The organism is Acinetobacter sp. IK23, assembly GCF_035615275.1.
Taxonomy (GTDB): Bacteria; Pseudomonadota; Gammaproteobacteria; order Pseudomonadales; family Moraxellaceae; genus Acinetobacter; species Acinetobacter seifertii.
In genome coordinates, this window is the sequence record NZ_JANBNX010000005.1 from 1 (window position 1) to 115343 (window position 115343).

A 115343-nucleotide genomic window follows, 5' to 3' on the forward strand; every position below is an offset into this window, starting at 1 on the left:
GGGCGATTGCAGCTATAGGCTCGTGTGAGTTTGAAAGTGCATAATCAATTGCTTGCTGTTTAAATTCAGCACTAAAACGTTTGGCCATTTCTTGGATCTCCAAAGTTAACGTTACGTTATCTTTAGAGGGAAGTACTGTCCATTATTTTGGCTAGGATCACTACAAAGAACATGAGCAAAAATAAAAAATGGGAGCTGATTGCTCCCATTTTGTTATCCGTATAAGGTGTATCTTATGAATTCTAGAATATTTTTTAGATATAGGTATTTGAATGTATCAAGGATAAAGAGGCTAGATCGTATCTTTCTAATAATTTTCCAATTCAAGCTCTAAATCATTTAGTACCTGTTCTATCTCAGGAGTTACACCATTATTTAAAGGAGTATAAAAAATGCCTATTAATACCTCATCATCTTTTAATGTAGGTAACAATTCATTCATGAAGTCATCTAAAGAAATCAGCTCAGCTTCATATCCTCCCCATTCATGCTCAGCACATAACTCGGCATACTCTTTCGCGGGCCATACAGGAAATACTTTTTGATTATCCTCTGTTCCAGCCAATGCCCATCCATCCTTGTATAAGCCCCAAACTTCTTGCGTATCGGCAATAACTTTTATGAAATGCTTATATCTTTTAGCACCTTCTAATGCAATTACAGCATCTATTTGCTTTTGACTAATTTTCATAATTTTGAACCTATAATTTATTAAAAGTTAATCAAACATTACCAAACGAACCAAAACCATCAGTATAACCAGCATATTGACTAGCGATATTATTTAGATCTTCTTCGAATTTTATAATGTCATCATAAAATGGAATCATTGTATTCGTACAATAACAAGTCCATTCCTTAGTAACATCATCTTGCTCAACGCTGGCTTTACAGCCTAATCTTTTAACCTCTGTAGAAATCTTTTCTCCAATCTCTTCTGAAGGTATTGCAATAAAGAAATCTATTTCCATCGGCTTTGTTAAATCAAACCCATTTTTCTTAAATTCGTTTAAAGTATCCCCTGTTGCATCATTAGGAAATTGGCTCATTTGATTCTCTATTTTTACTAATTTTGGTTCTTTGAGATTATCATCTTTCAAAAGATTCTTGAGAATCCTTAATAAAATATGAGTAATAGATGTAGAACTAAAAATTTACTAAAACTATCTCAAAGTTGAAACCAAGGTTTCTTTGGTGCAATCCCAGTATATGCAGGACTAACTTTAATTGGCCCCTGACCTTTTTCGCATTGTTGAACACCCCACTCACTCGGGCGAAAACGTGCATTAGCTCCATCAGGCTCAGGTTTACCAAATTCTTTTGCAATATCATAATCAATAAGTGGAATTTCAAGTAGCACGATGTCTCCACGAGAACAAGCGATGGCAGGACGTTTCGTATCATAAACCCATTTACCATAACCATTTTCTTCCTTAGGATCGAAGCGCATAACTGGGCCTATTTGCTGATCCCATGCCAACTCCATTCGAGGAGGCTCTATTGCAGTTACCCACATTCCTGCGACTTGTACAGGATGAGGGAAACGTACAGCCTGTAATCCACGTAAGCTAAAGGGTACTTGTGGCTCACCGTTGTCAAAAGCATCATAACGACTAATTAAACTCCCTTTAGGAATCAACAGTTCGCCATATTGTGCATCTTGAGATAAAACGAAATGGCTACGACTTTCCTTGTAATGCTGCTTAAGTGCAATCTCATACTCTACCGATGCACTCATATAAAATAAGTAACCTGCCCACAAGTCACATATTAAGGCCACGAGCATAATGAATAATGTTTTTTTAGAAAAAAAACTCACAGGCTTTTGAGCCTTCTTTCGCCAAAAGAATAGTGCTTTCACCAATAAACCTAGTGTTAGTACAACACCAATCAATGGCGCAATAAACAACAGAAAAATTGCAAAAACCGAGAATGTCTGTACGGGTATCATAATTGTTAAATCTTTAGCTTCATTTTTTCAAAGGTGGGCCGCCAAGAAAATTGTATATACGTATCTTTAAAAAATAGATATTGCTATTTAGTGCTTATATTAAAAATAGGAATAATTTCTTCTATTTTTACTTATGTTCTTTAAAAAGATACAGCTTTTCCTAAATTTAAAATGATTGACACTGTATGAATATAAGAAATTAAAAAGTCTTCTCTCCTCTTTTTAGCCTTCACAAATGAAATTCTTATTAGATACAACCCAATTTAACATGCAGGTAAAAATTTTACTTGAGCTTAGAGTAAGCTCCAACCTTAGAATCATTATGGTATTTAGTAACAAAGGTACTATTTGATGAAAGTAATTTTCACTTTGGTTGTTTTTTCTGTGTTCATTCTTTTATTTCATCATAAAAGGATTGAAACAAAGATTGTTATAAATCGGCCAATAGATCATGTTTGGCAAACGTTCACATGCACTTCATCGTATCCGAAATGGAATAAATTATTTGGTATTGATGGATTCCCCACCCATGTAGGTCAACAAATTAGTGTAGATTTATACAATGAAAATAGAAAAGTGCTATTTACAATGCAACCAGTAATAAGGAAACTTGATAAATATCACTTGGAATGGGAAGGAAAACTTTATATAAATGGATTGTTTAATGGTCGACATCAATTTATTTTCACTAAAATTGATGCCAATACAACTCAATTAGTTCAAGCAGAAGATTTTAATGGGCTACTTGTACCTATATTAAATTACTTTGTTATTCAACCTACAAAGTTAAATTTTGATAAAATGAATAGATCCTTCAAAAAACATATTGAAAGTCAGAACTTAAATAATAATACCTGTAAAATATCCTAGTTAAAAAGTAAGGACCACTGAGTGAATATTAGTCAAATTTCAAAAAAATACGGACTATCATTAGATACTTTACGTTTTTATGAAAAATGTGGAGTATTAGTTCCCGAACGATTAACAAATAGCTACAGAAGCTATCAAGAAATACATGAACAAAAAATTAAATTAATTATATGTTTGAAAAATATTGGATTTACTCTAGAAGAGATCAAACAACTCATTGAACTTGGAACAAAACCTCCTTCTGAAGAGTGCAATATTATCTCCAATCAATTGATTGATAAAAAAATAGAGTTGATTAGTCAGCAAATTAAGTTGTTTGAATATGGAAAAGATACTCTTCAAGAGGTAAAAAAATATATTAAAGATAATTCTTTTGTCAAAAATCAGGACAAAATTCAAGATATGATTGAAAACTTGTATAAGCTTTCAAAAAATTAAATATAGAAATACTGATATTTATCAGAATACCATGAATAGGAAATTATAATGAAAATGTATCAGGTAGATGCTTTTACTGATCAATTATTTGCAGGAAACCCAGCCGCAGTCATAATTACTAAACAATGGTTAGATGTAGAAATAATGCAAAATATTGCCATTGAGAATAATTTATCTGAAACAAGTTTTGCTCGTAAAATTGATGAGCAAGTCTACGAAATTAGATGGTTTTCACCAATAAAAGAAGTTCAATTTTGTGGATATGGAACTTTGGCAACTAGTTTTATAATTTTTCAAGAAAACCCTCAAATCAAATCTATTACATTTCAAGTCAAACAAATGGGTGAATTTTATATTCAGAAGCAAGAAAATGGCTTTATTGCAATGAATTTTCCTGTCCAGATTCCTGAAAAAATTCATAATATTCCACAAGAATTGGAGGAAGCATTGCAGCATAAAGTTGAGGAAGTTTATATCAATCCTCAAGCCTACATTGTTGTTTATGAATCGGCAGAGGCTATTTTACAAGAACAGCCAGATTTTGAAAAAATCAAACAGCTTGGTGGAAGACGAGTGGCAATTACCGCAAAGAATGATTTATTACATCCTGAATATAAAAACATCGATATTATCTCCCGCTATTTCACACCATCAATGGGAATTGATGAAGATCCCGTGACAGGCTCCTTACACACATCACTTATTCCATTATGGAAAGATGAAATTAATAAGAACGATATTATTGCTTATCAGGCATCGAAGCGTGGAGGAATATTGCACTGTAGAATGCTCGAAAATAATAGAATCGAGATTTCAGGACAATGCCGCTTATATATGGAAGCTAAACTTTTTCTATAAAATAACTAAAGTATCAACAAATAATCTATCTGGTAAATTGCTGCTCAAGCATGGTTTTCCCCCATTGGTTTCCTTCCCATTCTTTCGTCAGTTTAAATCCAAACGACTCATAAAGTTTACGAGCTGCATCAAGACCGCTAAATGTCCATAATTGCACAGCAGAGAATCCTTTCTGATCGCAAAAACCTATAGCTTCTGCTAATAATCTTTTTCCAATACCACTACCTTGATATCCATTCTCAAGAATAAACCAACGTAAATGAGCTTCATTATTTCCTAAATCTTGACCATCTATAGCTACAGATCCAATAATCTGATCATTATGTATAGCAAGCCAAATGTTATTATTTTGATCAAGTAGTCGTTCCGAAAACTCAGCAAGCCCAGATGCAACTCTAGCTTCAAAAAAATGTCCAAATCCATAGCTTTTTGCATAATAGGTTCCATGCATTTCGGTGATACGACCAATCATTCCAGCACGGTATCCAGAAACTATTTCAATTTTTTTATTTACCTCAACAATTGGATGAGATCTGCAAGCAACTAAAGCTTCTGCGTAAGATGTAAGACCTTGAGCAATTTGTTTCTGTTGAGTTAGTTTTAAATTTCCTATAGCCTGAATTACCCTCATTTCACCATATTCATTTATTTTTTTAACCGTATTACGTCCTTTGTCAGTGAGTTGAAGCGATTTAGATCTTCCATCATTTATTGCTTGTACTTCTTTGATTTCATCCGCTTCAATTAGTTTACCTAGCATACGACTTACGCTGGATTTTTCTAAACCTAAGATTTGTGCCAACTGGATAGCAGTTATAGCGCCATAATTTTCAATCTCTAACAATGTATGAACTGCGGAAGGTGAATAGTCTGTAGCAGCAAGAGTAGCCTTCATAAATCCAAGTTCCCGAACCATAGTTCGTGAAGATCTACGAATTTCCTCAATTAATTTACTATCGATCATACGAACACCTCCAAATATAGTTGTACAATACAACTATATTTGGAGGTGTTTGTCAATTAATAGTTACGAGTTAATTCAAGTGTCATATCTTACAAATAAAACAAAGCCAAACTATAAGTAGCAGAACAAAAGCAATTAATCGTAGGTATGCATATCGGAAAATCAGGATTTGTATATATTCATTTTATAGAATGAAAAGATAGATATGAGATTTCATATTTAAATGAAGTCCATTAACCTCATAATGAATATAAAAAACATTTGTGATTAAGTGATATATACAGTTAATATATCCTTTGAATAAAAGTATCCCCCTTCTAAAAGAGGTTTATATGTTGGAGATAGTAATCATCTGATAATCACTCTCAATTTTTATTATTGAGTTGATTATCAATGTCGCAATTTTTCTGTGGTCATATTTCTGATCACCTCTATTTGCACGTTTGATTATTATCAAGGCTTCAACATGAATCTTTCAAAGTTCGAACAACGAACTCTCCATGTCCTTGCCAAAGGTGGACATATTAAATACCAACGTGACGCATCAGGCACAGTTTATTTCGTTGAATGCTATACACGAGAAGGTTTTGTGCTATCTGATTGTTCCTTAGATGTATTTAAAAAGCTAAAAGCAAAACGTTTAATCAAGTCTAAAAATAGCCAACCTTATCAAATTACATTGTTAGGGCTTCAGACGGTCCGCCCTCAACTAGACAATCGTTAATATAAGTTGCTATTTATTAAGAGAAAGAAAAATATGAATATTATAATTCGAGATGAACAACCCGAAGATATTAAAAATATCGAAGAGTTAACCAAAGCCGCGTTCTTGAATGAAGAGCATTCTAGCCATACTGAACAATTTATTGTGAACAGCCTTCGGAAACATAAACAACTCACGATCTCTTTGGTTGCTACAGAAGATGGTTTAATTGTAGGTCACGTTGCTATTTCACCAGTTACAATCACGTCGGGTGAAACTGGCTGGTATGGCCTAGGCCCTATTTCTGTATGTCCAAATAAACAAGGAATTGGCATTGGTTCTCTTTTAATGAATGCAGCTCTGCAAAAGTTAAAAGATTTGGGCGGAAAAGGTTGCGTTCTATTAGGTGATCCAAATTATTACAGTCGATTTGGTTTTAAATCTTACCCATATTTAAATTTACCTGATGTACCAAATGAATACTTTCAAGCTATAAGTTTCAGCAATCATATTCCTTTTGGAGAAGTTACTTATCATGATGCTTTTACGGCAACTGAATAAATAAGTTCGCTTACAACACCTAATATAAAGCCTCTATTTATAGAGGCTTTATATTAATTTAAAACATTGAAAGTTATATAATTATTAAATCTATTAAATTCTACAAATAAAATTGAGAGTAGCTCCCTTTTTAGTACAACACGCAAGATACATTTGTTTTAGACTAGATCATGAAAAAGTAAGGATAAATAATCAGGTAGTTACTGGTCAAAGTGGGTTATGAATGGAGCAAGTAAACAGAAAATTAGGGCTATCCGTTATATATAAGATTGAAATATATTGCAAATAATTGATCTCCATTTGGAATCAATTTTAAAATTTATTACACAAATACTGATAATTATAAAATCTTGATCATATAGACACGTTAAAATTTATAAAATAATTTTGAGATAAGGTTTTTGATGAAAACTCAGAAAATTGGTGTAGATCTTGGAGGCACTAAGTTATTGATATTATGTTATGAAATTGAAGAAATATTTAGTACAGGGATTTCATTCACTCCAGAAGAATTAATATCACATCTGCAATCTTTTATTTTAAAACATGGAATTAAACCCGAAAGCATAAGCCTAGCAGTGCCGGGTCTAGTTAACGAATCGGGATACGTTGTTAATTGTGATGTTCTTCCAGCATTCATAGGCTGGCAAGGAAATGACGCATTAAAATTATTATGTAGTAAAACAATGATCTTAAATGATGTAAAAGCTGCTATGTATGCTGAACTCAATGATTTTTCATCTCATGCTGCAAGCGGTATTATTATGATTGGTACAGGTATTGGGGCTGCATTCATAACAAATGGAAAACCCTTAATGGGAGCTAGTGGTTGGGCTGGTGAACTAGGTTACTTACCAGTACAAAGTAATGAAGGAATTAAGCGTCTAGATGAACTTGCCAGTGGAGCTGCAATTAGCAAACTATGCGCACTAAGCCCATCTAATTTAGCATTAATGGCTAACAATGGAGATCAATCTACTTTAACTGTTATAAAAGAGGCAGGCACATCTTTAGGTCTTGGAATAGCAACTGTTATTAATCTTTTAAACCCATCGCAATTAGTAATAGGAGGAGGAACAATAGAATTACCCGGTTATTTAGAGGCCGCTTTAGAAGCTGCTAAAGAAAACTGCCTTCCCGAGCTTTGGCAAAATTGCGATATATCAAAAGTAAAGGCGGGAAAAAAAGTAGCTGCTTTAGGTGCTATACATGCAATTGAACAATAAAATAATATGAGTATTTTTCTGATAAGGAATCAAGAATAGTTCAATATATAATGCTGTTAGATTTGCTTGGAAAGTTAATAAAAATAGAGCTGAAAAAGCTGAAGTTATTCTTGCTGTTGCCCATGGAATCATACGCGGTGCTTATATCAATGCTAATTGGTTAGAAGCCATACCAAAGAATTTTCCAGAACATATATTTCATGATACAGATTCCCATAAATTTGGTTTTGTAGCAGATGAAGCTCCAGAAGATATCAAAAAACTATATATTGGTAAAAAAATTCCAAAAGAATATGAAAGAAAAAAAGGAGATATATCACCTATAAAATACACCTACCAATACTCTATTTAATTTAATATGTATTTAATAAATTTATACGGTGACTCAATTATTATACCTTTCAAATAAAATAAAGCTAAGCTCTATTCCAGAGACCTAGCCTTATGATAAATAACATAGGCTATCTAAGAAAAACTGTTTAATTTGGATGCATACGTGTGCTTTTACAAACTCATACATTAGCTTTAAAATCAGCCATAATTTTTAAAATTAACAATAGTTTAGTCTTCACACTCAACTTTTTTATGCATCAATAAAAAAGCTAAACTTTTATTAACCAAATTACCCGATGGAACCTCTTTTCTAGTATCTATAGTTAAATTTATAGATGTTTTCATAAAGAAGCTCCCAAGTGAAATGCATAGCAGAACCAAGGCTATATAAATAAAACTATTCTTAATTTTTATAAGATATACAATTAGAGAAATAATTAAGAAAACAATTAAAAAATTAATTATAAAATTATTAATAAAAATTGAATAATTATTAATTCCGTTAAATTCTACTAACCAAACTTTAAATAATTTAAAAGATGTATGCGTGCAATACAAATCTACAAATGAAATTGAGAGCAATACTACAACTGAAATGATTAGGCTAAATAAAGCTTTTTTTAACATTAGGTTTCTGCTCTTATTCCAATACCAAAAGTTTGTGTTTCATCTTTATTTTCTGCTGACATAAACTTAAATCCTCCGTCATACCATAAAAACACTGAATCGCTACCATCTACAGCGCAGGCATTTGTACAACCATGTTTAATAAAGATATCAAAAGAAACCTATCCTAAATATCAGCAGTAGGTGTAAATCCTATTCCTCCTCGCCCTGTTCTATTGTCTAACCGTGAAAGCGCAGCATATCTATTATTATTTCTTTGAGTCAAAAAAGGTTTATAGGCAGGCACTGGCTCACCTGTTAACTTCGCATTTGGAAATTCTTTACTATATAAATTACCATCACCATATTTTAACCCTTTGAAAATCAAAGGGCATAAACCACCAATACCCGTATAATAACCCCGATTTTTTGTTAAATCTCCTTGTCCCATAAATTATGTACAATCTAGTTTTTGAGCAATATAAAAAAAGCCCCTGTTCTACAGAGGCTTTTTTAACTCAACACTGAATTATTTATGAACCCAAGGCACAGCCGGTGAACCAATCCAAGCAGATTTAGCCGGAATATTTTCACCTTTCATGACCAATGTTAATGGACCTAACACGGCATGGTTGCTCACGTTGGCGTTATACAAAATAATACTACGTGTATTTACCACAACATCATTACCAATATTCACTTGTCCGATTTTCATAATACGGTCTTCAAACAAGTGAGTTTGTGGGCCTGAGAAGCTATTAAACTCAGCACGGTCACCGATGCTTACACAGTCAAACTCTGTAATATCTGCTGTATCCATATAGACGTCTTTACCAATACGAACACCTAAAATACGCAAGAAGAATGGCAACATTGGCGTTCCTCTTAAGTAGTTTAAGAAGTTAGGAATCGCAACTGACTCATATAAGCTCGTGATCCCTTCACTTAACCATACAAACATAGTCCACATAGGAGCTGAACGTGGCTCATAACGACCAATCAAAATCCACTTCAATAGCGCAACAATAACGAAGCAGCCTACACCATAGAGCAAACCAGCAAGCGTTAAAGCCAACAAACCAGTTGGAATGTTGTATTTGTTAATAACATCAATAATCTCAAGCACGATCATATAACCCACACCAATCGCAAGAGCGGCAGGTAATACAACACGAAGTCCTTCGATAAAACCACGCATTAAACGGCGTTTGATACTTGGTAAGAATGTTAAATGATCTGGGTATTTCTCAGCAGCTTCACGTGCAGGCAGTAATAACGGTGGCGAACCAAACCAAGTTTGACCATCATACATTTCAACATTATCAGGTGTTTTAGATTGCACACCAATCAAGACGTTGTCTGGTAACACAGTACCATCAGCAATATACGCACTGTTTCCGACAAAACTACGGTTACCAATAGTCGTAGATTTTAATGTCATCCAGCCACCTTTGATTTCTTCATCACCTAGCATTACAGCATCGGCAATAAAGCTTTCTTCACCCAAAGTCAGCATTTCTGGAATAACACCGTTTGCGGTAGAAATTTCAGTATTTTTACCTACTTTTGCACCGAGCATACGGAACCATGTTGGCGCATAAATGGTAGCAAACAAGCCATGTAAAGTTTGTAAGCTTGTCTCTAAAATTTGAGATGCAAACCATTTACGGTAATACGTACCGCCATGAACCGCATACATTCCTGTTTCAAGACGAGGCAATGCAACTTTACGAATGACTGAAGAAATCACAGCAGTAATCATCATCATCATTGCACTAGCTGGAATCGCTAAAATGAAGTAGTACAGTGCGATTTGTAAATGTTCATTCGGGTTAATATTAAATACGTTTGCATCTAACCAGTCGACCAAAAGGAAGCTTGGGAAAATTGGAATAAAGAACAAACACGCAATAATTAACGCACTAATTCCATAATATGCATATTCTGCAATTTTACGAATAAACGATAATTTTGGACGTTCTGGTAATTTCTCGTGGTCATCCACATGTCCAATTTTCTTCGCAGGTGTACCATCCCAGATTTCTCCGGCTGGTACCACTGTGTCATATTCAATTGAAGTTAAAGCATTTACGTGAGCTTGTTTTTCCAACACTGTATTTTCTTCTAATACAGCATAAGAACCCACATAACTGTCTTCTTTTAAGTGAATTGAACCTAATACCAAGTGACCATGTTCAACTTTAGCATTTTCTAAGTTCACTTGAGAGCCAATGCTCACCCCATCTTCAACAGTAAGTAAAGATGGCATACGAATATGTACTGAACTAATCGTAACGTCATGACCGATTTTGGCGCCAAGCGCTTTCAGATATAAGTTAAGTAAAGTTGAACCTGACAAAAGATAGACAGGTGAAATACTACCTATACGATCTGCTAACCACCAACGGAAATAGGTTAATCCCCATAATGGATATTGCCCTGCACCAACGCCCATCATTAATAGTCGTTTTACAGAAATTGAAACAACAAAACTGGCAATAATTACGCTGATATAAACCAATAAAGACATTGCGATTGCATTCGGAATACTGTCTCGTGATCCACCAGTAAAATAATGATAGGTAAAGAATGGCGCTAACCACTGTAAGATATTAATCGAAATTAAAACCGGAATAGTAATTAGCTGTGCAATACCACATAACCACTTATAAGTCTGGTTACGCGGGTTATCTTGCCCAATTTGGCTATCAAATACAGTAGGCGTTGGTTGCTCTAACATAAGCGCAGCAATGGCCCCAACTCGTCTCGCTTGATATAAGTTTTGAATAGTTAAGTGGCTATATTCTGGATGTTCACGTAAGTTCGAAATTAAAACAGCCGCTAAAAGTGAATGACCACCTAAGTCATCAAAGAAATCTGAATCGAGTTTAATCGGCATGTTTGGGAACAAGCGATTCAAAATACCAAATAAAATTTCTTCTGCTGGGTTTTGTGGTTGGTCCGATTCACTACGGTCAATCACACTGGTGAGTGGTCGTGCTTTTAAAGCTTTACGGTCAATTTTTCCTGACAATAGACGCGGAACTTCTTCAATAATCTCAAAACGGTTTGGCACCATATAAGGTGGTAAACGTTGGCTTAGATTATGACGGAGTTCTTTAATTTCGATTGCTTTTTTTGCATCAATTTCTGGTGCAATAAACGCAATAAGCTGATCAATACCGTCTTCTGGACGAAGAATAACTGCTGCAGTACCAATACCTTCAATATCGCAAAGCGCAGCTTCGATCTCACCAAGTTCAACACGGAAACCACGGATTTTGACCTGATCGTCCGCACGTCCCAAGCAGTGTACTTGACCAAACTCATCAATTTTAGCCAAATCGCCGGTGCGATAGAGCGATTGTTCATCTGGACCGTCTGCCCACGTGTTTTGAATAAACTTATCAGCGGTTAAGTCAGGGCGACCTAAGTATCCTTCCGCCACACTTGGGCCAAAAATACAGAGCTCACCTGTTTCACCTTGCGGCAGTAATTCTCTTTCAGCGTTAATGACCAACATGCCATAGTTTGGTAAAGGCTTACCAATCGTGACGAGTTTGCCACGCTCTAACGCCTCAAGGCTTGCAGTAACCGTAGTCTCAGTTGGACCATAAGTGTTAAACATTTTGTGATGAGGTAATGCCCAACGGTCAACCAGTGAATCCGGGCACATTTCCCCACCTAAGTTAATAATTCTTAAGTTAGGTACATCTTCTGGGAATAAAGCAAGTAATGTCGGTACAGCATGCAATACTGTAATTTGTTCTTGCTTTAATGTTTGGCATAAACGTTCAGGGTCACTCACAAGCGACTTAGGTGCAATCCACAAGGTTGCCCCAACCAAGTAAGAAAGCCAAATTTCTTCAAACGACATGTCAAAAGCAACAGAAAAGCCTTGATAGACTTTGTCTTGCTCTTGAATACCCAAAACATTATTTTCACTACGTAAAAAGTGACAAATATTTCTTTGGGTAATCACAATCCCTTTCGGCTTACCTGTCGAACCCGATGTATAAATAATATATGCAGGTTGTTCTGGGGTGGTTTTAGCTAAAGGAATATTTTCACTAAGTGGCTTTTGCAGTTCAGTATTGGTCCACTTTGTTTGTGGTACTTCATCTAAATGCGCATGCCATTCATCTGTAGTAATCATCCCTACAGCATCAGCATCTTCAAGACACACCGCGATACGGTCCGCTGGCGTATCCATATCAAAAGGAAGCCAAGCTGCGCCACTTAAACAAATCGCCAATTGAGCTTTTAAAAGCTCGATACCACGAGGCAACCATAAGCCAACAATATGACCAGGTTTTACCCCCCTTATCGTCAAATGCTGAGCCATAATTAAGGCTTGCTGATATAACTCACCATAACTCAACGTTTTATCTGCTTCAATTAAAGCCGTTTTATCAGGAAGAGTTTGTGCAGTATGGACAAAAATATCGGCCAAGACTTCATGCTGCAAAAATTCCGGATGATACTTTCCACGAATAATATTATTCGTGTTTGTTACAAACTGGTTCATTTTTATACTCTCTTTAATTTTCTGATTTGGCTCAAATGAAGTCATGTTTGTTTTTCTGACCCATTAAAGAAATCAAGATATGTCATAAATTAAATAATTGAACTTAAATCAAGATTAAAGTTTTAGTTTTGAAGTCTATTTAATAATATATAAATTCCTATTGTTTAGGCTCATATTTTCTAAAAAAATTAAGCTTTTAGCTGCAATGTTTGAATCTCGCCATCATCATTAGGATGAAAAACGTACAAAACTAGCGAAGTAAAAACCTATAATTCACAAAATTTATATAACTCTAATTTTAATAAAACTAATAAATGCTATCCGGTATACAAATTCTCCATATTTTAAACTTAATTGATTCGTTCTAAACATTAAAAAAGCCTCAAAAAATCGAAGATTCTATTTAAATTTTTAACCGATGTTTGATTATTAACAGTATATTAAAGTCATTATGAGTCATTTCTATTTATCTTATATTTTTATCTGTATTTTTCTAAAAACTTATCCATCGATTAGCTCAAACTTATAGTTGTTTAATACTGATCATCCCTAAAATGTTTTTGCGCTAAAAGTATGGTGTGTTTATAGGAATAAGTACTTGCATGCGCAGCTGTGACTAGCTGTTCCGTTTAAGCATGTCGAAGCCCCTTCATTTATAATATATTCAAAATGGACTTAAAACTTAAATAGTGGGAATGATATGAATCAAAAAATAACAAACCCAGAAGATATTCCTTTAGCACTTCAAATCGCATGGAATAATCATGATATGAAGGCCTTTGCTGCTCTTTTTCATCAAGATGCGACTTTCGTTAATCGTTTCGGTCATTACGTTAAAGGTACTAAGGAAATTATTGCACTTCACCAACCTATTCATGAAACAATCTATAGCGATTCAAAACTAGAGAATGAACTCATAGACATCACTACCCTAAGTGACAATATTTGTATTTCTCATTTTTGGAGTCGCTTAAGTGCAGGTATAGCTCATCCTCAAGGTCCTCATCAAATTGACACTCTCATTCTTACTGTACTTATTAAGGAAAATAATTCTTTGTCCATTCAGGCGCTTGAAAATGTGACTTTGACAAACCCACGAACGGGAGAGACCATACTTAGAGATTTGTGAAATCAAGCAATATAGTTTTTTTAATAATTTATAAGCAAAAAAAAACCCTTGTCATTAACAAGGGCTTTTTAAGAATTTTGGCGGAAGCGGTGTCCGTCTAACACCAATCCTAAGAAGTCCAATCCAATATTATAAATTAATATTTTTCAATTAATTACAATTACACCCATCCAACTCAGTCTTGTCTAATCCGACTATTTCCAGTATTTTATGAGGGGTAATTTGAGGGGTAGACAATAACATGCCAAAGAAAGCTAAAGAGCTATCTGCGCTTAGTGTAGCAAAAATTAAAGAGACTGGTCGATATCACGTAGGTGGTGTTGATGGTCTTTGTTTAAACGTCGAAGGAACTTCCCGTGTCTGGATTTTACGTGCGGTGGTGGGAAAACATCTGGATAAAGATGGAAAATTAAAACCTCATCGACGTGATATTGGTATTGGTCCATACCCTGAAGTTTCTTTAGCTGAAGCTCGTGCTAAAGCCACTGAATTAAAATTACAAATACGAAGTGGTATTGATCCAATTGTCCATCAACAGGAACAGCTTGCAAAGCTTCATGTTCAGCAACTACGGAACAAAACATTCATGGAATGTGCAAAAGTTGTTATTGCCAATAAAACCCGTGAACTCAAAAATGAAAAACATATTGGACAATGGTCATCAACACTAGAAACTTATATTTACCCAACTTTGGGCAATCTTACTATTAGTAACATTACCAAAGCCGATATTGCTGAAGTTTTAAGACCTATTTGGGTTGAGAAAAACGAAACAGCCAAACGTATCCGTGGTCGTATAGAAACCATTTTTGATTATGCCAAAGCAATGGGATATTTTGAGGGTGACAACCCTGCCGAATGGAAAGGCAATCTTGAACCTATATTAGGTAATTTAAAGCAGGAATCACGCCCTCACCCATCCCTGCCCTATGAACAGGTTGCTGAGTTTATCCAACACTTAAGACAGAAAAAAGGAATTTCACCAAAAGCTCTGGAATTTGCAATTTTAACCGCCTGTCGCTCTGGTGAGATTTTTGGGGCGAAATGGCAGGAAATTGATTTTAAGAATAAAGTCTGGATTATTCCTAAAGAACGTATGAAAGCAGAAAAGGAACATCATGTGCCTTTGTCGAAAGAAGCGATAAGTTTGCTTGAATCAATTCAAAATCATACTCTAATTCAAGATTTCATCTTCCCTGCGCCACGGAGTGGTGAGATGCTTTCTGATATGTCTTTGACGACCCTAATCAAACGACTGCATGAGCAAAAGCTTAAAGAAAATGGCTTAGGCTATATTGATCCCAAACAAAACCGAGTCATTACAACGCATGGCTTTCGGTCTACTTTCCGTGATTGGTCGGCAGACAAAACAGATTACCGTAGAGAAGTGTGTGAACATGTTCTCGCACACAAACTTCCAGATAAGGTTGAAGCTTCTTATTTACGTGGAGGCTATTTAGAAAAACGTAAAGGCTTAATGGCTGATTGGGCAACATATATCATGCACAAATAGCCTGAAGCCATGTGGTACAGCTCAAAAAAGTACAATCCCAATTACAAAAACACTTAATATAAAAATAAGAGATAAAGGAATTTTATCTCTTATAAATCTGAATTTTAATTGCTCATCCATCCAACTAATTTGATGTTCCCAAAAGAATTTGTAATGAGCATACCAATTACTAAAAAGGATCTGCTTACTTATCCCACACTCGCTTTAAATAAGCGAATCCGAAATAGAGAAACGCTGGCGTAACACTATAAGTAGCTAAATAAAAAAACAATATAGAAAATCTAACTCCACCCATGAGAGGTGGAGTTAGCTTGATTTATTTCAGTGAATGTATTGATTATTCTTGATTGTCTAAATACTTTTCAGCATCCAATGCTGCCATACAACCCGAACCAGCCGAGGTAATCGCTTGACGATAAATACTGTCTGCCACATCACCCGCAGCAAATACACCCTCGATAGATGTAGCTGTTGCATTACCCGTAGTTCCACTTTGGACTTGGATATAGCCATCACGTAGGTTCAATTGACTTTCAAACATTCCTGTATTGGGTTTATGTCCAATCGCAACAAACAAGCCTTGCACTTGAACATCTTGGATACTTGCATCTTGAGTGGATTTAATACGTACCGCCGTTACACCTGTGTTGTCACCTAAAACCTCATCAACTTGATGGTTCCAAATAATGCTGATTTTGCCCTCTTTTTCTTTGGCAAAAAGATGGTCTTGCAAAATCTTTTCAGAACGCAGACTGTCACGACGGTGTACCAGTGTCACATGTGCAGCGATATTTGACAGATATAAAGCTTCCTCAACCGCAGTGTTACCACCACCAACCACCATGACATTTTGGTTTTTATAGAAGAAACCATCACAGGTTGCACAGGCACTCACACCCTGCCCCATGAAAGCTGCCTCTGACTCAAGACCTAGATATTGAGCCGTTGCACCTGTTGCAATAATCAGTGCATCACAAGTATATTCACCCATGTCACCTTTGAGTACGAATGGGCGAGTTTTGAGATCCACCTCATTGATGTGATCATAGACCATTTCTGTACCAAAGCGTTCTGCATGCGCCTGCATACGCTCCATGAGTACAGGACCAGTTAAGCCCTCAGCATCGCCAACCCAATTATCAACTTCAGTCGTTGTTGTTAATTGCCCGCCTAATTGTAGTCCAGCAATCAATGTTGGTTTGAGGTTGGCACGAGCTGCATATACGGCTGCACTATAACCCGCAGGTCCCGAACCTAAAATAATTAAACGAGAATGTTGATTTTGCATTTAATTTTCTCCAGCATTCTACAAACTTCGCTGATTAACACGTTTTGATAATTCTTCAGCAGATTCTTTACGCTCAGAATAACGATCAGTTAAATACTGACTTTGCCCCCGTGTCAGCAAGGTGAATTTATACAGCTCTTCCATCACATCCACGATACGGTCGTAATACGATGATGCTTTCATTCGCCCATCTTCTTCAAACTCTAAAAATGCTTTTGGAATTGAAGACTGATTCGGAATCGTGATCATCCGCATCCAACGCCCTAAAATACGCATTTGATTGACACTATTGAAAGATTGCGAACCACCACTGACTTGCATTAGTGCCAGTGTTTTTCCTTGAGTGGCACGAATCGCACCACCTGCCAATGGAATCCAATCTATCTGTGACTTAAAGATCGAACTCATTGAACCGTGACGTTCAGGCGAACACCACACCATGCCCTCTGACCATGCCAAAAGCTCATGTAGTTCTTTTGCTTTTGGGTGTTCCATATCCGCATCTTCTGGCAAAGGTAGCCCTTTCGGATGAAAAATTTTAACCTCAGCACCAAACTGTTCCAAGATTCGACCTGCTTCCATCACGGCTAAACGACTATACGAACGCTCACGGTTAGAACCATATAACAACAAAATACGTGGCGCATGATCTAACGATTTAGCTTGAACTTTTTCCAAAGTTGGCTGTTCAAGTAGCTCCATATCAACATTAGGAAGATTCATTACAATTACACCGATTTAAAATACTTTTTTCTGAGCCATAGAGACACACTCACTAAAGCGATCAATACAGGTACTTCAACTAAAGGACCAATCACGGTGGTAAATGCCACAGGTGAAGCCAAACCAAAGGTTGCAATCGCTACAGCCAAAGCCAACTCAAAGTTATTACCAGCAGCCGTGAAAGAAATTGCTGTGGTTTTAGGATAGTCATTGCCCATCCATTTACTCATAAAGAAGCTGATGAAAAACATCACAATAAAATAAATCGTGAGTGGGATTGCGATACGCAGAACATCCAATGGTAAGCTCACTACATCACCACCTTTTAGGCTAAACATTGCCACGATGGTAAAAAGAAGTGCCAATAAACTGAGTGGGCTGATCTTGGGTAAAAAGACATTTTGATACCAATCTAAGCCTTTGGCTTTGACCAAAACCAAACGAGTCAAGAAACCAAGAAGAAATGGAATCCCCAAGTAAACCAACACCGCATGGGTAATCGTCCAGAAATCAACATTGATCACTTGCCCTGCAATACCGAAATAGGGTGGCAAGAATGTGAGGAACAGCCAAGCATAGGTACTAAAAAACAGAATCTGGAAAATACTATTGAATGCCACCAACGCTGCTACATATTGGTTATCACCACAGGCTAAACCATTCCACACCAAGACCATTGCAATACAGCGAGCCAAACCGATCAGGATCAAGCCTGTCATGTACTCTGGATAGCTATGTAAAAAAATAATTGCTAATGCAAACATTAATACAGGCGCAATCACCCAGTTCTGCACCAAAGACAAAGTTAAGGTTTTCTTGTCTTTAAACACTTGTGGCAAAGTAGCATAGTCCACTTTGGCTAAAGGTGGATACATCATCAGAATCAAACCAATCGCAATTGGAATATTGACGGAATCCACACTCATTTTGTCTAAAGTAACGGAAGCTTGCGGAAAGAACACACCTATCGCAATCCCCAATGCCATGGCGATAAAAATCCATAGAGTGAGGTTACGATCTAGAAAAGATAATCTTTGTTGAGCCATGATGTTCTCATTCAATATGCGAAATTTGATTGATTGCTGCAATCAAATCTGGGCGAGACATATGAGTTGTATCTAGTGCCAATAAAGCGTCTAAGCGGCGGTTGATATGATCAACAGTAACTTGGAATGCTTTTAATTTTTCTTCTTTCGGCAAATCTAAATGTGAAGGATCAGCCAAGCCCCAATGTGCCTTAATCGCTCCACCTAAATAAAGTGGACACGCTTCTTGAGCTGCTGAATCGCAAACAGTAATCACGACGTCAGGTTGATATTGTTCGCAGTCATCAATGGTTTTACTCCACAAACCATCTGTTGAGAGACCAAGATTTTCTAAAGTTTCTATAGTCAATGGATGTACTTGCCCTGATGGCTTACTACCTGCACTGTATGCTTTCCATCCTTCAGGCGCACGACTGTTAAAAAGGACTTCTGAGAGGATGCTACGGCAACTATTTCCAGTACACAAAAAAAGAAATTTCATATTCTATTACTCACAATAGCTATTTATTTGGATATTTTGGGAATCTTTATTTACTATGGTTTGACTGCTTACCAAAAGATTCAGAACGTCATGGCACCACATTGGTAATTGCGGATTAATGCTGTAATACACCCATTGGCTTTGTCTCCTGTCCTGTAAGAGACCAGAAGAACGCAATAACGCTAAATGCCTAGAAATCTTTGGCTGACTCAGTTGCAACTTTTCAGTCAAATCACAAACACATAATTCTTTATTCTCAGCGACTAAAGTCACGATATTTAGTCGAGTTTCATCTGATAAGCATTTAAAAAAATTAACTTGGTCCATTCTTAACTCCCATTCACTTATTTGGATATGCGGATAATCACATACAAAAAGTAAAATTTTTAATTCACTCGTTGACCATTTTCATCAATCACTTTTTCACCATCCTCTTTCGTAAAGGCACCCTTCTGAGGTAATGGTAGAATATCTAAGACAACTTCAGAAGGACGGCTTAAGCGAGTGCCTAATTCAGTAACAACAAATGGTCGATTAATCAATATTGGATGATCAAGCATAAAACTAAGTAACTGCTCATCACTCAAATCACTACGATCAAGGTCTAAATCCCGATAAGGATCTACATTCTGGCGAATGGCCTCTCTTACTGTTAATTTTGCATCCTGAATCAATTTAACTAATTCGTCATGACTAGGTGGTGTAATGAGATATTCAATCACAGTTGGCTCAATCCCTGTATTACGGATCAAAGCCAAAGTGTTGCGAGATGTCCCACAAGCTGGGTTGTGATAAATCGTCACAGTTGATGAAGTTGTCATCGAATTGAGCTCTTTTGATAATTTATAATATCTTTATATTCGAATTACCATATATATGCAATACCATATGTTTTGTTTTTTATTAGAGAATAAGGCTCTTTTGAAAAGAACCTCATTACTATCAAAATTCTATCTACTAAATCATCCTATTTTTTTAACTTAGCAGCTACGACTGTGTATGTTTCTCCCTCAGCCTTTAATTCAAAATCAACTTTTTGCCCTACTGCAAGCCCATTCAATAATGCAGGATCAGCAACTTTAAAGCCCATGGTCATCGCAGGCCATTTAATCGCAGGAATTGCCTCATGATCGAGTGTCAAAATATTTTCTTTCGTATCAATAGCCGTAATCACTCCAACTGCTTGAGTTGTCGTTGCTGTAGATGATTCTTTACTCATCTGCTCCATAGGCGCTTCCGCTTTCTTTTGCTCTGACGCCTCATTTTTACTACATGCACTTAACGCAGTAACAGTGGCAACAAGAGCGACAATTTTAATAAATTTAAACATAATAAAACCTCTTTGAACGAAATAAGAAAACTATCAAGATTTTGATAGTTTTCTTTTGATTAAAAGCTGATATGCAGCGGGAATAACAAACATTGATAAAAGTGGAGCTGAAATCATGCCCCCAACCATAGGTAAAGCAATACGACTCATCAATTCAGAGCCCGTTCCAGTTCCTAAAAGGATAGGAATCAAACCCGCCAGAATGACAGCTACAGTCATCGCTTTAGGGCGAACCCGTAGTACTGCCCCTGTACGAAGGGCATCATTGAGTTGCTGCTCAGTTAAAGATGATAAATTTTGTTGAGCATGTTCTATCGCCTGCTTTAAATAAAACAACATGACCACTCCAAACTCTGCGGCAACACCGGCAAGTGCAATAAAGCCTACTGCAATGGCAATTGAGAAATTATAACCACTGAAATACATTGCCCAAATACCACCAATTAAAGCGAATGGTAGAGTCAGCATAATCAGAGCAGCATCTTGTACTTGTCTAAAAATCAGATACAGCAATAGAAAAATGATCATCAAAGTGATTGGTATTACTACCTTTAGGCGAGCATTTGCTCTTTCCATAAATTCAAATTGACCTGAATAACTAATACTCATACCCGCAGAGCGTTTCACTTGTTGGTCAATAGACTGTTTCAAATCCCGAACAACGGAGGCTAAATCACGTCCTTGTACATCAACATAGACCCAACCACTTGGACGAGCATTCTCACTTTTTAACATCGGAGGACCATCTGTGATTTGAATGTTGGCAACACTACTCAAAACAATTTGCTGACCTGATTCAGTCAGAATTGGTAAATTTCTTAATGCCTCAAGTGAATCTCGAATTTCTCGCGGATAACGTACATTAATAGGATACCTTGCTAACCCTTCAACAGTTTCACCAATATTTTCCCCACCAATTGCTGATGACACAATTTGCTGTACATCGGTGATATTGAGACCATAGCGTGCAGCTTCCATTCGATTAATATCGATATCAACATATCGCCCACCAGTGAGTCGTTCAGCTAAAGCTGAGCTAACACCGGGCACTTTTTTGGCAACCTGTTCAATTTGTTGTGCTACCCGATCAATATCTTGCAAATCATTTGCTGAAATCTTGATCCCGATTGGGCTTTTAACCCCGGTCGCCAACATATCAATTCTGTTACGAATAGGCGGCACCCAGATATTTGTTAAACCCGGTACTTGAACAGCTTTATCCAGTTCTTTTATCAACTTATCTGGTGTCATACCTGAACGCCATTCAGATCGTGGTTTAAACTGAATCGTGGTTTCAAACATTTCTAAAGGTGCAGGATCTGTAGCCGACTCTGCTCGCCCAGCTTTACCAAATACAGTGGCAACCTCTGGAACAGTTTTAATCATTCGATCAGTCTGTTGAAGTAATTCAGAAGCTTTTGCTGCGGACAATCCCGGTAAAGCTGAAGGCATATACAGTAAATCACCTTCATCCATATTAGGCAGGAACTCTCCACCTAATTGCGTTAAAGGAAAAAGACTGATAAGAAAAATGAGTAACGCACCTAATAACGTTGTCTTTGGATAAGCTAAGACTTTATCTAACATAGGACGGTATATTTTGATGAGAAAACGGTTTAATGGATTCCGTTGTTCAGATGGTAACTTCCCGCGAATCCAGTATCCCATCAAAACTGGAATCAATGTAATAGATAGCCCCGCAGCAGCAGCCATGGCATAAGTTTTAGTAAATGCCAATGGAGAGAACAATCGTCCTTCTTGTGCTTGCAAAGTAAAAATGGGAATAAAGGATAAAGTAATGATGAGTAAACAGAAAAATAAAGCAGGCCCAACCTCACTGGCAGAACGTGTAATGATGTCCCAACGCTCTTGTATTTCTAAAACTCGATCAGGATGTTCATGTTGCCAAGCTTCGATATGCTTATGTGCATTTTCGACCATAACCACAGATGCATCAACCATAGCACCAATCGCGATTGCAATCCCACCCAATGACATGATATTGGCATTTAGTCCCTGATAATACATCAATAAAAAGGCTGACAAGATTCCCAAAGGCAAAGAAACAATCGCAACCATTGCTGAACGTAAATGCCAGAGGAATAGCCCACAAACCAAAGCCACTACAATAAACTCTTCAATTAATTTATGGCTGAGATTCTCTACCGCCCGATCAATCAATTGACTGCGGTCATACACAGAAACAACTTGTACACCTTTCGGTAGACTTTGTTGTAATTCAGCAAGTTTTTCTTTTACAGCAGTAATGGTTTCACGTGCATTTTTACCAGCACGTAAAATCACAACACCTCCAACAGTTTCCCCTTGTCCATTGAGTTCAGTAATTCCACGACGCATTTCAGGACCGAGTTGAATCGTTGCAACATCTCCAAGAGTGATTGGAACACCTAAATCGTTTGTACGTAACGGAATCTGCCGAAAATCTTCTAATGTTTTTAAATAACCTGAAGCTCTCACCATATATTCAGTTTCAGCCATTTCTAGGACTGAACCGCCAGTTTCCTGATTTGCCTTTTGAATTGCTTCAATTATGCTTCGCTGAGTTATACCGAATGCTGCCATTTTGGTTGGGTCTAAAACAACTTGATATTGTTTAACCATCCCCCCAATTGTGGCGACCTCAGCCACATTTGGTACTGTCTTCAGTTCATACTTCAAAAACCAATCTTGTATGCTTCGCAGTTGTGAGAGATCATGTTGCCCTGTTGGATCAACCAAAGCATATTCGTAGATCCAACCAACACCTGTAGCATCTGGTCCTAATGAAGATTTTGCATTTGCAGGCATTCTTTCTTGTATTTGATTGAGATATTCCAATACACGAGAACGTGCCCAATAAAGATCAGTATGTTCATCAAAAATGACATAAACAAACGAATCACCAAAAAAAGAATAGCCCCGAACAGCTTTAACACCGGGTACTGATAACATGGTCGTTGTTAAAGGATAAGTCACCTGATTTTCAACAATTTGTGGTGCTTGACCGGGAAAATTAGTTCGCACAATCACTTGTACATCAGACAGATCTGGCAAAGCATCAACCGGAGTATTCTTGACAGCCCAAGTTCCCCAAACGGCAAGAACTACAGCAGCTAATAAGACAAATACTCGATTTGTAATTGAAAAACGAATAATACGGGCGATCATAATGGTTCTCCCGTTTAGTTCTGCATAGATGTCATAGACATCTTGGAAATGTCAGAAATAACATAAGCATCCCCAACACGTGTAAAACGAAAACTGACCTGCTCGCCTTGCTGAATTTGGGTAAATGGTTGTACTGGTTGTTTAAAGCTCATGGTCATAGCCCCCCACCCCAATTCAGCAATTGCATGATGTGAAATGGTAATGTCTTGAGCTGTAACTTTTTCCACTTTACCAATGCCTTGGTATATTGATGCCTTAGTCACTTGAGATGATGTAATCGATTGTCCAGTGTTCAGCTTATCCAGTACACCCTGTAAATTGGCCTCAGAATCAATTAGGAATTGTCCCGAAATCACGATTTTCTGACCAGCGTTCAAACCCTGTAGAATTGCTATTTTATTTCCGTCACTCTGTCCTAACTGTACAACAACAGGTTCGAAACGCCCTTTTTCATGTGCGACAATAATAATATTACGAGTACCTGTACGTATAACAGCTTGCTCTGGCACAACTAAACTGCTTTGAGGATTGTTGGAAAATTTGACAGAAGCAAACATTCCGGGCTTGAGTTGCCCCTCTCTATTGGGTAACTCAATACGAACTTTTATGGTTCTGCTTGTAGTATCTAATGTCGGTAAAATATCAATGACTTTGCCAGACACTTTTTGAGGGTACGCAGCAAAAGTTGCTTCGATTTTATCTCCTCGCTTTATCCCAGCAATTTGCGTTTCAGGCACTGCTGCTTCTAACCAAATTGGATTCACGCCTTTAATGGTGGCAAGTGTTTGCCCCATAGCTAAAGCCATTCCACTACGAACTTCTAGTGAGTCAATGAATCCACTCAAAGGAGCACTCAAAGTCATATTAGACTGTACTTGATGTGTCCGTTCGACTTGATGGATCACATTTGGTGGGATTCCCAGAAGCTGTAGGCGTTGTCGACTTGCTTGAATAAGAGAACGGTCTCCTATTTTAAGTACTGCCAAAAACTCAGTCTGTTCCCCAGTCCACTCAGGGATTGAAATATCAGCAATCGGACTCCCTTGAGTCACTATATCCCCGACTGCATGGCCATAAACACGCTGAACAAAACCACTTGCTCGTGTTTGCAGAATTGCTACCTGTCGTTCATTCGCTTGTAATATGCCATTGGTTAACAAGGTATTGCCCATTACAGCCTGTTCGACTGTGGCATAACGAATGGCTAGATTTTGTTGAAGAGCTGGATCAATCTTTACTCCTGCACTTTCAGTTATTCCAGAAGTACTTTCATCCGCATACTTAGGGACTAACTGCATATCCATAAAAGGGGATTTCCCTGGCTTATCAAAATGCTGTTCTGGTTTCATTGGATCGTACCAGTACAACACTTTAGCAGTTGCCTGATCACTTACAGTTTGCTTTTCATCATTTTGATGCGCATACCAATATCCAATCCCACTACCGACTCCCAAGCTGCCCACAATCAAGCCAGCAATTACAAATGCCAATTTATTTTTTAACATTATCTTGACTCCTCAGCATGGTTTAAGGTGGGTTCTACAAAAGAAAAATAGAGCTGGGCTTTGATAATTGCTTGCTGTTGTTGTAAATCGATGAGACGTAATCGCTGATTTAGTAATGCTTGTCGTGTCTCAATGACATCTGACAAATTGGCTTTACCAGCCTGATAACTTGCTAACTGTAAAGTTACTTTTTCTTTAGCCAAAGGAAGTGTACTTTGAACGGTACGTTGGATTTGTCTTTCAAGAGCTTTTAAATCCGATAGCCCCTCATCTAACATGGTGAGATGGTCGCGGTATTTTATCTCCTGATCTGCTGTAATCCGATTTTGTTCAGCTAATGCTGCCTGAATGAGCGGACCACTACGTTTTTTTGAAAATATTGGTAGTTCTGTTGTCAGTTGTACACCAATCATATCTCCAAATTCAGGAGCACGATGCTGATAGGCAAGCTCAATACCCCAATCTGGTTTTTGAAGGGCTTGGGCTTGCTTAAGCTTTGCTTCAACAGTTTGCTTTTCTGCTTGGAATGCTTTTAGTTCAGGGTGTTGATGCAGATGATGATATAAACGTGATGTATCAAAATTAATTATAGGTTCTTGGGTAGGCAAACTTTCTATTTCAGTTGTACCACTAGAATCCTCACTGATTAATCGGTGTAATTCTAGTTTTGCCTTATTTATATCTCGAAGCAAATCATCTTTTTGATCAAGCAAAATAGTTTTGTCCAGCCTAGGGGAAATTGTATTAGCAACCATGGTTCGACCAGACGCAACCTGTGTTTGTGTAATCTGGGATAGCAATCCATTTTCTGAAAGAAGGTCATCATATAACGCCAGTTTACGCTCAAGATAAAAACGTTTAAGCCATGCCGATGCTACTTTTTGACGTAACTCAATTCGCAGAATTTCTGTTTGAGCATTTGCTGAACCCAATTCAGCTTTTGCTAATTCAACTTCAGCTAATCTTTTGGCACGATTTGGAAAATCTTGCATGATGCCAATCTTTTGCATCGTCATCCCCTCTTGTGTGACAGACCATGCAGCATCACCTGATACAGGGTAATTATCGAGACCCACAAATAGTTTAGGATTGGGCAAAATACCTGAAGCTGAAACTATATTCTCAGCACCTTCAATCTGAGCACTATTAGCTCTTAGAGCAGGCGCATATCGCTCAGCAAGCTTCAATGCTGTATCCAAAGTCAGTGGCTGGGCATAAGCATGTCCATAACTCAAGAAAAAACAGATCGTCGCAATCGAGCATCCACCCCATTTTAGGGACAGCTTTCCTTTATTAAAGTTCATATTTTTAGCTCTAAAATGATGTACACGCGCACGTGCAGAACACCCATAGAAAACTCTATGAATGATGAAGAATCATCAAATTAGTTAAAGCGTGGGGGTTTCCATAAATTGGAAAGATCAGATGAGATGAAATTTTGATTTAATGGAGAAAAAGTAGACTGTTCCGCAGGTAAAAAAATCATCGACTGCAAAACATCCAGCGCTGTAGATGTATATGCAATTTTAGAAAATGACATAATACAATCTTGCTTAGACATACATGATGGATCATGTAATTGCTTCTTAATCTTTACCTCAGCTTTCATACAATCCATGTGCATAGCACTTGCTTTTTCATGATCTTCAGAATTCATCATTTGCATGGATTGTGTATCTTGAGATGACATTAAACATGGGCTATGTACAGATGCAGCAGCTGCTGCCGATCCTACAATTAGGATAGCAAAAGATAAAAACAGCGATAAGCATGTCCTTAACAAGTGCATAACATCAAGACCAAAATTTAACCTTTTTAGTTTTACAGATTATCCTGTAAATAACAATCCTATAATTAATTAAACTAATTCATTAAACAGCGGTTGTTGGTTTATATCAACAACCGCCTTCTAAATTAAAACCGACTTATAACTTGATAAGTTATAAAGGAAAATAAATAAGCCAATGAAAAGAGATATACAGCCATTACGACTGGTTGTTTCCAACTCCCTGTTTCTCTTCGAATGGTCGCTAGTGTTGCTAAACAATGCGGGGCAAAGATAAACCAAACTAACAATGACATACCTGTCGCTAGCCCCCATCCATCCGGACCAGATATTTGAGATAATAAAGTCTGGGTAACTGCATCTTCATCACCAGACATTGCATAGATCACCCCTAACGCAGCAATAATCACTTCACGAGCTGCCATTGCAGGAATCAAAGCAATACAAATTTCCCAAGTAAATCCAATCGGAGCAAATATTGGATGGATTAGATGCCCTAACTGTCCAGCAATACTATAATTGATTGGTGGCATTGTTGGATTATCAGGTGGTAAAGGGAACGTTACCAAGAACCATAATAAAATAGAAAGTGCGACAATAATTCCACCAACTCTTTTTAAGAATATAGTTGCTCTATCATAAAGCCCCAAAGCTACATTTCGAACATCTGGAATACGGTATGTAGGTAATTCAAAAATGAAAATACTTTCAGTTTTATCTTTTCTGACTAATTTCAGGAATAAAGAAACCAATAAAGCGGATACGATTCCTGACATGTAAAGCCCGAACAGAACTAGACCTTGTAAACTGAGCCAACCATAAACCAACTTGTTTGGAATGAATGCAGCGATCAGCAAAGCATATACAGGTAGTCGTGCAGAACACGTCATTAAAGGTGCAATCATAATCGTTGCTAAACGATCTCTTTCAGAGCTAATACTTCTAGTCGCCATGACTCCGGGAATTGCACAAGCAAAGCTCGAAAGTAGTGGAATAAATGAACGCCCACTTAAACCAGCTTTAGACATCAGCTTATCTAACAAAAAAGCAGCTCTAGGTAAGTATCCCGATTCTTCTAAAATTAAAATAAAGAAAAATAAGATCAGAATTTGAGGCATGTACGCGAGTACACTACCAGCACCTGCAATTACACCATCAACGACCAAACTTCTTAAAAGTGGATGAGTAATCAGAGGTCCTATCGCCCCACCAAACCATGAAATCGAATCCTCAACAAAGGAAATTAACGGTTGAGCCCAAATAAAGACAGCCTGAAACATTACAAACATGGTAAAGGTCAATATTAATAATCCAAAAACTGGATGTAAGAATATTTTGTCCAAGAAAGCCGTTCGTTTATCACCATTATCATTTTTCAAGATGACTTGTTTTGTAATATATTTGATTTGGTCAAAGTGACTCAGATCAGAATGATAAGGGGCAACAAACAAATTCTTTTGATCCAATTGGGTCAATAGCCCCTGAATGCCTTTTGTTTTTACAGCTACTGACTCAACAACAGGAATACCTAAAAGCTGAGATAGCTTCGTTGTATCAATTGAAATCCCACGCTTTCTAACCTCATCCATCATGTTAAGAACAAGTAACATTGGTCTGTTTAAAGCCCTGACTTCAAGTACAAGACTTAAATGAAGATGAAGATTCGTAGCATCGACAACACATACAAAAATATCAGGTATAACTTCGCCTTTTAATTCACCAAAGCATACTGCTCTAGTTACCTCCTCATCTAAACTGCTCGGTTTTAAACTATAAGTCCCAGGCAAATCCAATACTCGAACGGTATCACCAGATGGCAGTTTAAAAAATCCCTCTTTCCGTTCTACCGTTACCCCAGCATAATTTGCAACTTTTTGACGAGTCCCTGTGAGGGTGTTAAAAAGTGATGTTTTACCGCAATTAGGATTACCAACAAGTGCAATATTTTTAGTGTCCATTGGTAATCTCTACAAAAATTCGTTCTGCTTCATTTTTTCTTAAGGCGAAACGTGAGGTTTCGATTTGAACCAACACAGGATCACCACCAAAAAGCCCTTTCGCAAGCACTTGTAAGGATTCACCTACTCTAAAGCCCAGCAGTTCTAAACGCTCCAGAACAGGATCATTTTTATCTTGATACTGTTCACCCTTTTTAAGATCAATGATTTTTACAGTCTGGTCTTGCTTTACTTGAAATAAATTCATTGTCAGCACCCTACTTCAACGCCAAAATTTTTCGAGCGCCATTCAGTACAAACAGTGAAACAAGAATACCAATAATCAAATCTGGGTAAGCTGAACCAGTCCATGCAACAAGTACACCTGCTAAAATAACCCCCATATTTACTATTACGTCATTAGCTGAAAAGATCCAACTCGCTTTCATATGGGCTCCGCCATCTCTATGCCCAGAAATGAGATACAAGCACGTCACATTGGCAATAAGTGCTAAGAAGCCAATAATGATCATCAAATCTGACTCTGGTTCACTACCGAACATGAAACGTCTGACAACATCAATAATAACGATCAAAGCTAATAAAAGTTGAATCCATCCTGCAAAATGAGCTGCTTTTAATTGGTATTTAGCCGCTTTCCCTACCGCGTAAAGTGCTATACCGTAAACGGCCGCATCAGCAAACATATCAAGAGAGTCCGCAATGAGCCCCGTCGATGCGGCAATAATTCCACTTATGAACTCAATAAAAAAAAGAACACCATTAATCGCTAGTAATAATTTAAGGACTTTCGCCTGCTTAGTCGGATCTGGTGTTTCAGGCAATTCCCCAGTGGCTTTTACTGTTTCCACGAGCTTTGCACCAAAACCTAGGGCTTCAAGTTTTGTGGTAATTTCATTAATCCCATTGGTATGGAAAACAACTAACTGTCTTTGCGCCAAATCAAAAGATAAACCTTTAACTTCATGCAAGGGAGAAAGTGCCATTCTTACCATTTGCTCTTCTGCCGAACAATCCATCTTCGGAATCAGAAAAGTACTAGCTTCTTGTGCTTGTTCTTTATTTTCATAAGCTTCAGTTTTATTTAATTTTGCCCCAAATCCAAGAGCTTCAAGTTTTGCAGTGATTTCATTACTTTCACCATTATGCAGAACTTTTAGGTTTCGGTTCGGCAAATCAAAAACCAAGCTCGATTATGGGGTTGGTTATTCACAAGCTCGTAATGCATCATTTTGAAGCTCAAGACCGAACTCAATTAGAAGGCAAAATTCAACTTATAGAGAATCTACTTGAACAGAACCCATCTAACTCTCAAGAACTAAATTTATATTTAAAAGATGCCTTAATTGGACATCACGATCTGATTGTTCAGATTGAACGTCCAACAGGTCAAGTTATTTTTAGCTCAGCACCATCAGTAATTCATCCCCAAGCACTCAACAAATCAAAACAAGATCCATGGCTTGAATGGAAAATTAAAAATAAGACTTATCGTGGCTTAATTTATAAAAAGACTTTTGATCATAATGACTCGTTTATATCAGCTCAGATTATTGTTGGAATCGATACCTCTGAGCATCTACATTTCTTAAATGACTTTAGACGTCAACTTTTATACATTGGATTTGTGGGTACAATTTGTTTAATGTTCTTAGGGTGGTTCGCAGCATGGCGAGGGCTACGTCCAGTACAACAAATGGCAAAAGTAGCAGAGGGTATCTCAGCCCAACATCTTTCTGAACGTTTAGAAGTCGAAAATACTCCAACCGAACTTAAATCACTGGCTGTCGCTTTTAATGATATGTTAGATCGGCTAGAAGCCGCAGTAGAAAAACTTTCAGATTTTTCATCTGATCTTGCTCATGAAATAAGAACACCTATTAACAATTTGATGACTCAAACTCAAGTATGTTTATCTCGTAGTCGAAATATTAATACTTATCAGGAAGTTCTATTTTCAAATTTAGAAGAGTTTGAGCATTTAGCTCGCATGGTCTCTGATATGCTATTTTTGGCAAAAGCAGAACATGGTCTACATTTACCTAACCTACAACAGGTTAATTTAGTTAAAGAAGTTTCAGCATTATTTGATTTTTATGATGCTATCGCTGCTGAAAAGGGAATGTCACTCGAACAGAGTGGTTCAGGTAGTATAAAAGGTGATCCTTTAATGCTACGCCGCGCTTTAAGTAATTTGTTATCGAATGCAATTAAATATGGCAAATCAGATTCGGTCATCAAAATCACATGCCAACAAAACTTTGATACAACAACATTCATCATTGAAAATGAAAGCTCCCCACTATCATCAGAACAACTTAATCGGTTATTCGATCGTTTTTATCGAACAGATGTATCTAGACAGAGAGTTGAAGAAGGTACTGGCCTTGGTTTAGCAATTACCAAATCTATTCTTGATGTGCATGGAGCTTCCATTCAAGCGACTTATAACGAGGGACATATTTCTTTTAAAATTATCTTTAAAAATTAGTGATATCTCGGTTATTAAGCACTCATTCTAATGATGCTTACCACTCATTAACTTACGCTAATGAGTGGTAAGTCGTGATTATTTTTGATGACGTAATCGTAAGGCATTACCAATTACCGATGCTGAGCTTAGGCTCATTGCTAATGCAGCAATCATAGGCGAGAGTAACCAGCCAGTAAATGGATACAGTACACCAGCAGCCAAAGGGATACCTAATCCATTATAGAGGAAAGCAAACATCAAGTTTTGTTTCATATTTTTAACAGTTGCCTCTGATAAAGAACGAGCAATTTCAATACCACGTAAGTCACCTTTTACTAATGTAACTTGGGCACTATTCATTGCTACATCAGTACCCGTGCCCATTGCGATTCCAATATCAGCTTGAGCCAAGGCTGGTGCATCATTAATTCCATCACCAGCCATAGCAACAATTCTCCCTTCTTTTTGCAATTTTGTGACCAAATCTAATTTATCAGCAGGTTTAACCTCACCATAAACCTCACTAATTCCTAACTTAGCCCCAACTGATTTTGCTGTAGTTAGCCCATCACCTGTTGCCATGATGATTCTTAAACCTGAGTCTTCCAACGATAAAAGGGCCTCTGGAGTGCTTGCTTTGATTGGATCTGAAACTGCCAGAAGACCTAGCAGTTTTCCATCGGCTGCCAAATACATAACACTGGCACCTTCAGCTCTTAATACCTCTGCTTGTGGAATAAGAGTGTTAACAGATATCCCTAATTGCTTCATCAGTGCCGTATTGCCTAGCGCTAATTTTTGTCCGTTTATCTCTCCATTAACACCAATACCTGAACCTGATTCAAATGAAGTAGGTTTACTTAAAGTAAGATTTCGCTCACGGGCGGCACGTACAATTGCATTTGCTAAAGGATGCTCACTGCCCTGATCTAAACTCGCAGCTAAACGGAGGACTTCATTCTTTTCATATCCTGAAGTGGCTACTACTTTATTGAATGATGGTTGTCCTTCTGTCAAAGTTCCTGTTTTATCAATAATCAATGTATCAATTTTACGTAGATTCTCTATTGCGGCAGCGTCTCGAAAAAGTACTCCATTTGATGCACCTCGCCCTGTTGCTACCATAATTGACATTGGCGTAGCTAATCCCAAAGCACATGGGCATGCGATGATTAAAACAGCTACTGCATTGATTAATCCATAAACCCAACTAGGTTCAGGTCCGAATAGCCCCCACCCCAAAAAAGTTAGAACAGCAATACCTATAACCCCCATAACAAATCGTCCTGCAACATGATCCGCCATCCGCTGCATAGGTGCTTTTGAACGTTGAGCCTGAGCAACCATTTGCACGATTTGAGAAAGTACGGTTGATGATCCAACTTTTTCTGATCGCATCACCAATGAACCATTCATGTTCATTGTTGCACCAATGACTTGATCACCCACACGTTTTGTAACTGGCACAGGTTCACCAGTTAACATCGATTCATCTACAGAGCTTGAACCTTCTGTAATGACTCCATCAACAGGAACTTTTTCACCGGGGCGTATCCGTAATAAATCGCCTACGTGTACATGAGATAGTGGAATATCTTCTTCTATACCATCAACACTGATTTTTCTTGCTGTTTTAGGTGCTAGCCCAAGTAGGGATTTAATTGCCGCTGAAGTTTGGGAACGTGCTTTTAACTCTAGCACTTGACCTAACAATGTGAGAGAAATAATCGCTGCGGTCGCCTCAAAATACACAGCAACACGCCCCATAGATACAAATGAGTCTGGAAATACTTGAGGTACTATTGTTCCAACAAGGCTGTATATAAAAGCAGCTCCTGTACCTATTCCAATCAAGGTCCACATATTTGGACTCCGATTCCAGATTGACTGCCAACATCTAACAAAAAATGGCCATCCCGCCCAAAAAACTATTGGCAAGGTAAGAAAAAGTTCAATCCAGCTTTGCACCTGCATTTCGAACCAGTTCAATTGATGACCAAACATTGCTAAGAAAACTACAATAATGGTTAGCGGTAAGGTCCACCAAAATCTATGCTTAAAATTCTTGAGTTCTGGGTTTTCATCAGCGTCATCTAAGTCAGGAAGTAAAGGCTCTAACGACATACCACAGATCGGACAATTTCCCGCATGGTTCTGTCTAATTTCAGGATGCATTGGACAAGTGTATATCGTGAAGGTATTAACATGAGCAGGCTGATTAACTTCATTTGAATCCTCACCATCCCTCTTTTGTGGTTCTTTTAACGTAACTACATTCTCAACTTTAGTAATATAAAAATGAGGATCACTTTTAAACTTTATGTGGCATTTCTCACTACAAAAGTAAAAAGTTCTATTTTTAACTTCTTCATAAAACTTGGATGCTTCTGTAACTGTCATACCACAGACAGGGTCAGTAAGTCTGTTATTGAGTACTTTGTTTTCATGATGATGGTCCATAAAAGCCTCCTTCATATTTAATTTTTTAAATTAATAATTTCATTAAGATGGAAATAGACTCCCTCTTATTAGTTTGTTTAGTGATCATTGTTTTCTTTAAAGCCAGTGTACCACTTGTGGTTTTTTAATTTTTAAAATGACAAAAATGTAATTTTGAAGTCATCGGGATGTTTCTCTCATCCTTTAATAATAAGCATGAGAAAGGTGATGACCAAGCAACCAATTGATGCATTTCATTCGGTCATTACTGAGCCCAAGATTAGTTTAAAGAGGATGAAGAAATGAAAATTTTCAAAAATAAAATGTCAGCTCTACGTAACACTCTCGTAGGTGCAACACTGATTGTTACTGCTTCAAGTGCATTTGCACACGTGAAACTTGAAAGTGCAATTCCTGCGATCAATGCTTCTGTAGCAAGTCAACCAAAAAACATAACACTCAATTTTGGTGAAGAAGTCATGCTAATGAACGTTAAGTTACTTGATGCCCAACGTAAGGATATCCCTTTGAACTACCAAATAACTCATGATATGAAAAAATCATTTGACGTAGCGGTTCCAAAACTAAAAAAAGGAAAATATACGGTGGTTTGGACCACAATGGGTACCGATGGCCATAACATGAATGGTGAATATAATTTCACTATTAAATCGGCAAAATAACAATGAGTGAAAATAGTCAACATGCCAGCAGCTTGCTGGCATGTTGCTATAATAAAGGGAGAAAAATATGATTCCTGAGACTTGGATATATGCAACATGGTTGGTTAAAGTCATTTTATATTTAGGGATTGCATTTGTTATTGGCGGTGCTTTCTGCTATTTCTTACTTGGACGTTATGTTGAAATCAAGGAGACTATTCTAAAATACATGACTATTGGTACAGGTTTAGGCCTTTTTTCAAGTGTTCTCGGCTTCTTCATTCTTATAGGAAGTTTTGCCAACACTGGCCTTTCAGGTATGTGGGATAGCAACTATATAAATATACTAGTCAATACTCCTACTGGACATGTCTCTATCATTCGATCAATCAGTTTTGCACTTTTACTCATATTTATGATAGTCAAACTTAGTAAAGGGACGATTGATATTTCCAAAACTGAAGGAGCAATCTTTACCATACTGCTCACACCAATCGTTTTAAGTTTTTCACAACTCGGACACGTCACGAATTTACCCTTATTCGCTCAAGCTTTGTTATCAATACATGTACTTGTAATGTCCTTATGGATGGGGTCGCTTTATCCATTATGGAAAACAAGCAAAAAAATTAATGGCTTACCACTTAAAGAACGTATGCATCTATTTGGGCAAATAGCAGCCTTTATTGTAGGAATACTCATCGCTTGTGGTCTTAGTATTGCTTTATTACTCTTTAAAGATTTTAATACTCTAATCAATACACCTTATGGGCATGGATTTATTATTAAAATATTATTTGTCCTAAGTATTTTATTGTTAGCAGCCTTTAACAAATGGTATTTCACACCTCGCTTACAAGACCCGAAATTTGCGAAACAATTGGGCTATGCCATTTTATTTGAGATGTCATTAGGTCTATCAATTCTTTTAGCCACTGGTTATATCACCACTGTAGTCGGTATTGAGTAAAAAAGGATCACGCTATGACTTCATGGATGAAGTACAATTTATTATTTTTCATTTTTTTGAATACGACATCATGGGCTGAACCTAGCACTTCAAAAACGATTCGCTCCTTAGATGATACCGAATTACGTAATATCACTGATCATAATCATGGCGACACCAAAGTCGAAGAGAATAAAGACCATCATTCTAAAGATAAACAACTACGTAATGAAGATAGTAGACAACAAAAAGTTATAAATGGATTAATGTTACAAAAGCCTAACGTACTACCGCCCTCCAAATAAACGATACTTAAGTAATGTTTATTGATTCAATAAGTAGTTCAAATTTTTTAATAAAAAATAGTAGCAATATTACTGTTGGGGGCTTCTTAGCCCCCAACAGTATTTAATTCAGAGCTTGAACCGACTGCTGTAAGCCTTTCTGAATATCTTGAACATGAGTGAGATCATGCGTTTGCTGATGCTCTGTTTGAGATTCAACGCTGTAAAACTCCTCCACTATATCCAAACCCTCTTCACCTCCCACCTCAAAGCAGGCATTACCATAACCCTGCCGTGCCACATGATCCAAAGCCTCCTGATAGAACCCTGCTGTCTTACTTTGTTCATCCATCTGTTTGGCTGAACTAATCGCATCTTTCAGGTTTGTGCCATCACGTAAAGTCAGATCCACGTAGTAGATCGGGGTACGGTAACTTTGTGTGGTGCTTTTACCTCGCAAGGTCAATTGCAATGGCAAACAAGAAAGTAAGTCACCCGATGCTGCGTGATAGTAACGAAGTCGAGCTGCCAAAGTGCGGATGCTGTTAAAGCCTGTGGTTCTAAAGATGAAAGTACCAAACTCATCTGATTCATCTAAGTTGACGTAGAGTCTGCCATAGGGCTTGCATAATCCACCCTGTGCCAATGGACATAAATCAGGGGATGGACAAGGATGTTGTTCAATGCCATTTTGACCGAGTCGCTGACAGCTTTCGCCATTGCCTGAACAGATTAAACGTCCAGTTTGGCGGTCAAATAGGCTGTACTCTGCTCTTAAGTTGAGATCGGGATCATTGAAGATCATGCGGACTGGAATGCTTCTCAGCTTTTGGTTCTGATTGGGCGCTTTGGCACGTAGTTGCTCATCCAGTGGATGTTTGACCCACCCATCTTTATTTTGGATTTGGCTGGTAATGGTAAATTGATCATCTTTTTCAGGCAGACGTTTTCCATTCTTTTCGACAATTTTGCCGATACTGATACGCCCCAACACAGGTGGGGTAATAGCTAAACCTTTAATCATGATGATGTACTCTATATAGATGTTGAAATGGCGTTTAAATTTGGATAAATAAATTTTGGGCATAAAAAATCCCATACTTGTTTGGGGTATGGGATCAGTTGGTTGGGGTGTTAGTTAAATTGAAATGGGTTACTTGGGTATCAGCCCTATCCACCATTCGGATAAATCTGAAAGCGTCGTGTTCCTGCTTTGGTTTGGGGAAATTGCTGTAGGTATTCAGGATGCTGTTTAAGCAATGATTTACTGTCTAGGCTGATTGAGTCTTGTGATTTCTTCCATGTGACTGAACCACCTGTAAATACCGCTCGCTCTGCTTCTTTCATCATCATTTGTAGTTGATGTTTCAGTTCATCAAAATACTGCTGGTGTTGTTCAACTTTATGTCGCTCCTCTAGTAACTGATTAAACAAATAATTAGCTTGTTCATTTTGGGTCAGGTCTTCTACTGTTAATGGAATCTGTTCAGGATAAAGTTGTTGCAAGGCTTTAGCTGCTGAATCCGAAGCATCTACACTGGGTGGAATACCTGTTTCGACACATTGCCAGAAATGACGTTCCGCATTAATGATGTGCTGAATCACAGTTTCATTACGAGTCACTTTATAGATTTTGGTTTCATGCCCACAGATCAAGGCACAAATATGCGCTGCCTGTTTACCTGTCACTGCCAATTGATGCTGTACCTGACACAGCACATATAAAGGCACGCCATCTCGCCATAGTTTTGCGCCATATTCCCCCACGGTTTTACATTCCAAAATTTGCACTTCTTCATTACCGACTACAGCATAATCCAAGTTCGCCAACATAAACTGTTTGTCTTCATCAGGGTGTTGCAATACTGCATTAACTCGACGGACTTTATGATTGGTGTGCATGCTGTAGTATTCAGCCACCAAAGGTTCTAGCTTTTTTCCCCAGTACAAGGGTGCGTAACCTGCACTTTCATCCTCGATGTTTTGTTGCATCCGCCCTGTCTTGATCATCCACAGTTCCAGCATCGACATATAGGGATTCAGTCCACAGGCCGTTGCTGCATCACTGCTGCCAATACCCTGTTTTCTGACTTCTAACCATTGTTGATAGTTCATCTGTTTGGTGTTGGCAAGTCTTTTTGCTGTAAGGGCTTTGGTCTTTCGTGGTTGCGTATTCGGTCGATCTCGTTTGGTTCGGGTTCCCACCTCAATCTGCTGAATGGATTGATTTAGATTCGGTAAATAGGGTTGTAGTGGTGGGTTATTTAGCGTGTTTTGAATTTGAGTATGACTATTCATTGCAATTATTCCTGTATCGATAAAATCGTAAAAGCTGAATTTTGGGCATAAAAAAGCCGCATGAGGGTGCGGCTAAAGGTGTTGCTGTGCTTGTACGGTGTTACTGTATGCTTAGGCTAATGGAGCTGGCTTAATTGAAACTGAATTTAGGCAATCATTCTCAATGCCTGTTCCAGACCACGCTGTTTAATGGCAGCCCCTGCACCAAACCATGCTGAATCGAGTCGATGATCGGTACTCATCGCTCGACGTTCATGGTCACAGAACTCGGTGATGCTGCACAATAATCCATAAGCGGTATCCTTGGCTGAACTCAGTTCTGCACCACGTCCATGTCCGTTAAACATGGTCATGACTTTCGACATGGCACGTCCATTTGGCTCGGTTTTATTGTCCGCTTTGGTTGGGGTGTTGATGCCTTGGTTTGGCATAGCAGCATTTCGATAGAACTGAATGATGCTTTCATCTTGTTCAGCCATAGTTAGGTTGGTATTGTTAAACACCGCATCAAAGAAGGCTGCTGCTTCCTGCTGAGTTACCTTACGCTGGCTCAGTTGTTTCATTTCATACATGTGTTCATCCCATGCACGGACTGAAATACCCAACTGTTGTTTAACTTTCTCAGCATCGAAACGAGTGCTGTGTGGGACTTTAACCACACCTGCACTGGTATTTTGTCCTTTGAGAGCAATTGCCAAAGTATTGTTACATACCACCCGGATACTGGTGAACTGTGCAGTGGTTGCTAGAGTGCCATCACAAGCCGTCGCTAGTAGAATATAGCCATTACTCACATCCTTACCCTTGAGTGCTGAAGTCTGTCCAGTCTTGGCTAATGCCCAGAATTTCTTGCCACCTTTCAGTACCCCTGCGGTTTCCAGTTCAAAGCCTGATTGCTCCGTCAGGTCTTTGTAGAAGTGTAGGATTTCCATCGGTTGGACTTCTTGAAAGCGTTGGCTGACCACGGATAAAGGTGCATGCGTATCTGAACGGTAAAGCACTCGTTGTTCTTCAAAAGGCATGATGATGCTTTGTCCACGTTCATTCTGTGCCATGTAATTGACATCCGAGGATTCTATCCGCCAGTCCATGCCTGCTTGTTGTGCCCAAACCTCGATGGGTTGGTTTGGTGTGAGTTCATTGCCTAACCCATGCCAAGGGGTTTGTCCAGTGAATGCCATAGTTTCAACTAAATGTGCCATAAGAATAATTCCTGTATCGATTTTGAATGGGTAAAAGGGTTCGATTTAAATTTTGCTAAATACTTAATTGCGTAAATTCGGGCTAAAGCTGCGGTCACAGTTGTTGCAGTAATACTGTTTGCGATAAGTTGGGTGAAGCGGTTGTTGCTGTTCATCTTCAGTGATCAACATCCAGATACCGCCAATCAGTACCCCAACGATTGCACCTGCAATTGGAGGAATATTCAGGCTTTTGGAAACACTCACTCCTAATGTGGCAAGTGCCATCGGTGACATCACACTATTGGAAATGGGGTTATTGGTTGAGGTACTGGGTAAATGTTGGGTTGATTCAAGCAGTACCGTCTCTCGGGACTGGCAATAAGGACATGGCAAACTCATTGTGGTATTTCCTGTAAATGAATAAAAAAACCTGCTGGGGAAGCAGGCAAAATGATTGCAATGTAGCTGAAGCATGTATTGGTGCTATCTCAAATGGAGAAACACTGTTCTCAATTAGATGCTATGTATTTGTATTTTTTTAGAATGCGTTTTTTTTCATCAGTTTTAGGCAATTTTTGAATGATGATTAAACAGATCAATTGACCTGTTTTTTAGCAGCGATTATGATGCAAGGGCTGACCTACATTGTCAGTCGGTTTTGACAGACCGCTCATCTAGCGCATCGGAGTTTATTCATCTGAGTATTCTTTGTATGTGTAAAAACCTTCTCGTCCCCCTTTGCGGTAGAACGGGAGGGGGACGCGTTCGCGCGTGCTGGTTCTAGATGTCCAGTCTGTCAACCCCTTTTCGTTCTGCCACCATAATCAATTGACAGTGATTCGGTAGAACTTCTAATTCATCTAGGAGTCAACCATGACGCAATTTACTGTGCTTTATTATTCCCCTGCACTTTCTCTGCCTCTCAGGCATTTTATTCCAATTCATTTATCACACGCTTTCACTGTGTCCTGATTGACTCAAGGCATCAATTAACTGCTGCATCCATTTTGGTCAGTGGTGTTTTGTGCTGGATAAAAATCATGAAATTCATCGCACAGCTTATTTTGGTTGTCCTTATTGTGCTCAGTAACAGCATCGCTAGAGCCTATGACAGCCAAGCAAAATGTATTTGAAATTACAGGCAATTTCATAATTCATTTTTAAAAACTTAAAAAATATTGGATGGGGAAAATAATAGGATGAAATACATTTCAATTGCGCTGCTCACCAGCCTTGCGTTGGTCGGCTGCTCAAAACCACAACAAGATGATGTAGAGAATAAAGAACTATCTCAAAAGATTGAAAACATGTCATTGAATGATGCTGTCCCTGCACAGGCTGTTTCTTCTCCTTTGATTATCGCTCGCAATAAAATTACACCTCCGCTAACAAAGACTGGAGAAGACTTTCAGGAACTCATCAAAGATGAGGGGTATTTTTCCTTTTATCCACCGTATAAAACCATCTATGGATTGCAGATGTTTGCTGAAAATGACGATGTTGCAGATTATTGTGCAAACTGCGTGTATTTCCAGTCCATTCTCAATGATTTAAGAAATGTGCTGGCTTTAAAAAACAATCAAGTTTTAGTGATCGGACATACTGATCAACAGTTTCCTGCATTCACTTTTGCTTTAGGTGATGACTATTCTTTGCGTGCAGCGCATGATACGGCAATCAATTATATAAGATCGACAATGCAGGTGACTCCACCACAAAAAGATCAATTTGAGAGTACAGAACAATATCAACAACGTATTCAGACACTTCAAAATGAGTTGGATACTAAAAATGCCCATCTAAATTATGACTTGAAGCTTTTAGAACTCAGTTTAAATGCTACGTCTGGTCAAAGTCTGTTTATGCCAAGCAGCTATACACCGAATGATCGACCAAATGGTCCGATTGATAATTTTGTTTATTACGATGCTGATTCGAAACAATTACATTTTGAGAATATGAATTTCGCATCTGATCTTATTGTGAATTTCACAGCCCCATCCACGCCAGAGTTAGCACAAAATATTATTACGGCTGGTGGACAGAAGTATGTCGGTTACATTTTTAACTTCAATAATCATAAATTGGAATTAGAGAGCTTAGTCATTTATCAGGCCAACAACACTCAAGCTGATTCTGCGAATGAACCGATTGCCATCCTTGAACCGAGCACCATGTCCTTTCAACGCAAACATTTCAACGGCATAGAAAATGCTCGATTAAAGCAATTTGATGTGACACTGAAAAAGCCAATTCCTTTTGATTTTAGCTTGGAAAACTACACGCCGATCGAAAAGGTATTTAAAAAGATCGATGAGTAATTCCCACTTTTATAAAAAGTAAAAAATTGATTGACCAAACAATTAAATACACAGAGTTGGGCTTTCACCCAACCCTGTAGATCACAATATTCGATTAAATATAGGCATGTGTAATGAATTTTATTCCATCGATTGTTTTATCCAGTGTGTTGCTACTGACTTTAACTGCGTGTAATTCAGGTAACGATGCACCAAAACCAAAGGATACCCCAACTCAAACAAGTGAGCATAGCACTGCTGATGCGACTGAAACTCCGCCTCAATCTGAAGATGATTTTCCAGCCGTTGATAAATCCTTTCTGGAAGATGAGTCATATAATGCTGAGGAAGGGACTGAACCCACTGTACAAGAACAATTTGAAGTCCGTGTCCGTCGTGAAGAATCACAATACTCCATGACAGGCTATACCGATTTGTTAAACATCATGTCCTTGAACGATGCGCCAACCACCATCACAGGGGTTTTAATCAACCGTGGTAATTGCAGAAGCAAAGGCACTTACGATTACCAAAATATGCGCTATGGCTCAGTGGCAAAAGTCTACTTGGGCTGTTCCGCTGAATATGTCCGTGAAGTGACCATCACCACCAACAGTGGTTTGACCTATACCTATAATTTTTAGAGATTTAATCACAGCGATTTATACAAGCATAAAAAAGGCGTTCTAATCAGAGCGCCTTATATTTGAAAAGTTTACTTAGCAGGGATATTCCCTGTATAGCTTTGCCATAAATAGGAAATATGCTGACTCATATACCGATAAAGTTTGAGGGGGCCATTTAGAAACTCAAGCTGTTTACTCCAGTAGCTACGCATATCACTGTCCGCAAAGTAACAGTGTTTTTCCCAAACCAAATAAGGTGATCCTTGCACAAGCTCATGTCCCTTGTGTAAACAAGCCCCTCTCCATACCCGTAAGATAAAATCAGAATATTTACACTCATCACCAATCACATAAATGATGGCATGGACTGAATAAAATCCATTCAGTGATTTCACAATACGCCATTGCACATCATACAGCTTGCCAGCTAATTCTTCGGATTGATGTAATCTTTCCAGCCATTTACTAGCAAGTTTTGGTAATTTAACTTCGGCATCAAATTGTAAGGGAATAGTAAACATACAAGGTAAATCATAGATCATACAATTGATCTGCTTATGTTTGTCTAGACAACGTTTAAACAATGCCTTTTGGAATTTAATACTTTCATTAATTGGTTCAATAAATTTTGTATATTCCAGTGCAATCCGTCGTTTCAGAAACTTATGTTTAAATTGATCATGAATAAGCTCTGCATTCTCTACAAGGTAATTCATATTACCGTAATGAGAAAAGCCTACTGTATCAAAGATTGCAGCCCAATAAGGATTTAGTTGAAATCCATGTAATACCAAACGGTGATAATGCAGCCAAGGTAGAGAATTTAAAAATATACGATAATTCTTATCCAAACATTTGGGTGATCGTTTATCCATAACCGCTAGTTTCCCATTTTCAATTTGAGCTGCATTTTGAATACTCTGTCCTAAGAACAAATGAGTATTAACATCCAGCATGAATGGGATAATTGGTGTCTGCGGTATATAGTGTGCTTGAGGAGTCGCTGAATAATGAGTCATTTCATGCCTCCTTTTGACCAGTATTTTTAAGAGATTTACCCATTTTTATCGCAACATCCTTAGCAATATTTTTACCAAATACACGTATGAAGTAGGCTTTATCATTTCTAAGGTTTTGCTCATTCTCTTCATCCTGCTTAATCCTTTTATGCACAATGAATTGGTCTCTTTTGGTTATATAACGGATGGCTTTAATCAAATACTCGTATTTTTGTTTATCACTGCGATGTAAGGTGCCAATACCGACATCTTTGTATTTGCCATTGTGAGCATCAATATTGCAATTATAGTAAGTCCCCTCATCACCAATCACTCTTTTCCAGACCTCACCAATCTGTTGTGCTAACTTAATGTCCTGTGAGTGTTTACGACCATCGAGAAAGAAAAAACAGTGGTAGTGATAGCCCGTTTTTTCGGCAAATTCCAATTTCCATAGATAGCCCAATATACGTAAATTTGAAGTACGCTTTAAATAACGAAGGCATGTGATTAAATCTGCTTTGACTTGGGCAAGTTCAGGGTTTTGTGTTTTTCCATAACGAAAATCGACACGAGCAATGACAATTCTCGAATGTTTAGCCAGTATCGTATCTACACATTCTGTAGCGACCTTTTGCTGATATTGGGAACGTTCCCTTCGTTTTTTCTGTTGGTATTTGAATTCCTTTTCTTGAGTTAGCAAATACAAACGTTCAATGAATAGATTAATTAATTCTGCATAACAAATTGAAGTTATTGTTCCATCAGTATTTCTTAGCTGAATAATATCATTGGGGTAATGTAGATAAAAATCAGCATGAAAATAACCCTTTAGAATTTCGTTATACGCTTGCATAACAATCTTATGATGCTCACAATCATAATGCTCTAGAGGATCAAACCCTTGGATGAGTATTTGCTTTAATAATTCAATGAATTTTTTATCAATAGGCTCATACCATCCATGATACAGAGTGCCTTTGATCTTACGATAAGCCTGCACATAGTTGTGTTTTAAGATTTGTTTTACTAATTCAATTTCTGAGAATATTTTCTCAGCTTCAGGATTTGATCGAATTTCATATTGGTTATATTCAGTGTTGAAATCTAATAAGTAATCCAATGCCAATGAGCTTGAATGCTGATCGTCTGCTGCATTGAAGCATTCTTCATACATTGAATTGAGTAAAGACTGTTGCTCTTCCAATGGTGCTGTAATCTGAATGGGCTGATTAGATGAATCAGTATCAGTTATTTCAGTCTGCTGATTTAGAAAGTGTTCAGGTACTTGTGTTAAGTATTCATGTGCTAAAGCAGGTGTTTGATTATTACTCATAAGATAGGATGATTGATTCATAATAATGAACTTCTCTGTACGTAATTACACCTAACAATTTGTTAATTAAGTCAATTTATATAATAATTAATATTATTAGATATACTGATCATATAAGTAACACAAATGGTCAGGCGTAAAAATCACTGTAATCCCATGACCTCGAAATCAAGGAATTACAGTGTTATAAGGGTTAATAGGGTATGTGAGAGTTGTAAAGATATCTTGCTAATCTGGTTAGCTTTTTTTTGAATTGATCCAATCAATTATGTCCTGCTCTAACCAACCAACGGCTGATAGTCCCAATCTAATCGGACGAGGAAAAGACGAATCATATCTCTTGGATTTCGGGTTCATTTTGTCATACAGACTTGATTTACTTAAACAGACTAATTCTGTTACTCCTTTCATTCTAAGAATCTGATTTTTTTTGGTTTCTGAGGTTTGCATTGTTTACTCCGATTTAAACCTGATGTGGATGTCTTCGGATATAAATATGCTCTAGAATCCTCAGAAACATCAGCAAAACAAGATTCACAATTGTTAAGTAGCGTATTTAAATGAGTAATCCCGTCTTCGATCATGAAATTTACAGAATAGCTCACCCTGTAATGCAAAAATTAGTAAAGCAAGCTGTAAAAGCAAGAGAGTTTCAAGCAACTTTCCCAAATCTGTATAACGAGTTAATACGTATTAGGGATGTAATATTGAGGCAACTGGTCAACCTGCTAACTGAAAAATATAAAGAAAGAAAGTCACTACCTATTGAGCAAATCAAGATTGAAGTAGAGATAATTGTCTTTGGCAGACAGTTACTCAACCATGTAATGGGATATTGTCAAACAAGGCAATTAGTGGATGAAGATATATTTTTGTTAAACCATTTACTTCAACCAGATGAACTAACATCAATATTTGAAGAACTTTATTGCATATTTTGGGAAAACATCAAAAGTTATGAAGAATGGACACAATTCCCCAATTTTTCGACAAACCTCAAACGTATTTTGAACGAAAAGTATTTCTTACCTGACTTGTTACCATTCTGGGATATTAAATCTCTATTTTTGGATTATCTTAAAATTTATATTGAATATCATAATTTTAAGAATAGCAAAGATATAAAAGGCACAAATATAACTCAAGTCCCTTCATATCACGAAGTTAGGAATGCAATTAAAGGATTGAAAATTTATGGTACACCACTACAGAAGTCCACAAAATCATTTATTGGATGCTCTCCGTTAGATGCCAATTTGCCACCTTCAAAGTTCATAAATCTTCATCTAAATCTAGAAGAGGATGTTAGCAATCTGCCTGTGCTTTTAAGTAAATTTATACATGAATTTATGGCTACAAGATTAGATAATCAGAGAAATGGGACAGATGCCCAGCCTATTATTGACAATAAGGTTTCTGAAAAAATTCATAGCTTGAGCATCATTTTAGATGATTGTGCAAATTCACTTGAAGTACTCAAAAGAGCTGATGCAATTCTTACTGCGCTAATCAGCCTGATTTACTACGATAAAATTTTTGAAACAAAGATCAACAAGGGTAACATCCAGCAGTTTGAATCAGCGAATTATTCTAAATTTATGCTAAGTGAAATTCACGGCTCTGCAAACCAAACTATAATTGAGAATGCTATCAATCAAGATCGTCGCAACTCAATCAATCATACAGGCATGGATTATTTTTCCGATTTGTTCCAAACGCTTTATGAATTACTTGAAAATGATAAAGATATAAAAACCATAAAGCCTAAAAAAGCAACAATATTTATCACTTGTGGTATGAGGGACATACTTTATGAACATACATTTAGTAAAGCAAGTCTAAGTAAAGGTCTAAATGATATGGTGAAAAATTTATCACCAGAAAATTTATATGAGATCATCAATCTGTAAGGATGCAGACAACTTAACAGTCCGTATGATATACCAGTATCATCAAATTTATGGGTTTAACATCACTTACAAGCATCTAAAGAATATGGGTAGATTTATTTTTTTACAGTCTGCCCATAATTATGAATCGATAAAATCTCATAAACAGAATGTATAAGATCAAGAAAACTCATCCAAGATGAAAGTAAAGATAAGCAACAGTAAAAAACCAAATACAACAGACCATTCAAGCATAAGACCAAAGTGGATATTTGCAAAATTCCCCACCTTAAAATCAGTTTGGAATTCTACTAGAAATTTTCTTTCAACTAATATGATGTCCAAATAAGTAAAAAGATGTCTCTTTAGATATCACCTAATCCAATGTTTGATGAGGGGTAGGTTGAGGGGTAAAATCATAGATAAAAAACAAGCCCTTGTAAAAACAAGGGCTTATTTAAATATTTGGCGGAAGCGGTGAGATTCGAACTCACGGAGGACTCACACCCTCGTCGGTTTTCAAGACCGGTGCATTAAACCGCTCTGCCACGCTTCCAACGAGCGCTATAATATAAATAAAAAGCCAACTTGGCAAATCTTTTTATTTAAGTTTTTATCTGAACGCTCAAAATAAAAACAAAAAACCTTTAATTTTGAGTTTTTATCTACCTCTTACTACTTTTATGCCTAAACTTATTTTTATTTGGGAAGTATTAATTGTCTTTAACTATCCTTCATGCTTCACATAACTATATGATACTGGTCTATCTTTTTGATAACATAGTCACAAAGATAAAAAAGCTTTACGCTTTACTCAGGGTATTCTCCCCTTTTCAATTACAGATAAGTTTTAATTCCTGATGTGGTTTCTAACGAAACTATCTATATGAAGAAAGTTTGAGCTATATGACGAACCGCAAATTATTAACGGCTGAAGGCTATCAACGATTACAAGATGAGCTAAATGATCTTGTAAGAAAAGAACGCCCAGAAATTACCAAAATTGTGTCTTGGGCAGCTAGTCTTGGCGATCGCTCAGAAAATGCAGATTATCACTACAACAAAAGAAAGCTACGTGAAATTGATCGTAGGATCAGATACCTCACCAAACTTTTTGAAGTTGCCCAAAAAGTAGAATATCGGCCGGAACAAGATGGTAAAGCTTATTTTGGAGCTTGGGTTGAGTTAGAAAATGATGAAGGCGAAACTACTAAATTCCGTATTGTCGGCGATGAAGAAATTTATGGTCGCAAAGACTATATTTCTTTGCAGTCACCTATGGCAAAAGCTTGTTTAGGTAAAGCCGTAGATGATGAAATACAAGTTCAAACACCTAAAGGTAAAATGATTTGGTACATAACAAAAATAAGTTATCAGTAATTAATTCAGAGTATTCATTTTATTTTTTATTACAACCCAAATTATAATATTAAAAATATATTAATATCCAAATTTATACATATTATTTTATATAAAATTAGAAATCATTAAATTTAAAAAAGTATATAAAATGCCATCGATAATTGATCAAAATTAAAACACAATTATATTTTTATATAAAAAGAGATTATTAATCATGAAAGGTATAAAAATTTCTGCAATATCTACTTATCATCCAAGAACAATTAGAAATAATGAATATTTTTTAAATAAATTTGAAGATAAAGACAGTTTAAATAGAATTTTTAAAAAAGTAGGAAGAAATAAAAGACATGTCATTATTAATGATGAAGAAAATGCGCTCACAATGGCAGTTAATGCATCAAAACAATTATTAAAAGATTATAACATTTCACATGATAGCATTGATATTATTATATTTTCTTCTACAACATTAGAATATCTATCTCCAACTAATGCTTTACTGATTCATTCAGAATTAAATATTAAAACTGATTGTATATGCTTTGATATAAATGCTAATTGTTTAGGAATGTTCGTTGCTCTTGAACAAGCATCCGTTTTGCTCGCATCAAAAGAAAGTTATAAACGCGCACTGGTGATTGGGTCTGATCATCTAACAATGCTTGGAGATGAAAAACAGGTGATTCCTTCAACAATTGTCGGAGATGCAGCAGCAGCAATAATACTAGAAAAAAATACCGATGATTCGGGCATTATTGACAGGATGTACCAAACAGATAGTAGTTTTTGTAAAACTATTGTTTTTCCTCCTCATGGCCTAACGAATTATCACAGTAAGGAACAAAAAATTCATTGGGCACCATTTACTGGTTTGGAAAGTGTGGAATTCGCGGCAGATGCACTAGATAAATTATTGAAGAAAAATAATTTAAACATTGAAGATATATCTTGTTTTTTACTATCCCAATTTACGAAATCAAATATTGATATTCTTCAAGATAAAATCAATATTCCCTCTGAAAAAATTGAATATATTGGAGATCAATATGGATATACAGGAGTAAGTAGTTTTTTTATTGCCTACAAAAAACGGTTAGAAAAATCACTTATAAATAAAGGTGATATTATTGTTTTTTGGTCTTTAGGAGCAGGTTATCAGACCGGTGTAATGCTATGGAAGATTTAATAAGATATAACTGATAAAGATATTACTTTAGCTAAAAGATACTTTTTCTAATGGTATCTTTTAGCTTTAATTTAAATGTAAACAAATTAAATAGAACTAAAAATCACTAAATTATTTTATTTTTTCAGTTATTTAAGCTATAGCAGTTACCTAGTATATAAATCAAATTTCACGTTGTAATAACATGATGGCTACAAAACGTAGCATTTCATACCCGATTTTCTCACACCATAAGTGTATAAATTTTCTTCCTTAATAAATTCATGGTGTTATGTTGATATATCCGATATTTAATTGTTCAAAATTTGACAAACTTTTTTTTGAATATTATGATGCGCGCATCTTAAATGTTGAGTATTTTTTAACCCAACCTAAAACTATGTAGATTTTCTACACAGTCTGTTTTTTCATTTCATGTCATTTTGAATGACGTCATGAGTGCCCACCCCTTATTGAATTTATCAACTTTTAGAAGTTATGGCAGCTTTTTGTCTGGCTTTTAGGGCATAAATTATCTGTAGCGGAGACAACATGCACAGTAATTCAAGTTCTGGGTCGAGGCTTTGCCTTAACTCTTTATTTTCTTCTCTCCCATTGAAAGTTCTTGCACTCAGCACTATGTTTTTTCCATTTCATAGTATTAATGCAGGAAAAACCCTACAGTACAATACTGTAGTTAACACAAACACATTAACGGTAGTTGCTGTAGAAAGCCCGACTACTGTTTTTAAAGAAGATCAATTTTTGCATGGCTTTGGTTATGACCTAGCTCGTAACTATGCGCAAAGCTTAAATGTAAAACTAGACTTCAAAATCGTGGCAGATAATGCCACTGCACTCAAATGGGTCCAGCAAGGTAAAGCAAATCTTGCAATGACGACCGCAGGCTTAAGCTCAATCGAGAGCAAAGGTTTAATGTCTTTTTCTGCAAGTTGTGGTGATATCGTAAATTTGCAAAAAAATGGATTAAATCCTGATTTAAGCTGGGTGTTTAAACAAGCAGATGATCCTCTTACACAAACTGCCAGTGGTTTTGTTTGTCAAAGCAAGCAAAATGGTCTGACTCAACAACTGGCTTCATTTTATAACCGTAACGTTGTAAAACCTGAGTCTTGGTCTACGATTCAACGTGATTTAAGTACACGTCTGCCCATTTACAAAGCTAGCTTCAAACAAAGCGCAGCAAAGTATGATTTAGATTGGCATTTGCTTGCAGCAATGAGCTATCAAGAGTCATATCTCAAGCCAGAGTCTGTTTCACCAACAGGCGTACGTGGATTAATGATGTTAACCAACAGTACAGCTCGGGCAATGGGTGTAAGTAACCGTAGTGATCCAGCGCAAAGCATTCAAGGCGGTGCGAAATATTATGATCTCATGTTAAGTGAGTATGATGATATTCCTTTCCCAGATCGTAACTGGTATGCCCTTGTGGCTTACAATATGGGTCCGGGTGCAGTCAACCAGATCCAGAAACGCTTACAGACTCAAGGAAAAGATCCAAACCAGTGGGTTAACCTCTATGAGTATTTACAGCGTAATCAAATGCGAAATGGTCGATACAAACAAGCGGTACAGTATGTGACCCGTATTCGTGCTTATCTTGAGCACATTAAAACGGCACAACCTCGAATCAATATCTAATTTTTATTATTTAAAAGTTGATAAATTCAGTGTTTGTACAAATAAAAAGCTTACCTCTTGGGGTAAGCTTTTTATATGAATTCTTTTTAACTTAAGCTGTTGTTTGTTCTAATACTTTCTTGAACAAATCTTTTTGTTCTTGGCTTGGTTTAGCTGTTTGCAAAGCCATTAACTGAGACATATCGCCTTGAACTTTAATTTTACCAGTCATAAATGCTTGCATAGCTGCAGCCATATCAAACTCTAAAAATACTTTACGTAAAGTTTCAGCATCCATATTTAAAGTTGTTTTGGCATTTGAAGACAAACCTTTTTGGATTTTACCCCCATCCAAAGCTAATTCGGTATTTCCAGAAGCATCTGTAACTACTAAATTAATTGCCAAATTCGCAAGAGCTGGTGGCAAATTAAGATCACCTGCTTCAGCAGTTAATTTTTCGACAGTCGCAAACCAATCATCAGTTAAAAATGCAGGCATGATTCTTCCTCAAATTTATTTGTTCAATTTCTCTAGTTAGTTGTCTATCCAGACAACATCATATGAAGCACTTCTGCTTGTGCGTTGTTATAGCATGTAATTTTAAGGTTGGGCTATGACTTTTTGTACGGAACATTCATTTTTTAGTGTTTTGATACATTAAAGACACTTGTTTATAAAGTGCCTTTAATTGACTTGTTCAAATATTTTATTCAGCAGCGAAACTTAAATTCACTACATCTAAACGATTTTTAAGTTCTTCAGGGTCTTTAAAGTCGATCTCACGCTGAGAATCTAGCGCTTCAAAATCAAACAACTCACGGTCAGCTAACTGAGACGGAGAAACGTTTTGTAAAGCACCAAAAATACTGTGTAAGCGTTTCGGATATTGCTTATCCCACTCACGTAGCATTTCATTAAGCATGGCACGTTGTAAGTTCTCTTGTGAACCACAAAGGTTACACGGAATAATTGGGAACTTACGTAATTCGGCATATTTGATAATGTCTTTTTCTTCAACATAGGCCAAAGGACGAATCAAAATATTTTTCTTATCTGATGATAAAAGCTTAGGTGGCATTGCCTTTAAGCTGCCACCATGGAATAAGTTCAAGAAGAAAGTTGCAATGATGTCATCACGGTGATGGCCTAGCGCAACTTTGGTGGCACCAATTTCTTGAGCGAAGCCGTATAGCGAACCACGGCGCAAACGTGAACACACTGCGCAGTATGTTTTACCTTCAGGTGTTAAACGCTTGGTAATGGTATAAGTGTCTTTTTCCAAAATGTAATATGGAATGTTATTTTCTTCCATATAACGTGGTAAGACATCTTCCGGAAAACCCGGCTGCTTTTGGTCAAGGTTAACCGCAACAATGTCAAAATTGATCGGTGCAACACGTTTGAACTGCAACAAAATGTCGAGCAAGGTATAACTGTCTTTACCACCAGACACACACACCATGACCTTGTCACCATCTTCAATCATATTGAAGTCACGAATGGCATGCCCAACTTGACGGCGAAGCTTCTTAAGCAAACGATAATAAACCGAGCTTGTTGGAAGTTCAGGCTTAAAATTAAATCCTTCGTTGGACTCAACTGGCGCGTACATAGACGAGATATACCCATAAATAAAAATACCGCGCAATTTTATATGATTCGGACGGGAATCGCATCAAAAGAATAGTTTCAATTCTTGAAGTCGTCATAATGCTCAGGCATGATGCAAAAGTCGTGCTCCATTTTGACCGATGAGTTCATTTTTTGCGCAAAATGCTTACTTTTTGGACTTTTCCACAGTTTTCCACAAAACCTGTGGATAAAATTGTGGATTTCTTCGTGCTTGACAAACTGTTTTCACCTTCTGTTAAGGGTTTTATTTAAATTGATCATTTTTTAACCAATCATTTTTACCTTTATTTTTCAAACAGTTATTCAAGTCAATAGAATCATTTTAAAAAAAAAATTTTAATTTTTTTTGATGATCATTCGAACAAAACAGCTTGATTTTTTAAAACAGCGAAAATAAAAAAAATTACACAAAACTTCTTTCTTTAATATTTTTTGATAAACTCTTTGACAAGTCTTGAATACCTTAAAATTGTGAATAACATAAAATGAAAAATTCGGTTCAATATCTTTTTTCTTGTTTGCTGGGGATGACCACTTTTTCGGTCGGTGTAACGTCGACTTTTGCAGGTCAGATGTACGTTTACCAAGACAAAAATGGCAGTACTTTACTGACTAACCGTAAAAGCTATGACAATTCACTCAAGAAAGTAAAAGTGACTTACTATCCTGATAGTAATATTCATAGTTATACAAACTGGGGCGCTTCAGAAGCTTCTGTTCTACCAAGCTATAGCAAAAATAAAAATGCGTTTGACCATATTATTAAGCAGGCGGCGCAACAGCACGGTGTATCTGAAGGTTTAATTAAAGCAGTCATGCATACCGAATCGGGTTTCAATGTAAATGCCCACTCTCCAGTCGGTGCCCAAGGCCTAATGCAACTCATGCCAGCCACTGCCCGTCGCTTTAACGTTTCTAACGCTTACGATCCTCAGCAAAATATCTTTGCTGGTGCGAAATATCTGGGCTGGTTGCTCAAGCGTTTTAATGGCAATACGCAAATGGCACTCGCAGCCTATAATGCTGGTGAAGGCAACGTTGATAAATACGGTGGCATTCCCCCATTTCGTGAAACCCAAGATTATGTTCGCCGAGTAACCAGTCGATATCAGAACTTATATTCTTCTGGGGTAAGCCTTTCATCTTTTACGAACTCAAATATTTCTACCCAGACTGTAAGTCGCCCAGAGCTACCTCAAGCCGCCACAACACAACAAGTATCGTCTAAACCTGTTAAATATTCTTCTGCACGCCAAATTGTGACTTTGGCTGATGGTACCTATACTGATGCACCTACAGGAACTTATGTCACCAATAACGCAACAGCAATTGCGCATATTAGAATCGAGTAAATTGAAACAACTCATGCATTGCAGTTAATCTTTTAACGAGGCCCATTGTCTAAAAATTGTAATGATCTATTACCCACGCCTCTGTGTTTAGATGGGCCGTATAAATAACTTGTTTAATTTAAATACATTCTTATCCACTAAAGAATGTATTGATTCCTTATTTTTTTCTTGAATTTTTCCCCTAAGCGCCGCATATTAGCTAAGTGATTTATAATTTATAAATCAGATAATATTTTATTTATAAGAGGATTTTCTCAATGATGCGGATTGGTTTGTTTTTGCTTACCAACCTCGCGGTACTGGTTGTAGCTGGCATTATTTTGTCACTCTTCGGTGTCGGTAGTTACCATGGCGCGGGTGGCTTGAATCTAGGCAACCTTTTAGTCATCTGTTTTGTGTTTGGTATGGTGGGCTCATTAGTCTCTCTATTTATGTCCAAATGGATGGCTAAAAAAACTACTGGTACAGAACTGATTGACCCAAATGCTCCTCGTAACCAAGCTGAAAGCTGGTTATTGCAAACAGTCGCTGAACTTTCTCAACGTGCTGGTATTAATATGCCAGAGGTTGGTATCTTTCCTTCATATCAGTCTAATGCCTTCGCAACAGGCTGGAATAAAAATGATGCCTTAGTTGCCGTTTCAAGCGGTCTACTTGAGCGTATGAACAAAGATGAGCTACGTGCAGTGCTTGCGCACGAGATTGGTCACGTTGCAAATGGTGACATGGTCACATTGGCACTCATCCAAGGTGTTGTAAACGCCTTTGTTATGTTCTTTGCTCGCGTAGTAGGTGACTTTATCGACCGTAATGTTTTTGGTCGTCAAGACAATGAAGCACCTGGTATGGGTTATTTCCTCATTACGATGGTTTTAGATATCGTGTTCGGTATCCTAGCTTCTGCTATTGTGATGTGGTTCTCTCGCTACCGTGAATACCGTGCTGATGAAGCAGGTGCACGTTTAGCTGGTAAACAAGCAATGATTTCTGCTTTATTACGTTTACAGGCAGAAACAGAGTTACCTGACCAAATGCCAAAAGAAATGAAAGCGTTCGCTATTGCGGAAGGTAAAGAACAAGGCTTTAGCTTGGCTGCATTGTTCCAAACTCACCCTTCGATCGAACAGCGTGTTGCAGCTCTACATCAGTTAGATTGCCCATAACACAGTGAATGAAAAGCCTCCAGTTGGAGGCTTTTTTATTAGGCTGAATGGGCAAGTCCCCAAAGAAAACTGATTCCCCACCACATTGCAAAACCAATCAAAATAAGCACAAACATCCCCAATAAATCGGGTATATGTAGCCATAGCCAACTCACAACAGGGTTACGCCAGAAAGCTGACTGTTGCTGCTTCTTTTCAAGCTTTTCATGTAAATACGGATGGACAACATGCATATCACTTTGAATCGCATATTCTTCACGAATGTGGGTATGGACGACGTCTAACGCTTTTCTGCTAGGACGTATAAAAATATCGAAAATAGTCCCAGCAACTGGAACACAACCCACCACAGCATCGACTACAGCCAATTTTATAACGGGAGTGAGCTTATGCTGCGGTACACCAATTTGCTTGGCTTTATATATGGCATAGCAAGTCAGGACGAAACCCGCTACATCACCCGCAATAGGAATGGTACTTAGGGCCGCATCGGCCCCAATACCCTGCTTTGTAAAAGGAATACGGACTGCGCTATCCATCATGGTTGCGAATTTAGCCAGATCTCGTTCTAATGCGATGACCTGTTGCTGTGTTAGTTTTTTTTCTTGAGGCATCTAAATCAAATATATGAAGAGAAGTTAAACTTAATATACTTGATTTAATGCCTGATTTTAAATTGTTTGCTTTTAACTCGAAGCTTTCGCTTTAAACAGTGAGCGTAATAACACGTACATCACTGGAATAAAGAATAAAACCAGCACAGTACCAAACATCACACCACCTAAAATACTAATACCAATTTCTTGACGGCTCACCGCACCAGCACCCTGTGCAAACACAAGTGGAATCACCCCAGCACCAAAGGCTAAAGAAGTCATTAAAATCGGTCTTAAACGCAAGCTCGCGCCTTCTAGAGCAGCCTGAATAGCATTCTTTCCTTTCTCTTGAGCTAATGCAGCGAACTCAACAATTAAAATTCCGTTTTTACATGACAACCCAATCGTAGTTAAAAGTGCAATTTGGAAATACACGTCATTTGGTAAACCAAAGATATAAGAGAAAATGACACTTCCTCCTACACCTAGCGGAATAGAAGTCATTACAGCAGCAGGAATACTTAAGCTTTCATACAAAGCAGCTAAACATAAGAAAATAAAACCAGCCGAAATCAGATATAACCATACAGCCTGATTCGTCGACTTTTGTTCTTCAAAAGACAAGCCAGTCCATGCTAAGCCGATGTCTTTTTGCTGGTTGACGAGTTGTTCAACATCCTTCATGGCTTGACCAGAACTGCTACCACTCGCAACATCTGCCTGTAGCTGTAAAGCACTATATCCCATATAGCGTTTCACAATTTCCGGTGCCCCGCCCCAGCTGAAGTTTGCAAATGAGCTAAAAGGCACCATTTCATTTTGGCTATTACGCACAGACCAATTATATAAATCTTCAGGTTTAGATCTAAACTGGGCATCACCTTGAATCATGACGCGTTTAATACGGCCCCGATCAATAAAGTCATTTACGTAAGTTCCACCCCATGCACTCGATAACGTATTGTTAATTGCTGAGAGTTCCAAACTATTTGCCAAAGCCTGTTTCTGATCAATCTTGATATTCAGATTCGCTTTACTATTGGTAGACTGCTTATCAAAATTTTCGAAAGTTGAATAGTTTTTACTTTGAGTTTGTAACTGTCGGAACATCCCATCTAAGAAGTTTTGACCTTGACCATTTAAGTCCTGAATCCAAAAATCTAGACCATCCGTTTGGCCTAAACCATTTACTGAAGGTGGTAAGGTCACATTAATTTGAGCATTATTTAAATGACTAAAATATTTCATTGCACGCTTTTGTATAGCGTCAGCGGAGTTTTCTTTTGCAGTACGGACATCCCAAGGTTTTAAAGCAACAAAGCCTTGTGCTAAATTTTGTCCAGTACCGGCATTATTTCGACCGTAACGAATTAAAACCAAATCAACATTTTTATCTTCTTGTTTCAGAAAGTATTGGCGTACTTGCTCACCGATTTTCTGACTTTCAGAAATTGGAGCACTATCTACCAATTTAATTTGAACGCTTAAAATACCTTGGTCTTCTTTAGGAATAAATCCACTTTTTAAACCACTATAGAACAGCGTAAAAACTGCTATCAGCGCAACAAAAATCACAATAACTGATTTACTGTAATCAATACTCGTCTGAACAAGCTTGATATATTTATTCTTAAGTTGATCAATTTTTTGGTTAAACCAAATTGCCCAACGCTTAGGTTCAGAGTTCGGTTTTAAAATTAATGCACATAAGGCGGGGGTTAATACAAGTGCAACAACCAGCGATAGTGCCATAGCGGCAACTAAAGTAATGGAAAACTGGCGGTAAATCACCCCAATTGAGCCACCTAAAAAAGACATTGGAATAAAAACTGCGGTTAAAACCAAAGTAATCCCAACTAAGGCCCCACTAATTTCACCCATTGACTCAATCGCAGCTTCTTTAGGGCTTAAGTGCTGTTCATGCATGAGCCGTTCAACGTTTTCAACAACCACAATTGCATCATCAACCAACAAACCTATGGCGAGTACCAATGCAAATAATGTCAATGTGTTAATACTAAACCCGAGCACATATAAGACCGCAAAAGTCCCTAGAATAACAACTGGCACGGTAATACTCGGAATAAGAGTGGCGCGCCAGCTTTGTAAAAATAGGAACATGACCAAAATAACCAGAATAATCGCTTCTACAAGGGTCTTAACAACTTCCTTAATTGACTCTTGAACAAACGGCGTATTATCTCGTGGATAAACGATCTTATAGCCAGCTGGTAATTTAGTTGCGAGCTGATCTAAGGTTTGATGAATGAGCTTAGAGGTCTGAATTGCATTTGCACCAGAAGATAACGAAATACCTAAACCTGCCGCAGGATAACCATTAATCGTATTAAAGGACTGGTAGTTCTCTGCACCAAGCTCAACTCGTGCAATATCTTTTAAGTAAACATAACTCGCAGTTTTATTCGACTTTACAACAATATTTTTAAAATCATCGACTGTTTTGAGTCGAGAACCTGCAGTCACTTTTGTATTTAAATATTGTCCATCAATGACTGGTAAATCACCAATTGCACCTGCAGCAACTTGGGTATTTTGGGCAGTGATTGCGTTCGCCACATCACTTGGCATTAAATTATATTGTTTTAACTTGTCCGGATTTAACCAAATACGCATCGCATATTGCGAACCAAATACATCAGTTTCACCCACCCCTTCAATACGGTTCAGGTTATCTACCACGTGCGTAGTTAAATAGTCTGATAGCTCAATATTTCCCGTTTTACCTGTCGAGTCATATAAACCAATTACCATAAAAGTATCACCTAGTGACTTATTGACTGTCACACCTTGGCGCTGAACTTCATCGGGTAAACGGCGTATGACACCGCTAATACTGTTTTGGACTTGGACCTGAGCAGTGTCTGGGTTGGTTCCATTATCAAAACTAATGGTAATTCGGCTACGTCCCGATGAATCACTTGATGAACTAAAATAGAGTAAGTGGTCAATCCCTTGTATTTGCTGTTCTAAAATTTGAGTCACACTTTGCTCAACCGTTTGCGCATCTGCGCCACTATAGTTGGCTGACACTGTAATCTTCGGCGGCGCGATATCTGGATATCGTTCTACAGGTAAATTCATGACCGAAAAAATACCGAAAGCCATAACAATGATCGCCAGGACATTGGCAAAAATAGGACGTTCAATAAAAAATTTAGATAGCATGGCTGCCCGGTATAATGTCGTTAATTAACAGAAATAAATGCCGCTTTGAGACCATGTGATCATCAACGAGCAATGTAAAAAAGACAAGTAGAATTAAAACAATAAATGTAATTAAGACAAAAACAAAGCGCGTTTGAATATTTCCAACAAAGCAATAAAGAACCAGTTAACTAGTGTCACTTAAAATTCATGAATTCTTCATGATCATGTCAAACTAAATCTTAATACTTGAGTCGTTTCAACTAAAACAATATGAGTAGAATTATGTTTAGAAAAGCACTTTTATGCTTAAGTTTAGTTAGCTTGGTCGGTTGTAATGACGATGATAAAATTGAAACGACACCAACTACACCAGAATATCAACTTCCTAAAATTTTAGTTATCGGACACCGCGGCGCTAGCGCTTTACGTCCTGAACATACGTTAGCTTCATATCAAAAAGCGATTGATGATGGTGCTGACTTTATCGAACCCGATCTGGTGTCAACAAAAGATGGTGTATTGGTTACGCGTCATGAAAACGAAATTGGTGGGACTACCAATATCAGTACCCTTACCCAATTTGCGGACCGCAAAACCACCAAAAATATTGATGGTGTTAATTTAACGGGTTGGTTTACTGAAGACCTCACCTTAAATGAATTACAACAAGTTAAAGCACGTGAGCGTATTCCTGAGTTCCGACCAGCAAATACAGCTTACAATGACCTCTATTCAATTCCGACGCTCGAACAAGTCATTGAACTTGCCGAAGCAAATTATAAAAAAACTGGCAAGATTATTGGTTTATATATCGAAACCAAACATCCCACTTATTTTAAAAATAGAAATTTGGCTATGGAGGACACACTTCTTAAAACTCTGGCCAAGTATCAATATACACGTGATATCGCACCTATCTATTTGCAGTCTTTTGAAGTCAGCAATTTAAAATATTTAAAAGATCAACTTGACCTTCATAAGACACTTAAACATGCACAAATCATTCAGTTATATGATGCAAAAACATCTCGACCAGCCGACTTTGTTGAATCTGGTGTATCTAAGACGTATGGTGATTTGGCCACAGCACAAAGCTTAAAAGATGTTGCTAAATATGCAAATGGCGTTGGCCCAAGCAAAAACTATATTCTTAATTTCAATACTGATGGTTCAGTACAAACCACTTCATTTATTAGCGATGCACATGCCGCTGGCTTAAAAGTACACCCATATACTTTCCGCCCAGAAAACAACTTTTTACCACAACCTTTAAAATGTAGCGACAAACCTGCTGAACGTTGTCCAACAGGTGCTTTAAAAGAGTTCGAAGCATATTTTAAAGCAGGTGTAGATGGTGTCTTTACCGATGATCCTGCACTTGGCCGTCAAGCTGTGACTAATTTTGAGAAAACAACAAAATAATTAAATACTTAATAAAAAATGGGGCATTGAATGCCCCATTTTTTACTTCTCAAGACTGTTATTAAAATATAAAGGAATCCACTGATATTGCTCTGCATTCACTTTATATACATGGCCAATCCCCGGAAATGGCAAATGTGGAGCAGCTACCCATTGCTGTTTATTTGAAATTTCAGCAAACATTTTTAAACGGGTATTAATTGCCTGCTCGGAATTTACATCAAAATCTACGCCAGTTTTTGGAGCATCAAACTGAAAAGAATGTGAGTGGACAATGTCCCCTACAAAGACAATTTGTTGACCCTTGCTCTTTAAACGGAAGCTATGGTGACCCGGTGTGTGCCCTTGTGTATTGATTACTTCAAAACCTTGAATGACATCACCATCTTTAAAGGTTTTGAATGCTTTTCTCGCCTCATAAGGTGCAAGTGCAACTTTTACATTTTTAACAGTGCCTAAATAATTTTCTTTTTGATTTGCTGGTACTGTTTTTTCAGAAGCTGGGTTTAACCAGTAATCTGCTTCACGTTCATGCGCATAAATAGTTGCATTAGGAAATACTGCTTTTCCATCTTTAGCAATTCCACAAACATGGTCTGGGTGCAAATGTGTCAATAAAACCGTTTTCACGTTAGCAAGCTGATAGCCTGCCAGTTCAAGATTTTTAGCAATCGAACCCAACTGTGGGCCAAAACAACTTGAGGCACCGCTATCAACAAGCGTCAAACTTTTGCCGTCATCTACTAAAAATGCATTTACAGAAGTCTGGATGCCCTTCTCATTAACAGCGGCATACTTAGTTAAAATTTTAGTCTTCTCAGCCTGACTCAAATTTTTGAATAATTTAGGGTCTAAATAAATGGTGCCATCAAGTAAAGAGGTGATGCGATAATTACCAAATTGATGCTTATAATATCCCGGTACTTGCTGAGCTGAAGCAGGCTCTGCATAGCTTACATGTAAGCCACCCATGACAAGTCCTAATGCTACAAATAGTTTTTTCATCTCTTCTTCTCTATCAAGTTATAAAGTCAAAATCTTTAAAAAAGATTTAATATTTTTTTTGAGGGCCGCGATATATAATGCATGAAAAGTGTTAAAAATATAAGTGAATGAATAGTTATTCTCCCTACAAAGGCAAAAGCGGACTCAAGCGCATCTTGAATGCGACAGGTTATTCAATTTCAGGATTTAAGGCAGCTTATAAAAATGAAGCCGCTTTTCGACAAATTGTTTTAATTAATGTCGTGCTTATCCCTACTAGCTTTTTCCTAGATGTGACTCGTGGTGAACATGCACTTATGGTCGTTGTATGTTTATTTGCAATTATTGTAGAACTATTCAATTCTGCGATTGAGGCAGTAGTTGACCGCGTATCACTTGAAAAACATCAACTCTCTAAAAATGCCAAAGATATGGGAAGTGCTGCACAGTTTGTTGCACTGTCTATTATTGCAGTGACATGGCTTATCATTTTATTAGGCTAAAAAAAAACCATGCTTATAAAAGGATAAGCATGGTGTAACAAAAAAGAGGAACTACAGCTACTGTTCCTGACTATAAGTTTAAGAATATCAACTTAACTTTTTCTTAATTTATATAAGAAATAAAAAAAATCCCTGCAAATGCAGGGATTTTTTATTTAGACGTTAATGTTGAATTACATCATGCCGCCCATTCCACCCATACCGCCCATGTCTGGAGCAGCTGGTTTGTCTTCAGGAATGTCAGTAATCATACATTCTGTAGTCAACATTAAGCCCGCAACAGAAGCAGCGTGCTCAAGTGCAGAACGAGTTACTTTAGCTGGGTCAAGAATACCCATTTCTAACATATCGCCATATTCGCCAGTTGCAGCGTTATAACCGAAGTTACCTTCACCACCCTTAACAGCGTTGATCACTACAGATGGCTCATCACCAGCGTTCGCAACGATTTGACGAAGTGGAGCTTCGATCGCACGGCGTAAAATGTTGATACCTGCAGTTTGGTCTTCGTTAGAACCTTTTAAGCCATCAAGAACGTTTACAGCACGTACAAGCGCAACACCACCACCTGCAACAACACCTTCTTCAACTGCTGCACGAGTTGCGTGAAGAGCGTCGTCTACACGGTCTTTCTTCTCTTTCATTTCAACTTCAGTTGCTGCACCGATTTTAATTACAGCAACACCGCCTGCCAATTTAGCAACGCGTTCTTGTAATTTTTCACGGTCATATTCTGAAGTAGATTCTTCGATTTGAGCACGGATTTGTTGAACACGCTCAGCGATAGCAGCAGCATCACCAGCACCGTCAACAATAACTGTGTTTTCTTTAGAAACAGTGATTTTGTGCGCTGTACCTAAATCTTGAAGAGTCGCTTGTTCTAAAGACATACCAACTTCTTCAGAAATAACAGTTGCGCCAGTCAAGATTGCGATGTCTTGAAGCATAGCTTTACGACGGTCACCGAAACCAGGAGCTTTAACAGCACACACTTTGATAATACCGCGCATGTTGTTTACAACAAGAGTTGCAAGCGCTTCACCTTCAACATCTTCAGCGATGATAAGAAGTGGTTTACCAGTTTTAGCAACTGCTTCTAAAACAGAAATCAATTCACGAATGTTGCTGATTTTTTTGTCAACAAGAAGGATGAATGGGTTTTCAAGTTCAGCAGTCAAAGTATCTTGCTTGTTAGCAAAGTACGGAGAGATATAACCACGGTCAAACTGCATACCTTCTACAACGTCTAATGCGTCTTCGAAGCCAGAACCTTCTTCTACAGTGATTACACCTTCTTTACCTACTTTTTCCATTGCTTGAGCAATAAGTTTACCAACAGTAGTATCAGAGTTAGCAGAGATAGAACCAACTTGTTCAATTGCTTTGAAATCATCAGCTGGTTTAGCAATAGAACGTATATTTTCAACTACAGTTTTTACTGCAATATCGATACCGCGTTTTAAATCCATTGGGTTCATACCAGCAGTTACTGATTTGATACCTTCGTTTAAAATTGCTTGAGCAAGTACAGTCGCAGTTGTTGTACCGTCACCTGCGATGTCATTAGTTTTGCTTGAAACTTCACGAACAAGTTGAGCACCCATGTTTTCAAACTTGTCTTTTAATGAAATTTCTTTAGCAACAGTCACACCGTCTTTAGTGATGTGCGGCGCACCGAAAGAACGGTCGATCACAACATTACGGCCTTTAGGACCTAAAGTCACTTTAACCGCATCTGCAAGTACGTTTACACCTGCAATCATTTTTGAGCGAGCTGAATCACCAAATTTTACGTCTTTAGCTGACATATTAAACTCCGAATCTTTTTAAATACTGAATCTGATAATGAATTGAGTTATGAATCGATTAGCCTTCTAATACAGCTAAGATGTCTGACTCTTTCATGATTAAGAGTTCTTCACCGCTTACTTTAACTGTTGTACCTGCATAAGTACCGAATAACACTTTGTCACCAACTTTAACATCCAAAGCACGTACGCCGTTATCAGTGATTTGACCATTACCTACTGCAATTACTTCACCTTGAGATGGTTTTTCAGCAGCAGAACCTGGCAATAAAATACCACCAGCAGTTTTGGTTTCTTCTTCTACACGACGAATCACAACGCGATCATGTAATGGACGAATGTTGCTCATAATTAACTCCATCAGACTAAGTCTTTTTGATTAATCGTTATTGCTTTAATCCAGAGCAATAACAAAATATTTAGATGTCACTTTTGTGGGGATGAAAAAAAAGGCTTCAAGGGGAAATAAGAAAAAATTTCCTCTTTTTTGAATATTTTTTAAACAATCAAATATTTAATCTCATCTAACCCAGATCAATCTGAAGTGAATTCAGCCAACTGTTCATTGAACCAATAATGCTGAATCTTTCCTGTATTTGAAACTGTATTAAAGCTATTCGGATTGTGATGATATAAACGAGTAGAAGTTGCTGTACCCGCATGAATATCATAAATAGGATGATCTATTTCTAAATGATAAATTTGCGTTAAATCATATACAGCCGTTTTATGGAGATGACCATGCAACATTCCAAATAATCCTGTTGTACTCCACTTTTCTAAGGCAATTTTTCCCAAAACCGGACAATCCTTTATTCCATGCTTATTGTCAGGTGGTGTATAAAAAGGTTGATGGAAAACCACCAGCTTTATTTTATCTTTTGGCGCTTTCTCTAAACGCTCATAAGTATCTTGAATTTGTTCAATCGAAATATGCCCACGTGTGTGATAACGACGACGTATGCTGTTTACCCCAACAATATAGAAATGTTCGGTTTCTAAAGTCGGCTCTAGTTCACCAAAAAAATATCGATATCGGGTAAATGGAGAAAAAAAACGGTTCCAGACATGATACAAAGGAATATCATGATTTCCAGGCACCACAAGATAAGGAATATTGAGACTATCTAAAAACTGTCGGCATTTAAAAAATTGTTCATATCTGGCACGTTGGGTAATATCCCCACTCACAACAATCACTTCAGGCTGTTGCTGAATACAAAAGTATCTTATCGCCTCTAAACACTCTTTTTTTTCTGTGCCAAAGTGTAAATCAGACAGATGTAATAACATTCGGCACCATAATATTTAAAGCATTCTTTTCTACAGTGAAATTTAAAGGTGGTTTCATTTCTATAATTTCACCATCTAAAGCAACTGTAAGTTTCGATTTCTTTGCACATTCCACCACAACATGATCTGCACAAAAACTATATACGTCTTCTGCATCTTCAACTTTACCTTGAACCCATTGCCAAAGCATATTCAGCAAACTCAGCTTATCACTTTTTGTAATTACAACTCCAGCCACTCTTCCCTGTGCTGCACATTCTGCAATCCTGAGTTTCATATCACACAACTGTAATTGGTTATTTCCAAAAAAAATTAGAGGGGCTTTAACTGGATATTTTTTCCCATCTACCGTTATCGACAACTTCATGGATTTATTTTCTCTTAATAAAACATCTAAAGCTGAGGTATAAGCATGTAAAGGAAGCCTTCCTAAATATTTATTGTAAAGTTCGCGCTTTTTAATAAAGAGTGGATATAGACCTAAACTGGCATTATTCAAATAAATATGATCATTGATTGCTGCTATATGAACCGATCGAGGTGTACCTGTGGCAATAACTTCTACTGCGTCCAAAAGGTCTAATGGAATATCTAAAACTTTAGCAACGTAGTTAAAAGTCCCTAAAGGCAAAATTCCCATTGGAATAGATGTATTTTTAAGTTTAGATGCAACAGCATTTAAAGTGCCATCCCCACCAGCTGCAACAACTACCCCTCTATTTTCGTTTTGTGAATGCCGATGGATCACATTATTCATCAAATCATCAAATGATGTATCTTCATTTAATTCAAAAACTTGTATCTCAAAATCATGTTCTGTTAACGCGGTCATCACTTGCTCATAAACATCTTCATGCTTTGAAGCATGAAATCCTGATTTTTCATTGTAGATGATTGAAAGAGGTTTTAAGGGCCGCATTTTATTATCGTAAATAGGGATGTTTATTCTATTTTGTATATAAAATCACCTATTAAAAGTCTCTTTATGTAAATTTTGAATGATCTTCATTTGTTTAATCAATAATAATTCTCAAGAAATATTTAAGAGTTAATTTATTGATTTTAAATAAAATAATTTTAATAAATAACACACATACAACATAAAAATATGAAAGTATAAACCGTATAAAAAACTCTAACCAAATGATTTTCATTAAAAAACTCTCAGAAACCCAAATATCTAATTGTTAGTCTTTAGTCTTATTTTTTTTATGATTTTATGCTTTAATACAGCCACTTTTTTATTTGATCTTTCATTGTACCCCAATGAATAGACTTGTACGTTGTACATATTTTGAATAGGCCTCACCATGACCACAGTGAACGCACCAGAATTCGTTCGTCATCCTAAGCTTATAGCATGGGTTGAAGAAATTGCAAACTTAACCAAACCAGCAAAAATCGAATGGTGTGACGGAAGCGAAGAAGAATCTCAACGTCTAATCGACTTGATGATCGCTAACGGCACCATGCAGAAATTAAACCAAGAAAAACATCCTGGTTCTTATCTTGCAAATTCTGACCCATCTGACGTTGCGCGTGTTGAAGATCGTACTTACATCTGCTCTCAAAATAAAGAAGATGCTGGTGCGACAAACAACTGGGAAGATCCAGCTGTTATGCGTGAAAAATTAAATGGTTTATTTGAAGGTTCAATGGAAGGCCGTACGATGTACGTTGTTCCTTTCTCTATGGGTCCTTTAGGTAGCCATATTGCTCATATCGGTATCGAGTTAACTGACTCTCCTTATGTTGCTGTTAGCATGCGCAAAATGGCACGTATGGGTAAAGCAGTTTATGACGTATTAGGTACAGACGGCGAATTCGTTCCTTGCGTACACACAGTAGGTGCACCACTTGCTGAAGGTCAAAAAGACGTTGCATGGCCATGTAACCCAGAGAAATATATCGTTCATTACCCAGAGACTCGTGAAATCTGGTCTTTCGGTTCTGGGTACGGCGGTAACGCATTACTTGGTAAAAAATGTTTAGCTCTTCGTATCGCTTCTGTCATGGGACGCGAACAAGGTTGGTTAGCTGAACACATGCTTATTCTTGGTGTAACTAACCCTCAAGGTGAAAAACACTACATCGCTGCTGCTTTCCCATCTGCTTGTGGTAAAACAAACTTTGCGATGTTAATTCCACCAGCAGGTTATGAAGGTTGGAAAATCGAAACTGTAGGTGACGATATTGCTTGGATCAAACCAGGTGAAGACGGCCGTTTATATGCGATTAACCCTGAAGCTGGTTTCTTCGGTGTAGCTCCTGGTACAAATACCAAGACTAACCCAAACTGTATGGCAACTCTTCATAAAGATGTTATCTACACAAACGTAGCAGTAACTGAAGATGGTCAAGTATGGTGGGAAGGTCTTTCTAAAGAAGTTCCAACAAACTTAACGAACTGGAAAGGTCAACCTCACGTAAACGGTGAAAAAGCAGCACATCCAAATGCTCGTTTCACTGTTGCAGCAGGTCAATGTCCATCTATCGATGCTGATTGGGAAAACCCAGCAGGTGTTCCAATTTCTGCATTCATCTTCGGTGGTCGCCGTGCAGATACAGTTCCTTTAGTTTCTGAAGCTTTTGACTGGGTTGACGGCGTTTATAAAGCTGCAACTATGGGTTCTGAAACTACAGCTGCTGCTGTTGGTCAACAAGGTATCGTTCGTCGTGACCCATTCGCGATGCTTCCATTTGCTGGCTACAACATGGCTGACTACTTCGATCACTGGTTAAGCCTTGGTCAAGAAGTAAGTACAAAAGCTGAAGCTGCTGGTAATAAATTACCAAAAATCTTCAATGTAAACTGGTTCCGTCGTGATGCTGAAGGCAACTTCGTATGGCCTGGTTTCGGTCAAAACATGCGTGTTCTTGAGTGGATCATTGACCGTTGTGAAGGTCGTGCAAACGCTGTTGAAACACCAATTGGCCTTGTTCCAACTTACGATGACTTGAACTGGGAAGGTACTGAGTTCTCTAAAGAAGAATTTGACCTTATCACAGCTCAAGATAAAGATCAGTGGGTTACTGAAATTGAAAGCCACACTGAGTTATTCAATAAACTTGGTGAGCGCTTACCAAAAGCATTAAAAGAACGTCAAGCAGCTTTACTTGAAGCTGTAAAAACTGGCTTCTAATTGCTGAATATAAAAAAGGCCGCTTTATGCGGCCTTTTTTATTATGCGGCATCATCTTTTAGTCGACGTTCAGATAAATAAGCTTCTAACACTTTTATCTGTTTATCATCAAATGCCAAACCTAATTTAGATCTTCGCCAGAGTATGTCTTCTGCAGTATTTGCCCACTCATATTCACATAAATATTTAACTTCACATTCAAATAAATCGTGACCAAAGTTTTGCCCCAATTGTTCCATAGCATTTCGTTCATGGAGCATGTTCCAAACTCTTGTGCCATATGCATGAGCCCAACGCTTGGCAAGGGATTCAGAAACTCCACTTACATGTAATTGAATCTGGTTGATTAAATCATCTAGTGTGGTCCAGTTCTCAGCACCTGGTAATGGCTTATTGGCAGTCCACTCCTCTGCCATTTCACTAAAGAACGGAGACAAATGTTCTAAAGCAGCCTCAGCCAGTTTTCGATAAGTCGTAATCTTGCCGCCAAATACCGATAACAATGGTGCATTATTTTCTGCCTGTAGTGCCAAAGTATAGTCACGGGTAATTGCCGAAGGGTTATCAGACTCATCATCACATAAAGCGCGTACACCTGAGTACTGACTTACAATATCTGCTCGCGTTAACTGCTTTTTAAAATGTGAATTTGTGACCGTCAAAAGATAATCTATTTCTACATCGGTAATCTCTACCTTTTGTGGATCACCTTTATATTCCTGATCTGTTGTACCAATGAGGGTATATTTTTCTAAATATGGTATTGCAAACACGATACGTCGGTCTTCATTTTGCATAATAAAGGCTTTATGACAATCACATAGCTTTGGCACAACAATATGACTTCCTTGGATCAATCGGACTTGATAAGGTGATCTTAAGTTTAGGTTTTCACTAATAATTTCTTCAACCCAAGGACCAGCTGCATTTACTAAAGCTCTTGCACGTATCTGATAAACCTCAGCTCCACTTTGTAGTTCCAAGTACCACAGTTCTTGTTCTTTATAAGCCTTCACACATCGAGTTCGTGTCACGACTTTGGCACCCTGCTCTTTAGCTTGTAGCGCATTTAATACAACAAGACGTGCGTCATCTACAGTACAGTCAGAATATTCAAACCCACGCGTTATAGCTGGTTTCAAGGGACTATCTTCTTTGAAATAAATCAGATTTGAACCTAATAATTTTTCTCGTTTTCCCAAATGATCATAAAAGAATAGACCCGCTCGAATTAGCCAAGCCGGACGTAAGTGTGGTCGATGAGGCATAATAAAACGCATTGGTGCAATAATATGTGGCGCTTTAGCCAACAACACTTCTCGTTCTGCTAATGCTTCCCTGACCAACCTGAACTCTTTATGTTCTAAATAACGTAGACCACCATGAATTAATTTACTGCTAGCAGATGAGGTGTGACTGGCTAAATCATCTTTTTCACATAAAAATACGGATAATCCACGGCCTACTGCATCATTAGCAATACCGACGCCATTAATACCGCCACCAATTACGGCAATATCATATACTTTTGAATAATCATTAGATTGTATTGTCATTTCTTATATTCTTTTTATTGTTGATCTTATAAAAATTAAAACATCAAATTGATGAAACAACAATCTAAAAAGTAGAATAATCAAATTTGAATTAGCAAACCTTTAACCATTAATTGATTACTCTACAATTTAATTAATTTAAGAAAAAATCAATCCTCAGCCCAATTTTGACTACGCTTAACCGCCTTAAGCCAACCTTTATAAATCAGCTCAGATTGTTCAGCAGACATTTTTGGCTCAAATACCTTTTCTATGGCAGATTTATTTCTTAACTCATGAAGATCCTGCCAAAAACCCGTCGCCAAACCTGCAAGGAAAGCTGCACCCAAAGCAGTTGTTTCTTTCATTATTGGGCGTTCTACTGGTGTCGCTAAAATATCGGCTTGAAATTGCATCAAGAAATTATTTTCCGTTACTCCACCATCAACACGGAGAGTCCGAAGCTCTTCTTCGGCATCTTGCTGCATGGCATCAAGTACATCTCTTGTCTGGTAAGCAATGGACTCTAAAGTTGCACGAATAATATGTTCAATGCTAGCTCCACGTGTCAGACCAAAAATTGCCCCACGCGCTGTTGGGTCCCAATACGGTGCACCTAATCCAGTAAAAGCAGGAACCACATATACACCATTACTGTCTTTTACCCGTGTTGCATAAAGCTCAGAGTCTTTAGCGTTCTTAATGACCTTTAATTCATCACGTAGCCACTGTACACAAGAGCCACCATTAAATACGGCACCCTCTAAAGCATAGTTCACCTCACCGCTTGAACCGCATGCAATAGTTGTGAGTAATCCATGCTCTGAACGGACAATCTTTTTACCCGTGTTCATGAGTAAAAAGCAGCCAGTACCGTAAGTATTTTTAGCCTGCCCTGCCTCAACACACATTTGTCCAAAAAGCGCAGCTTGTTGATCACCTGCAATTCCCGCAATTGGAATACCGACTTCTTGCCCACTAATGGTATGTGTATATCCATAAACCTCAGATGAACTTCGTACCTCAGGTAACATTGCTTTAGGGATATCTAAGGCCTGTAAAAGCTTTTCATCCCATTCAAGCTTTTCAATATCAAACAGCATAGTTCGTGAAGCATTGGTAAAATCAGTGACGTGAACACCGCCATTGGTTAATTTCCAGATTAACCATGTATCCACCGTACCAAACAACAACTCTCCTCGCTTAGCACGTTCACGGCTTCCTTCAACATGGTCTAAAATCCATTTAATTTTTGTCGCTGAAAAATAAGGATCAATGACTAAACCCGTTGTTTTACGGATATATTCTTGCCAACCTGCTTTATGCAATTGATTACAAATTTCAGTCGTCTGTCGGCTTTGCCAAACAATTGCATTGTAAATCGGCTTGCCTGTTTTTTTATCCCAAACAACTGTAGTTTCTCGCTGGTTTGTAATGCCAATTGCCGCAACTTGTTCACTCTTAATACCGGCTTGAGCCAATGCCTCTACCCATACCGCACTTTGTGTTGCCCAAATTTCCATAGGGTCATGCTCAACCCAACCCGGTTGAGGATATATTTGAGTAAATTCTTTTTGAGCAATACTGACAACGTTTGCATCATGGTCTAAAACAATTGCTCTTGAGCTTGTTGTTCCCTGATCAAAAGCAACAATATATTTTTTTGGGCAATTTGACATCTGAATGTCCCTTTCATTATCTACACACATCTAGTCCACAATGCTAAGACATTATGTCCAACTGTATTTATTTAAAATTTTCTTTGGAATATATCATTATTTTTAAGGGATATAGGTTTTCTTCTTCCAAACATTACTCATTCTTTATCAGTTTTTACTAATCGGGAAAAAATAACAGCCCAAAGTTTCAGATAAGATCACAAAAATCAGTTGGTCGACTGATTTGAAATCACATAAATATTCAACTTATTCATTCGCTTAAATAATAAACATTGTTTTACAGACATAAAAAAAATAAAGTGAAATACTCTTCTAGATAATATGAAAAATCAGAATAAATCTTCTCTTTTTTAGCATTCAACCCAAGCAAAACATGGAGCGAATCATGGTTGATCAACCTTCTACCGCAACACCTCCACATTCTAATTTAGATACAAAAACTCGTCTAAAATCAATTTTGGGCGGTTCTGCCGGTAACCTTGTCGAATGGTACGACTGGTATGTATATGCCGCATTTACGCTCTATTTTGCTCATGCCTTTTTCCCAAAAGGAAGTCAAACAGCTCAACTCCTACAAGCAGCTGCAATTTTTGCAGTAGGTTTCCTTATGCGTCCCATCGGCGCATGGATTATGGGGATTTATTCAGACCGTAAAGGACGTAAGGCGGGTCTTACACTTTCCGTTACTTTAATGTGTGTTGGCTCTCTACTTATTGCAGTTACACCATCTTATGAAAGCATTGGTGTATTTGCCCCATTACTTCTGGTTGTTGCACGTTTAATACAAGGTCTAAGTGTAGGCGGTGAATATGGTGCAAGTGCTACTTATTTAAGTGAGATGGCAGAAAAAGACCGACGTGGTTTTTTTTCAAGCTTTCAATATGTCACCTTAATTGCCGGACAGCTCACTGCCTTGTGTGTACTTCTCATTTTACAAATGGTACTTACAGAGCAGCAATTACATGATTGGGGATGGCGTATTCCATTCTTTATTGGCGCTTTACTTGCGATTGTTGTGTTCCGTATTCGTCGTGGCTTACTAGAAACTCAATCTTTTAAAAATGCTCAAGCTGAAAAAGACCAACCACAATCGGGCATGTTTGCTTTATTTAAACACTACCCTAAAGAAGCGTTCACTGTATTATTCTTAACTGCTGGTGGTACTTTAGCTTTCTATACTTACACGACCTATTTACAGAAATATTTAGTGAATACTTCTGGTTTTTCTAAACCTGAAGCTACTCAAATTACCACTTTAGCGTTATTTATTTTCATGTGTCTACAACCTGTAGCAGGTGCTTTATCAGACCGAATTGGTCGAAAACCTCTTATGATTTTCTTCGGAATAACAGGTGTTTTATTCACATATATTTTATTTGATGCACTGGCAAACACACATAACTACTGGACAGCATTTTGGTTATGTTTTGGAGGTCTAGTAATGGTGACTGGCTACACTTCAATTAATGCTGTAGTGAAGGCCGAACTTTTTCCTGCTCATATTCGCGCTTTAGGAGTAGCTTTACCCTACGCGATTGCAAATACTTTGTTTGGTGGCACAGCAGAGTTTTTCGCATTAAGTTTCAAAGAGGCTGGACATGAGTCTTGGTACTTTATTTATGTCAGTGTCATGATTTTCATTTCATTGCTGATTTATATTTTTATGAAAGACACTAAGCATCATTCAAAAATTAAAGAGCATTAATATTTTACAATTAGAGCCAATATCGTCAGTTAATATTGGCTCTAACCAAGCGAATAAGCACAAACAACCCTTCTATTTTATGAGATACTTCATATAAGAAAATAAGGACGATACTGATGAACAAAAGTATTTTATGTTTGGCATTAAGTAGTATGTTTATTTTAACTGCTTGTCAGACTACACCTCGACAATATAATGGTTCAACTGGCTATCAGATTGAAAACCAAACTAAAACTTCAGCGACTTTAGCTTATACTTTAGCTGGTCGTAGTAACCAGCAACTTGATGAGCGTAAATTACAACGTGCTTGCCAAAATGTGTTAGGTGCTCAGAAAGTTTATAAATTATCAATTTTAAGTGTCAATGAAATTCCAAACCCAGCTAAAGATGAGCAGTATGGAATTAAATTGGGTGAAACTCGTGCTTCTTTCGGTTTATCAAACACACCAAGTTTAAATAATGGTGAAGATTATGCGACTCGCCAAGCACTTGAAGCTCGCCCAAGCACATTAAAAGTGGTTCGTTATACTTGTTCATAGAATAAAAAAGACGCTGTTCTTTTACAGCGTCTTATAAAAACTTACATTTTTAAATTCTCTTGCTTCATCCAGGTCTGGCCACGTAGTAGCACTTCTTTCTTCAATTTTTTCATATTTTGGATGACTAAAATTTTTAACTCGGCTATCTGCTACCCAAACTTCTTGTGCAAACTTTAAGAACTCATCTAAAAAGAAACGATTACATTGGTCATATAAAACATCGGCAGCCAATAAAACATCGACTTGTTCAGCCTTATATAAATCGTCCAAATATTCAAGCTCTACGCCATTAAGCAATGCATTTTCACGGCAAGCATTTAGACTAACTTGATCAATGTCACAGCAGATTACTCGTTTTGCTCCTGCCATTTTTGCAGCAATAGCGACTACACCAGAACCCGCGCCAAAATCTAATACCACTTTATCTTTAACATGGTGCGGCTCTGCAAGTATCCACTGAGCCATCGCCAAACCTGATGCCCAACAGAAAATCCAATACGGCGTGTCATTCCAAATACGGCGAATAACTTCATCATCTAAACGATCAGTCGAGAAAACTGGCGGAATCAACCATAAAGAAATAGGAGTTTCAGGCAACTGTTGTGCCATTAACTCACAGTGAGGAATCACTTCATGTAAGGCTTGAAGTAAATATTCAGGTGCGTTGGTCAGTTGAAAGGTACAGCTCATCAGATTTCTTTTAATTCATTTTTATAACAAGCATAACAGAGTCATTCCATTATGATTTGGATTTTTACCTTAACCTTCGGTTGGACCTACTTTTCTTTCGGGAAAAGTAGGCAAAACCATTGTCATCCGCAAAACTCGGCAGATACTCTCTAGAATCGAAAGCATCGCAGAAACATTAAATTTTTAACGTATTTCTGCCTCAAACAATTGCGGATGACGGTTACGCGTATCAAATAACAGCCTAGCGTTAATTAAATTAACCTAAAGCTTTTTCAGCAGCTTCTACAGTTTGACGAATCAAAGTTGTGATTGTCATTGGACCAACACCACCCGGTACTGGTGTATAAGCAGAAGCAATTTCTTCAATACCTTGTAATTGAATATCGCCAACACCGCCGCCATCACGCGGATGGAAACCTGCGTCTACAACAACTGCACCTTGTTTAATCCAATCTTTTTGAATAAGTTCAGCTTTACCTACAGCACCAACAATAATGTCAGCTTGTTTTACAAGCTCAGGTAAATTTTGTGTACGCGAATGGCAAATCGTTACTGTTGCATTTGCTTGTAACAACATCATTGCCATTGGTTTACCTAAAATTGCTGAACGGCCAACTACAACTGCATGTTTGCCCGCAATTTCAATATTATTTTCTTTGAGAATCGTCATAATGCCAGCTGGAGTTGCTGAACCGTACGCAGCTTCACCCATTGCCATACGACCAAAACCAAGGCAAGTTACGCCATCAACATCTTTTGCTAATGAGATTGCATCAAAACATGCACGCTCATCAATTTGTGCAGGAACTGGATGTTGTAAAAGAATACCGTGAACATCTGGATTGGCATTTAGCTTTTCAATTTCAGCTAACAATTGTTCTGTTGTCGTTTCTTGTGGTAATTCGATTTTTAATGAATCCATACCTACGCGGCGGCAGGCATTACCTTTCATACGTACATAAGTTGCAGATGCACCGTCATCCCCAACCAAAATAGTCGCCAAAATCGGGGTACGACCTGTTTTTGCTTTTAAAGCTTCAACACGTACCGACAAATTTTCTTCAATTTGCTTTGCTAATGCACGACCGTCTAAAACCAATGCCACAGCACATCTCCAAGGTAGACATGAATTTAATGTGCCAATAATACATGATAATTTCGCTAATTTTATTCTAGATGTTGTTTTTATGTGCATCTTCGCTCAAAACGGTATTGTTTTTTTCGTAAAGGTTGCTAATATGTGCATCACCAAATGTAGGCGGGGTGGCAGAGTGGTCATGCAGCGGACTGCAACTCCGTGGACGCCGGTTCGATTCCGACCTCCGCCTCCAAATTTGGTAAAGCCCGGGTGGTGAAATAGGTAGACACAGGGGATTTAAAATCCCCCGCCCACAAAGCGTGCCGGTTCGAGTCCGGCCCCGGGCACCATCTTCAAGTACTGAATATGGTGTCATAAAGAATCCAGCGTAAGCTGGTTTTTTTATATCTAAAAAAAGGGCTACATATGTAATCCCTATTCTTTTATGCTTTAAGCAGTTTTCTGATCTTGCTTTAAAGGCGTCAAATTCAGATCCAATATAATCTCGTTTTGCCTGCTTGAATCCACTTGATATTCAGCATTCTTAATTGAATCTAAAAATACCCACTCCGAATGAACTTGTGCCTGATCGAGAGTAACGAGCAAGTATCCGCGTTGATTTAAATTACAATAGACCAATTCATCAATCAATGTAGTAAACGCAAACTCAAACTGCTGTAACTGTGCCAATGGAATACTTAAATATTTTTCTAAGCCAGGAGATGATACAGAGCTTGTTGCCAGTTCAACACCTACATATTTTCCTTTTTGGCTATATAAATAAGATGCCCAAGCATTGTGTGTATCTCCCGCAAGCACAATCATCTTTTTATTAAACTCTGCCAATTTATCGTATACAAGCTCTCGCTCAGCATAGTAACCATCCCAAGCATCTAAATTGTATGGTGCCACCGTCATAATCCTTGCTTTTTCTTGGGCTGTTAATGTCGGATCATTTTGTTGTAAACGAAGTTTTAAAGTGACCAACTCAGTAATTTGTGCGTTCATCTTAGCAAGTGCTTCAGATGAAGTTCCTCCTGAAGTAATCTGCCCTAAAGATGCCAGCAATTCGGCTGGAATCCACATTTTACTCATTAAGACTTGCTGCCCCACCACATTCCATGTTGCTGTAGATTGCTTTAATTTATCTACTAACCAATCTCTTTGCGTATACCCCATTAAAGTACGCGCCGGATTTGTTAAATCTGCTTGAAATTTTACAATATCTAAGCCAGAGGCAGTCATATAGTCCGCATATTCAAGTTGCTTGTCACGCGCAATAATGCGTGTATCTAGCATAGTGAGTTGGACAAGAGAGCCAAAGTTAAACTGGCGATAAATATTTAAATGGTCAGAACTAGAAACTGGACGAATTGGCATCCATTCAAAATAAGCTTGCAGAGCAGCTAATTTACGATCTGAGAAAGATCCTTCGTTACTTTGATGGTTTTCCGCACCATCACGCCAAGCATCGTTCGCTAACTCGTGATCATCCCAAATTACAATAAAAGGATGGCGTTGATGAGCTGCTTGTAAATCTTTATCCTGACGATAAAGTGCATAGCGTTTGCGATAATCATCTAATTTAATAATTTCTTTATTATTGTCAGCAGGTAACGTACGACCTAGCTTTGCAGCATCTTCTGTCGCATAACCATCTGCCCCATACTCATAAATATAGTCACCTAAATGAATAATGACATCGACGTTTTGCTTTGCCATTTCACGATAAACATAAAAGTAACCCGCAGGATAGTTTGAGCAAGAACATACTGCAAAGCTTACTTTATTGGTCGATGTTGGTAATGTTTTCGTCTGCCCTACTGGTGAAACCTTACTACCAAACTTAAAACGGTAGTAGTACACCGTATCTGGTTGTAAACCAGCTGCATCAACTTTCACTGTAAAGTCATCAGTTTTGCTTGTTTCAACCATCCCCGTCTTTAAATTTTGTTTAAACTGATTATCGGTTGAAATTTCCCACACAACTTTTAAGCGTACCCCGGAGTCTGCAGGTGTCAGCCGTGTCCATAAGATGACTTTATCCTGCAAGGGGTCTCCACTTGCGACACCATGAAGAAAATCTGCTTGTATTTGCGGACTTTCATCATCGGAACCATCATTACAACCAGTGAAAGCAACAGGCATAGATAAAGCCCCAAAACCGAGTAGACTTTTTTGAATTAATTCTCGGCGTGAAATTTTCTCTGACATAAAATTCTCTAAGTTTTAAGCAATGAGTGCTTTAAACTTAAGTACATAAGATGAACGTCTGATCTCAGTTTGATGAACAAATCATGACACAAACTGGTTAATTTATATAAATACCGACAAGAACTGATTGAAAATAAAGCAAACTCTCTGTTTTTCTCTTGCCAATCGCGCACTTGTCCTCTATTATTGCGCACATGCCCGGGTGGTGAAATAGGTAGACACAGGGGATTTAAAATCCCCCGCCCACAAAGCGTGCCGGTTCGAGTCCGGCCCCGGGCACCATTTTCAACTATTGAATTTGGTGTTAGAAAGAATCCAGCGTAAGCTGGTTTTTTTTATGTCTGATGAAAATGAAAATTATGATAAAAACAATCATATTTATTTCCACCCTACTTTTTATATCGATTGCAGATGCTGAAGATATATTTAACGGCACAATCTTATTTAAAAATAATGATTGGCACTTTATACGCTGCTCTCTAACTCAGGATGACTACCTAATCAAAACATCTCAAGATGTAATTACTCAATTAAAAGCATTACAACATAAAGAGACAACCTATTGAATAAGCGTATTAGCAGATGTGAATGAACAGCAAAATGGACATTTAATTTTAGAAATTAAAAAAATAGATCAGGTACATTTAAAAGCATCTTGTCATTTATTAGATGCGATTGAAAATTTTGAGAATCGAGAGTAATTACCACTCTCGATTCATAACCAGCTCTTCCATTTCAAGATCTAAAAATCCTGCATCTTGAACTACCATCATCATTGCCTCAGCAATGTAATCGGCAGCACTATCATCAAGCGATGAATCCAGATCTTCAAACTGTGGTTTCATTTCATTAATTTCATTTACAGTCTGATGAGCATATCGATAAACATCTTGATCAGCTAAAGCAGGCTTCTGAACTTTTTTAGCAAATTGTTCAATAAGCTGCTTAAGTTCAGCGACCAAAATATCTGGATAATATTCATCATCAAACATTGGGAGAAGTAGGTCTTCGAACATACAAAAGATTACACAACAGCAAAAACTTGCCGCTTATAACATATTTTCGCAAAAATCACGAGATTTTTACCCAACTCCTCATCCACCTTTATGTGACACACAGGCATCAAATTCAATAAGAATACACTTTATGCATGCTGCATGGCTTGCCAAACTAAAACAGCCTCATGCATCGCTTTCACATCATGTGCTCTTACAATCGACGCTCCTTGCTGAATACTTAACAAATGCCCAGTAACACTTCCTACAGCACGCTGATCAGCAGCTGCACCTTTCAAAGCCTCCCCGATAAAGCGTTTACGAGAAAGACCAGATAAAATTGGAAAGCCCAATTCATTAAGTTTCCAAAATTCTTTTAATAATTTTAAATTCTGCTGTGCATTTTTTGCAAAACCAAACCCAGGATCAATAATAATATTATGCTGCTGAATTCCAGCAACCAAAGCCTCATCAATGCGTTGTTGCAGCTCTTGCATCACATCAAGTGTTACATCACTATATTGATCTAACTGATTCATTGTGGTTGGCTCACCACGCATATGCATAATCACTACAGGTATATCTAACTCTGCTGCGGTCTCCAATGCATTAGGGCGTGTTAGAGCGCGTACATCATTCCAAATATGCGCCCCTGCTGCTTTTGCTGCGCGAATCACCTCTGGCTGGCTCGTATCGATTGATAAAATAATATTATGATGAGATAAAGCTTCAACTACAGGTACCACACGGCGTATTTCTTCTTCAATCGCCACTTCTGAAGCACCAGGTCGAGTAGATTCACCACCAATATCAATAATAGTCGCGCCTTGTTCAATCATACTAAGCGCATGCTCAACCGCTTGGTCTAATTGATTATGTTTACCACCATCGCTAAAAGAATCCGGGGTAACATTTAAAATACCCATAACATGTGGCTGAGATAAATCTAGTTGAAGCTGTCCACACTGTAAAATCTGCTTGGGTAAAGATATTAACTGCATAAAAAGCTCCGGTTCAAAATCAGGTGATATTTTAGCAACTCTATACTTTACATGCTGTTGATTTCTTTTCAGCTTTAGCCGAATTTAAGACAAATAAAAAAAGCCACATGAATGTGGCTTTTTTATTAATTAACTTAATTCATCGCTGGTAATGGCGGTGGAGTAGATGGACCATCTTTCGGTGGTTCAAATGCCGATACCGGATTTTCAGCAATATAAACTTTAGGTGGTTGAGGCTCGCGACCTTCCATGATGTCACGGATTTGCTCACGATCAATAGTTTCCCATTCCATCAACGCTTTAACCATAGCATGTGCGATATCTTTATTATTTTCCAAGATATCACGAGCAACTTTATATTGTTCATCTAAAATACGGCGTACTTCCTGATCAACCTGTTGTTGAGTTGCTTCAGAAATTGTGCGGCTACCTACGTTACCGAAGAATCCATTTTGATTTTCATCTTCGTAAACCATAACACCCATTTTGTCAGACATACCGTACTTCGTAACCATCGCACGAGCCATTTTCGTAGCACGCTCAAAGTCATTTGAAGCACCAGTCGATTGCTGCTGAATAAAGACTTCTTCAGCAATACGACCACCAAACAAAATTGCAATTTCATTTAACATTTTGTCTTTATAGTGGCTAATCTGATCTTGTTCAGGTAACTGCCAAGTTACACCTAAAGCCCAACCACGCGGCATAATTGTTACTTTATGCACAGGGTCAGTACCCGGTAAAATCTCAGCAACAATTGCATGTCCAGCTTCATGATAAGCTGTTGCGCGGCGTTCTTCTTCACGCAGAACCATTGATTTACGTTCTGGCCCCATATAGATCTTATCTTTTGCATCTTCAAAGTCATGCATATCGACAGTGTTCTTATTACGGCGAGCAGCAAACAAGGCAGCTTCGTTTACAAGGTTTGCCAACTGAGCACCAGAGAAACCAGGTGTACCACGTGATAAGACTTTAACATCTACACCAGTCACTGAAGGTAACTTTTTCAAATGTACATTCAGGATTTGCTCACGACCACGGATGTCCGGTAGACCGACCATAACTTGACGGTCGAAACGGCCTGGACGTAACAATGCTTTATCCAACACATCAACACGGTTAGTTGCAGCAATAACGATTACGCCTTCATTACCTTCAAAACCATCCATCTCTACGAGCATTTGGTTTAAGGTTTGTTCGCGTTCATCATGTCCACCGCCAGTACCTGAACCACGGTGACGACCTACTGCATCAATCTCATCAATAAAGATGATACATGGTGCATGACGTTTTGCTTGTTCAAACATATCACGGACACGGGATGCACCCACACCCACAAACATCTCAACAAAGTCAGAACCAGAAATGCTGAAGAATGGAACTTTTGCTTCACCAGCAATAGCTTTAGCTAATAACGTTTTACCAGTACCTGGAGGACCAACCATAAGTACGCCACGTGGAATTGTAGCGCCCAAGCGTTTGAACTTTGCAGGATCTTTTAAGAAATCTACAATTTCTACAACTTCTTGCTTCGCTTCATCACAACCAGCAACGTCAGCAAAAGTCACTTTGATTTGGTCTTCAGAAAGCATTTTTGCTTTTGACTTACCAAAACTCATCGGACCATTTTTACCGCCTGCACCACCACCCATGTTACGCATAAAGAACATGAATAACAGAATGATTAACAGTACAGGGAAACTAGCAATGAGAAGTTGCATCAAAATGCCTTGACGTTGTGGTGCTGTGCCCTCTACAACAACATTTTGCTTGTTTAAGCTTGGCATAAGTTCAGTGTCTTCAACTTGCGGACGAACAGTTTCAAACTGAGATCCGTTAGTTTTTTCACCACTAATATTTAAACCGTCAATCGTGACTTGCTTAATTTGGCCAGCATTCACCGCTGCAACAAAATCTGAATATTTCATTGCAGAAGGCTTATTGCGGTCACTGATATTACTGAAAATTAAAATCAGAACACCCAGTATTATTAGCCACAATACGGCATTCTTGAAGTAATCGCTCAAAGCTTTATTCCCATATCGATCTAATTTGATCATGCCTAATCTTGGCCGATCTTCTTAAAAACAGCAATTGTCTTGCTTGCGGATAACCTAAAAGATACAAAATGCACAATTTTTAGGAGCTTGGCAAGTAAACTTTATTGCAATGCTTTCTTACGCCCTTGTCCAACCAAAAAAACTTCTTTAGATCGTGCCCGAGAAGCTGCTGGTTTTGCTGTTTTTAACACATCAAAACTATCAACGACTTGTTTACGAAACTCATCAAATCCTGCGCCTTGGAACACTTTAACAACAAATTGTCCATTTGGACCCAAGACTTTTTGAGCAAAGTCTAAAGCAAGTTCACATAAGTAAATCTGTCGAGGTTGATCAACAGCCCTATTACCTGATGTATTGGGGGCCATATCAGAAATTACAATGTCTACTTGTCTTCCATTTAAAATATTTAACAATTTTTCAAATACTGCTTCTTCTCTGAAGTCGCCTTGTAAGAAAGTGACATCCGGCAAAGCATCCATAGGTAAAATATCGGAAGCAATAACCAACCCCTTGCTACCAACAAGTTTCCCAGCAATTTGCGACCAACTCCCAGGAGCCGCTCCCAAATCAACCACTGTCATGCCTGGCTTGATCAACTTATATTTTTCTTGAATTTCAAGAAGTTTATATGCTGCTCGTGCACGATATCCTTCCTTTTGTGCTTTTTTTACAAAAGGATCGTCTAGATGTTCCCTCATCCACGCACGACTACTTTTAGACAATTTTTGGTTTGTAATGCGTGTTGCCATAACTCACTAAATATCAAAAAAACTTCTGATTGCTCATTGTACGTGAAAATTACTCTCATTACAGTACGGATGTAACGTAATCTCAATAACTTTTACAGTTTTTTTCCAATAATGTTGATCGATTATTTATACAGTTTTTCGTACATTTGATTTTAAGTTTTTTGCTATACTAAGTCGTTTTTAAAATCAGGTATTTTTAATGGCCGCTTTATCTATTCATGAACGTAAACGTTTACGTCAAATTGGTCATGTGCTTAATCCGGTTGTCATGATTGGTGGACAAGGCTTAACAGATGCTGTAATCGAAGAAACTCTTCGTGCTTTGAATGATCATGAACTCATCAAAGTAAAAGTTGCTGGCGAAGATCGTGAAGCTCGTGCTGCTGTAATCGATGCAATTGTTGAAGCAACTGGTGCTGAAGCTGTGCAAAAAATTGGTAAAATTGTTTTACTTTACAAAAAAGCAGCTAAACAGAACCAACACTTATCTAATCTTGTTCGTCACGCTCACTTAGCAAACTAATTTATTGACTACTTTATGGCAAGTTACGAACTTTCAGCTTTTGATCGTTTTCATGCTGTTTCTGTTGTTGGCGCAATTGAACAGCAAACCCCACATACATTAAATGTGGGTTTTTGGATTCGTGATCCAAACCAACTTATTATCTGGCCTCAAGAAGTTGCAGCTCATCCCCGCCAAGATTTTTTGTGGGAAGAGACTTGTTTTGAGATTTTTATTGGCGTGCATGGTGAAGATTTCTATCGGGAAATTAATCTTTCTCCTTCTCAAGCATGGCAAACTTACCAGTTTGAAGAATATCGCTATCCGGAAAGCATGCCTCCCCTCGTTGCTTACGATATCGAGCTTAATCATCTCAAGCGTACTCACTACGGCTTAAATGTAAGTCTTGATTTAGGTCAGTTTATGCAGCAGCATCATTTAAAATGGGCAAACCTTTATTTAGGTTTAACCGCTGTTTTAAAGACTAAAGATGGTATACAGTACTATGCAATGCAGCATAGTGGACAAAATGCTGATTTTCACAATAAACGTGATTGGCTACATCAGTTTTAAAAATAAAAAAGCGAGAAATTGATTCTCGCTTTTTTATTAATTTTATGAAGCTAAACTTAGTTATCTCTTGCTTTGTTCCAAGCTTCAACCGCATTATTTTTAGTGCGTTTCAAACTCTCACTTAAAGAATCTTTATGCTTCAAAGAGATTTGGCTAATGTCACCTTTAAGTTCTTTGGTGACTTTTGTTAAATCTTCAATTAATGCATTAATTTCAGCTTTTAATGTATTTTTTAGTTCATTTAATCCTTCTTGAGACGTATTGAACTGAGCTTTAATCACATCAAGACGTTGTAAAATATCTTGTTTAATCTGAGCAAACTGATTTTGAATGTTTTGGTTCAACTCTTGAGTCTCAGTCTCAATTTTTTCTTCAGTTTCACTCAATACAACTTTTACTTGTTCTTGAGTTTCATTTATAGCTTCTTTAACTTGCGAAGTTGCTTCTTGAGCGACTTCTTTCACCTGTTCTGTTTTTTCAGCTACAACTTCTTTTACCTGCGTCGCTTTAGCACTCACTGCTTTTTTAGCGCGGGTCGTTGTTTTAGTAACAGCTTCTTTCACTTCGGTTACTTCAGCTTTAACAACATCTGCAACTGTAGAAGCGTTTTCAGCTATATCTTTTGAAACTTGATTGCTCATACTATTTCCTCATATTGTTTATTTTTTTCTGAGATTACAATAAGTGGAATTAGCATAATTTAACCGCCAGATTGTTAGACAATTTGCCAAAAGTATCAATTTCAGACAAGCGGATGAATATTTTTGCAAAAAGCAAGCAAGGAATTATATTTTTTAATAGAAAACAAATAGACTTTTTAGGGTTCCATGCGTATAATGCGCTGTTAAGTTACAAGCGGGCAGACCGATGAGGAGGGGCATGTTTTTTTAGAACATCGCCTATCTTTTTTAGGTCTACTCGCTTTTTTACAGCCGAAATTCAGGAGCTTTGGTTTGAGCATCCCCGCCATTTTAGCCCTCGCAGATGGAACGATCTTTAAAGGAACGTCAATCGGCGCAACGGGAAGTACGACTGGTGAAGTCGTTTTTAACACAGCCATGACAGGCTATCAAGAAATTTTGACTGACCCAAGTTATGCACAACAAATTGTGACATTAACTTACCCTCATATTGGTAACACTGGTTGCAACGAAGAAGACGTTGAATCTGGTCGTATCCATAAAGTATGGGCGAATGGTTTAATTATTCGTGACCTTCCACTACTACACAGTAATTTCCGTTCTGAGCAGTCGTTAGGTGAATATTTACAAGCGCACAATGTTGTTGCAATTGCTGATATTGATACACGTAAACTTACTCGTATTTTACGTGACAAAGGTGCACAAAATGGTTGCATCCTTGCTGGCGAAAATATTACTGAAGAAGAAGCAATTGCTAAAGCTCGCGCTTTTGGTGGTCTAAATGGTTTAGACCTTGCTAAAGAGTGCTGTGATCCAACAGGTTTTGAATGGTCTGAAGGTTCATGGGTATTAGGTAAGGGCTTTACACAACCTGAGTTAAAATATCATGTGGTTGCATACGATTATGGTGTCAAAACCAACATCTTGCGTATGCTTGCAGACCGCGGTTGCAAACTTACTGTTGTCCCTGCTGAAACTCCGGCTGAAAAAGTATTAGCACTTAATCCAGATGGCGTATTCCTTTCAAACGGTCCTGGTGACCCAGCTGCTTGTGACTATGCAATCGAAGCTGTAAACACTATTGTTGAAACCACAACATTACCTGTATTTGGTATCTGTTTAGGACACCAAATCTTGGCACTCGCTTCTGGTGCAAAAACTGTAAAAATGAATCATGGTCACCACGGTGCAAACCACCCTGTACAAAATCTTGAAGATGGTACAGTGATGATTACATCTCAAAACCATGGTTTTGCTGTAGATGCAGAAACATTACCGGCTAACTTAAAAGCAACGCATAAATCATTGTTCGATGGCACCTTACAAGGTATCCACCGTACTGACAAACCAGCTTTCAGCTTCCAAGGTCACCCTGAAGCAAGCCCAGGTCCACATGATTGTGCACCATTGTTCGATCATTTCATCGAACTTATCGAAGCATCTAAACAGTAATTACGGAGCGAATAATGCCTAAACGTACGGATATTAAAAGCATCTTAATTATTGGTGCTGGTCCAATTGTTATTGGTCAGGCTTGTGAGTTTGACTACTCTGGTGCTCAAGCATGTAAAGCGCTTCGTGAAGAAGGCTACCGTGTTATTTTGGTTAACTCTAACCCAGCGACCATTATGACTGACCCATCAATGGCGGATGCAACATATATTGAGCCAATTACTTGGCAAACTGTTGCTCAAATCATTGAAAAAGAGCGTCCAGATGCAGTCCTACCTACGATGGGTGGACAAACTGCATTGAACTGCGCACTTGCACTTGATGAAAATGGCGTATTAGCGAAGTACAATGTAGAACTTATTGGTGCAACTAAAGAAGCGATTGAAAAAGCCGAAGACCGTAAACTCTTCGACATCGCTATGCGCAAAATCGGTTTGGAATGTCCAAAAGCTGCTATTGCTGAAACCATGGAAGAAGCATTGGAAATCCAATCTCGCTTTGGTTTCCCAGTAATTATCCGTCCTTCATTCACAATGGGTGGTTCAGGCGGTGGTATTGCATATAACCGTGAAGAATTCCTTGAAATCTGTGAACGTGGTTTCGACCTCTCTCCTACTCACCAATTATTGATTGATGAATCATTAATCGGCTGGAAAGAATACGAAATGGAAGTTGTTCGTGACAAAAACGACAACTGTATTATCGTATGTGCGATCGAAAACTTTGACCCAATGGGTGTTCACACTGGTGACTCAATCACTGTAGCACCAGCTCAAACATTAACTGACAAAGAATATCAATTGATGCGTAATGCTTCAGTTGCAGTTCTTCGTGAAATTGGTGTTGAGACCGGTGGTTCTAACGTTCAGTTCGGTATTAACCCGAAAGACGGCCGTATGGTTGTGATCGAGATGAACCCTCGTGTATCTCGTTCGTCTGCTCTTGCTTCTAAAGCAACTGGTTTCCCAATTGCAAAAATCGCTGCGAAACTAGCTGTTGGTTACACTCTTGATGAATTGAAAAATGACATCACTGGTGGTGTAACTCCTGCGAGCTTTGAACCAGCAATTGACTATGTTGTAACGAAGATTCCTCGTTTTAACTTTGAGAAGTTCCCACAAGCAGAACCAGTTCTTACCACTCAGATGAAGTCTGTTGGTGAAGTCATGGCAATTGGTCGTAACTTCCAAGAATCTGTACAAAAAGCATTACGTGGTCTTGAAGTTGGTGTAAGCGGTTTTGATGAAAAAATCGAAGCTGGTGCAACAAACGTAAAAGAAACGATTTTAAAAGAGCTTAAAGTTCCGGGTCCTGAGCGTATTTGGTACGTAGCAGATGCATTCCGTCATGGCTTCTCTTTAGATGACGTATTTGAAGCAACTAAAATTGACCGTTGGTTCTTGATCCAAATTCAAGATATCGTCAACACAGAAGCTCAAGTAAAAACTTTAGGTTTTGGTGACTTAAACGCGGACAACATCCGTTCGTTCAAGCGTAAAGGTTTATCTGACCTTCGTATTGCTCACCTTATGGGCATTTCACAAAAGCAATTCCGTAAACAACGTTGGAACTTGGGTGTTTATCCAGTTTACAAACGTGTTGATACATGTGCTGCCGAGTTTGAATCTGGCACAGCATATATGTATTCAACTTACGATGAAGAATGTGAAGCAAATCCATCAAATCGTGACAAGATCATGGTAATTGGTGGTGGTCCAAACCGTATTGGTCAAGGTATCGAATTTGACTACTGCTGTGTACACGCTGCTCTAGCTATGCGTGAAGACGGTTATGAAACAATCATGGTGAACTGTAACCCTGAGACTGTTTCTACCGACTATGACACATCAGATCGTTTGTACTTCGAACCTGTAACACTTGAAGATGTTCTTGAAATCGTTCGTACTGAGAAGCCAAAAGGCGTAATCGTACAATACGGTGGTCAGACTCCACTTAAGTTAGCACGTGCTTTAGAAGAAGCTGGTACTCCTATTATCGGTACTTCTCCAGATGCAATTGACCGTGCAGAAGACCGTGAACGTTTCCAACAAATGATTCAACGTTTACAGCTTCGTCAACCAAACAACAGCATTGTAAAATCTGCTGAAGAAGGTATCTCTGAAGCTGCGAAAGTTGGTTATCCGTTAGTTGTTCGCCCATCTTATGTATTGGGTGGTCGCGCAATGGAAATCGTGTATAACGAAGATGAACTTAAACGTTATCTTCGCGAAGCAGTACAAGCTTCTAACGAAGCCCCTGTTCTTCTTGACCGTTTCCTTGACGATGCAACTGAAGTTGACGTTGACTGCGTATCTGACGGTAAAGATGTTGTGATTGGCGGTATCATGCAGCACATCGAACAAGCAGGTATTCACTCAGGTGACTCTGCGTGTTCTATTCCTCCTTACTCTCTATCTCAAGAGATTCAGGACGAAATGCGTCGTCAAACAGTGGCTATGGCAAAAGAACTTGGTGTTGTTGGCTTGATGAACGTTCAATTCGCAGTTAAAGGCGATGACGTTTATGTTCTTGAAGTTAACCCACGTGCTTCACGTACTGTTCCGTTCGTATCGAAATGTATTGGTGAATCTTTAGCAAAAGTAGCTGCTCGTTGTATGGCGGGTCAATCACTTGAATCTCAAGGCTTTACTAAAGAAATCATTCCAACACACTTTTCTGTGAAAGAAGCAGTTTTCCCATTTGCTAAATTCCAAGGTGTAGATCCTATGCTTGGACCTGAGATGAAATCTACAGGTGAAGTAATGGGTGTTGGTAAGACATTCGGTGAAGCATTCTATAAAGCTGTTTTAGGTTCTAATGACCGCTTACCGGGCTTGCCAACTGAAGGCGAAGAAAAGATTGCTTTCTTATCTGTCCGTGAATCTGATAAGAAATATATCGCTGATATCGCTAAAAAGTTTGTAGCATACGGCTTCAAACTGGTAGCAACAGGTGGAACTTATAAAGTGCTTAAAGAAGCAGGTTTGGAATGTGAACCTGTAAATAAAGTAACTGAAGGTCGTCCACATATTGTTGACCGCTTGAAAAATGGCGAAATACACCTTATTGTCAACACTACTGAAGGCAAACAAGCTCAATATGACTCTGCAATGATTCGTCGTGCTGCCCTACAAGGCAAAGTGTATTACACAACGACTATCAATGGCGCAGAAGCAGTTTGCCAAGCCTTTGCTGTGAAATTGCCAATGGATGTATACCGCTTGCAAGATTTAACTGTAGGTTAATTTTTTTCCGATAAGTCCCGCCACCTTATCGGTGGCGGGATTTTTTCATTTTTTTAACTGTGTTTTCTCAACTTAAGAGGGACCGAAATGCAACGTTATCCAATGACCCCTGAAGGTAAAAGTGCCTTAGAGAAAGAATTACAACATCTGAAATCTGTTGAACGTCCGCGTATTACTCAAGCGATTGCTGAGGCACGTGAACATGGGGACTTAAAAGAAAATGCAGAATATCATGCTGCTCGTGAGCAACAAGGTTTCTGCGAAGGCCGTATCCAAGATATCGAAGGAAAATTGGGTGCTGCACAAGTCATCGATGTTAAAGACTTAGAACAAAACGGTCGTGTTGTATTCGGTGTTACGGTAACGATTGAAAACCTTGATACTGAAGAACGCAAGACTTATAAAATTGTTGGCGATGATGAGGCTGATTTTAAAATTAATAAAATCTCAGTGAACTCACCAATTGCTCGTGGCCTTTTAGGCAAAAATGAAGGTGATGAAGCAAAAATTATCACTCCTCAAGGTGAAGTTGAATACGAAGTTGTAAGTGTAGAATATCTTTAAGATACTACTCTTAAGCCCCTCTTTATGAGGGGTTTTTAATTGCTTTAACTCATTTGTTTGGATAGTAAATTATGGATACACCTCTGATTAACTCGCCAGTCCGTCATTGGTGTGAATTTGAGTTTATTTCCAAAACTGTCAAAAATCCGAATATCCATATCAAGGGTAATTACTCTTACTACTCAGCCTATTGGGATCAAGGTTTTGAGCGTTGTGTAGTGCGCTATTTACATGACAAACCCTCTACTCCAGAAAAACCTATTGATCAGCTTTATATTGGTAATTTTGTATGTTTTGGGGCTGAATGCGTGATTATGATGGGTGGCAATCAGCTTCATAGACCAGATTGGATTGCAACTTTCCCCTTCGATACTCGTAGTTTTTTAGCTGCTGGTGACACCATCATTGCAGATGGCTGTTGGGTTGGAAGCCGTGCAATGATTATGCAAGGCGTAAAAATTGGTGAAGGTGCAGTTATTGCAACTGGAGCCGTTGTAACAAAAGACGTCCCACCCTATGCAATTGTTGGTGGAGTTCCGGCAAAAGTTATTAAATACCGTTTTCCGACAGAGCAAATAGAGAAACTACTCACTTTAAAACTTTATGATTTAGATGAAAAACAAGTTTTAAAAATGCGTGAATATTTGCAAACTGATGATATCAATGCTTTAACAACACATATTGAAAATTTAAGAGATAAATAAAAAATAGTGCCAAGATTTTCTTGTTTCAATAACACAAATCATTACGAGCTAGAATTTAAATCGTAAGAAAAGAAGTATAAAGTATTGAATAAATAAGCATCATTACAATAAGGAACAATCTCATGTCATATCAGCATATTCTTGTACCAATTGATGGTTCTGAAACTTCTACGGTCGCTATGAAAGAAGCCATCAAGCTCGGAAAAGCATTAAATAGTAAAATTACTATCGTACAAGTGATGGCACTTGATCCAATTATTGCGGATCTTTATGTAAAGACTGGTCAAACAAATGAATTGATTGAACGCACTAGAACTTATTTACTCGATATTTTAGAACAAGCCAAACAACAATTTGTACAAGAAGGGCTTACCGTAGAAACCAAATTACTTGAAGGCTTTGTGGTTCATGAAGAAATTATTCAAGCTGCACAAGACATCAATGCAGATCTCATCGTTATGGGTTCGCATGGCCGTACAGGTGTCCGAAAACTTGTATTAGGAAGTGTTGCACAAAAAGTTTTAGGTGAAAGCCATATCCCTGTTTTGATTGTTCGCTAAAAAAACACCTATCTGGCTCAATTTAGTCAGGTAGGTATCTATTTTTTAAATGGAATAACATCTTCACTCGATTGTTCAACTGTTATTGTTTTTTTACTTTTAAAAGCATCCCAAGAATAATTTTTATAATTTAATTGCCATAAATAGTATGGTTGACCAGTATCTTTAAACCTTATGTTTAGAGTCATCCATGCCTCGTCATGACAATGGGGAGATTTCTTATAATCTTGTTCTGAAAAGCATGCACGAATCATTTCACTTGAAGAAAAATTAATATCTTTTAATGCAACTTGATACCGCCCTTTAGACTTAAGCTCAATAAAATCAGCATTTTCTTCAAAACGCCCTCCTCCAGAGTAACCAGTAAACCAAGTATTTAGTACTGCTATGGCATATTCATTTTTATTGAGGGTATAGTGCTGGAAAGATTTTGAGTCCATTAGGACCTAAATCATCAGAATGTGGCTCTTTATTACTATGCTCATAATTTTTAAAGTTCCACTCATTTATTACTGTGTATTGGTTATTCTGCTTTTTAACTTGAGCAATTTGCGGAGTCTCATCTATTAAATAATAAGTCTGATCTTGTGTATTTTTGGGTTTCCACAGCTTAACTTCATCGCTACATTTCTGACTCAACTGCTGACAAATCGAATGTATTTCTTGTGATGAAGCATTCACATTTATAAAAGGTTGGGCTGAAATAGCCTGCTCTGCAAAACTCGATTGCACTGTTAAACCTAATAGTAATATGGCTAGACTCTGCCATTTATAATGCTGCATTTGTATTTGTTCTCTTTAATAATTTTAAGGTTGCCATGCGAACTGCTTTAAGTTCACTTTGCCATTCAACAAATAGACTCCTTCATCTTCAAGCTTTAACTGCTGAACATTCTCACCTTTTTCATTAAATCTGCTTAGGCTAATTTTACCTTGTGAATTAATAACGCGGTACCAAGGCACCTGATGGTCTGCTTCAAGATGTTTAAGAACATAACCCACTAATCTGGCATGTTTAGGTAAACCTGCCATACGTGCTATTTGTCCGTAAGTTGCTACTTTTCCATATGGAATTAAAGCGATGACTTCTAAAATTTGTCGATGTAGTTCATACTGAGTTGTCAAAATGGAATCCATAAAAATTGACATCATTCATATCATATAAAAATTTACTTTAAATCACTTTAGAATAATATGCAGAGATAATGCGATGAATATGAAAAAAACCTTATTGATGATTACAGGAACACTTCTTTGTGCCTCTTGTACAACTACTCCTCCTCAACTAAAGCCAGAGCCATTGATAGAAGAACCTGCTAATAATAGGCCTGTAGTTCCAGTCACTTTCGTTTTTACAACCAACAATCCGTCTGCTGCACGTTTCGACAACCTTGCACAAATGCGAAAAGAAGTTGGTATTTTGAATAAATATTATTTAGATGACCAAGGAAACAAAATATTTAATTTTAAGTTAAATCGTTATATCTCTTATCAAGATTTCTCAAAATTGCACTGCCAACTTAGTAATGAAATAAATCAACCTCGCCCTATTTCTATAGGATCTATGCCTGCAAGCGTCAATGCATGCTTTCCTAAACGTACGACAAGTAAAGAAGTCATTGTTTTTATATACGATGCTTATTCAAAAAAGTTAGAGTTTAATGATATTACGAGCCGAACATTCCGTAATAATGGAAAGCCTTTCATTTTATTAGACTGGAATAGATTAAATTATAATATACAAGCAGGTAGTATTCATGAAATGGGCCACGCTTTCGGCTTGAAACATGTTTGTGCCCCTAATGCTACCAAAACCACACCAACCAATATTATGGCCAGTGCTGAATGTAAATTAGGCAGTGGTGGCTTAAGAAATTTGGGTTTCACCCCATCACAGCTACAAACGATTTTATCGAGTTATCAGCAATACCCTTAAAATTTGATCTCAACGTACCGTCCTAAGTTATCATGGGTACTCGTGTAATCCTCATGGGGCAGTAAAGATGTCATATAAGTACTGGCCTTTGAGAAATCATTAATATCTACTGGATATGGCTGCCAAAAAGTTTTTAAGTTATCCGTATAAATTGGATAAAGTCGAAGCAAGTCCTTTGCTAGATCTATTCTGGCAATACAGCCAAATGGCAAAGAATGATGCTGCTCATATTCTCCATCACTATTAAATACAGCATTGCCGATACCCAACACCACTGGCTTTTGGTTGATAAGCTGAATTGGCTGAATAGTATGAGCACCATGACCAATAATTAGGTCAGCCCCAGCCTGTGTAAGAATACCAGCAAGTTTAATTTGCTCTTTTGTAGGAGGTTTAAAGTCGACTCCCCAATGACAAATAACAATAATTTTATGTTTAGGATGAGCCTGTTTATAAAAAACTATTTGCTCAAGTAAGACACCGTTTAAACAAGCGACTCCACTTCTTGACCCTAGCGCATAAAAGTCATAATCCAAATAAGCAGTGTCTCTATGCCAGTAACCATTAAAAATTGCATAGTGCTTATTTTCAAAAACTATTTCAAAGTAATTGTGAGCATCTTTTTGGTTGTGCCCAGCACCAATATAGGAAACATTAGCCTCGTCCAATTGTTGTAATGTATAGGCCAGCCCTTCATCACCATAATCTTTAAGATGATTATTTGCTAACACCAAATAATTTAGATGAATGCTTTTAAATTCTTCTAATGTCTTTTTAGCATTGGCTTTTAGAATGAATGGCTTTTTATCTTTTAATAGTGATTGGTTTTCTAGAGAAAAGACTGCTTCAAAGTTAGCTATGTTTATGTCATTTTTACCTAAAAATGGCTGTATTTTTTCAAATGAAAAGTGATATCCATATTGTTGTAGAGCATCTATTTGCCTTCTCGACTTACGCTTTTCAGTATAGGTCTCACCGAAATATGTATCTCCAAGAATATTAATAATCCCAGTCTGTGAAGTACAATTCTTCGCCTTTACGCGCTCTTCTTGGAAACAGTGATAATAAGGAACCAAATGCTCGAGACGGTGAATGTCATCTAAAAAAGAGAAAAAGCCAATGCTCTGGTTATCCTCAAGATAAGTGACATAAATTTTTCTAAATTGATGGGAGATATATAAAGCCGAGGTTAGCACTGGATGAGCAATTAAAGGTGTAATCGGTTGATATACTTTATTTTTAAAAGAAAGTGTTTTGAGAAATAAAAGGTTGTTTAGCTCGGCTGGATAGCTATAAATATTTTTTGCCAACAAAAATAGATTTTTTAATTGATTAGGTGATTTTAAAGTTAACTTGTAGTTTTCCGCCCTTTTAGACAGGATCAATTGAGCTTGCTCAACGGAATCAAACAGTATATTGCTTAAGGCATCTTTAACATCATTTGCATGAGTAAAAATTAAGAATTGTAAGAGCTCGACAAATGTATAAGATTCATTTTTTTCTAAACCTAAATTTTGTTCACCAAGTTGCTTAGGCTTTTGCTCAGATACAACATAGGTCTTATTTGCTTCGATGTTTTTTTGTTGAAATTGCTCCAATGCATAATCAATAAGCAATAAAGTTGAAACATCTCCATCAACTTCAAATTTCCAAATCGCATTATCGAAGTTAGTATGATCTAGAGGCGCCAATAACTTAATTTCAAAAAGAGAGTAAGTCATATCTCCTCTCCTTCGAAATCTTTTACGTAGGCTATATAGCCTGATAAGTTATGTTCTTGGTCATCTATTCTTACTCTAAAGCGATCATGTCGCACATAAAAAGCATGTAATATTTTATCTGGACGATCCATATACATCGCCATTTCTGGATAGAAAAAACCCGTAGTTTGGAATTCAGCCCGAAATTTAATGAGTTTTTTTAGCTCTGACATATAAGCTTGTTCAAGAAGCTCTTGATGGCCTTGCTCTTTTAATCGATTTACCATTTTATAAGCAGCCATGAGCATTTCTAATAAAGTGGCATAAGTTGTCTTTCTATTTCTTATAAAAATAAAATGTTTTAAATAATTATTTAAACCAAAAATAAAATATTTTTCTTCAGGACATATTTTTGTAAGCTCATTGGTACAATAACTTAACCAATGATCATGATATTTTTCATATCTTTTATGAATAAAATTATCAAACATTAATTTAACTGTTTCTAATAATCTTTTATCCTGATTTATTTGATATAACCTTAATAAAGCTAATGCTGCTTCGCCATCGTAATAAATAATTCTAAACTTTTCTTTTAAATCATAGTCTGGATAATTTAACACATGGGTAGTTAATCCATCTGAATCAACTAATTTTAAAATACCATTTGCAAGTTTTTCTGCATATTTTAAATATTCAGACTTTTGGGTAATTTCCTGAAATTTCGTTAACATTAAAATAGCTGCTGCGTTTGCACCTAGTTTAATTTCAAACTCCCCTTCTTTTCCATCAATCATAAAAGCAGTTGTAGGGTCTTTTTCTTTATAAAAGTTAGAGAGTGCATATTGCATGGCACTCATTATTTTAGGCAAATATTCAGGTTTATCTTGTACTTCGAAAGTTTCTAATAGTGCATAAAGTGATGTGCAATGACGTACTGTATTATAACTGCGGATATCACGATCAAAAGCAGGAAAATAGCCATAAATGAATTTGCCATTTTCTTGAATCTGACTGTGCAAAAAAGTTGCATTTTTCTCAATAAGCTCTCTAAAATGCTGCTTCTTGTTCTTTACAATACCTCTAATACCATTTGCATCATAACGGCTTGCTAAATTAATGAATTGTCCATTTTCATAAAAAGTTGCATAGGTATCGAAAGTCCAAACATCTTGCAGCTCTTGTAGTCTAATTTGTGGTTTAGTAGCGTTATATTTTTGCTTAATTGCATAGTTCAGATTGTTTTCATCAAAAAAATTAGGTTTGTCATAACTCAAACCTCGAATAATTGCTTTTCCATAGATCTCTTGCTCCAGAAAAACCACTGACCATGCTTCATCAAATGCGATTCCTCTGCGGTAATGATTATTATGAAATTGATGATGAACAAGTTGTTCTATTTGACTCCAACTTTGTTTTTCTAGGTTGTACGCAACATCAATTTTTATATAGTCTGGAAGTTGATTTGGAGAAAACTGTCTATCAATAAAATCGAGTAATTGTATAGTAGCTTGTGAAAAAGCTGTTTTGTCGGTATGCCAGACATGACTTTCCTTGGCAATAATTTGTATTTCAGGCATATCTATATTCCTTTTATATTATTGATTTGAATGATTTTATGTATATTTTTTTACTTAATGCTTTTGAGTTTTTGACCTACAACTTAAAAACATTAAGTAATGTGATCATTTTTACATTAACCACTTTAAAATAAAAAAAACAAATACTAAAGTCCTCAAAGAAAAAAAAGTAATTAATACAAATTTTATATAAATAAAATTCTCGTTCTTATTCTTATAATTTTAAATAAACATAAATTAAATGTTTTATATATAAAACAAATTTAGTTTTTAATTATTGAAACTTATCTTAATTCGATTCTTTATTTAATAATTTTTAATATCTGAATAAAATAAAATATATTATTAATGATATATATAGAAAAAAAATGGCTTTAGTGAATATTTTACTATTACACTAAAGCCATACTTTTTAAATTTAATTAAATATACTTTTAAGTTGTTCTAAAAATTATCAGGGCTTTCAAAGCGTTTTACTTCTTGTAACTTATTTGGATCATGCATAGTTGCAATACCATCTTCAGTTTTTTGATCAACAATAACGTCTGGATTAAAGATTGTAATTGTTTCTCTTCCCAACGCATCTTCTCCAACTACATATTGAAAACCACGGCGATTCATTTTATGGCATAGTTTTTGGTAAAAACCTTTAAGTCCTTCCTTTTCTTCATTTGGATTGTAATAAAAGGCATTCATTACCGCTGGTAAGCCCAGACCACACACTACACCAGATAACAATACGCTAATAAAGGTGTATCCAATGAGAATACTACTATAAGGGCTAAGCGCGGGAATATTTGCAACTGCTAAAATTAAAGCAAGTGAAATGCCCCCCCTAACCCCTCCCCAAGATAAAATGGTTAAACTACCATTGTAACTTTTGGTCTTTCGCATTGTTGGGAAGAAGGCAAAAGACATAAAGTTTGCCGCAAAACGCGAAATATGCAGAATAAGGAAAGCAACAATTCCACCCAAAATCAGGCTAAAGTTTAAATCTAGAATAAATAATTCAAGACCAATTAAAGTAAATAAGAATGAATTGATAATTCCTTCTACTGTATGCCAAAAATGGTTAACTTCTCTAATCTCACGTTCTTCACGAATTTCTTTCCATTTATTTCCAACAATTAACCCCCCAATCACACAAGCAATTGGTGCAGATGCATGGGCGAATAAAGCCACCAGATATGCGCCACTGGCCAGCAATGCCGTCGTTAAAATCAAGGATTCCATTTCGTGCTTACCACGTAATAGACGTAATGTTCCTATACCAAATGCCCATCCAATACCAATGGCGACCACAATTTCATAAAGTAAAGCTTCTAACGTTGCAACTAATGAAAAATGTTCACCTTGTAAAACATTCAGTAGTGTCATAAATAATGCAATACACATTGCATCATTAAATAAAGACTCGCCTTCTAATTTCACAATAAGATGATGGGGTGCCCGAATCGAACTTAAAACGCCCTTAATACCAATGGGGTCTGTTGCACCCAAGGCAGCACCTAACAATAGAAGAACCAATATTGGTACATGATGGCCAATCAACAATTGGAAACCATAAAGTAAACCACCAAACAATACTGCACAGATAACGAGTGCAATCGTTGCTAAAATACTAATTTGTTTCCAATAACTTCTTAAATCTGAAATTTTAAATTTAAGTGCTGAAGATGTCAGAATAAAACAAATAACACCATTAATTAAAAAGTCATAGAAATCAATATTTCGAACTGCATTTTCAATATTATGAATATTAATGCTAATGAACTGATTACCATTTAAGAGACTGGCGCCCCATTGCAAAATGAAGACAAAAATTGCAGAAACAAGAGGTACGCCAATCGCTTGAGGAAAGCCTAAAATACGCTTATTGAATATTGTGGTTGCAATTGATAAGGCAAATACAACCGTAAATGCTTGTAATAAGAAAAAATTACCCATGAACACCCTTCTTCTGGGTCAATGACCAAATAAAAACCTAGACAGCTAAACTGAACAGAGCGAGAAAATGGGCACTTCATATGCGCCCAAACAATTAAAAATAGAATATAAGTTTAACGAATTACGCAAGCACTATAGCAATCAGTTAAATTTCTTAACATTAATTATGAATCAGAGAGATTATAAAAAATGAGTTCACCTGAACCTATGGCAAACTCATCTTTGTAGTTCAAATAGCGTTATTAAAAGTATCGCATTGATTAATATCACCTGACTTTAACCCCACCTGAAACCAATGCATCCTTTGCTCACTGGTGCCATGGGTAAAACTATCAGGCACAACTTGACCAGTTGCTCGTTTTTGTAAATAGTCATCACCAATTTTTTGAGCAGCATCCATTGCTTCTTCAACATCACCTGCCTCTAAAAACTGAGTACGCTGTTGATTATGATTTGCCCATATACCTGCTAAACAGTCAGCTTGTAACTCTTGACGAACAGATAACTGATTACCTTCTTTCTGACTGACTTGCGAACGAGCTTGTTGCACTTGCGAAGAAATACCAAGCAAGGTTTGAACATGATGGCCCACTTCATGCGCAACAACATAGGCTTGTGCAAAATCACCTGCCTGATCTTGGCGAGAGAGCTCTGATTTATTTTGCTCACCCGAGATACCCATTTGCTCACGCATATCTTTAAAAAATTCAGTATCGATATAAACTTTCTGGTCAGCCGGACAATAAAAGGGCCCCATAGCAGATTGAGCAGTGCCACAACCTGAACGAGTCATTCCACTAAATAAAACCAACTTTGGTGGCGTATAAGTTTTACCTAACTGTTTAAATATAGGTGTCCAGGTATCTTCTGTATCAGCTAATACTGTTCCAACAAAATCTGAAGCTTCTTTTTGCTCAGGTGTTAAAGTTTGCGGTGCAGTTTCATTTGATTGTTGTGAAGCAGTAACCTGCTGCGTTGCCTGATAGGCCATTTGTGGATCAACGCCAAAAAATTTCCATGCAACAAATGCTACGACCAAACCAATAATACTAATACCACCTGCTTTAACACCGCCCCCACCTCGACGGTCCTCAACATTGGTACTGACTCTACGATCTCTCCAACGCATAATTTCCCTCTTATTTTAGAATGGCATCAAGAGTTCGATGCTTTTTTAGGCCAAATTTTTTGTATTAAACTTACGATAAGTAATACAACGGCACCAGCAATCATTCCTATCGCAAAGTTCATCAATGTTGGTGTTAAAGCACCAATAATATTTCCGACCGCAGGTATAGTTTCTAAATGATCGACCGTATCTTCAGTAATATGATGAAGTAAAGGAATCGTATGGTTAATAATCCCTCCACCTACTAAAAACATTGCAATAGTTCCAACAATAGAAAGTAACTTCATCAAAAGAGGAGCAAAAGCAAGTAAAGCACGTCCCAATGTTTGTTTGAAAGAAGCAGCTTGTTTTGTTAAATATAATCCTAAATCATCAATTTTAACAATCACACCAACCAAGCCATAAACACCTAGTGTCATCACAACAGCAATAATGCTAAGGACACTTATTTTTGTCATTAAAGCAGCAGTAGCAACTGTACCTAAAGAAATAACAACAATTTCAGCAGATAAAATAAAGTCAGTTCGAATAGCTCCTTTTACTTTCTCTTTTTCAAAGGCTTCTAAATCTAACTCTTCATTATTAAACTCTTTTTCTGCTTCTTGAGAGGTCGAAGCTTTTTTATGCATGATGGTATGAAGAACCTTTTCAACACCTTCATAACATAAAAATAAGCCACCTAGCATCAATAGCGGGTTAATCAACCAAGGAGCAATCACACTGATTAATAACGCCAAAGGTACTAAAATAAGCTTATTAACTAATGAACCTTTAGCGACTTTCCACACAATAGGTAGTTCACGATCAGCGCGCACACCAGTTACCTGTTGTGCATTTAAGGCCAAATCATCTCCTAAAACACCAGCAGTTTTCTTTGCTGCCATTTTGCTCATTAAAGCGACATCATCTAAAATTGTTGCAATATCATCTAGTAATAAAAGTAAGCCACTTGCCATTTCTTATCCAAGGTTGTATTTATCTGGCTATTGTAAGATGAAATATTCTAGTTTCTGTAATTTTACTGAATAAATTCACAATATTATTTTAAGAAAGTTTAACCAATCGCTGACGAAAAAATTTTATTTCCCGTACAATAATGCCAATCTTTATATTACAGGGCTTACTATCCCTGATTAAGCCAATACGATAGTGGAATAAATAATGAGTAATGTTGATCAGCGTCCAATTATTTTGACAGGCGACCGCCCAACCGGACAACTTCATCTTGGGCATTTTGTCGGTTCTTTGCGTTCACGTGTAGGTTTACAGGATAGCCATCATCAACATCTCTTATTAGCAGATGCACAAGCCCTAACTGACAATGCAGATAACCCAGATAAAGTACGTCGCAATATTTTGGAAGTTGCTCTAGATTATTTAGCAGTTGGTATTGATCCAACTAAGACCACGATTTGCGTACAGTCATGTTTACCAGCATTAAATGAGCTTACAATGTTATATCTTAACTTTGTAACTGTAGCTCGTTTGGAACGTAACCCGACTATCAAATCTGAAATTCAAATGCGTGGTTTTGAACGTGACATTCCTGCTGGTTTCCTTTGCTACCCTGTTGCACAGGCTGCTGATATTACGGCTTTTAAAGCAACTGTAGTACCAGTGGGTGAAGATCAGATTCCAATGATTGAACAAACCAATGAAGTGGTCCGTCGTGTGAATCGCCAAATTGGTCAAGACCTTTTACCTGAATGTAAAGCCTTACTTTCTAATATGGCTCGTTTACCAGGTTTTGATGGTAAAGCGAAAATGTCTAAGTCATTAGGCAATACCATTGTTTTAAATGCTTCTGACAAAGACATTAAGAAAGCTGTAAATGCAATGTACACTGACCCAAATCACCTTCGTATTGAAGATCCAGGTCAAGTTGAAGGAAACATTGTATTTACTTATTTAGATGCATTTGATCCAAATAAAGAAGAAGTTGAAGAATTAAAAGCGCATTATCGACGCGGTGGTCTTGGTGACGGTACTGTTAAAAAACGTCTTGAAGGTGTGTTAAAAGAATTAATTACACCTATTCGTGAACGCCGTGAAGAACTTGCTAAAGATCCTGATTACATTATGGATGTTTTACGTCAAGGTACTGACAAATGCCGAATCATTACTCAACAAACTTTAGATGAAGTTAAAGATGGCTTAGGCTTATTTAAGTTTTAACTCTAGAGTAGACATATAAATGAAAAGCCCTACGGGGCTTTTTTTATAATTACATTAAGATTCAATAGTTTAAAATTTTACATTGTTAATATATTTATAATGATTCACATGCACTTACCCTTTTAACGTGAAGTAACACTAATTAACGCGAACCTTAATGAAGAAATATTAAACCTTAACTAATATAGCTTAAGTAGGTTGATATGAACCTCACGACATTTCTCCTTAAGCCGAAACTGTTTTTAACAGATTCGTTGTTCTACGCAATGATCACCCCAATCATTGCGTATTTTTTTGTCTTTTTTTAGCCTTATTATTTCTTATTTCATTTTATGCTACTTTTCAATGATGCAAAAAAATACCGCATCATTTTTCAGATGCGGTATTTTTTAAAGATTCAAGGAAGCTATTAAGCTAAACCTTTCTCTTTTAATACTTGCAACATAGTTGAACCAAGCTCAGCTGGGCTACGAGTGTAAGCCATACCTGCTTTTTCAAATGCAGCAAATTTCTCTTCAGCAGTACCTTGACCACCAGAAATGATCGCACCAGCGTGACCCATACGCTTACCTTTAGGAGCAGTTACACCAGCGATGTAACCTACTACAGGCTTAGTCACGTTAGATTTGATGAATTCAGCAGCTTCTTCTTCCGCTGTACCACCGATCTCACCGATCATGATGATTGCATCAGTATCTGGATCGTCTTGGAACAATTGAAGAGCTTCAATTTGGTTCATACCTGGGATTGGGTCACCACCAATACCGATACAAGTAGACTGACCTAAACCAAGCTTAGTTGTTTGAGCAACCGCTTCATAAGTCAATGTACCTGAACGTGAGATAATACCAATACGACCTGGTTGGTGGATGTGACCAGGCATAATACCGATCTTACATTCACCTGGAGTGATCACGCCTGGGCAGTTAGGACCAACTAAACGAGTACCGTTACCGTTAGTTTCTAAATAACGTTTTGCTTTAAGCATGTCGATTGTTGGAACACCTTCAGTGATCACAACGATTAGGCCAACACCTGAATCAACCGCTTCAACGATTGAGTCTAAAACGAATGGAGCTGGTACATAGATTACAGATGCATCTGCATTTGTTTCACGTACAGCTTCTTTCATTGTGTTGAATACTGGTAAGTCAAGGTGAGTTGTACCACCTTTACCTGGAGTAACACCACCAACAACTTTTGTACCGTAGTCTAAAGCTTGTGCAGAGTGGAAAGTACCGTTTTTACCAGTAAAACCTTGTACCAATACTTTAGTGTCTTTATTAATTAATACGCTCATGATTGATACTCCCCTTACGCTTTAACTGCAGCTACAACTTTTTCTGCGGCATCAGACAAACCGTTCGCAGAAATTAATTTCAAACCAGATTCATCAAGTAATTTAGCACCTAACTCAGCGTTGTTACCTTCTAAACGAACAACAACTGGAACAGTTACGTTTACTTCTTGAACCGCTGCAATAATTGCTTCAGCAATCATGTCACAACGTACGATACCACCGAAGATGTTGATTAAAACACCTTGTACAGATGTATCAGCAAGGATGATTTTGAACGCTTCGATTACGCGCTCTTTAGTTGCACCGCCACCAACGTCAAGGAAGTTTGCAGGCTGACCACCATAAAGTTTAATGATGTCCATAGTTGCCATTGCAAGACCAGCACCGTTAACCATACAACCGATGTTACCTTCTAAAGCAACATAGTTAAGATCAAATTCAGATGCTTTTAATTCACGCTCATTCTCTTGAGATTTGTCACGTAAAGCAGCAACTTTAGGTAAACGGTAAAGCGCGTTAGAGTCGATACCTACTTTCGCGTCTACACATAAAATTTCGCCATTTTCACGAACTGAAAGTGGGTTAATTTCAAATAAAGCAAAATCGTTTTCAACAAATGCTTGGTAAGCAGCTGTCATGATTTTTACGAATTGACCGATTTGTTTGTCTTTCAAACCTAAAGCAAACGCAACTTCACGTGCTTGGAATGGTTGTAAGCCAACTAATGGATCAACTTCAACTTTGATAATTTTTTCTGGAGTTTCTTCAGCAACTTTCTCGATTTCTACACCACCTTCTGTAGAAGCCATGAAAGTAATACGACGGCTAGAACGATCTACAACCGCGCCCAAGTAAAGCTCACGCTCAACTGGATATACGTCTTCAGCAACAATGATGCTGTTTACTGGTTGACCATTTGCATCAGTTTGATACGTTACAAGACGAGTACCAATGATATTGTTTGCAAATTCGATAACATCTTCTTTAGATTTTGCAACTTTAACGCCACCAGCCTTACCACGACCACCAGCATGAACTTGCGCCTTCATTACAGCGAATTTACCACCAAGCTGTTCAAATGCAGCAACTGCTTCGTCTGCATTGGTTGCCAAGATACCTTCTTGTACCGGCATACCATATTCTTTCAATAACGCTTTAGCTTGATACTCATGTAAGTTCATTTAGTTACCTACTTAACTTTGTTTGTTGTCTTCAATTTGCGCAACATTCTCATGTTGTATATGCAAATTGCTGTCTACGTCTATCAACTTGATGATTTTTTAATCACACCATCGAATGTGAAAAAGAGCGGAGAACCGCTCTTTAATTTTATTTACGCTTACGTTGAATCGCGTGAATTGCACGACCATCTACAGCAAGTGCAGCTTCATGAACAACTTCAGAGAATGTTGGGTGACCAAAAGTCATCAACTGAAGATCTTCAACTGAAGATACAAATTCAAGAGCGATCATACCTTGGTGAACGATATCAGATGCTGCAGGTCCAATGACATGCATACCTAATAAACGGTCAGTTTTTGCATCAGCAACGAACTTAACAAAACCTGCGCCCTCACCAGCAGCTAAAGCACGACCATTTACAGCAAAACCGAATTGACCAGTTTTTACTTCATGACCTTTTTCTTTAGCTTGCTCTTCAGTTAAACCTACCCACGCCGCTTCAGGGTGTGTATAGATAACAGAAATGATTGTGTCATAGTTCACTTGAGCTGCATGACCGTGAATACGTTCAACAGCCATTACACCTTCTTCCATTGCTTTATGAGCAAGCATTGGACCGCGAACCAAGTCACCAATCGCGTATACACCTTCTACAGAAGTTGCACAGTGATCATTTACTTCAACTAAACCACGTTCAGTTAATTTAATGCCTGAATCTTCAGCCAATAAACCTTCTGCATATGCTTTACGGCCAACACAAACGATTAATTTGTCAAAAGTTTGAGTTTTCTCTTCGCCACCTTGAGTGTATTTAACAGTCACTTCACGACCATTAACTTCAGTGCCAGAAACTTTAGCACCAACGCGAATATCAAGACCTTGCTTAGTTAAAAGCTTTTGGTATTCTTTTGCCAAAGCTTTATCAGCCATTGGTAAGAATGCATCCATTGCTTCAAATACAACAACTTCAGCACCAAGACGACGCCATACTGAACCAAGCTCTAAACCGATTACACCAGCACCGATCACACCTAAACGCTTAGGTACTTCTGGGAAGTTTAATGCGCCAGTTGAATCAACAATAATGTCTTGATCTACAGGAGCTACAGGAATATTTACAGGCACAGAACCAGACGCAAGAATTACGTATTTAGGTTCTAAAACTTGAGTTTCACCTTCATGAGAAACGAACTCAACTTTTTTACCAGCAAGTAATTTACCTGTACCTTTTAACCACTCAATACCGTTGCCTTTAAGCAATTGATCGATACCGCCAGTCAATTGGTCAACAATTTTGTCTTTACGAGCAAGAAGTTTTGCAAGATCGAAATTCACTTCACCAGTTGTAATACCGTGATCAGCTAAGTGATGCACTGTATCTTCATAACGATGAGAAGAATCAAGCAAAGCTTTAGAAGGGATACAACCTACGTTTAAGCAAGTACCACCTAAAGAAGGCTTACCGTTGTGAATACGTTTTTCAATACAAGCGACTTTGAAGCCTAGTTGAGCAGCGCGAATCGCAGCTTCATAACCACCAGGACCACCGCCGATGACAACAAGATCAAATTGTTGAGACATTTTTATCTCCATAAACCAGGATAGAGGATCACTCTACCCTGGTAGGTATTTATTCGAAGAAATTAAAGATCAAGAATGAGTTTAGCTGGCTCTTCTAACAATTCTTTGATTGCTACCAAGAAACCTACAGCTTCTTTACCATCGATCATACGGTGGTCATAAGAAAGCGCTAAGTACATCATTGGCAAGATTTCAACTTGACCATTTACCGCCATAGGACGCTCTTGGATTTTGTGCATACCCAAGATACCAGTTTGCGGTTGGTTCAAAATAGGAGTTGAAAGCAATGAACCGAAAGTACCACCGTTAGTGATTGTGAAAGTACCACCAGTCATTTCTTCGATAGATAATTTACCGTCACGTGCTTTACCAGCATAAGCAGCAATACCTGCTTCAACTTCTGCATAGCTCATACGGTCAGTATCACGTAATACTGGAACAACAAGACCACGATCAGAAGATACTGCAACACCGATGTCATAGTAACCGTGATAAACGATATCGTCGCCATCAATTGAAGCATTTACAGCTGGGTAGCGTTTAAGCGCTTCAGTTGCTGCTTTAACGAAGAATGACATGAAGCCTAAACGAGCACCATGACGCTTTTCGAAAGCATCTTTATATTGCTTACGCAATTCCATGATTGGCTTCATGTTAACTTCGTTAAATGTAGTTAACATTGCAGTTTCTTGAGTTGCAGCAAGAAGACGCTCAGCAACACGCTTACGTAAACGAGTCATTGGAACACGTTTTTCGATACGCTCACCAACAGCAACACTTAACGGAGTAACGTTAGCAGCTGGTTTAGTTTGATGGTTTGCAACATCTTCTTTAGTGATACGACCACCACGGCCAGTACCTTGTACGTCAGCAGCAGCAATACCAGATTCAGTTAAAGCTTTACGAACCGCAGGAGCTTGATCAGATACAGTTTCTGTACGTTCAACAACAGGAGCTGCACCAGCTTGAGTTTGAGCAACTGCTTGTTCTACCGCAGCAGGAGCAGCAGCCGCTGCACCAGCACCAGCTTCGAATTGAGCAATAACTTCGTCAGAAAGAACTGTATCGCCTTCACCTTTAATGATTGCAACCAAGCTACCATCTGCAGGAGCAACAACTTCTAAAACAACTTTGTCGGTTTCAATATCACAGATTACTTCATCACGTGATACAGGTTCACCCACCTTTTTATGCCAAGTTGCGATGGTGCCATCTGCAACAGACTCTGGGAATACCGGTGCTTTAATTTCGGTTGCCATTATTGAGAATCTCCTGATTGTTCAGCTTCGATTGCCAATGCATCATTAATTAGCTGAGCTTGTTGTTTTGCATGCAAGTACGGTGAGCCACAAGCTGGTGCAGCAGAAGCTTCACGACCTGCAAAACTGATACGGATTTGTTTGCCAGATTTTAAGATATCGTCATATAAACGCGGTGCAATAAATAACCATGCGCCTTGGTTCTTCGGCTCTTCTTGTGCCCAAACGAGTTCTTTCACATTTGGATAAGCAGCCAAGATTTCTGCAAGACGTTGCTCTGGGTATGGATACAACTGTTCAATACGTACGATTGCAACATTAGTTAAGTTTTCTTCACGACGTTTTTCGAGTAAGTCGTAATAAACTTTACCGCCACAAAGTACAAGACGAGTTACATCTGACTTGTTAATTTGATCGATTTCGTCAATTACAGTTTGGAATGAACCATTTGCAAGTTCTTCTAAAGTAGAAGTTGCAAGTTTATGACGAAGTAAAGATTTTGGTGACATTACGATCAATGGCTTACGAATTGGGCGTACAGCTTGACGACGTAATGCATGGAAAATCTGTGCAGGTGTCGTTGGAGTGATCACTTGCATGTTATCTTCAGCACATAACTGTAAGAAACGTTCTAAACGAGCTGAAGAATGCTCTGGACCTTGACCTTCGAAACCGTGTGGTAACAACATTGTTAAACCACAAACACGCTCCCACTTAGTCTCACCAGAAGCAATAAACTGGTCAATCACAACTTGAGCACAGTTTACGAAGTCACCAAATTGTGCTTCCCAAATAATCAAGCTCTTAGGAATTGTAGTCGCGTAACCATATTCGAATGCAAGAACTGCTTCTTCAGATAATAAAGAATCGTAAATCGCAAAACGTGGTTGGTTCTCTTTAACATGACAAAGTGGAATGTAAGTTGAACCATCAGCTTGGTTATGCAATTTCGCATGACGGTGTGAGAAGGTACCACGACCCACGTCTTCACCAGTAATACGAACTAGATAGTCTTCATCTAATAAAGTTGCATAAGCTAAAGTTTCTGCTGCACCCCAGTTCAAAGGAGTTTCACCAGTTTGCATTTTCACGCGATCTTCAATTACTTTTTGAACTTGACGCTGCATTACAAACCCTTCAGGAAGTTTGCTCATGCCCTCGCCTAATTCTTTAAGGCGGTTCAAGTCGAATGAAGTATCCCAATCGTCTGTGTAGTCATGGCCCAAATATGGAGTCCAATCAACAAACATTTTGGTATTTGGTTCAAGAATCAATGCGTTTGCTACATGATTACCCGCTTCTAAGTCAGAACGGTAATCTTCAACCATTTGATCCGCTTCAGCACGATCAAGTACTTTCTGTTGTACAAGTTGATCAGCATAAAGTGTACGAGTAGTTGCTTTCTTCGCAATTACTTGATACATCAATGGTTGTGTACCAGATGGCTCATCTGCTTCGTTATGGCCGCGACGGCGATAACAGAACAAATCGATAACAACATCTTTACGGAATTCGTGACGGAAATCATGTGCTAATTGAGTAGCAAAGATAACTGCTTCAGGATCATCGCCATTTACATGGAAAATCGGCGCCTGAATCATTTTAGCAACGTCTGTACAGTACTCTGTAGAACGCGCATCACGCGGATCAGAAGTTGTGAAACCAACTTGGTTGTTCACAATGATATGAACCGTACCACCAACCGTATAGCCACGAGTTTGTGACATTTGGAAGGTTTCCATGTTCACGCCTTGACCTGCAAATGCAGCATCACCATGAACAATAACTGGTAATACGTCATCACCGCCGATGTCTCTACGACGTACTTGACGTGCACGTACAGAACCTTCAACTACAGGACCAACAATTTCCAAGTGAGATGGGTTAAATGCCAATGCCAAGTGAACTTCGCCACCTGGAGTCATTACATTACTTGAGAAACCTTGGTGGTATTTAACGTCACCTGAACCTTTTTTATGAATTGATTTACCTTCGAACTCACCAAATAAGTCCGCAGGATTTTTACCCATAATATTAACAAGAAGGTTCAAACGGCCACGGTGTGGCATACCGATAACAACTTCTTTACAACCTACAGCACCAGCACGCTGGATAATCTCGTTTACCATAGGAATAAAAGATTCGCCGCCTTCAACACCAAAGCGTTTAGCGCCGACGTATTTATTACCAAGATATTTTTCTAGACCCTCAGCAGCAGTTAAACGCTCTAAGAAGCCTTTCTTTTGATCATTTGAGTAATTGAACTTACCACGGGCACTTTCAAGACGTTGTTGAATCCAACGCTTCTCTTTTGTGTCCACGATATGCATGTATTCAACACCGATTGAACCACAATAGATTGCTTCCATTGCTTCAATCATTTCAGCAAGAGTTGCTTCACTCTTACCAATCTCAAGATTGCCTGTGTTGAATACTGTGTCTAAATCTGATTTGGTTAAACCATGTGCTGAAAGATCTAAATCAGGAATATCTTCACGCTTAGCAAGACCTAATGGATCTAATTTAGCTTTTTGATGTCCGCGATTGCGATAAGCAGCAATAAGTTGTAAAACGCCAATTTGACGACGCTCATGCTCAGTACTTACAGTACTTTGTACAACAGGTTGAACACGGTTAGCATTACGTCCTAGTAATAGGAATTGCTCACGCACAGCGCTGTGTGGTTGGTCACCTTTTGGATATTTATCGAAATATTGGCGCCAGTCCTCAGCTACAGAGGTTGGGGAAGTCAGGTACTGCTCGTAAAGTTCTTCAATATACGCTGCACTATCAGCGGAAAGTTCAGTGTCAAGACGCAATGCGTCAGCAACTTCTTGCATTTGTGGACCCATTTCCTATTGCAAAAAATATTACAGGCTGCCTTTTAAGCACACCCATGATGCATAATGTCAAATCGGTAAAAATGACACTACTTACCCAACAGGTCTTTACGACCATGGGGCGTCATACTACCTAGAGAGAAAACTCCATAGGTAATTAATGAATCACAACGCCCTCAATGGCATCATCACTCACCTTATACTCGATTAAAACCGAGCAATTTTTTGCAAATCTTTTTAGAAAAATTAACTATACAATTAACTTTTCTAAAATGACTTTGACCATAAAAATTAAGCACTGATCTAAGATCGTGCCACTTAATTTAATTTCACTAGTATACGCTTTTTTCACCTATAACTTTGTGGCAAATCGTATCATGTTCTTAACGAACGATTGATTTTTTTGACACATACCATCTATAAATTGGCGAAATACATATCCAATTTTATCTATTAATATATGGTGCTTTATATAAAAACCCCTATTTTACCGACTAAAGTATAAGGTGCGTATTATAAAGTTAAAAAAAAACGCACATCAAGGATGTGCGTTTCCTATTTGCGCAGAATTAACCCGCTTGATCTAACAACATGTTACGGATATGACCGATTGCTTTTGTTGGATTCAAACCTTTAGGACATACTGACACACAGTTCATAATACCTTTACAGCGGAATAAGCTGAATGGATCGTCAAGACGAGCCAAACGATCTGCTGTTGCAGTATCACGAGAGTCGATAATAAAACGGTATGCATTCAACAATGCTGAAGGACCCAAGAATTTATCAGGGTTCCACCAGAATGATGGACATGAAGTTGAACAACATGCACAAAGAATACATTCATACAAACCATTCAAGTGTTCACGCTCTTCAGGAGACTGCAAACGCTCTTTAGGTGGAGCTGGTTGGTTATTGATCAAGAATGGCTGAATTTTGTCATATTGATCATAGAATTGGTTCATATCAACAACCAAATCTTTAATAACAGGCAAACCTGGCAATGGACGAATTACAATTTTCTCAGGTAGGTCGTTTAAATTCCATAAACAAGCCAAACCATTTTTACCATTGATGTTCACACCATCCGAACCACAAATACCTTCACGGCATGAACGACGGAATGTTAACGTTTCGTCTTGAACTTTCAAAGCAAGCAATGCATCAAGCAACATACGGTGCTTATCAGTCAATTCAAGTTTGAAAGTTTGCATGTACGGCGCTTTATCCTTATCAGGATCATAGCGGTAGATTTCGAACGTACGAGTACCTCTACTCATCTTTATACTCCCGATTAGAATGTACGTGGTGCTGGTGGAATTGCATCAACAGTTAACGGCTTGAAGCGCACTGGCTTATATTCCAAACGGTTATCTGATGAATACCACAAAGTATGTTTCATCCACTCATCATCACGGCGACCGTATGAATAAGTTGGGTGATCAGCTGGTAATTCATAATCAACTACCGTATGCGCACCACGACATTCTTTACGCGCAGCAGCTGAAATTAATGTAGCTTTTGCAACTTCATATAAGTTTTCAACTTCAAGCGCTTCAACACGCGCAGTGTTAAATACTTTAGATTTATCTTTCAAGTGGATGTTACGTACACGTGGCTCAAGAGCAAGAATCTCTTTAACACCTTTATCAAGTAAAGCTTGAGTACGGAATACACCCGCGTGATCTTGAACGATATCACGAATTGCATCAGCAACTTCTTGAGCGTTTTCACCAGTAGTTGAGTCATCCAACTTACGCACGCGCTCTAAAGTTTGCTCTAATACCTTTGTTGGAAGCGGTGCATATTCATCACCATGGTGCTTAGTTACGTAGTCGATAATGTGCTCACCAGCAGCTTTACCAAATACAACTAAGTCAAGAAGTGAGTTAGTACCTAAACGGTTTGCACCATGTACTGATACGCAAGAACATTCACCAATTGCATAGAAACCTTTTACAGGTTTAGTGTAGTTGTCTGTACCAGGTTCTGGTAAGCACACTTGACCATGCATATTCGTAGGAATACCACCCATTTGGTAATGGATTGTTGGTACTACTGGAATTGGTTCTTTAGTAATGTCTACGTTTGCGAATTTTTTACCAATCTCAAATACAGATGGTAAACGCTTCATAATTGTGTCAGCACCCAAGTGAGTCATATCAAGCAAAATATAATCACCTTTTGGACCACAACCACGACCTTCTTTAATTTCTTGATCCATAGAGCGTGATACGAAGTCACGTGGAGCCAAGTCTTTTAAAGTCGGCGCATAACGTTCCATGAACGGTTCGCCGTCTTTATTACGAAGGATTGCACCTTCACCACGACAACCTTCAGTTAACAATACGCCTGCGCCCGCAACACCTGTAGGGTGGAACTGCCAGAATTCCATATCTTGTAATGGAATACCAGCACGAGCAGCCATACCAAGACCGTCACCAGTGTTGATATAAGCGTTTGTTGATGCACGGTAAACACGACCAGCACCACCAGTTGCAAACAATGTTGCTTTGGCTTGGAATACTGCGATGTTGCCAGTTTCTTGGTCAATTGCAGTTACACCGAGTACATCACCTGCTTCGTTACGGATCAAATCAAGAGCGATCCATTCAACGAAGAATTGAGTACCCATTTTCACGTTGCTTTGATAAAGCGTGTGTAATAATGCGTGACCAGTACGGTCAGCAGCAGCACAAGCACGTGGAACTGGTTTATCACCATAGTTCGCAGAGTGACCACCGAACGGACGTTGGTAAATTGTACCATCGGCGTTACGGTCAAACGGCATACCCATGTGTTCTAGTTCATATACAACTTTTGGCGCTTCACGACACATAAACTCAATTGCGTCTTGGTCACCTAACCAGTCAGAACCTTTTACTGTGTCGTAAAAGTGGAAATGCCAGTTATCTTCTTGCATGTTACCTAACGACGCACCGATACCGCCTTGAGCAGCAACTGTATGTGAACGTGTTGGGAAAACTTTAGTAAGTACTGCAACTTTCAAACCTGCTTGAGCAAGTTGGTAAGATGCACGCATACCAGAACCACCACCACCAACGATAACAGCATCGAAAGTGAGGTTTTGAATATTTGAATAATCTTCTTTAGGGGTTATCGCGCCCATGATATCTTCCTATCAATTCGCCCAGAAAATCTGGATACCCCAGATTGCGTACACAAACACTGCAATAATGACAGCCGTAGTCAGTACAAGGCGTAAACCTTTCGCTGAAGGACCCATTTGACGAGTAGTGACGTAGTCAGTGAAAACCTGCCACATACCAATCCATGCGTGTGCGATAAGCGACAAAATTGCCAATAAAGAAAAAATCTTCATTGGTAATGTCATCATGAAGCCAGCCCATTGTTGATAGTCAAATCCGCCTTTGCAGAGAATCCAACCCAAAAGAACAACAGTATAAGCTGCCAATACTACAGCACTTACACGCTGGATAAACCAATCACGAGAACCTGAACCTGTTAAACCTGTAGCACTTTTCATTAGAACATAATCCATACAAAGGCTGCGATAATGGCTACCACAGATAAGATCAATGAAATTGTCGCTGCAATACGACCGCTTTGCAGTTCTTCAGCAAAACCTAGATCTGCAAGCAAATGCTTAACCCCAGCAATAAAGTGGAAAATTAAGCCGGCTACAAATACCCACACGACAAAACGTACAAGGATATTTCCGAAAACGACATTTTTAACGTAGTCAAATCCTTCTGGCGAAGATAATGATTTATCTAAAATCCATAATAGAACTGGTACTAATAAGAAAACGATGACACCTGATAAACGGTGTAAAATTGATGCAATAGCCACGGGTGAGCGTAAATTTACCGCTAACACCTGACCCATGGACAAATTGACAGGTCTGTTGCTTTTCACAGCGGGCATCCTGTAGGTAGAAACTCCGACCGGAGTTTGTTGAATTAATTCCAAGGAAAGCTGGCATTGTTAGGCAAGCACAGCTCATGCCTAACCTATAAACGACACTGAATTATAAAACGCGAAATATCAAAATACAAACAATCCACTTTGCCTTTTCCGCAAAAACTCATTAAATAAGAATCATTCACACAGCTAAACAGCAATCCTCCCTGTACAAAAGTTAAAATTAAACAAAACATGTGCTTGTTTAATCTCATCTTTTATAAAAAAAATCTTTTCTACTGCTTTATTTAAAATAAGTGCGTTTTAGACTAAAGATAAAGTTAATAATTCATCAAGTCTAATCAAAAGGATAAACCAAAATTGCGCTTACACCCTAATTTTAATAACTTTATTTAAAAATAATTAACACCCTTTTTATATTAAAAGCAATAAAGAGCCACTTGACTCTTAACAATGAGCACTATTTTTACAAAAAATGAGTTTTAATTTTTACAACATGATCAACAAGCTATTTTTTAAACAATTAAACTTAAAAAAAGTACAACTTTTGGAATTAACAAATGGTGATAATTAGGTTATTTTTGAATCACAATTTAAAATTACAGACTGAGTTTTATGATTTTTTTAAGCAAATTGGCATTTTATAACCAGTTCTGAGTCTAATTTTTTATTTATAAATTTGCTTACAATTGTACTCACCCTTCATTTTTTTTCTGCACGTTCTTATTGAATTGACTTATGATACCATCCCGATGCAGTGATTTTACTGACTTTTTTGCTCGGGTCTTAATGACTAACTCTCTGTGGGAACGTCATTTTTTATCCATAAGTATAATTGACAAAATTTCAGTACTCACTAATCTTATAGCAAATTTTGACACCGTCTGATTCGCACATGAGAAAATTAGGATTTCGAGTCAGATAATCATTCACCAGGACAGGAGATCTATTGAATGTCTGAAGCAAATGGCAAAAAAGCCGTATTACATCTTGATGGCAAAGAAATTGGATTACCAATCTACAGTGGCACTTTAGGTCCAGATGTAATTGATGTGAGCAGCATACTGAAAGAAGGTCATTTTACTTTCGATCCTGGTTTTATGGCGACAGCCGCATGCGAATCTAAAATTACTTTCATTGATGGTGACAAAGGTATTTTATTACACCGTGGTTACCCGATTGACCAACTAGCAACTCAAGCAGACTATCTTGAAACTTGTTATTTATTATTAAATGGCGAGCTCCCAACTGCTGAACAAAAAGTTGAGTTTGATACGAAAGTTCGTGCTCACACTATGGTTCACGATCAAGTTAGCCGTTTCTTCAATGGTTTCCGTCGTGATGCTCACCCTATGGCAATCATGGTTGGTGTTGTTGGTGCATTATCTGCGTTCTATCACAACAATCTTGACATCGAAGACATTAACCACCGTGAAATCACTGCAATTCGTTTAATTGCAAAAATTCCAACACTTGCTGCTTGGAGTTATAAATACACAGTAGGTCAACCATTCATCTATCCACGTAACGATTTAAGTTATGCGGAAAACTTCTTACACATGATGTTTGCTACTCCTGCTGACCGTGATTACAAAGTTAATCCTGTTCTTGCTCGTGCAATGGATCGTATTTTCACGCTTCATGCTGACCATGAACAAAATGCGTCTACTTCTACAGTTCGTCTTGCTGGTTCTACTGGTGCAAACCCGTATGCATGTATCTCTGCTGGTATCTCTGCTCTTTGGGGACCTGCTCACGGTGGTGCAAACGAAGCAGTTCTTAAGATGCTTGATGAAATCGGTAGCGTTGAAAACGTTGCAGAATTCATGGAAAAAGTTAAGCGCAAAGAAGTTAAACTTATGGGCTTCGGTCACCGCGTTTACAAAAACTTCGACCCACGTGCTAAAGTCATGAAACAAACTTGTGACGAAGTACTTGAAGCTTTAGGTATCAATGATCCTCAATTAGCACTTGCTATGGAACTTGAGCGCATTGCACTAAACGACCCGTACTTTGTTGAGCGTAAACTTTACCCTAACGTAGACTTCTACTCTGGTATCATCCTTAAAGCGATTGGTATTCCAACAGAAATGTTTACTGTAATCTTCGCTCTTGCACGTACAGTTGGTTGGATCAGCCACTGGTTAGAAATGCACAGCGGCCCTTACAAAATTGGTCGTCCACGTCAGCTTTACACTGGTGAAGTTCAACGTGACATCAAGCGTTAATATTCGAGAGAACATTAATGTAAAAAAGCTGCCTCTTGGCAGCTTTTTTATAAATAAGTTTTTTAAAAATTATTCTTCTTCAAACATATTTAACAAGTGATGACTAATACCATCAGCTCTTAACCAAGCCAATTCATAACTTGCTTTAGCCAAAGCCAAGACGCGTCTTTCAAATTCATCCCAAATTGTTTTAACTTGAGAATCTAAAATACCCAAACCACTTTCTGAGGCAAGATGTTTATTTTTTTCACAGATTTTTAAGGCATGATAAAGCTTACGACCTTTACTCGCCCCTTCCATCAAACGAACACGTTTACTTAGAATAAAACCCTCGACATGCTGGAGATTTGCATGAGGCAGCATAGGTACCAAGATTTGGTTCAATTGATCATCTAAGCGTTTCCAGACAGCCAAACGCTGCTCTGCTGTATAAGTATTCCATTGAA

Annotated in this window: 95 protein-coding genes, 4 tRNA genes and 6 pseudogenes (1 of these 105 running past the window's edge); 38 read left to right on the forward strand and 67 right to left on the reverse strand. The window is 37.9% G+C overall.

The genetic code is table 11. The annotated features are described in order from the left end of the window. Positions 1–307: 307 nt before the first annotated feature. The 3 genes from MSG95_RS05290 to MSG95_RS05300 all read right to left on the reverse strand — a co-directional run bounded on the left by MSG95_RS05290 (position 308) and on the right by MSG95_RS05300 (position 1909). Positions 308–691: a DUF2750 domain-containing protein gene (locus tag MSG95_RS05290; RefSeq protein WP_016804761.1), complete on the reverse strand. Its 384-nt coding sequence runs from the start codon at positions 689–691 to the stop codon at positions 308–310. Positions 692–722: 31 nt separating this feature from the next. Beyond that, on the reverse strand, positions 723–1100 hold the full coding sequence (locus MSG95_RS05295; protein WP_324644985.1) for a ribonuclease E inhibitor RraB: 378 nt from the start codon (positions 1098–1100) through the stop codon (positions 723–725). A gap of 68 nt (positions 1101–1168) precedes the next feature. After that, a complete protein-coding gene (locus tag MSG95_RS05300; RefSeq protein ID WP_324624623.1) occupies positions 1169–1909 on the reverse strand; it encodes a hypothetical protein in 741 nt (246 codons plus the stop codon). A 393-nt stretch (positions 1910–2302) separates the two neighbouring features. On the opposite strand from MSG95_RS05300, the gene MSG95_RS05305 reads away from it, so the two are divergent. Genes MSG95_RS05305 through MSG95_RS05315 form a run of 3 tightly spaced genes read left to right on the forward strand, consistent with a single transcriptional unit; the run spans position 2303 to position 4117 of the window. Next, positions 2303–2821 (forward strand): SRPBCC domain-containing protein, encoded by a 519-nt coding sequence (locus MSG95_RS05305; RefSeq protein ID WP_324624612.1) that lies wholly within the window; start codon positions 2303–2305, stop codon positions 2819–2821. Between the two features lie 21 nt (positions 2822–2842). Further along, positions 2843–3259 carry a MerR family transcriptional regulator gene (locus tag MSG95_RS05310; RefSeq protein ID WP_004699768.1) on the forward strand — a complete coding sequence of 139 codons (417 nt, stop codon included), beginning with the start codon at positions 2843–2845 and terminating at the stop codon, positions 3257–3259. 48 nt (positions 3260–3307) lie between these two features. Next, the gene (locus MSG95_RS05315) at positions 3308–4117 is read left to right on the forward strand and encodes a PhzF family phenazine biosynthesis protein (RefSeq protein WP_004699767.1); all 810 of its coding nucleotides are present in this window, start codon (positions 3308–3310) and stop codon (positions 4115–4117) included. A 25-nt stretch (positions 4118–4142) separates the two neighbouring features. Here MSG95_RS05315 and MSG95_RS05320 read toward each other — a convergent pair whose 3' ends face one another. Then, entirely contained in the window at positions 4143–5081 is a 939-nt protein-coding gene (locus MSG95_RS05320) for a bifunctional helix-turn-helix transcriptional regulator/GNAT family N-acetyltransferase (RefSeq protein WP_004699765.1), read from the reverse strand. A gap of 466 nt (positions 5082–5547) precedes the next feature. Here MSG95_RS05320 and MSG95_RS05325 point away from each other — a divergent pair, with 466 nt between their 5' ends. The 3 genes from MSG95_RS05325 (at position 5548) to MSG95_RS05335 (ending at position 7571) form a co-directional block, all read left to right on the forward strand. After that, a complete protein-coding gene (locus tag MSG95_RS05325) occupies positions 5548–5805 on the forward strand; it encodes a YjhX family toxin (RefSeq protein WP_001054060.1) in 258 nt (85 codons plus the stop codon). Between the two features lie 33 nt (positions 5806–5838). Further along, positions 5839–6345: a GNAT family N-acetyltransferase gene (locus tag MSG95_RS05330; RefSeq protein ID WP_004699762.1), complete on the forward strand. Its 507-nt coding sequence runs from the start codon at positions 5839–5841 to the stop codon at positions 6343–6345. 404 nt (positions 6346–6749) lie between these two features. After that, positions 6750–7571, forward strand: a complete 822-nt coding sequence (locus MSG95_RS05335) for an ROK family protein (protein ID WP_324644986.1) — start codon at positions 6750–6752, stop codon at positions 7569–7571. A 1126-nt stretch (positions 7572–8697) separates the two neighbouring features. On the opposite strand, the gene MSG95_RS05340 is transcribed toward MSG95_RS05335, so the two are convergent. Together MSG95_RS05340 and posA are read right to left on the reverse strand one after the other, a co-directional pair. Next, positions 8698–8961, reverse strand: coding sequence for a hypothetical protein (locus MSG95_RS05340; RefSeq protein WP_004699755.1), 264 nt, complete (start codon positions 8959–8961; stop codon positions 8698–8700). Between the two features lie 78 nt (positions 8962–9039). Next, complete coding sequence (posA, locus tag MSG95_RS05345; RefSeq protein WP_077165736.1) at positions 9040–13038, reverse strand: delta-poly-L-ornithine synthetase PosA; 3999 nt, start codon at positions 13036–13038, stop codon at positions 9040–9042. 655 nt (positions 13039–13693) lie between these two features. Between posA and MSG95_RS05350 the strand changes: the two are divergent. Together MSG95_RS05350 and MSG95_RS05355 are read left to right on the forward strand one after the other, a co-directional pair. After that, positions 13694–14167, forward strand: a pseudogene (locus MSG95_RS05350) (SgcJ/EcaC family oxidoreductase). A 241-nt stretch (positions 14168–14408) separates the two neighbouring features. Continuing rightward, a complete protein-coding gene (locus tag MSG95_RS05355; RefSeq protein WP_004699746.1) occupies positions 14409–15680 on the forward strand; it encodes a tyrosine-type recombinase/integrase in 1272 nt (423 codons plus the stop codon). A 21-nt stretch (positions 15681–15701) separates the two neighbouring features. Here the strand turns inward: MSG95_RS05355 and MSG95_RS05360 are convergent, their stop codons facing one another. From MSG95_RS05360 to MSG95_RS05430, 15 genes and pseudogenes are all read right to left on the reverse strand, one after another. Beyond that, entirely contained in the window at positions 15702–15872 is a 171-nt protein-coding gene (locus MSG95_RS05360; RefSeq protein ID WP_323807942.1) for a hypothetical protein, read from the reverse strand. A 145-nt stretch (positions 15873–16017) separates the two neighbouring features. Beyond that, positions 16018–16968, reverse strand: a complete 951-nt coding sequence (gene trxB, locus MSG95_RS05365; RefSeq protein WP_004699744.1) for a thioredoxin-disulfide reductase — start codon at positions 16966–16968, stop codon at positions 16018–16020. Positions 16969–16986: 18 nt separating this feature from the next. Further along, positions 16987–17691 (reverse strand): arsenical resistance protein ArsH, encoded by a 705-nt coding sequence (arsH, locus tag MSG95_RS05370; protein ID WP_004699742.1) that lies wholly within the window; start codon positions 17689–17691, stop codon positions 16987–16989. 5 nt (positions 17692–17696) lie between these two features. Beyond that, positions 17697–18737 (reverse strand): ACR3 family arsenite efflux transporter, encoded by a 1041-nt coding sequence (gene arsB / locus MSG95_RS05375; protein ID WP_004699740.1) that lies wholly within the window; start codon positions 18735–18737, stop codon positions 17697–17699. Between the two features lie 7 nt (positions 18738–18744). Then, positions 18745–19218: an arsenate reductase ArsC gene (locus tag MSG95_RS05380; protein ID WP_004699737.1), complete on the reverse strand. Its 474-nt coding sequence runs from the start codon at positions 19216–19218 to the stop codon at positions 18745–18747. A gap of 6 nt (positions 19219–19224) precedes the next feature. Further along, positions 19225–19545, reverse strand: coding sequence for a metalloregulator ArsR/SmtB family transcription factor (locus MSG95_RS05385; RefSeq protein WP_004699734.1), 321 nt, complete (start codon positions 19543–19545; stop codon positions 19225–19227). Between the two features lie 59 nt (positions 19546–19604). Then, the gene (gene arsC, locus MSG95_RS05390) at positions 19605–20039 is read right to left on the reverse strand and encodes an arsenate reductase (glutaredoxin) (protein WP_004699732.1); all 435 of its coding nucleotides are present in this window, start codon (positions 20037–20039) and stop codon (positions 19605–19607) included. A gap of 146 nt (positions 20040–20185) precedes the next feature. Then, positions 20186–20548: a copper-binding protein gene (locus MSG95_RS05395; protein ID WP_004699729.1), complete on the reverse strand. Its 363-nt coding sequence runs from the start codon at positions 20546–20548 to the stop codon at positions 20186–20188. Between the two features lie 33 nt (positions 20549–20581). Further along, positions 20582–23716: an efflux RND transporter permease subunit gene (locus tag MSG95_RS05400; RefSeq protein WP_004699728.1), complete on the reverse strand. Its 3135-nt coding sequence runs from the start codon at positions 23714–23716 to the stop codon at positions 20582–20584. A gap of 14 nt (positions 23717–23730) precedes the next feature. Then, a complete protein-coding gene (locus tag MSG95_RS05405; RefSeq protein WP_004699726.1) occupies positions 23731–25221 on the reverse strand; it encodes an efflux RND transporter periplasmic adaptor subunit in 1491 nt (496 codons plus the stop codon). Continuing rightward, the gene (locus MSG95_RS05410) at positions 25221–26525 is read right to left on the reverse strand and encodes a TolC family protein (RefSeq protein WP_004699724.1); all 1305 of its coding nucleotides are present in this window, start codon (positions 26523–26525) and stop codon (positions 25221–25223) included. The genes MSG95_RS05405 and MSG95_RS05410 overlap by 1 nt, the downstream gene beginning before the upstream one ends. 80 nt (positions 26526–26605) lie before the next feature. Next, entirely contained in the window at positions 26606–27010 is a 405-nt protein-coding gene (locus MSG95_RS05415; protein ID WP_004699723.1) for a hypothetical protein, read from the reverse strand. A 125-nt stretch (positions 27011–27135) separates the two neighbouring features. Then, on the reverse strand, positions 27136–28965 hold the full coding sequence (gene feoB, locus MSG95_RS05420) for a ferrous iron transporter B (protein ID WP_004699721.1): 1830 nt from the start codon (positions 28963–28965) through the stop codon (positions 27136–27138). Next, on the reverse strand, positions 28955–29212 hold the full coding sequence (locus MSG95_RS05425; protein WP_004699719.1) for a FeoA family protein: 258 nt from the start codon (positions 29210–29212) through the stop codon (positions 28955–28957). The genes feoB and MSG95_RS05425 overlap by 11 nt, the downstream gene beginning before the upstream one ends. A gap of 10 nt (positions 29213–29222) precedes the next feature. Next, positions 29223–30152: pseudogene (locus MSG95_RS05430) on the reverse strand (cation transporter); the annotation flags it as partial. A 5-nt stretch (positions 30153–30157) separates the two neighbouring features. Between MSG95_RS05430 and MSG95_RS05435 the strand changes: the two are divergent. After that, positions 30158–31456: pseudogene (locus MSG95_RS05435) on the forward strand (heavy metal sensor histidine kinase); the annotation flags it as partial. Between the two features lie 78 nt (positions 31457–31534). Here the strand turns inward: MSG95_RS05435 and MSG95_RS05440 are convergent. Further along, on the reverse strand, positions 31535–33898 hold the full coding sequence (locus MSG95_RS05440; protein WP_005003192.1) for a heavy metal translocating P-type ATPase: 2364 nt from the start codon (positions 33896–33898) through the stop codon (positions 31535–31537). A gap of 281 nt (positions 33899–34179) precedes the next feature. Here MSG95_RS05440 and MSG95_RS05445 point away from each other — a divergent pair, with 281 nt between their 5' ends. The 3 genes from MSG95_RS05445 (at position 34180) to MSG95_RS05455 (ending at position 35793) form a co-directional block, all read left to right on the forward strand. Then, the gene (locus tag MSG95_RS05445) at positions 34180–34560 is read left to right on the forward strand and encodes a copper resistance CopC family protein (RefSeq protein ID WP_004722340.1); all 381 of its coding nucleotides are present in this window, start codon (positions 34180–34182) and stop codon (positions 34558–34560) included. A 67-nt stretch (positions 34561–34627) separates the two neighbouring features. Continuing rightward, positions 34628–35509 carry a copper resistance D family protein gene (locus MSG95_RS05450; RefSeq protein WP_004801541.1) on the forward strand — a complete coding sequence of 294 codons (882 nt, stop codon included), beginning with the start codon at positions 34628–34630 and terminating at the stop codon, positions 35507–35509. A 14-nt stretch (positions 35510–35523) separates the two neighbouring features. After that, positions 35524–35793, forward strand: coding sequence for a hypothetical protein (locus MSG95_RS05455; protein ID WP_004722342.1), 270 nt, complete (start codon positions 35524–35526; stop codon positions 35791–35793). A gap of 103 nt (positions 35794–35896) precedes the next feature. On the opposite strand, the gene MSG95_RS05460 is transcribed toward MSG95_RS05455, so the two are convergent. From MSG95_RS05460 to MSG95_RS05475, 4 genes are all read right to left on the reverse strand, one after another. After that, positions 35897–36796 (reverse strand): hypothetical protein, encoded by a 900-nt coding sequence (locus MSG95_RS05460; protein WP_004801544.1) that lies wholly within the window; start codon positions 36794–36796, stop codon positions 35897–35899. A 146-nt stretch (positions 36797–36942) separates the two neighbouring features. Continuing rightward, a complete protein-coding gene (locus MSG95_RS05465) occupies positions 36943–38070 on the reverse strand; it encodes a YqaJ viral recombinase family protein (RefSeq protein ID WP_004801545.1) in 1128 nt (375 codons plus the stop codon). A gap of 146 nt (positions 38071–38216) precedes the next feature. After that, on the reverse strand, positions 38217–39272 hold the full coding sequence (locus MSG95_RS05470) for a DUF932 domain-containing protein (RefSeq protein WP_004801549.1): 1056 nt from the start codon (positions 39270–39272) through the stop codon (positions 38217–38219). Between the two features lie 63 nt (positions 39273–39335). After that, complete coding sequence (locus MSG95_RS05475) at positions 39336–39653, reverse strand: hypothetical protein (RefSeq protein ID WP_004801552.1); 318 nt, start codon at positions 39651–39653, stop codon at positions 39336–39338. An 800-nt stretch (positions 39654–40453) separates the two neighbouring features. On the opposite strand from MSG95_RS05475, the gene MSG95_RS05480 reads away from it, so the two are divergent. After that, on the forward strand, positions 40454–41575 hold the full coding sequence (locus MSG95_RS05480; protein WP_005003187.1) for a hypothetical protein: 1122 nt from the start codon (positions 40454–40456) through the stop codon (positions 41573–41575). A gap of 113 nt (positions 41576–41688) precedes the next feature. After that, the gene (locus MSG95_RS05485) at positions 41689–42198 is read left to right on the forward strand and encodes a hypothetical protein (protein WP_004699703.1); all 510 of its coding nucleotides are present in this window, start codon (positions 41689–41691) and stop codon (positions 42196–42198) included. Positions 42199–42269: 71 nt separating this feature from the next. Here MSG95_RS05485 and MSG95_RS05490 read toward each other — a convergent pair whose 3' ends face one another. The 3 genes from MSG95_RS05490 to MSG95_RS05500 all read right to left on the reverse strand — a co-directional run bounded on the left by MSG95_RS05490 (position 42270) and on the right by MSG95_RS05500 (position 44964). Next, a complete protein-coding gene (locus MSG95_RS05490) occupies positions 42270–43199 on the reverse strand; it encodes a hypothetical protein (protein WP_004699700.1) in 930 nt (309 codons plus the stop codon). Position 43200: 1 nt separating this feature from the next. Further along, positions 43201–44535: a YagK/YfjJ domain-containing protein gene (locus MSG95_RS05495; RefSeq protein WP_004699698.1), complete on the reverse strand. Its 1335-nt coding sequence runs from the start codon at positions 44533–44535 to the stop codon at positions 43201–43203. Positions 44536–44751: 216 nt separating this feature from the next. Further along, complete coding sequence (locus tag MSG95_RS05500; RefSeq protein WP_004699696.1) at positions 44752–44964, reverse strand: helix-turn-helix transcriptional regulator; 213 nt, start codon at positions 44962–44964, stop codon at positions 44752–44754. A gap of 110 nt (positions 44965–45074) precedes the next feature. Here MSG95_RS05500 and MSG95_RS05505 point away from each other — a divergent pair, with 110 nt between their 5' ends. Then, positions 45075–46424 (forward strand): hypothetical protein, encoded by a 1350-nt coding sequence (locus MSG95_RS05505; RefSeq protein WP_004801557.1) that lies wholly within the window; start codon positions 45075–45077, stop codon positions 46422–46424. 445 nt (positions 46425–46869) lie between these two features. Here the strand turns inward: MSG95_RS05505 and MSG95_RS05510 are convergent. Further along, a tRNA-Ser gene (locus MSG95_RS05510) sits at positions 46870–46959 on the reverse strand. A 350-nt stretch (positions 46960–47309) separates the two neighbouring features. On the opposite strand from MSG95_RS05510, the gene greB reads away from it, so the two are divergent. From greB to MSG95_RS05525, 3 genes are all read left to right on the forward strand, one after another. After that, a complete protein-coding gene (gene greB / locus MSG95_RS05515) occupies positions 47310–47783 on the forward strand; it encodes a transcription elongation factor GreB (RefSeq protein WP_004699685.1) in 474 nt (157 codons plus the stop codon). A gap of 196 nt (positions 47784–47979) precedes the next feature. Further along, positions 47980–48954 carry a 3-oxoacyl-[acyl-carrier-protein] synthase III C-terminal domain-containing protein gene (locus tag MSG95_RS05520; protein WP_004699683.1) on the forward strand — a complete coding sequence of 325 codons (975 nt, stop codon included), beginning with the start codon at positions 47980–47982 and terminating at the stop codon, positions 48952–48954. Positions 48955–49485: 531 nt separating this feature from the next. After that, positions 49486–50598: a transglycosylase SLT domain-containing protein gene (locus MSG95_RS05525; protein WP_004699682.1), complete on the forward strand. Its 1113-nt coding sequence runs from the start codon at positions 49486–49488 to the stop codon at positions 50596–50598. 91 nt (positions 50599–50689) lie between these two features. On the opposite strand, the gene MSG95_RS05530 is transcribed toward MSG95_RS05525, so the two are convergent. Then, entirely contained in the window at positions 50690–51076 is a 387-nt protein-coding gene (locus MSG95_RS05530; protein WP_004699680.1) for an SCP2 sterol-binding domain-containing protein, read from the reverse strand. A 208-nt stretch (positions 51077–51284) separates the two neighbouring features. Further along, positions 51285–52190: a tRNA 2-thiocytidine(32) synthetase TtcA gene (gene ttcA / locus MSG95_RS05535; RefSeq protein WP_004699678.1), complete on the reverse strand. Its 906-nt coding sequence runs from the start codon at positions 52188–52190 to the stop codon at positions 51285–51287. Between the two features lie 505 nt (positions 52191–52695). Here ttcA and MSG95_RS05540 point away from each other — a divergent pair. Both MSG95_RS05540 and htpX read left to right on the forward strand, forming a co-directional pair. Further along, positions 52696–53562, forward strand: coding sequence for a lytic transglycosylase domain-containing protein (locus tag MSG95_RS05540; RefSeq protein ID WP_324624614.1), 867 nt, complete (start codon positions 52696–52698; stop codon positions 53560–53562). A gap of 257 nt (positions 53563–53819) precedes the next feature. Further along, entirely contained in the window at positions 53820–54725 is a 906-nt protein-coding gene (htpX, locus tag MSG95_RS05545; protein WP_004699673.1) for a protease HtpX, read from the forward strand. A 38-nt stretch (positions 54726–54763) separates the two neighbouring features. On the opposite strand, the gene MSG95_RS05550 is transcribed toward htpX, so the two are convergent. Beyond that, entirely contained in the window at positions 54764–55339 is a 576-nt protein-coding gene (locus MSG95_RS05550; protein WP_004699670.1) for a DUF4112 domain-containing protein, read from the reverse strand. Between the two features lie 72 nt (positions 55340–55411). Beyond that, on the reverse strand, positions 55412–58507 hold the full coding sequence (locus tag MSG95_RS05555) for a multidrug efflux RND transporter permease subunit (protein WP_004699668.1): 3096 nt from the start codon (positions 58505–58507) through the stop codon (positions 55412–55414). A gap of 264 nt (positions 58508–58771) precedes the next feature. Between MSG95_RS05555 and MSG95_RS05560 the strand changes: the two genes are divergently transcribed. Next, positions 58772–59911: a glycerophosphodiester phosphodiesterase gene (locus MSG95_RS05560; protein WP_077165146.1), complete on the forward strand. Its 1140-nt coding sequence runs from the start codon at positions 58772–58774 to the stop codon at positions 59909–59911. Between the two features lie 42 nt (positions 59912–59953). On the opposite strand, the gene MSG95_RS05565 is transcribed toward MSG95_RS05560, so the two are convergent. Further along, positions 59954–60916, reverse strand: coding sequence for an MBL fold metallo-hydrolase (locus MSG95_RS05565; protein WP_324624615.1), 963 nt, complete (start codon positions 60914–60916; stop codon positions 59954–59956). A gap of 107 nt (positions 60917–61023) precedes the next feature. Here MSG95_RS05565 and MSG95_RS05570 point away from each other — a divergent pair, with 107 nt between their 5' ends. Then, positions 61024–61398 (forward strand): diacylglycerol kinase, encoded by a 375-nt coding sequence (locus MSG95_RS05570; protein ID WP_004699662.1) that lies wholly within the window; start codon positions 61024–61026, stop codon positions 61396–61398. 173 nt (positions 61399–61571) lie between these two features. On the opposite strand, the gene groL is transcribed toward MSG95_RS05570, so the two are convergent. The 4 genes from groL to MSG95_RS05590 form a co-directional block, all read right to left on the reverse strand. Then, entirely contained in the window at positions 61572–63206 is a 1635-nt protein-coding gene (gene groL, locus MSG95_RS05575) for a chaperonin GroEL (RefSeq protein WP_004699660.1), read from the reverse strand. A gap of 58 nt (positions 63207–63264) precedes the next feature. Then, positions 63265–63555, reverse strand: coding sequence for a co-chaperone GroES (locus MSG95_RS05580; RefSeq protein ID WP_004652030.1), 291 nt, complete (start codon positions 63553–63555; stop codon positions 63265–63267). 185 nt (positions 63556–63740) lie between these two features. Beyond that, entirely contained in the window at positions 63741–64499 is a 759-nt protein-coding gene (locus tag MSG95_RS05585) for a metallophosphoesterase family protein (protein ID WP_004699657.1), read from the reverse strand. Beyond that, positions 64480–65418, reverse strand: a complete 939-nt coding sequence (locus MSG95_RS05590) for a diacylglycerol/lipid kinase family protein (protein ID WP_004699656.1) — start codon at positions 65416–65418, stop codon at positions 64480–64482. The genes MSG95_RS05585 and MSG95_RS05590 overlap by 20 nt, the downstream gene beginning before the upstream one ends. A gap of 391 nt (positions 65419–65809) precedes the next feature. Between MSG95_RS05590 and MSG95_RS05595 the strand changes: the two genes are divergently transcribed. Continuing rightward, positions 65810–67642: a phosphoenolpyruvate carboxykinase (GTP) gene (locus tag MSG95_RS05595; RefSeq protein ID WP_004699652.1), complete on the forward strand. Its 1833-nt coding sequence runs from the start codon at positions 65810–65812 to the stop codon at positions 67640–67642. A 41-nt stretch (positions 67643–67683) separates the two neighbouring features. On the opposite strand, the gene glpD is transcribed toward MSG95_RS05595, so the two are convergent. Both glpD and glpK read right to left on the reverse strand, forming a co-directional pair. Next, positions 67684–69198 (reverse strand): glycerol-3-phosphate dehydrogenase, encoded by a 1515-nt coding sequence (glpD, locus tag MSG95_RS05600; RefSeq protein WP_004699650.1) that lies wholly within the window; start codon positions 69196–69198, stop codon positions 67684–67686. 149 nt (positions 69199–69347) lie between these two features. Continuing rightward, positions 69348–70856, reverse strand: a complete 1509-nt coding sequence (gene glpK / locus MSG95_RS05605) for a glycerol kinase GlpK (protein ID WP_004699649.1) — start codon at positions 70854–70856, stop codon at positions 69348–69350. Positions 70857–71229: 373 nt separating this feature from the next. On the opposite strand from glpK, the gene MSG95_RS05610 reads away from it, so the two are divergent. Next, positions 71230–72561: an MFS transporter gene (locus tag MSG95_RS05610; protein ID WP_077165145.1), complete on the forward strand. Its 1332-nt coding sequence runs from the start codon at positions 71230–71232 to the stop codon at positions 72559–72561. A 116-nt stretch (positions 72562–72677) separates the two neighbouring features. Then, a complete protein-coding gene (locus MSG95_RS05615; RefSeq protein WP_004699645.1) occupies positions 72678–73100 on the forward strand; it encodes a hypothetical protein in 423 nt (140 codons plus the stop codon). A gap of 21 nt (positions 73101–73121) precedes the next feature. Here MSG95_RS05615 and MSG95_RS05620 read toward each other — a convergent pair whose 3' ends face one another. Continuing rightward, entirely contained in the window at positions 73122–73790 is a 669-nt protein-coding gene (locus tag MSG95_RS05620; RefSeq protein WP_004699643.1) for a class I SAM-dependent methyltransferase, read from the reverse strand. 256 nt (positions 73791–74046) lie between these two features. Further along, positions 74047–74895 carry a bifunctional methylenetetrahydrofolate dehydrogenase/methenyltetrahydrofolate cyclohydrolase FolD gene (gene folD / locus MSG95_RS05625; protein ID WP_016140185.1) on the reverse strand — a complete coding sequence of 283 codons (849 nt, stop codon included), beginning with the start codon at positions 74893–74895 and terminating at the stop codon, positions 74047–74049. Between the two features lie 152 nt (positions 74896–75047). Between folD and MSG95_RS05630 the strand changes: the two genes are divergently transcribed. Both MSG95_RS05630 and MSG95_RS05635 read left to right on the forward strand, forming a co-directional pair. After that, a tRNA-Cys gene (locus MSG95_RS05630) sits at positions 75048–75121 on the forward strand. Positions 75122–75132: 11 nt separating this feature from the next. Then, a tRNA-Leu gene (locus MSG95_RS05635) sits at positions 75133–75218 on the forward strand. 100 nt (positions 75219–75318) lie between these two features. On the opposite strand, the gene MSG95_RS05640 is transcribed toward MSG95_RS05635, so the two are convergent. Beyond that, a complete protein-coding gene (locus MSG95_RS05640; protein WP_004699639.1) occupies positions 75319–77082 on the reverse strand; it encodes an alkaline phosphatase D family protein in 1764 nt (587 codons plus the stop codon). Between the two features lie 196 nt (positions 77083–77278). Here MSG95_RS05640 and MSG95_RS05645 point away from each other — a divergent pair. Beyond that, positions 77279–77364, forward strand: a tRNA-Leu gene (locus MSG95_RS05645). Between the two features lie 419 nt (positions 77365–77783). Here MSG95_RS05645 and MSG95_RS05650 read toward each other — a convergent pair. From MSG95_RS05650 to rlmE, 4 genes are all read right to left on the reverse strand, one after another. After that, on the reverse strand, positions 77784–78098 hold the full coding sequence (locus MSG95_RS05650) for a DUF5713 family protein (protein WP_004699637.1): 315 nt from the start codon (positions 78096–78098) through the stop codon (positions 77784–77786). Between the two features lie 128 nt (positions 78099–78226). Beyond that, positions 78227–79078, reverse strand: coding sequence for a dihydropteroate synthase (gene folP, locus MSG95_RS05655; protein ID WP_004699635.1), 852 nt, complete (start codon positions 79076–79078; stop codon positions 78227–78229). A gap of 134 nt (positions 79079–79212) precedes the next feature. Continuing rightward, positions 79213–81108: an ATP-dependent zinc metalloprotease FtsH gene (ftsH, locus tag MSG95_RS05660; protein WP_025469076.1), complete on the reverse strand. Its 1896-nt coding sequence runs from the start codon at positions 81106–81108 to the stop codon at positions 79213–79215. 134 nt (positions 81109–81242) lie between these two features. Continuing rightward, the gene (rlmE, locus tag MSG95_RS05665; protein WP_000235573.1) at positions 81243–81893 is read right to left on the reverse strand and encodes a 23S rRNA (uridine(2552)-2'-O)-methyltransferase RlmE; all 651 of its coding nucleotides are present in this window, start codon (positions 81891–81893) and stop codon (positions 81243–81245) included. 199 nt (positions 81894–82092) lie between these two features. Here rlmE and yhbY point away from each other — a divergent pair, with 199 nt between their 5' ends. Both yhbY and MSG95_RS05675 read left to right on the forward strand, forming a co-directional pair. Further along, positions 82093–82416, forward strand: coding sequence for a ribosome assembly RNA-binding protein YhbY (gene yhbY / locus MSG95_RS05670; RefSeq protein ID WP_004699631.1), 324 nt, complete (start codon positions 82093–82095; stop codon positions 82414–82416). 15 nt (positions 82417–82431) lie between these two features. Beyond that, positions 82432–82968 carry a DOMON-like domain-containing protein gene (locus MSG95_RS05675; protein ID WP_004699629.1) on the forward strand — a complete coding sequence of 179 codons (537 nt, stop codon included), beginning with the start codon at positions 82432–82434 and terminating at the stop codon, positions 82966–82968. 56 nt (positions 82969–83024) lie between these two features. On the opposite strand, the gene MSG95_RS05680 is transcribed toward MSG95_RS05675, so the two are convergent. Further along, complete coding sequence (locus MSG95_RS05680) at positions 83025–83609, reverse strand: hypothetical protein (RefSeq protein WP_004699627.1); 585 nt, start codon at positions 83607–83609, stop codon at positions 83025–83027. A gap of 312 nt (positions 83610–83921) precedes the next feature. On the opposite strand from MSG95_RS05680, the gene carA reads away from it, so the two are divergent. The 5 genes from carA (at position 83922) to MSG95_RS05705 (ending at position 90134) form a co-directional block, all read left to right on the forward strand. Then, positions 83922–85061, forward strand: a complete 1140-nt coding sequence (gene carA / locus MSG95_RS05685; protein WP_039253009.1) for a glutamine-hydrolyzing carbamoyl-phosphate synthase small subunit — start codon at positions 83922–83924, stop codon at positions 85059–85061. A 14-nt stretch (positions 85062–85075) separates the two neighbouring features. After that, positions 85076–88306, forward strand: coding sequence for a carbamoyl-phosphate synthase large subunit (carB, locus tag MSG95_RS05690; protein ID WP_004699623.1), 3231 nt, complete (start codon positions 85076–85078; stop codon positions 88304–88306). A gap of 87 nt (positions 88307–88393) precedes the next feature. Further along, complete coding sequence (gene greA / locus MSG95_RS05695; protein WP_004699621.1) at positions 88394–88870, forward strand: transcription elongation factor GreA; 477 nt, start codon at positions 88394–88396, stop codon at positions 88868–88870. A gap of 71 nt (positions 88871–88941) precedes the next feature. Further along, positions 88942–89574 (forward strand): CatB-related O-acetyltransferase, encoded by a 633-nt coding sequence (locus MSG95_RS05700; protein WP_004699619.1) that lies wholly within the window; start codon positions 88942–88944, stop codon positions 89572–89574. A 122-nt stretch (positions 89575–89696) separates the two neighbouring features. Beyond that, positions 89697–90134 (forward strand): universal stress protein, encoded by a 438-nt coding sequence (locus tag MSG95_RS05705; RefSeq protein WP_004699616.1) that lies wholly within the window; start codon positions 89697–89699, stop codon positions 90132–90134. A 38-nt stretch (positions 90135–90172) separates the two neighbouring features. On the opposite strand, the pseudogene MSG95_RS05710 reads toward MSG95_RS05705, so the two are convergent. Continuing rightward, positions 90173–90917 (reverse strand): annotated as a pseudogene (locus tag MSG95_RS05710) (hypothetical protein). A gap of 24 nt (positions 90918–90941) precedes the next feature. Continuing rightward, positions 90942–91271 carry an MGMT family protein gene (locus tag MSG95_RS05715; RefSeq protein WP_029767333.1) on the reverse strand — a complete coding sequence of 110 codons (330 nt, stop codon included), beginning with the start codon at positions 91269–91271 and terminating at the stop codon, positions 90942–90944. Positions 91272–91350: 79 nt separating this feature from the next. Between MSG95_RS05715 and MSG95_RS05720 the strand changes: the two genes are divergently transcribed. Beyond that, on the forward strand, positions 91351–92070 hold the full coding sequence (locus MSG95_RS05720; protein ID WP_025469075.1) for a metalloprotease: 720 nt from the start codon (positions 91351–91353) through the stop codon (positions 92068–92070). Here the strand turns inward: MSG95_RS05720 and MSG95_RS05725 are convergent. The 5 genes and pseudogenes from MSG95_RS05725 to MSG95_RS05745 form a co-directional block, all read right to left on the reverse strand. Further along, positions 92067–93791, reverse strand: coding sequence for a CapA family protein (locus MSG95_RS05725; RefSeq protein WP_004699606.1), 1725 nt, complete (start codon positions 93789–93791; stop codon positions 92067–92069). The two genes, MSG95_RS05720 and MSG95_RS05725, sit on opposite strands and share 4 nt — an antisense overlap. Beyond that, positions 93788–95317 (reverse strand): annotated as a pseudogene (locus MSG95_RS05730) (poly alpha-glucosyltransferase); the annotation flags it as partial. The gene MSG95_RS05725 and the pseudogene MSG95_RS05730, both read right to left, overlap by 4 nt. A 477-nt stretch (positions 95318–95794) precedes the next feature. Next, positions 95795–97297: a cation:proton antiporter gene (locus MSG95_RS05735; RefSeq protein ID WP_004705905.1), complete on the reverse strand. Its 1503-nt coding sequence runs from the start codon at positions 97295–97297 to the stop codon at positions 95795–95797. A gap of 229 nt (positions 97298–97526) precedes the next feature. Then, entirely contained in the window at positions 97527–98426 is a 900-nt protein-coding gene (locus MSG95_RS05740) for a neutral zinc metallopeptidase (protein WP_004705901.1), read from the reverse strand. Positions 98427–98452: 26 nt separating this feature from the next. Next, on the reverse strand, positions 98453–99382 hold the full coding sequence (locus tag MSG95_RS05745; protein WP_004705899.1) for a DUF808 domain-containing protein: 930 nt from the start codon (positions 99380–99382) through the stop codon (positions 98453–98455). Positions 99383–99587: 205 nt separating this feature from the next. On the opposite strand from MSG95_RS05745, the gene trpS reads away from it, so the two are divergent. Further along, the gene (trpS, locus tag MSG95_RS05750; RefSeq protein ID WP_004705897.1) at positions 99588–100601 is read left to right on the forward strand and encodes a tryptophan--tRNA ligase; all 1014 of its coding nucleotides are present in this window, start codon (positions 99588–99590) and stop codon (positions 100599–100601) included. Between the two features lie 409 nt (positions 100602–101010). On the opposite strand, the gene sucD is transcribed toward trpS, so the two are convergent. The 10 genes and pseudogenes from sucD to sdhC all read right to left on the reverse strand — a co-directional run bounded on the left by sucD (position 101011) and on the right by sdhC (position 112672). Continuing rightward, entirely contained in the window at positions 101011–101901 is an 891-nt protein-coding gene (gene sucD / locus MSG95_RS05755) for a succinate--CoA ligase subunit alpha (RefSeq protein WP_000114637.1), read from the reverse strand. Positions 101902–101915: 14 nt separating this feature from the next. Beyond that, a complete protein-coding gene (gene sucC, locus MSG95_RS05760; RefSeq protein ID WP_001048573.1) occupies positions 101916–103082 on the reverse strand; it encodes an ADP-forming succinate--CoA ligase subunit beta in 1167 nt (388 codons plus the stop codon). 148 nt (positions 103083–103230) lie between these two features. After that, positions 103231–104664, reverse strand: coding sequence for a dihydrolipoyl dehydrogenase (lpdA, locus tag MSG95_RS05765; protein ID WP_002051272.1), 1434 nt, complete (start codon positions 104662–104664; stop codon positions 103231–103233). Between the two features lie 62 nt (positions 104665–104726). Next, entirely contained in the window at positions 104727–105923 is a 1197-nt protein-coding gene (gene odhB, locus MSG95_RS05770; protein WP_004705895.1) for a 2-oxoglutarate dehydrogenase complex dihydrolipoyllysine-residue succinyltransferase, read from the reverse strand. Further along, positions 105923–108763 (reverse strand): 2-oxoglutarate dehydrogenase E1 component, encoded by a 2841-nt coding sequence (locus tag MSG95_RS05775; protein ID WP_004705894.1) that lies wholly within the window; start codon positions 108761–108763, stop codon positions 105923–105925. The genes odhB and MSG95_RS05775 overlap by 1 nt, the downstream gene beginning before the upstream one ends. 157 nt (positions 108764–108920) lie before the next feature. Then, positions 108921–109049 (reverse strand): annotated as a pseudogene (locus MSG95_RS05785) (hypothetical protein). A gap of 283 nt (positions 109050–109332) precedes the next feature. Next, positions 109333–110043, reverse strand: a complete 711-nt coding sequence (locus MSG95_RS05790; RefSeq protein ID WP_004705893.1) for a succinate dehydrogenase iron-sulfur subunit — start codon at positions 110041–110043, stop codon at positions 109333–109335. A 14-nt stretch (positions 110044–110057) separates the two neighbouring features. After that, the gene (sdhA, locus tag MSG95_RS05795; protein ID WP_004705891.1) at positions 110058–111893 is read right to left on the reverse strand and encodes a succinate dehydrogenase flavoprotein subunit; all 1836 of its coding nucleotides are present in this window, start codon (positions 111891–111893) and stop codon (positions 110058–110060) included. 12 nt (positions 111894–111905) lie between these two features. Then, a complete protein-coding gene (gene sdhD, locus MSG95_RS05800; RefSeq protein ID WP_003655454.1) occupies positions 111906–112271 on the reverse strand; it encodes a succinate dehydrogenase, hydrophobic membrane anchor protein in 366 nt (121 codons plus the stop codon). After that, positions 112271–112672, reverse strand: coding sequence for a succinate dehydrogenase, cytochrome b556 subunit (gene sdhC / locus MSG95_RS05805; protein ID WP_001984863.1), 402 nt, complete (start codon positions 112670–112672; stop codon positions 112271–112273). The genes sdhD and sdhC overlap by 1 nt, the downstream gene beginning before the upstream one ends. Before the next feature lie 950 nt (positions 112673–113622). On the opposite strand from sdhC, the gene gltA reads away from it, so the two are divergent. Continuing rightward, entirely contained in the window at positions 113623–114897 is a 1275-nt protein-coding gene (gene gltA, locus MSG95_RS05810; protein ID WP_004705890.1) for a citrate synthase, read from the forward strand. Between the two features lie 69 nt (positions 114898–114966). Here gltA and MSG95_RS05815 read toward each other — a convergent pair whose 3' ends face one another. Continuing rightward, a protein-coding gene (locus MSG95_RS05815) for a DUF1289 domain-containing protein (RefSeq protein WP_004705889.1) crosses the window boundary here: on the reverse strand, positions 114967–115343 show its 3' portion. It continues 109 nt past the right edge of the window; the window shows 377 of its 486 coding nt (coding positions 110–486); its start codon lies beyond the right edge, outside the window; its stop codon occupies positions 114967–114969.

Bases quoted from the DNA above. Each gene is read 5' to 3' on its own strand.
- MSG95_RS05290 (WP_016804761.1), bottom strand. From the start codon at position 691: ATGAAAATTAGTCAAAAGCAAATAGATGCTGTAATTGCATTAGAAGGT.
- MSG95_RS05305 (WP_324624612.1), top strand. From the start codon at position 2,303: ATGAAAGTAATTTTCACTTTGGTTGTTTTTTCTGTGTTCATTCTTTTA.
- MSG95_RS05315 (WP_004699767.1), top strand. From the start codon at position 3,308: ATGAAAATGTATCAGGTAGATGCTTTTACTGATCAATTATTTGCAGGA.
- MSG95_RS05320 (WP_004699765.1), bottom strand. From the start codon at position 5,081: ATGATCGATAGTAAATTAATTGAGGAAATTCGTAGATCTTCACGAACT.
- MSG95_RS05325 (WP_001054060.1), top strand. From the start codon at position 5,548: ATGAATCTTTCAAAGTTCGAACAACGAACTCTCCATGTCCTTGCCAAA.
- MSG95_RS05330 (WP_004699762.1), top strand. From the start codon at position 5,839: ATGAATATTATAATTCGAGATGAACAACCCGAAGATATTAAAAATATC.
- MSG95_RS05335 (WP_324644986.1), top strand. From the start codon at position 6,750: ATGAAAACTCAGAAAATTGGTGTAGATCTTGGAGGCACTAAGTTATTG.
- MSG95_RS05340 (WP_004699755.1), bottom strand. From the start codon at position 8,961: ATGGGACAAGGAGATTTAACAAAAAATCGGGGTTATTATACGGGTATT.
- posA (WP_077165736.1), bottom strand. From the start codon at position 13,038: ATGAACCAGTTTGTAACAAACACGAATAATATTATTCGTGGAAAGTAT.
- MSG95_RS05355 (WP_004699746.1), top strand. From the start codon at position 14,409: ATGCCAAAGAAAGCTAAAGAGCTATCTGCGCTTAGTGTAGCAAAAATT.
- trxB (WP_004699744.1), bottom strand. From the start codon at position 16,968: ATGCAAAATCAACATTCTCGTTTAATTATTTTAGGTTCGGGACCTGCG.
- arsH (WP_004699742.1), bottom strand. From the start codon at position 17,691: ATGAATCTTCCTAATGTTGATATGGAGCTACTTGAACAGCCAACTTTG.
- arsB (WP_004699740.1), bottom strand. From the start codon at position 18,737: ATGGCTCAACAAAGATTATCTTTTCTAGATCGTAACCTCACTCTATGG.
- MSG95_RS05380 (WP_004699737.1), bottom strand. From the start codon at position 19,218: ATGAAATTTCTTTTTTTGTGTACTGGAAATAGTTGCCGTAGCATCCTC.
- MSG95_RS05385 (WP_004699734.1), bottom strand. From the start codon at position 19,545: ATGGACCAAGTTAATTTTTTTAAATGCTTATCAGATGAAACTCGACTA.
- arsC (WP_004699732.1), bottom strand. From the start codon at position 20,039: ATGACAACTTCATCAACTGTGACGATTTATCACAACCCAGCTTGTGGG.
- MSG95_RS05395 (WP_004699729.1), bottom strand. From the start codon at position 20,548: ATGTTTAAATTTATTAAAATTGTCGCTCTTGTTGCCACTGTTACTGCG.
- MSG95_RS05400 (WP_004699728.1), bottom strand. From the start codon at position 23,716: ATGATCGCCCGTATTATTCGTTTTTCAATTACAAATCGAGTATTTGTC.
- MSG95_RS05405 (WP_004699726.1), bottom strand. From the start codon at position 25,221: ATGTTAAAAAATAAATTGGCATTTGTAATTGCTGGCTTGATTGTGGGC.
- MSG95_RS05410 (WP_004699724.1), bottom strand. From the start codon at position 26,525: ATGAACTTTAATAAAGGAAAGCTGTCCCTAAAATGGGGTGGATGCTCG.
- MSG95_RS05415 (WP_004699723.1), bottom strand. From the start codon at position 27,010: ATGCACTTGTTAAGGACATGCTTATCGCTGTTTTTATCTTTTGCTATC.
- feoB (WP_004699721.1), bottom strand. From the start codon at position 28,965: ATGGACACTAAAAATATTGCACTTGTTGGTAATCCTAATTGCGGTAAA.
- MSG95_RS05425 (WP_004699719.1), bottom strand. From the start codon at position 29,212: ATGAATTTATTTCAAGTAAAGCAAGACCAGACTGTAAAAATCATTGAT.
- MSG95_RS05440 (WP_005003192.1), bottom strand. From the start codon at position 33,898: ATGGACCATCATCATGAAAACAAAGTACTCAATAACAGACTTACTGAC.
- MSG95_RS05445 (WP_004722340.1), top strand. From the start codon at position 34,180: ATGAAAATTTTCAAAAATAAAATGTCAGCTCTACGTAACACTCTCGTA.
- MSG95_RS05450 (WP_004801541.1), top strand. From the start codon at position 34,628: ATGATTCCTGAGACTTGGATATATGCAACATGGTTGGTTAAAGTCATT.
- MSG95_RS05455 (WP_004722342.1), top strand. From the start codon at position 35,524: ATGACTTCATGGATGAAGTACAATTTATTATTTTTCATTTTTTTGAAT.
- MSG95_RS05460 (WP_004801544.1), bottom strand. From the start codon at position 36,796: ATGATTAAAGGTTTAGCTATTACCCCACCTGTGTTGGGGCGTATCAGT.
- MSG95_RS05465 (WP_004801545.1), bottom strand. From the start codon at position 38,070: ATGAATAGTCATACTCAAATTCAAAACACGCTAAATAACCCACCACTA.
- MSG95_RS05470 (WP_004801549.1), bottom strand. From the start codon at position 39,272: ATGGCACATTTAGTTGAAACTATGGCATTCACTGGACAAACCCCTTGG.
- MSG95_RS05475 (WP_004801552.1), bottom strand. From the start codon at position 39,653: ATGAGTTTGCCATGTCCTTATTGCCAGTCCCGAGAGACGGTACTGCTT.
- MSG95_RS05480 (WP_005003187.1), top strand. From the start codon at position 40,454: ATGAAATACATTTCAATTGCGCTGCTCACCAGCCTTGCGTTGGTCGGC.
- MSG95_RS05485 (WP_004699703.1), top strand. From the start codon at position 41,689: ATGAATTTTATTCCATCGATTGTTTTATCCAGTGTGTTGCTACTGACT.
- MSG95_RS05490 (WP_004699700.1), bottom strand. From the start codon at position 43,199: ATGACTCATTATTCAGCGACTCCTCAAGCACACTATATACCGCAGACA.
- MSG95_RS05495 (WP_004699698.1), bottom strand. From the start codon at position 44,535: ATGAATCAATCATCCTATCTTATGAGTAATAATCAAACACCTGCTTTA.
- MSG95_RS05500 (WP_004699696.1), bottom strand. From the start codon at position 44,964: ATGCAAACCTCAGAAACCAAAAAAAATCAGATTCTTAGAATGAAAGGA.
- MSG95_RS05505 (WP_004801557.1), top strand. From the start codon at position 45,075: ATGAGTAATCCCGTCTTCGATCATGAAATTTACAGAATAGCTCACCCT.
- greB (WP_004699685.1), top strand. From the start codon at position 47,310: ATGACGAACCGCAAATTATTAACGGCTGAAGGCTATCAACGATTACAA.
- MSG95_RS05520 (WP_004699683.1), top strand. From the start codon at position 47,980: ATGAAAGGTATAAAAATTTCTGCAATATCTACTTATCATCCAAGAACA.
- MSG95_RS05525 (WP_004699682.1), top strand. From the start codon at position 49,486: ATGCACAGTAATTCAAGTTCTGGGTCGAGGCTTTGCCTTAACTCTTTA.
- MSG95_RS05530 (WP_004699680.1), bottom strand. From the start codon at position 51,076: ATGCCTGCATTTTTAACTGATGATTGGTTTGCGACTGTCGAAAAATTA.
- ttcA (WP_004699678.1), bottom strand. From the start codon at position 52,190: ATGTACGCGCCAGTTGAGTCCAACGAAGGATTTAATTTTAAGCCTGAA.
- MSG95_RS05540 (WP_324624614.1), top strand. From the start codon at position 52,696: ATGAAAAATTCGGTTCAATATCTTTTTTCTTGTTTGCTGGGGATGACC.
- htpX (WP_004699673.1), top strand. From the start codon at position 53,820: ATGATGCGGATTGGTTTGTTTTTGCTTACCAACCTCGCGGTACTGGTT.
- MSG95_RS05550 (WP_004699670.1), bottom strand. From the start codon at position 55,339: ATGCCTCAAGAAAAAAAACTAACACAGCAACAGGTCATCGCATTAGAA.
- MSG95_RS05555 (WP_004699668.1), bottom strand. From the start codon at position 58,507: ATGCTATCTAAATTTTTTATTGAACGTCCTATTTTTGCCAATGTCCTG.
- MSG95_RS05560 (WP_077165146.1), top strand. From the start codon at position 58,772: ATGTTTAGAAAAGCACTTTTATGCTTAAGTTTAGTTAGCTTGGTCGGT.
- MSG95_RS05565 (WP_324624615.1), bottom strand. From the start codon at position 60,916: ATGAAAAAACTATTTGTAGCATTAGGACTTGTCATGGGTGGCTTACAT.
- MSG95_RS05570 (WP_004699662.1), top strand. From the start codon at position 61,024: ATGAATAGTTATTCTCCCTACAAAGGCAAAAGCGGACTCAAGCGCATC.
- groL (WP_004699660.1), bottom strand. From the start codon at position 63,206: ATGTCAGCTAAAGACGTAAAATTTGGTGATTCAGCTCGCTCAAAAATG.
- MSG95_RS05580 (WP_004652030.1), bottom strand. From the start codon at position 63,555: ATGAGCAACATTCGTCCATTACATGATCGCGTTGTGATTCGTCGTGTA.
- MSG95_RS05585 (WP_004699657.1), bottom strand. From the start codon at position 64,499: ATGTTATTACATCTGTCTGATTTACACTTTGGCACAGAAAAAAAAGAG.
- MSG95_RS05590 (WP_004699656.1), bottom strand. From the start codon at position 65,418: ATGCGGCCCTTAAAACCTCTTTCAATCATCTACAATGAAAAATCAGGA.
- MSG95_RS05595 (WP_004699652.1), top strand. From the start codon at position 65,810: ATGACCACAGTGAACGCACCAGAATTCGTTCGTCATCCTAAGCTTATA.
- glpD (WP_004699650.1), bottom strand. From the start codon at position 69,198: ATGACAATACAATCTAATGATTATTCAAAAGTATATGATATTGCCGTA.
- glpK (WP_004699649.1), bottom strand. From the start codon at position 70,856: ATGTCAAATTGCCCAAAAAAATATATTGTTGCTTTTGATCAGGGAACA.
- MSG95_RS05610 (WP_077165145.1), top strand. From the start codon at position 71,230: ATGGAGCGAATCATGGTTGATCAACCTTCTACCGCAACACCTCCACAT.
- MSG95_RS05615 (WP_004699645.1), top strand. From the start codon at position 72,678: ATGAACAAAAGTATTTTATGTTTGGCATTAAGTAGTATGTTTATTTTA.
- MSG95_RS05620 (WP_004699643.1), bottom strand. From the start codon at position 73,790: ATGAGCTGTACCTTTCAACTGACCAACGCACCTGAATATTTACTTCAA.
- MSG95_RS05640 (WP_004699639.1), bottom strand. From the start codon at position 77,082: ATGTCAGAGAAAATTTCACGCCGAGAATTAATTCAAAAAAGTCTACTC.
- MSG95_RS05650 (WP_004699637.1), bottom strand. From the start codon at position 78,098: ATGTTCGAAGACCTACTTCTCCCAATGTTTGATGATGAATATTATCCA.
- folP (WP_004699635.1), bottom strand. From the start codon at position 79,078: ATGCAGTTAATATCTTTACCCAAGCAGATTTTACAGTGTGGACAGCTT.
- rlmE (WP_000235573.1), bottom strand. From the start codon at position 81,893: ATGGCAACACGCATTACAAACCAAAAATTGTCTAAAAGTAGTCGTGCG.
- yhbY (WP_004699631.1), top strand. From the start codon at position 82,093: ATGGCCGCTTTATCTATTCATGAACGTAAACGTTTACGTCAAATTGGT.
- MSG95_RS05675 (WP_004699629.1), top strand. From the start codon at position 82,432: ATGGCAAGTTACGAACTTTCAGCTTTTGATCGTTTTCATGCTGTTTCT.
- MSG95_RS05680 (WP_004699627.1), bottom strand. From the start codon at position 83,609: ATGAGCAATCAAGTTTCAAAAGATATAGCTGAAAACGCTTCTACAGTT.
- carB (WP_004699623.1), top strand. From the start codon at position 85,076: ATGCCTAAACGTACGGATATTAAAAGCATCTTAATTATTGGTGCTGGT.
- greA (WP_004699621.1), top strand. From the start codon at position 88,394: ATGCAACGTTATCCAATGACCCCTGAAGGTAAAAGTGCCTTAGAGAAA.
- MSG95_RS05700 (WP_004699619.1), top strand. From the start codon at position 88,942: ATGGATACACCTCTGATTAACTCGCCAGTCCGTCATTGGTGTGAATTT.
- MSG95_RS05705 (WP_004699616.1), top strand. From the start codon at position 89,697: ATGTCATATCAGCATATTCTTGTACCAATTGATGGTTCTGAAACTTCT.
- MSG95_RS05715 (WP_029767333.1), bottom strand. From the start codon at position 91,271: ATGGATTCCATTTTGACAACTCAGTATGAACTACATCGACAAATTTTA.
- MSG95_RS05720 (WP_025469075.1), top strand. From the start codon at position 91,351: ATGAAAAAAACCTTATTGATGATTACAGGAACACTTCTTTGTGCCTCT.
- MSG95_RS05725 (WP_004699606.1), bottom strand. From the start codon at position 93,791: ATGACTTACTCTCTTTTTGAAATTAAGTTATTGGCGCCTCTAGATCAT.
- MSG95_RS05735 (WP_004705905.1), bottom strand. From the start codon at position 97,297: ATGGGTAATTTTTTCTTATTACAAGCATTTACGGTTGTATTTGCCTTA.
- MSG95_RS05740 (WP_004705901.1), bottom strand. From the start codon at position 98,426: ATGCGTTGGAGAGATCGTAGAGTCAGTACCAATGTTGAGGACCGTCGA.
- MSG95_RS05745 (WP_004705899.1), bottom strand. From the start codon at position 99,382: ATGGCAAGTGGCTTACTTTTATTACTAGATGATATTGCAACAATTTTA.
- trpS (WP_004705897.1), top strand. From the start codon at position 99,588: ATGAGTAATGTTGATCAGCGTCCAATTATTTTGACAGGCGACCGCCCA.
- sucD (WP_000114637.1), bottom strand. From the start codon at position 101,901: ATGAGCGTATTAATTAATAAAGACACTAAAGTATTGGTACAAGGTTTT.
- sucC (WP_001048573.1), bottom strand. From the start codon at position 103,082: ATGAACTTACATGAGTATCAAGCTAAAGCGTTATTGAAAGAATATGGT.
- lpdA (WP_002051272.1), bottom strand. From the start codon at position 104,664: ATGTCTCAACAATTTGATCTTGTTGTCATCGGCGGTGGTCCTGGTGGT.
- odhB (WP_004705895.1), bottom strand. From the start codon at position 105,923: ATGGCAACCGAAATTAAAGCACCGGTATTCCCAGAGTCTGTTGCAGAT.
- MSG95_RS05775 (WP_004705894.1), bottom strand. From the start codon at position 108,763: ATGCAAGAAGTTGCTGACGCATTGCGTCTTGACACTGAACTTTCCGCT.
- MSG95_RS05790 (WP_004705893.1), bottom strand. From the start codon at position 110,043: ATGAGTAGAGGTACTCGTACGTTCGAAATCTACCGCTATGATCCTGAT.
- sdhA (WP_004705891.1), bottom strand. From the start codon at position 111,893: ATGGGCGCGATAACCCCTAAAGAAGATTATTCAAATATTCAAAACCTC.
- sdhD (WP_003655454.1), bottom strand. From the start codon at position 112,271: ATGAAAAGTGCTACAGGTTTAACAGGTTCAGGTTCTCGTGATTGGTTT.
- sdhC (WP_001984863.1), bottom strand. From the start codon at position 112,672: ATGCCCGCTGTGAAAAGCAACAGACCTGTCAATTTGTCCATGGGTCAG.
- gltA (WP_004705890.1), top strand. From the start codon at position 113,623: ATGTCTGAAGCAAATGGCAAAAAAGCCGTATTACATCTTGATGGCAAA.